Source organism: Streptomyces sp. NPDC002088, from assembly GCF_040296605.1.
Classification (GTDB): Bacteria; Actinomycetota; Actinomycetes; order Streptomycetales; family Streptomycetaceae; genus Streptomyces.
In genome coordinates this window covers 173,015-262,654 of record NZ_JBEOXO010000011.1, presented here as the reverse complement: position 1 = coordinate 262,654, position 89,640 = coordinate 173,015, and the positions used below count along the sequence as shown (strand labels likewise).

The window sequence follows — 89,640 nt, the reverse complement described above, 5'->3', positions numbered from 1 at the left end:
GCAGAGACGCGTGAGGTCCTCATCAGGTCCCTGGCGATGCTGCACACCAAGCACGCCGACCTGCCCTCCCGCAAGCACGGCAACCCCCCGCAGTAACCAGGCGGATCATCCGCGGTACCCCCGCGGAAACCTCTCTCACGGAGACTGACATCCATGAACTCCCCTGACATTCGCGTCGAGAAGGGCCACGCAGAGCCCGAGGAGGTCGCCGCCATCACGGCGATCCTGCTCGCTCGTGCCGCGGCCCGTGCGTCCACGGAGACCCCGGCGCACCGCGGCCGCGCTAAAGCCGGCTGGCGCCGGCTGGAGCGCGAGCCCGGCTTCCGCGCCCCGCACAGCTGGCACTGAGCCTGTACGAAGAAGGGCCCCTCTCTCGGAGAGGGGCCCTTCTTCTGTGTGTCCGGGCAAACAGGTGGGCGGCCCTCCCCGAGCCGGGGAGGGCCGCCCACCTGTGCGTACGTCGGCTCAGCGCAGGCGCGCCATGAGCGCGTGCTCCACGAGAGTGATCAACGCCGACTTGGCATCCGCGCGATGGCGGGCGTCCGTCGTGATGATCGGGGTGTCCGGGCCGATCTGCAGCGCCTCGCGGACCTCGTCCGGCTGGTACGGCTGGTTGCCGTCGAAGCCGTTGAGGGCGATGACGAAGGGCAGGCCGCTGTTCTCGAAGTAGTCGACCGCGGGGAAGCAGTCGGCGAGACGGCGGGTGTCCACCAGCACGATCGCGCCGATCGCGCCGCGCACCAGGTCGTCCCACATGAACCAGAAGCGGTCCTGGCCGGGCGTACCGAACAGGTACAGGATCAGGTCCTGGTCCAGGGTGATACGACCGAAGTCCATGGCGACCGTCGTGGTCGTCTTGTCCCCGGTGTGGGTGAGGTCGTCGATGCCTGCCGAAGCAGACGTCATGACGGCCTCGGTACGCAGCGGGTTGATCTCCGAGACGGCCCCGACGAACGTGGTCTTGCCCACGCCGAAGCCACCCGCCACCACGATCTTCGCCGAGGTGGTGGAGCGGGAAGGACCGCCGCTAGAGCTTGCGAAGTCCACTGAGCACCCTTTCGAGCAGTGTCACGTCTGGCTGGCCGCCGGCGTTCTCGTCGCCGCCGGGCTGATGGATGGCGACCAGTCCCGCCTCCGCCAAGTCGGCGACGAGGATCCTGGCCACGCCGAGGGGGATCGTGAGGAGGGCCGAGACCTCGGCCACCGACTTGATCTCTCGGCACAGGTTGCAGATCCGCTGATGCTCGGGCAACTGGCCCTGCATCTGGTGCGGAGATGCGGTGGTGTGCACCAGTGCCTCGATGGCGAGCTGGTACCGCGGCCTGGTGCGGCCGCCCGTCATGGCGTACGGACGCACCAGAGGGTTGTTCGACGCTCCGGCAGGCGCGGGTTCGGGGGTGCGGCGCTGCGGCTGCACGGGCTGGATGCGAGGCGCGTGCGGCTGGTCGTACGGCGACGGACCGGGGCCCTGAGGACCCTGGGGCGCGTACGGCTGCTGACGCCGCTGGCTGGGGGTGGAGGGGAAGTTGTACCGGTTCGGAGAACCGTCGCCCTGGCCCTGGGCAGGACCGTACGACCAATTGCCCGACGAACCGCCTGGGGGTGTTGCCACTTTCTCTCCTCCTCCGACTGCGCACTGGCACCCATCACTGTGGAGCCGCGTCCCGAAACCTTACGGCCCCGGGACGCCAATACGCACCGTCCATCTGTTAGTTGAGAAGGCTCCCTTGGAGCTCCGCACGAAGATCGGGGGTCAGGACCGTACCGGCACGGTCCACCAGAAGGGCCATCTCGTACCCAATGAGACCGATGTCCGCCTCCGGGTGGGCGAGGACGGCGAGCGACGAACCATCGGAAACGGACATGATGAAGAGGAATCCTCGCTCCATCTCCACAACCGTCTGGTTCACGCTGCCGCCCTCGAAGATGCGCGAGGCACCGGCGGTCAGCGAGGTCAGGCCCGACGCGACGGCCGCAAGCTGATCGGCACGGTCACGCGGGAAGCCTTCGGACATCGCCAGAAGGAGTCCGTCGGCAGAGACCACCACGGTGTGGGACACCCCCGGGGTGTTGTCCACGAAGTTGGTGATCAACCAGTTCAGGTTCTGCGCCGCCTGGCTCATCGGGCTCACACTAACGCTCCTGGTTGTAGGTGCTGTCAGGACCGAAGCCCTGGCCGTTCGTTTCACTGCCTGCGCTGCGTCCGCGCTCGACGCCTCGGCGCAGGTTGCTCAGCCTGCCCCGGACATCCTCCGGGGCGCGGGAGACCTGTGGGCCGCCCTGAGGGGTGGTCTCGGCGGCTCCCTCGACCAGGTTGGCCTTGGGTACCCGCCGCGGCAGGCCGGAGGAGGTGACCCCGCCCGCCTTGGGCTTCCGGAGCTGCGAGGCCTGCTGCCAGCGGTCGTCGTTCGCCGAACGCCAGTCGCTGCCGTTGCTGCCGTTGTTGCCGTTGCTCTCCGGAGTGGAAGCCGGGGCCTCCCGCTGCACGCGTCCCGCGCCGTTCGAACCGCTCGTGGCGGATCCGCGGCGGGGCAGCCCGGCGTCGGTCATCCGGTGGGCGGCGGAGGAGGCCGGTCCCGGCCGGTCGAAGCCTACGCGGTCCCGCTCACTCACGTCAGCGGCCTGCGAGGATTCCGCTTCCGGAGCGTACTGGTCCGGGTAGCCGTTCCGGTAACCGGTCTGCTGCGGCCAGTCGTCCTGGTAGGACTGCTCTCCGAAGCCCGAGAAGGTCTCCGGGGCAGCGGTGTTCGCCGTTTCGGGCTTCTCCTGGACCGGCTCCGCATAGGCGGGGTCCGGGTAGCCGCCGTTCGGCGAGAAACCGTTGTTCTGCGGCTGGCCGCCGTTCGGCCCGAAGTACTGGTCGTCGTACGACTGCTGCTGACCCTCGTACGCGGTCTGCTGATCGTACGCGGCGGGCTGCTCGGTGTAGCCGGTCGTGCTGTTGTCGTACGACGCCTGGCCGTTCTCGAAGGCGGTCTGCCGCGCGTCGAACTCCTCGCCGTACCCGGAGGCGTCGGGGCTCGGCCGGCCTTCCTGGGGCTGCGCCTGGGTCTCCAGGGCCGCCCGGCGCTCCTCGCGCATCAGGGAACGGCCGACGGGGTCCAGGTCCCGGATGTCGTCCGGAACCTCGGTGTAGCGGCTGTCGTCGAAACCGAGTTCGGCCGCCGTGCGCATCGGCTGCTGGTTGAAGTCCTCACCCGGGTACTGCAGCTGCTGCCGCTGCTCCGGGATGATCTGCGAGACCGTGAACTCGTCGCGGTCCAGCTGCTGCTCGCCGCCACCACCGTGGGTGATCGCGTCGGGCAGCATGACCAGCGAAGTCGTGCCGGCCTGCTCGCCCGAGGGGCGCAGCTGGACGCGGATGCCGTGCCGGTCGGACAGCCGGCCGACCACGAACAGGCCCATGCGCTGGGAGATCGCGGCGTCCACGGTCGGCGGGTTGGCCAGCTTGTGGTTGATGTCCGCGAAGTCCTCGGCGGTGAGGCCGATGCCCTTGTCGTGGATCTCGATCATGACTCGACCGTCGGGGAGACGGGTGGCCGTGACGCGAACCTTGGTCTGCGGGGAGGAGAACGTCGTGGCGTTCTCCAGGAGCTCGGCGAGCAGGTGCACGAGGTCGGTCACGGCGCGGCCGTGGATCTCGGCCTCCGGGACGCCGGAGAGCTCGATGCGCTCGTACTGCTCCACCTCGGAGGAGGCGGCGCGCAGCACGTCGACCAGCGGGACCGGCTGGTCCCAGCGGCGGCCGGGCTCCTCGCCGGCGAGGACCAGGAGGTTCTCGCCGTTGCGGCGCATACGGGTCGCGAGGTGGTCCAGACGGAAGAGGTTCTCCAGCTGGTCCGGGTCGGCCTCGTTGTTCTCCAGGTCGGTGATCAGGGTCAGCTGGCCCTCGATCAGCGACTGGTTGCGGCGCGACAGGTTGGTGAAGATCGCGTTGATGTTGCCCCGCAGCAGGGCCTGCTCGGCGGCGAGCCGGACGGCTTCGCGGTGGACCTGGTCGAAGGCCCGGGCGACTTCGCCGATCTCGTCCGTGGTGGTGATCGGGATCGGGGAGACGCGGGTGTCGACGCGGCCGGGGTCGGTTCGCGAGAGCTGGTCGACCAGCATCGGCAGGCGCTGCTCGGCGATACCGAAGGCGGCGTTGCGCAGCTGGCGCATCGAGCGGCTCATCTGGCGGGCCACCATGCCGGCCAGGATGAACGCGGCGAGCAGGGCGACCACGACCGCGGCACCGGTGATGAACGCGGAGGTCTTGGCGTCGTCGGCGATGGCGGACGCCTCGCTCACGGCCTTGTCGGCCATGTCCGACTCGATCTTGCGGTAGGCGTCGTACTTGAGGGTGTTGACCGCCCACCAGTTCTGCGCGGTGATGCCGTTCTGGGCGAGCAGGGCGCGCTCGGTGGTGTCCGTCGTCTGCATCGTCGACAGGGCCGCGACCATGTCGGTCGGGTCCGACGGCGGCGGGACGTAATCCGAGTTCTGGGCCTTGGCCTGCTGGGCCATCGCCGCACCGTCGGTCTTGATCTTCTTCGTGGCCGCGTCGAGCTTGGCCGCGTCGGCCTCGGTACCACCGCCGGTGTACTCCTCGACGGCGATGCCCTCGAGGTAGGCGTAGGAGGAGAGCGCGACGCGCTGCTTGGCGAAGTTCTCGGCCTTCGGGCCGGGCTTGATCAGCAGGTGCATGCCGATCGAGCGCTCCAGCGACAGGGCGGCCTTGGTCAGCGAGATCGCGTAGACGGTACGGCCGTAGCTGGTGATGTTTCCGGTGCCCAGACCGAGCTCGTTGGCGAACTCCATCAGCGGGTGGGCGACCAAGGTGTAGCCCTCCTCCGTCTGCACGGCGGGGAGCTTGCTGGTGTACGCGGCCGCGCGGATCGTCTGGAGCTTGGGCTCCTCCTCGCGGAACAGCTTCAGCCGGCGCTGCAGACCGGCCGTGTCCGGCATGCTCTGCGCGGCCTGGTCGAAGGCGTCGGCGGCCTCGTCCGTCGTCTTGCGGACGGCGGTGACGGTCTTGTCGTCCTGGCCCTTGCCCTCGAGCAGGGGCTCGGCCGAGGAGTCACGCTCGTTGTAGAGGGCGTCGGCGTAGGCGAGGGACGCCCGGACCAGACGCGCGGTGTTCTCCGCGTCCTGCGCCTCCTGCCAGGTGTCGATCGAGCTCTTCACCTGGAAGCCGCCCATGACGAGGCCGACCAGCACGGGTATGAGCAGGATCGCGTTCAGCCGGGTAGGCACCCGCCAGTTGCGCGGAGAGAAACGGCCGCCGCTCTTGGGGGGCGTCGCCGTCGGATCCGGGCCTGATACGGGGGCGGGCGCCGCTCCGCGCGGCGGCGGGGTGAAGTTGCCCCGCGCCGCCGGCTCGGGACTGCTCTTGCTTCGCCTCACTCGACCAACAACCTCTCGGCGGTCGGCACCTTCGTCGTGCCGCAGTGAATCAGAGCCCGGTTCGCCATCGACTAGTGAGTACGTCATTGACCATTGGGCAGTTCAGGCATTCCAGCACGTGGACCTGCGCTCTTCCAAACAGTCGGAAGCGGGGGTTCCGAGTCATGTAAGCCCCAGATAAAACGGTCATAAAGAGCGAGCCCCGTCAAAAGACGGGGCTTTCGTGCGCGCAGTGAGACCAGTTGACCGCGACGCGTGGCGATACCACTGGATTCCTCTGCCGAAACGTTATGAACACCGGAGCCGACCGTGTCAAAGGCCACAGCCGGCTCCGGCGGCGTCTACGACAACTTCCGTAGGACACTTCCGACTTGAGAGCTACCTCAGCCGAGCCATCAGAGCGTGCTCCACCAGCGTGATCAGTGCACTCTTGGCATCCGCGCGATGGCGGGCGTCCGTCGTGATGATCGGGGTGTCCGGGCCGATCTGCAGCGCCTCGCGGACCTCCTCCGGCTGGTACGGCTGCTGACCGTCGAAGCCGTTGAGGGCGACGACGAACGGCAGGCCGCTGTTCTCGAAGTAGTCCACGGCCGGGAAGCAGTCCGCCAGCCGCCGGGTGTCCACCAGGACCACCGCGCCGATCGCGCCGCGCACCAGGTCGTCCCACATGAACCAGAACCGGTCCTGGCCCGGCGTACCGAACAGGTACAGGATCAGGTCCTGGTCGAGCGTGATGCGGCCGAAGTCCATGGCCACCGTGGTGGTGGTCTTGTCCCCGGTGTGGGTGAGGTCGTCGATGCCCGCGCTCGCGGACGTCATCACGGCCTCGGTGCGCAGCGGGTTGATCTCGGAGACGGCGCCCACGAACGTGGTCTTGCCGACGCCGAAGCCGCCCGCCACCACGATCTTCGCGGAGGTGGTCGCCCGGCCTCCGTCAGAGCTTGCGAAGTCCACTGAGCACCCTTTCGAGCAGTGTCACGTCCGGTGCGCCGGTGGACTCGTCGCCGCCCGGCTGGTGAATGGCGACCAGACCGGCCTCCGCGAGGTCCGCGACGAGGATCCGTGCCACGCCCAGCGGCATGGCCAGGAGCGCCGAGACCTCGGCGACCGACTTCACCTCACGGCACAGGTGGCAGATGCGCTGGTGCTCCGGGAGCAGCCCCATGAGCGCTGCCGGGTCGGCCGTCGTGCTGATCAGCGCTTCGATGGCGAGCTGGTAGCGCGGCCGGGTCCGGCCGCCGGTCATCGCGTACGGACGGACCAGCGGCTGGTCGCCCTCATCGCCGTACGGCTCCGCGTACGGATCATGAGAGGCGGTGGGCGGGGTCATGAATCCTCCGGGCGGGACAGCAGGTTGGTCAGTCGTGCCGTCGGACGGGGGCCGGTGGGGGGATTGTGGCGGCCGGACGGTGATTTGGTGAGACGGGTGGATCCGGGGCCGATCAGTGGAGCAGACTTCCCTGGAGTTCGGCGCGCAGGTCGGGCGTGAGCACCGCGCCCGCGCGGTCGACCAGGAGTGCCATCTCGTAGCCGACGAGGCCGATGTCGCACTCGGGGTGTGCGAGGACGGCCAGGGACGAGCCGTCCGAGACGGACATGAGGAAGAGGAACCCGCGTTCCATCTCCACGACCGTCTGCGCCACACTGCCGCCCTCGAAGATCCGGGAGGCCCCGGCAGTCAACGAGGTCAGCCCGGACGCGACGGCCGCGAGCTGGTCGGCGCGGTCCCGCGGGAAGCCTTCGGACATCGCCAGCAGGAGGCCGTCGGCGGAGACCACCACTGTGTGGGACACCCCGGGGGTGTTGTCCACGAAGTTGGTGATCAACCAGTTCAGGTTCTGTGCCGCCTGGCTCATCGGACTCAACTAACGCTCCTGCTGGTGAGTGGGGCTCGGGAAGTTGCCGGTCTGACCGTTGCCGGCCTGGCGACCCTGCGCGATACCCCGACGGAGATTGGTCAGCCGGCCGCGTACGTCGTCAGGCGCACGCGAGACCTGCGGACCGGTTTGGTGCTGTTGCTGCTGAGCCGTGCCCGGGACGAGGTTCGCCCGGGGCACCCGGCGCGGCAGACCGGAGGTGGTGATACCGCCCGCGGCAGGCTGCCGCACGCGCTCCGCCTGGCGGACGAGCTCGTCGTTCGGCGAGGTGCGCCAGGATGCGGGCGCCGGACGCTGCGGAGCCGACGCCTGCCGCGAAGCCGGAGCCTGCTGCTGGGGAGCCGGAGCCGGAGCCGAGCCGTTGGGCTGCTGCTGGCCCTGCTGGCCCTGCTGGCCCTGCTGGCCCTGCTGGCCGTGGAACCAGTTGGTCTCCAGCGTGTCGTACAGCGGGGTACGACCGTCACCGGGGCCCGCGGCCGGCGGCAGCGCCTCCGGCTCGGGGCGGGCGGGCCGCTGCGGCGGGGCGGGCGGCCGTGGAGCGCCATAGTCGGGGCCGCCGGCCTGCGGCCGCTCGAACTGGCCGGTGTTCTGCGGAGCCATGGGCGCAGGCCGGCCCGGCAGGGCGTGCTGGCCCGTGGAGCTGTTGTCGTACGCCTGCGGAGCGGCGAACTGGCCCGTGGAGCTGTTGTCGTAGGCCTGCGGAGCGGCGAACTGGCCCGTGGAGCCGTTGTCGTACGCCTGCGGAGCCGCGAACTGGCCGGTGGCGGACGGGCTGTTCGGGCCGGCCGGTGACTGTCCGGCCGACGAGCCGAAGACGTCCGGGCGGACGAAGGAGCCCGTGTTCTGCTGGCCGGTCGGGTGCTGCGGGCCGTTCGGGCTCTGCTGTCCGTTCGTGCCGGGGCGGGCGAACTGGCCGGTGTTCTGGCCGGTGTTCGCGCCGGGTCGCGGGGCGTCGAAGTCCGGTCGGGCGAACTCGGAGGTGCTGCCCGGTCCCTGGCGGTCGTCGATCCGCGGCATGGGGGCCGTCCGGGAGACGTCCGGCTCCTCGTGTCCGCGCGGGGTGTCCAGCGAGGCACGGGGCACCGGCGGCTGAGCGTTCTCGTCGCTCCAGCTCGGCGTGCGCTGCTGCGGATCGCTGCCCGGCAGCTCGGCGCGCGGTCCACCGCGCCCCGGCAGCTGCGGTCGACGTCCGCGACGGCCCTGCTGCTCGGCGTCACCGTTTCCGCGCTGCGGCGGTACGGGACCACGGTTGTTGCCGCCGCCGAAGGCGTCCTGGCGCTGACCGTCCCCGAAGCCCTGCGGCACACCCGTGCCCGCGGCCTGCAGGTCCTGCGGGGCACCCGGCGCCTGGCCGAAGGCACCGGCACCGGCACCGGCCGGAGCCGGCCTGCCCTGGGGCTGCTGGGGTGAGCCCGGACCACCCGGACCACCCGGACCCTGCGGTCCGCGCGCTCCGCCCGGCGCGCCGGGACGGCCGCCCGCACCCGCACCGGGAAGGGCGGGCCGCGGACCCGGTCCGGCACCGAGACGGCCACCGCCGCCGGCCTGAGGACCGGCGCCGAGGGCACCAGCGGGCGCACCGCCCGCCGCACCGGCGCCGAGGGCACCGCCCTGGCGTCGGGCCGCGGCCACGCCGGCGGCTGCCTGCGCGGCGGCCGGACCGCTGTTCGCGCCGGCCCCCTGACCGGGCTTGGGCTGGGGCTTCTTACCGCCCTGGGCGACATCGACCGGCAGCATGACCAGCGCGGTCGTACCACCGGAGTCGGACGGGCGCAGCTGGATGCGGATGCCGTGGCGCTGCGACAGGCGACCGACCACGAACAGACCCATGCGGCGGGAGACGGAGACGTCCACGGTGGGCGGCGAGGCGAGCCGCTCGTTGATCGCGGCGAGGTCCTCGGGGGAGAGGCCGATGCCGGTGTCGTGGATCTCGATCAGGACGCGGCCGTCGGGCAGCGCGTGACCGGTGACCTTGACCTTGGTCTGCGGGGAGGAGAACGAGGTCGCGTTCTCGAGCAGCTCGGCGAGCAGGTGCACGAGGTCGTTGACGACCCGGCCGGCCACTTCGGTGGTCGGCACGGAGGCCAGCTCGATGCGCTCGTACTGCTCCACCTCGGACGCGGCGGCGCGGAGCACGTCGACCAGCGGGACCGGGCGGGTCCAGCGGCGGCCGGGCTCCTCACCCGCGAGGACGAGGAGGTTCTCACCGTTACGGCGCATACGGGTCGCGAGGTGGTCCAGCTTGAACAGCGAGGACAGCTGGTCCGGGTCGGCCTCGCGGGACTCCAGTTCGGAGATCAGCGACAGCTGGCGCTGGATCAGACCCTGGGAACGGCGCGAGAGGTTGGTGAACATCGCGTTGACGTTGCCCCGCAGCAGGGCCTGCTCGGCGGCGAGGCGGACCGCCTCGCGGTGCACGTCGTCGAAGGCCGCGGCCACTCGGCCGATCTCGTCCCGGGAGTGCACACCGACCGACTCCACGGACGTGTCGACGTCCTGCGGGTCGGACTCGGACAGCTGCTTGACCAGCTCGGGCAGCCGGTCCTGGGCGACCTTGGTCGCGGTCTCCTGGAGGCGGCGCAGCGAGCGGATCATGGACCGGGCCACGACGAACGCGCCGACCAGCGACACGCCGAGGACGAGCAGGATCAGCGCACCGGAGATGATCGCGTCGCGCTCGGTGGCGCTGCGCAGCTCGCGGGCCTTCTGCTCCATGTCCTCGAGCAGCGTGTGCTCGATCTGCTGCATGCCCTTGATCTTGGTCCCGCTGTCGTCGAGCCAGTCCCGGTAGGAGCGCTTGTCCAGCGACTCCAGACCCTTCTGCTTGCTGAACGCACGATCGGCGTAGGTGTCGGTCGCCTCGATCGTCGAGTTGCCCTCTGTGATGGGCTTGAGGAGTTCCTCGGCGCCCGCGTCGCCGTAGATGCTCCGGAAGCTGCTCAGCTCGGATCCCTGGCTCTGCAGGGCCGCCTGGGCGTACAGCCGGTCGTTCTCGGAGAGTTCGCCGAAGCTGGTGTTGCTCGCCGGCAGGGCCGCGCCGAGGATCGCGCGCTGTTCGGACGCGTACTCCTTGGCGGAGGAGAAGGCCGCCAGGGCGCGCGTGCGCGAGATCATCTCCGGGTTGCTGGTCGCCGCCGCCATGTCCTGGGAGAGGCCGAGCAGGTCGGAGATGAGGCGGTGGTAGGCCTCGACGGTCTGCATGGCGTTGCCGTCGGCCTCGTACGCGGCGGCGCGGATCTTGCTGAGGGTGTTCAGGTCCCTCTGCAGACCGACCAGGCTGTCGCGGACGCCCTCGAGGTTGCCGTCCGTGCTGGCGTCGTCGATCTTGTCGGAGGCGTCAAGGTAGTTGTTCATGGCCCGGTCCGTCTTGTCCCGGTAGCCCTTGACCGTGTAGTCGGTCGCCTTCGCGTTGTGCGCCAGCGGACCGGCCGACTGGTCGCGCTCCTCCTGGAGCGCGGACGCCAGCTCGGTGGCCTGCTTGGTCATCTCCGTCAGCAGCTTCATGTTGTCGAGCTGCTGGATGTCGTCCATGGACTGGTTGATGCGCACCGCGCCCAGCGTGGTGGCCGCGACCACCGGCAGCGCGAGCAGCGACACCAGACGGGTCGAGATGCGCCAGTTGCGCAGTGCCACGCGCGAGCCGGGACCCATGGGGCCCTTCGGCGGCTTCACCGCAGGCGCCGGGTTCGGCGACGCGGACGCGCCGGGGCGCCCGGAGCGCTCACCGCCGTCGCCGGACGGGGCCGAGCCCGGGTTCTGGGCGTGCTGGGGCGAGGAACCGCGGTCGGTCCCGCCGTGCGGCTCCGGCTCCGCCGAAGCACTGCCATCCCTCTTGAAACGTCCCTGCACTAGCGTCGCAACCTCTGGACCAGGCGCCCCTCCGCGTGAACGGAAGGACACGGTGTCGGCGTCATAGGAGCGCCCTGAATACGCCCCCGTGGTGGTCGTGAGTAACCGGCGCCGGCTCCCCCTTCCAAGCCGCCACTCGGCGCTGCGTAGCGCCCCCTGCGCCGGCTCGATCCTGCGGCGGTCCGTGGAATTCCAGCACAGTGCCGGATCTCCAACAAGGCCCGTGGGTCAGGCCGTGACCTCCGTGACAGCATGTGAGGGAAGGGTTACGGGGGGTGGAATGTGTTCCGCCTTATAACGGACAAACGGTCGCGAGTTGTCCGGCCGGAGAAGGTGTCCCAGTCGCCATGATCAGGAGCGGAATGATGGCTTCAGGGGGCCAATGTCCGTTTCGTTGGGGTGGGTTGCGGGCCTGAATTGACCGGTTTGAGCGTCGGTTCGTGAGCAAACTCACATGCAGATCATGGGCTCTTCACGTCTTCGACGGGAATCTGCATGTTTAGCCTGACGCTTTACAAAGGGCACCGCTCTGACAACCCGCGCCCGTGCCGGGGACCTTGAGGCCCTCCCGAGCGCCCGAAACGACAAGGTCTCGTACAACCGTGAAGACGACGATGATGTTCCGCACGATAGCCAACCCGCGGCGCACGACGCTGGCGCACCTCGACGACGCCGACGAACTGCAGACCCCGGACCAGCCGGAGCACTCCGTCGACCTCCCCGCACAGACCGCCAACCCCCGGCGCACCATCCTGATGGAGGTCCCCGCCGCGGCCTCCGCCGCCGAGTAGCAAGCGCACCGGCCGCCGAACACTCAGGACGGCCCGTACGCATGCCAAGGGCGCCCACGACTCGGTGGGCGCCCTTCGTCATGGGTGTCGCCGTCCGTGGCGCACCGGCCGTAATGCGCGAGGCCCGGGCCCCCTGCCGCGTTAGCCTGGAGCGTCAGACTCCAGCCAGCTCAGTCAAGGGGCCAAGCATCCCGTGCGCATCGCCAGGTTCTCCATCGACGGGAACGTCGCCTTCGGCGCGGTCGAGGGCGACAAGCAGGACGAACTCGTCCTGGACATCATCAAGGGCATCCCGTTCACGGACTTCGAGCTCTCCGGTACGAAGGTGCCGCTGAGCAAGGTCAGGCTGCTGCCGCCCGTGCTCCCCAACAAGGTCGTGGCCTTCGGCCGCAACTACGCGGAGCACGCGAAGGAGCTGGGCAACGAGGTGCCGGACGCCCCGTTCGCCTTCTTCAAGCCGTCCACCTCGGTGATCGGCCCGGGCGACGAGATCCAGTACCCGTCCTTCTCCCAGGAAGTGCACCACGAGGCCGAGCTGGCCGTGGTGATCGGCCGTATGTGCCGCGAGGTCCCGCGCGAGCGCGTCAAGGACGTGATCTTCGGCTACACCTGCGCCAACGACGTCACCGCTCGCGACGTTCAGAAGCGCGAGAAGCAGTGGGCACGGGCCAAGGGCTTCGACACGTCCTGCCCGCTCGGCCCCTGGGTGGAGACCGGCCTGGACCTCGCCGCCGCGTCCGACCTGACCGTCCAGCTCACGGTCAACGGCCAGCAGCGCCAGCTCGGCCGCACCAGCGAGATGATCCACTCGATCGAGGATCTGATCGTCAACATCACCGAGGCCATGACGCTGCTCCCCGGCGACGTGATCCTCACGGGCACCCCGGCAGGGGTCGGCCCCCTGGTCGTCGGCGACGAGGTCGCCGTCACCATCGAAGGCATCGGCACTCTCACCAACAAGGTTGTCAAGCGTGGCTAGCGCACCCGTCCGCGTACGTTTCTGCCCGTCGCCCACCGGTAACCCCCATGTGGGCCTGGTCCGCACCGCCCTGTTCAACTGGGCGTTCGCCCGGCACCACCAGGGCACCCTGGTCTTCCGTATCGAGGACACCGACGCGGCCCGCGACTCCGAGGAGTCGTACAACCAGCTGCTCGACTCGATGCGCTGGCTGGGCTTCGACTGGGACGAGGGCCCCGAGGTCGGCGGCCCGCACGCGCCGTACCGCCAGTCGCAGCGCATGGACCTCTACAAGGACGTGGCCGAGAAGCTTCTCACCGCCGGTCACGCCTACCGCTGCTACTGCTCCCAGGAGGAGCTGGACACCCGCCGCGAGGCCGCCCGCGCCGCCGGCAAGCCGTCCGGCTACGACGGACACTGCCGCGACCTGACCGCCGAGCAGGTCGAGGAGTACAAGGCCCAGGGCCGCACCCCGATCGTCCGCTTCCGGATGCCCGACGAGACGATCACCTTCAACGACCTGGTCCGCGGCGAGCTGACGTTCACGCCGGAGAACGTCCCCGACTACGGCATCGTCCGCGCCAACGGCGCGCCCCTGTACACGCTGGTCAACCCGGTCGACGACGCCCTGATGGAGATCACCCACGTCCTGCGTGGCGAGGATCTGCTCTCCTCCACCCCGCGGCAGATCGCCCTGTACAAGGCGCTGATCGAGCTGGGCATCGCCAAGCAGATCCCGGAGTTCGGCCACCTGCCGTACGTGATGGGCGAGGGCAACAAGAAGCTCTCCAAGCGCGACCCGCAGGCATCGCTCAACCTCTACCGCGAGCGCGGCTTCCTCCCGGAGGGCCTGCTCAACTACCTCTCCCTGCTCGGCTGGTCGCTCTCGGCCGACCAGGACATCTTCGGCGTCGACGAGATGATCGCGGCCTTCGACATCAAGGACGTGAACCCCAACCCGGCCCGCTTCGACCTCAAGAAGTGCGAGGCGATCAACGCCGACCACATCCGCCTGCTGGATGTGAAGGACTTCACGGAGCGTTGTCGCCCCTGGCTGCAGGCCCCGTTCGCCCCCTGGGCGCCGGAGAACTTCGACGAGGCCAAGTGGCAGGCCGTCGCGCCGCACGCGCAGACCCGCCTGAAGGTCCTCTCCGAGATCACGGACAACGTCGACTTCCTGTTCCTGCCGGAGCCGGTCTTCGACGAGGCGAGCTGGACGAAGGCCATGAAGGAGGGCTCGGACGCCCTGCTCCGCACGGCCCGCGAGAAGCTCGAGTCCGCCGACTGGACCTCCGCCGAGTCCCTGAAGGAGGCCGTCCTGGCCGCCGGCGAGGCGCACGGCCTCAAGCTCGGCAAGGCGCAGGCCCCGGTCCGCGTCGCCGTCACCGGCCGCACGGTCGGCCTCCCGCTCTTCGAGTCCCTGGAGATCCTGGGCAAGGAGAAGACGCTGGCCCGCATCGACGCGGCACTGGCGAAGCTGACCGCGTAACCCACGCGCGCGTGAGGGGCGGCACCCGGTGGACCCGGGTGCCGCCCCTTCGTCGTATCGCAGGACGGGCCCGTAGGCGCCGGGCTACCGTCGGATCATGAGCATCCGAGCCGTGGTCCGGGACGTCGACGACACCCTCTTCGATGCTGCGTCCAACGGGGGCTAACCCCCGTACCCCCAGCCGTTCGGGCGGTACCGTCGGTGGCATGGCGATCACAGCTGTCGTTTGGGACGTCGACGACACCCTCTTCGATTACACGACCGCGGACCGCGAGGGGATGCGCGCGCATCTGGCCGCCGAGGGGCTGCTCGCGGAATACGGGAATCCGGAGCAGGCCCTCGCGCACTGGAGGGAGATCACCGACCGGCAGTGGGCGCGGTTCGCGGCGGGGGAGACCTCCTTCGAGGGACAGCGGCGGGACCGCGTACGGGTCTTCCTGGAGGTGGATCTGAGCGACGCCGAGGCCGACGCCTGGTTCGAGCGCTACCTGGGGCACTACGAGACCGCCTGGGCCCTCTTCCCGGACGTCCTGCCGGCCCTCGACGCCCTCGCGGCCAGCCACCGACACGCCGTGCTCTCCAACTCCAGCCTCACCGTGCAGGACCGCAAGCTGCGCGTGCTCGGCGTGCGCGACCGCTTCGAGGCCGTCCTGTGCGCCGCGGAGCTCGGCGTCTCCAAGCCCGAGGCCCAGGCCTTCCACGCGGCCTGCGATGCCCTGGAACTCGCCCCGCACCAGGTCGCGTACGTCGGCGACCATCCAGAGATCGACGGCCGGGGTGCGGCTGACGCCGGCCTGCTGTCGGTCTGGATCGACCGTGACGGCCTGTACGCGACCGTCGACGCACCGGCGGGACCGCACCGGATCGACTCCCTCGCCGAACTCCCCGCGATCCTTGGCACGGATAGTCGTTTTGGAGCCCCGTCCACCTTCAGGTAATGTTCTTCCTGCGCCGCCGGAGAGCGGGCCGAAAGGCCGAAACCCGGGGGAGCAAACTAGAACAAGATCCCCTCAGGGGCTTGCGTTCCAGTGGCCTATGGTGTAATTGGCAGCACGACTGATTCTGGTTCAGTTAGTCTTGGTTCGAGTCCAGGTAGGCCAGCTCGCAGAGCTCATCTGCAAAGCCCCCGTTGTGTAGCGGCCTAGCACGCTGCCCTCTCAAGGCAGTAGCGCCGGTTCGAATCCGGTCGGGGGTACTGATCCTGATCCGTTGGGATCGCTAGGGCCCCCGTTGTGTAGCGGCCTAGCACGCCGCCCTCTCAAGGCGGTAGCGCCGGTTCGAATCCGGTCGGGGGTACAAACTGGTCTAAACCACATTGGTCTATGGTGTAATTGGCAGCACGACTGATTCTGGTTCAGTTAGTCTTGGTTCGAGTCCAGGTAGACCAGCTCGGATCTGCGGAAACGTTAGATCCTCGCCCCCGTTGTGTAGCGGCCTAGCACGCCGCCCTCTCAAGGCGGTAGCGCCGGTTCGAATCCGGTCGGGGGTACGAGTCCGATGGGCCTCCACTTCGGTGGGGGCCCATCGGCGTATCCGGGCCCGGCCCTACTCGAAGCCGTACCGCCGCGCCGACTCCTCCTCCTGCGCCAGCCGGTGCAGAGCTCGCAGGACGGGCTCGAAGAGGATCGCCGCCGCGACCGCCGTCTCCACCTTCTCCGCCTCGGATGGTTGGGTCTCCACGAAGTCCAGGTCGCGCACGGCCGCCTGGTGCATCAACTGGGCGTAGGGAAGCATCAGTTCGGCGTCCCAGGCGTAGCCGAGCCGTCGCAGTGTGGCCACCGCCACCACCAGTGAACGGTGCGCGGGGGAGATGGTGCTCAGGGCCTGGGTGTTGGACCAGCCGAGCCGCTCCATCACCTGCTCCACCTCGCGGCGGGCCGCCCGTACCTCCTCGTCGTCATCGTCCGGTTCGGGCGCCTGTGGCAGCGCCCACAGCGCCGCGCCCAGCCGGATCGTGCGCCCCAGGGAGTCGTCGTCGATGTGCTTGAGCACCTCCCGGGCGGTCGCCACCGGCACCCGGCCCACCTGGATCAGCGCCCGCACCAGCCGCAGCCGGCGCAGATGGCCCTCGTCGTACTCGGCCGTGGTCGCGTTGATCTGCCGGCCCGGCGCCAACAGGCCTTCGCGCAGGTAGTACTTGATCGTCGCGGCGGATACACCGCTGCGCTTGCTCAGCTCGGCCAGCCGCATCTCTTGCGCCCCTCATCGGATACCGGCGCTATCCAAGCACGCGGTGTTTGGATAGCGCCGCTCGCCAACCAGACGGCAAGGGGGAAGCGTCATGTTCGGTAAGTCCGTCACCGCAGGCCGTACGACCGTCGCAGCAGAGGGGGACGTGGTCGTTCTTCTGATCGGCATGCGCATCAACCACTTCTGGGCCGTGCACCACTGGTTCCCGGTGTTCGTGGGGATGCCGCGCATGCTGCGCGAGCTGCGGAAGGCCCCCGAGCGCGGACTCCTCAGCCATGTGCTGCTGACGGCCTCCCCGCGGACGTACTACGTCGTCCAGTACTGGGAGTCCAAGGAGAAGCTCTACGCGTACGCGTCGTCCCCCGACATGTTCCACCACCGGGCTTGGGCGATCATGAACCGCAAGGAGAAGGCAGAGAAGGCTCGGCAGCACGTGGGGCTCTGGCACGAGACCTACGTCGTGCCCGAGGGGTCGTACGAGTCGATCTACGGGGACACGCCGGCGTTCGGGCTCGCGGCCGCGCGCGGTCAGCTGCCGCTGGAGAAGCGGGGGCGGCGGGCGAAGGACCGGTTCGCTTACCGGTCGGGGAAGGTGACGGCGTCCGAGGACGCCTGAGTCGCCTGAGACGGGGGACGGGCCTGCCGCGGCGTTGAGGCCGGCCCGTTCCCGAAGGCGTGTCGCCGGCGGTCAGCCGGTGCGGCGCAGGGCCTCGGAGAGGCGGCCGGCCGCGTCGATGACCGCCTGGGCGTGCATGCGGCCCGGGTGGCGCGTCAGGCGCTCGATGGGGCCGGAGACGGACACGGCGGCCACCACACGGTTGGACGGGCCGCGTACGGGGGCGGAGACGGACGCGACGCCCGGCTCTCGCTCGCCGATGGACTGGGCCCAGCCCCGGCGCCGTACGCCCGAGAGTGCCGTGGCCGTGAAGCGGGCGCCCTGGAGGCCGCGGTGCAGGCGCTCCGGCTCCTCCCAGGCCATCAGGATCTGCGCCGAGGAGCCCGCCTTCATCGTGAGCGTCGAACCGACCGGGACCGTGTCCCGAAGGCCGGACAGGCGCTCCGCCGCGGCGACGCAGATGCGCATGTCACCCTGGCGGCGATAGAGCTGCGCGCTCTCGCCCGTGACGTCACGGAGGTGGGTGAGCACCGGGCCCGCCGTGGCGAGGAGGCGGTCCTCGCCGGCGGCCGCGGCCAGCTCGGCCAGACGCGGTCCGAGAATGAACCGTCCTTGCATGTCACGTGCCACCATGCGGTGGTGTTCCAGGGCCACGGCCAGTCGGTGGGCCGTGGGTCGTGCCAGTCCGGTGGCCGCTACCAACCCTGCGAGGGTGGCCGGACCGGACTCCAGAGCGCTCAGGACAAGGGCTGCCTTGTCCAGAACGCCGACGCCGCTACTGTTGTCCATGCAACGATACTCGCGTCTCACTCTGTGAAACGCAAGTTCAATTTTCCCTGAGACGCGCAACCCTTGGATGCATGACGGCCCGCGGACCAACGGGCCTGGTGGAGGGCGCCCGGACACAGGGGCGTCGGTGCTACCACCTCAAGATCTCTAGTTGGGCCGGTGCACAGTTGACCGGCCGGAGGGAAAGCGATGGGTAGGACACTCGCGGAGAAGGTCTGGGACGACCACGTCGTCCGGCGCGCCGAGGGCGAGCCCGACCTCCTCTTCATCGATCTGCACCTGCTGCACGAGGTGACCAGTCCGCAGGCCTTCGACGGCCTCCGTCAGGCGGGTCGTCCGGTGCGGCGGCTCGACCTCACCATCGCGACCGAGGATCACAACACCCCGACCCTCGACATCGACAAGCCCATCGCGGACCCGGTCTCCCGGGCCCAGCTGGAGACACTGCGCAAGAACTGCGCCGAGTTCGGTGTGCGCCTGCACCCGCTGGGCGACGTCGAGCAGGGCGTCGTGCATGTCGTCGGCCCGCAGCTGGGTCTGACCCAGCCCGGTACCACGGTCGTCTGCGGCGACTCCCACACCTCCACGCACGGCGCCTTCGGCGCGCTGGCGTTCGGCATCGGCACCTCCCAGGTGGAGCATGTGCTGGCCACCCAGACGCTGCCGCTGGCCCGCCCGAAGACCATGGCCATCACCGTCGACGGCGAGCTGCCCGACGGCGTGACGGCCAAGGACCTGATCCTGGCGATCATCGCCAAGATCGGTACGGGTGGCGGTCAGGGCTACATCCTGGAATACCGTGGCGCGGCCATCGAGAAGCTCTCGATGGAGGCCCGGATGACCATCTGCAACATGTCGATCGAGGCCGGCGCCCGCGCGGGCATGATCGCCCCCGACGAGACGACCTTCGACTACATCAAGGGCCGCGCCCACGCCCCCGAGGGCGAGGACTGGGACGCCGCCGTCGCGTACTGGAAGACCCTGAAGACGGACGAGGACGCGGAATTCGACGCGGAGGTCGTCATCGACGCCGCCTCGCTCGCGCCGTTCGTCACCTGGGGCACCAACCCCGGCCAGGGTGCGCCGCTTTCGTCGGCCGTCCCCGACCCGGCTTCGTACGAAGACGCTTCGGAGCGCCTGGCTGCCGAAAAGGCCCTGGAATACATGGGGTTGGAGGCCGGTCAGCCGCTGCGCTCCATCAAGGTGGACACCGTCTTCGTAGGGTCCTGCACCAACGGCCGCATCGAGGACCTGCGCGCTGCCGCCGCGATCGTCGAGGGCCGCAAAGTCGCCGACGGCGTACGGATGCTGATTGTCCCCGGTTCCGCGCGGGTCGGTCTCCAGGCCGTCTCCGAGGGCCTGGACGTCGTCTTCAAGGAGGCCGGCGCCGAGTGGCGGCACGCGGGCTGCTCGATGTGTCTGGGCATGAACCCCGACCAGCTGGCCCCGGGTGAGCGCTCCGCGTCCACCTCCAACCGCAACTTCGAGGGCCGGCAGGGCAAGGGTGGCCGTACGCACCTGGTGTCGCCGCAGGTCGCGGCCGCGACGGCGGTCCTGGGCCACCTGGCGTCCCCCGCCGACCTGTCCGACGCCGACACCCGTACGCCCGCTGGAGTCTGAGAGTCATGGAAGCATTCACCACGCACACCGGCCGGGCCGTCCCGCTGCGCCGCAGCAACGTCGACACCGACCAGATCATCCCTGCTCACTGGCTCAAGAAGGTGACCAGGGACGGTTTCGAGGACGGGCTGTTCGAGGCCTGGCGCAAGGACTCGTCCTTCATCCTCAACCAGCCCGAGCGGCAGGGCGCCACCGTCCTGGTCGCGGGCCCCGACTTCGGCACCGGCTCCTCCCGTGAGCACGCCGTCTGGGCGCTGCAGAACTACGGCTTCAAGGCCGTGATCTCCTCCCGCTTCGCCGACATCTTCCGCGGCAACTCGCTCAAGAACGGCCTGCTCACGGTGGTGCTGGAGCAGAAGATCGTCGACGCGCTGCAGGAACTCACCGAGCAGGACCCGCAGGCCGAGATCACGGTCGACCTTCAGGCCCGCGAGGTGCGCGCCGAGGGCATCACCGCCTCCTTCGAGCTGGACGAGAACTCCCGCTGGCGGCTGCTGAACGGGCTGGACGACATCTCCATCACCCTCCAGAACGAGGCCGACATCGCCGCGTACGAGGCCAAGCGCCCGTCGTACAAGCCGCGCACGCTCCAGGTCTGACACAGGGGCCTGAGCGGGTCGAGTTTCGGCCACCGCAACACTCCGCCTGTACCCCCGATCGCCACGATTGGGGGTACAGCCATGTCTGCACCCGAACGGCCCTGAGGGGCCCCACCAGGCCCCTCAACTTCCCACGTTACGAGGGTGGTTGGCGGGGTACGCGAGTCTCGTGGCCGAGGCCTCGGCCGATGCTCAAACGGCCGTTTGCGGCGATAGTTACACCCTGCGCAGGCGACAACTCGCCCCAGATGGCACAATCTGTGCATGGAACACGACGGCCAACTCGAGCTCTATGCGGCGGTCGCGGGCCAACTGAAGGAAGCGCACGCAAGAGTGCGCTCACTGCAAGTCCCGGAGGGCGTACGGATGGCGCTGACCCGGAAGCTGCTGGTCATTACGGCCGCGGCCAAGCACGATCTCGCCGATGCGACAAGGCGTCTGGAGCGGTTCATGGCGGACCTCGACGAGGGTCGATTCCTCGAAGAGGAACGCTGATCGCGTCCAGGACAGCCGAGTTCGTTGCGGCACGAGGGTGATTAGCCCGTTTCGTGTTTGATTTGCGGTATATATCTGCCTAACGTGCGAAAAAGCTTGAACACTTTCGTTCTGGCAATGTCTCCGAAGGGGAAGACGTGAACAAGGCGCAGCTCGTAGAAGCGATTGCCGACAAGATGGGCGGTCGCCAGCAGGCCGCCGATGCTGTCGACGCGGTCCTGGACGCCCTCGTCCGGGCGGTCGTCGCGGGTGAGCGAGTTTCGGTCACCGGGTTCGGTTCGTTCGAGAAGGTCGACCGTCCGGCCCGTTACGCCCGCAACCCCCAGACCGGCGAGCGGGTCCGGGTCAAGAAGACCTCCGTGCCGCGCTTCCGTGCGGGCCAGGGCTTCAAGGACCTGGTCAGCGGCTCGAAGAAGCTCCCGCGCGGCGGCGAGGTCGCCGTCAAGAAGGCGCCCAAGGGCAGCCTGACCGGCGGTGCAGCCGCGACGGTCAAGAAGGCCGCCGCGAAGAAGGCCACCACCAAGGCGGCCGCGAAGAAGACCACGGCGAAGAAGGCGGCCGCCAAGAAGACCACGGCGGCGGCCGCGAAGAAGACCACGGCGAAGAAGACGACCGCCAAGAAGACCACGGCGGCGGCCGCGAAGAAGACGACCGCGGCGAAGAAGACCGCCACGGCCAAGAAGGCGACGGCGAAGAAGGCTCCGGCGAAGAAGGCCACCACCAAGGCTGCCCCCGCCAAGAAGTCCACCGCTCGCAAGACCACCGCCAAGAAGGCCGCCGCCCGCTAGTAGGGCAGGCACAGGGCACTCACGCGCCGGGCCGGACTCTCTCTCGGAGTCCGGCCCGCGGCGTTCCCGTGAGCCCGCTCAGAAGGTGTGCAATGTCACGAGGGTGGCCCGCCGGGCGTCCCCTTCACCCTCGGTCTCCACCCGCACCCGCTGCCCGGGACGCAACAGCCTCAGTCCCCCCGCGTCGAACGCCGGCGCGTCGAAGGGAACGGGCGTGCCGTCGTCCAGCAGCACCTGCCCGCTGCGGGTCTCGGGGTCGTACGTGTATGCGGTCGCCTGCATGGCGGCAGCCTACTGCCCGGGGGTCGGGGGCCGCGCGGCGGCGGAGGCTGTCCGGGGGCTGGGGATTCCGTGGGTTTTGCGGCTTGCGGCTGTGCGGTGTGGGGCTGTGAGGCTGGCGGCTCGCGGCTGTGTGAGGTGCGGCTGTGTGGCGGGAGTCATTGCCTGGGGATCAGGAGGCGTGCGGTGACGGTGGCCGTTCGGGGGCCCACCCCCAATGCCAGGGCCGTGCGCAGGTCATCGCCGGTGTCGACGTCCTGACGTACGGAATCCACCGCTTCGAGCCGGAGTTCCATCGCGCCGGACGCGCGATGGCGGGCCCGGGAATCGGGGCCGAATGCGGGGAGCAGTTCCCGGCCCGAAGTGGCGGCCAGCAGCGTCGTGCCGATTGCGGCCGCATCGGGGAGAAAAGCGCGCGGGAATTCCGTGGCCGCCTCCAGAACACGGGTCAATTCCAGGGGGCGCAGGGCCGGCAGATCGGCATTCAGAGCCGCCACGGGGCAGCCGGGGCGTGAGGCGCGTACGACCGCTGCTCCGTGGGCCAGAGCGGCGTTCAATCCACCCCCGGGCTCGTCGGCGACAATCCGGGCGCCCAGGGCCGCCAGTTCCCGACCGGCCAGCTCGTCGTCCGTGACGACCGCCACATTCTCGACCGCCGGGCTGGCCAGCGCGGCGGCCACGGTGTCCTGGGCGAAGGCGAGGGCGAGTCTCGGGCGCAGCCCGCCGGTGGCGGTGTCCGAGAGCCTGCTCTTGGCCCGCGTCAGAGGCTTCAGGGGTATGACCAAGGTCCACTGCACGCGCGTTCCGCCCCTCTCCTGTCGCGGTCATTGTCACCCGGCCCATCCGGGAGCCGGGGGAGCGGGGCGTACGGTGTTCTCGACATACCGGCGGCCCGGGGCGACACTTGTGCGGCCCCCAGCCCTGGAGGAAGCCCTAGAGGAAGGTGTCCGCGTGCCCCGCCGCAGAATCGGCTTCTGGTATCGCTTCGCCGCGGTGCTGTGCAAACCGCCGTTGGTGGCATTGATCAAGCGGGACTGGCGTGGAATGGAGCACATTCCGGCCGAGGGTGGATTTATCACCGCGGTGAACCACAATTCGCACATCGATCCCTTTGCATATGCGCACTATCAGTACAACACCGGACGGGTTCCGCGATTCCTGGCGAAGAGCGGCCTTTTCCGGAAGGGATTCGTCGGTGCTGCGATGCGCGGCACCGGACAGATTCCCGTCTATCGCGAGAGCACCGACGCACTGAGCGCCTTCCGGGCCGCGATCGACGCCGTGGAGCGCGGCGAGTGTGTCGCCTTCTACCCCGAGGGCACCCTCACCCGCGACCCGGACGGCTGGCCCATGACCGCCAAGACCGGTGCCGCACGCGTCGCCCTCCAGACCAAGTGCCCGGTGATCCCGGTCGCCCAGTGGGGCGCCAACGAGCTGCTGCCGCCGTACGCGAAGAAGCCCAACCTCCTTCCGCGCAAGACCCACCACGTGCTCGCGGGCCCGCCCGTGGACCTCTCCCGCTTCTACGACAGGGAGATGACCCCGGACCTCCTGAAGGAGGCCACCGAGGTCATCATGGCCGCCATCACTCGCCTGCTGGAGGAGATCCGCGGCGAGCAGGCGCCCGAGACGCCGTACGACCCGCGCCGGGAGCGGATCGAGCAGCGGCGCCGCACCCAGGCGCAGACGGAGCCGCAGGTGCGCAGCCAGGCGCAGGCGCAGTCGGAGCCGCAGCCCCAGGTGCGCAGCCAGGCGCGGACGCGGGGGACGGCCAGGCAGGAAGAGGGGCAGAGTAAGTGAGCGACCCGGTCAAGGCGGCGGTCTTCAGCGCCGGTTCGTGGGGCACGGCCTTCGGCATCGTGCTCGCCGACGCCGGGTGCGAGGTGACCCTGTGGGCGCGCCGCGGAGAGGTCGCGGAAGCGATCAACTCCACCCGGACGAACCCCGACTACTTCCCGGGCGTCGAGCTCCCGGAGAACCTGCGGGCCACCACCGACCCGGCCGAGGCCGCCGCCGGCGCCGACATCACGGTCCTCTCGGTCCCCTCGCAGACGCTGCGCGCCAACCTCGCCGAGTGGACGCCGCTGCTGGCCCGCGGCACGGTCCTGGTCTCCCTCATGAAGGGTGTCGAACTCGGTACGACGATGCGGATGAGCGAGGTCATCGAGGACGTCGCCAAGGTCGGCCCCGAGCGGGTCGCCGTGGTCACCGGCCCCAACCTGGCCCGGGAGATCGCCGCCCGGATGCCGGCCGCGGCCGTGGTCGCCTGCACCGACGAGGCCGTCGCCCAGCGCCTCCAGGCCGCCTGCCACACGCCGTACTTCCGCCCGTACACCAACACGGACGTGGTGGGCTGTGAACTCGGCGGCGCGATCAAGAACGTCATCGGCCTGGCCGTCGGCATCGCGGACGGCATGGGCCTCGGCGACAACGCCAAGGGCTCGCTCATCACCCGCGGCCTCGCCGAGACCACCCGGCTGGGCCTGGCCATGGGCGCCGACCCGCTGACCTTCTCCGGACTCGCGGGCCTGGGCGACCTGGTGGCGACCTGCTCCTCGCCGCTCTCCCGCAACCACACCTTCGGCACCAACCTCGGCAGGGGCATGACCCTGCAGGAGACCATCGCGGTCACCAAGCAGACCGCCGAAGGCGTCAAGTCGTGTGAGTCCGTGCTGGATCTGGCCCGCCGGCACGGTGTCGACATGCCCATCACCGAGACGGTGGTCGGGATCGTGCACGAGGGCAAGCCGCCGGTGGTCGCTCTCAAGGAGCTGATGTCGCGCAGCGCGAAGCCCGAGCGACGCTGAGCGAACCGCCCCGCCGACGCTGTCTCAGGGCCCTACCACCGGGTACTCTCAACGCGATATGAGCAGCGAGAACCTCCCCCAGAGCCCCGAGCAGCCGTCCCGTAAGCCGCGTGTGGCCGTCGTGTTCGGCGGGCGCAGCTCCGAACACGGGATCTCCGTGGTCACCGCCGGCGCCGTACTGCGGGCGATCGACCGGACCAAGTACGAGGTCCTGCCGATCGGCATCACCCGGGACGGCCGTTGGGCCCTCACCGCCGACGAACCGGACCGCATGGCGATCAGTGACCGCCGTACGCCCAGCGTCGAGGAGCTCGCCGAGTCCAGCGAGGGCGGTGTCGTGCTCCCCGTGGACCCGGCCAACCGGGAGGTCGTCTACGCCGAGCCCGGTTCGGTGCCCAAGGCTCTCGGCGAGGTCGACGTGGTCTTCCCGGTGCTGCACGGCCCGTACGGCGAGGACGGCACCCTCCAGGGCCTCCTGGAGCTCTCCGGCGTCCCGTACGTGGGCGCGGGCGTGCTCGCCTCGGCCGTCGGCCAGGACAAGGAGTACATGAAGCGGGTGTTCACCTCGTTCGGGCTGAAGGTGGGCCCCTACGTGGTGATCCGGCCGCGCGAGTGGCAACAGGACGAGCCGGCCGCCCGCAAGAAGATCGTCGACTTCGCCGGCGAGCACGGCTGGCCGCTCTTCGTGAAGCCCGCGCGCGCGGGTTCGTCGATCGGCATCACCAAGGTCGACGACCTCTCCGGGCTCGACGAGGCCATCGCCGAGGCTCAGCGGCACGACCCGAAGATCCTTGTCGAGGCGGCGCTGCGCGGCCGCGAGATCGAGTGCGGCGTCCTGGAGTTCGAGGACGGGCCCCGGGCCTCCGTCCCCGCGGAGATCCCGCCGCCGGACGCGCACGCGTACTACGACTTCGAGGCGAAGTACATCGACTCGACGCCGGGCATCGTCCCGGCCCCGCTGACCCCCGAGGAGACCGCCGAGGTGCAGAAGCTCGCGGTCGACGCCTTCGAGGCGGCGTCCTGCGAAGGCCTGGTGCGGGCCGACTTCTTCCTCACGGAGGACGGGGACTTCGTGATCAACGAGATCAACACGATGCCGGGCTTCACGCCGATCTCGATGTACCCGCAGATGTGGCAGGCGAGCGGGATCGGCTATGCGGAGCTGGTGGACAGGCTGGTGCAGGCGGCCCTTCGCAGGTCGACGGGACTGCGCTGACCTTGTCGAAGTCCGGTGCGGTATCGCGCCCCGCAAGGGGCGCGGGGCTGTGTCGATATGCGGCTCCGCCGCGTGGGCGCGACCAGCCCCCACCGGCCCGCGGGATCGTCACCGCGCTTCCGGCGGAGCGCTCAGTCGGCAATCCCCTCCGGGATCGCTTTCTTGATGGCAGGCGCCAGATCGACAAGTGGCGCCATGCCGTCCCCGGTTCGCTTCGCGGGAATCGTCACCTCGAGGTACGCCTTCCGCAACGTCGTCGTGAACCGGAACGCCCCGTCGTCCCGCTTCTCCAGCAGCCACCCGACCCCGTCCACCTCGACCCCGTCGGCCTCCGGGTCGCTCATCTTCTCGGGCCTGGCGACACCGCAGCGCAGTATGATCGCTGGGTTCCCCCAGCCCGCGGTCAGCGCGGATGCGGGCTCGGGATCACGCCGGTTGAGACCGTCCACCTCGGACGGCAGCGCCTCGTCCAGGTTCCGGCACAATTTCGCGATCTTCGCGTCGACGCTGGGAACCACCGCCGACGCGCTGCCGTCTGCTGATGAGCAGCCCGCGGCGGCGACAAGCAGGGCGAGCGCGGGCGGCCCGAGGACAATGCGGTGCCGGTGACGGGAGAAGTTCACCGGCCAAGGGTAGACGGGGGCTACAGATGGACCACCGGGCAGGTCAGGGTGCGGGTGATGCCGTCCACCTGCTGGACCTTGGCGACCACCATGCGACCGAGGTCGTCGACTGTGTCGGCCTGGGCGCGCACGATGACGTCGTACGGTCCCGTCACGTCCTCTGCCTGGATCACCCCAGGAATCTTGCTGATCGTTTCGGCGACGGCCGACGCTTTGCCGACCTCCGTCTGGATCAGGATGTACGCCTGTACCACGGAACCTCCAGGGCGGCCACGAGGATCATGTGGGGAAAAGGAACGCCACGGTATCGCGTTGCCGCTCGCCGCGGGGAGACCTGCGGCGCCCGGGGTCCCCGTGCCGGGGTGCAGGCACGACAGAAGTTGACGATCCCCTCGACCGTATCGAGGACACTGGTGACGCGCGACCGGGCATGGGCAGGGACAGAGCGCGACCGGGTATGGACAGGGACAGAAGGGGAGCAAGGGTAATGAAGGGCACTGTTGGTGAGCTCGGGGAGTTCGGGCTCATCAGGGAGCTCACCTCCCGTCTCACCACCACCCCGGCGGTCCGGGTCGGCCCCGGCGACGACGCCGCGGTGGTCGCCGCCCCCGACCGCAGGGTCGTGGCGAGCACCGACATCCTGCTGGAGGGGCGGCACTTCCGCCGCGACTGGTCCACGGCCTACGACGTGGGCCGCAAGGCCGCCGCGCAGAACCTCGCCGACATCGCCGCCATGGGCGCGGTACCGACGGCGCTGCTGCTCGGGCTGGTCGTCCCCGCCGAACTCCCGGTGACCTGGCCGACCGAGCTGATGGACGGCCTGCGCGACGAGTGCCAGGTCGCTGGTGCCTCCGTGGTCGGCGGCGACGTCGTACGCGGTGACACGATCATGGTGTCGATCACCGCGCTCGGCGACCTGCGCAACCAGGAGCCGGTGACCCGGGCGGGCGCGCAGCCCGGTGACATCATCGCGGTCACCGGCTGGCTGGGCTGGTCCGCCGCCGGGTACGCGGTGCTCTCCCGCGGCTTCCGCTCGCCCCGCGCCTTCGTCGAGGCCCACCGCCGCCCCGAACCGCCGTACCACGCGGGACCGGCCGCCGCCGGGCTGGGCGCGACCGCCATGTGCGACGTGAGCGACGGGCTCATCGCCGACCTCGGCCACATCGCGGAGGCCAGCAAGGTCCGCATCGACATCCGATCCGGCGCCATCGACATCCCGACCCAGATGAACGACATCGGACAGGCCGTCGGCGTCGACCCGCTCCAGTGGGTGCTGACCGGGGGAGAGGACCACGCGATCGTGGCGACCTTCCCGCCGGACACGAAGCTGCCCGCCCGCTGGAAGGTGATCGGCGAGGTGCTCAACCCGTCGGCGCTGCCCCAGGTGACGGTCGACGGGGCGCCGTGGACCAGCAAGGGCGGCTGGGACCACTTCGGGGACATCGAGTCGTGAGCGCTCCGCCCAGGGTGCTGACGGTCGCGGGCTCCGACTCCGGTGGCGGCGCGGGCATCCAGGCCGACCTGAAGACGATGCTCGCGCTCGGTGTGCACGGCATGAGCGTGATCACGGCGGTCACCGCACAGAACTCCCTCGGCGTGCAGGGCGCTTGGGAGCTTCCGGTGGAGGCGGTGCGGGCCCAGTACCGCAGCGTCGTCGACGACATCGGCGTCCAGGCGATCAAGACCGGGATGCTCGCCTCGGCCGAACTGGTAGCGGCTGTCGCCGAGTTGATCGGCGGGACGGATGCTCCGGCCGTCGTCGACCCGGTCGGCGTGTCCAAACACGGCGACCCGCTGCTCGCCGCCTCGGCCCTGGACTCCGTACGGACGAAACTGCTGCCTGTCGCGACCGTCGCCACGCCGAATCTCGACGAGGTGGCCCAGCTGACCGGTGTGCGGGTCGAGTCGGAGGCGGATCTGAAGCGGGCCGCGGCGGCCGTGCTGGCGTACGGGCCGCGGTGGGTGTTGATCAAGGGCGGTCACCTGGCCGGTGACGCCGTGGACTTGCTGACCGACGGCTCCGAGGAGCACTGGCTGCGGGCGCCGAGGTACGACAACCGGCACACGCACGGCACGGGCTGCACCCTCGCGTCGGCGATCGCGTCGCAACTGGCGAAGGGGCAGTCCGTGCCGGAGGCGGTGGCGGCCGCCAAGAGGTACGTCACCGGGGCGATCGCGGCCGGATTCGCGCTCGGCGGGGGCATCGGGCCCGTGGATCACGGGTGGGCCTTCCGGTCTCAGGCCGCCGGGTAGTCGCGCAGTTCGATGTCCGTGGCCGCCTTCTCGGTGAGCTTCTTGAAGAAGCCGGCCAGCAGGCGCGAGCTGAGCAGGCGGTACATGCGGTCGCGGCTGCGGATGCGGCGCTCGGTGGGCGGGGCGAAGAACGGGCCTGCGTTGCCGGAGATCTTCTGGCAGCCCTTCGCGAAGTCCCGGATCCTGCTCTCGTACTCGGCGAAGGCGGTGCGGTGGTCACCGCCCGCGAGGGCGAGCTCGTCGGCCAGGACGTACGCGCCGACGATCGCCACGCCCGTGCCCATGCCGCCCATGGTGGCGCCGTAACCGGCGTCCCCGAGCAGGACCACGCGGCCCTTGGTGAGGCGGTCGATGTGGATCTGGGCGATCGCGTCGAAGTAGCGCGTTGGCGGCCCCGGCGGGCGGCTCGGCGCCGTACAGGCCGTCGGTCAGGCGCTCAGCGGAGACCGTACGGCCGGCATCGAGGAGCAGGAGGGTGAGCAGGGCGCGGGGGCGGGGGCCGCCGGGGTCGACGGGCGTGCCGTCGTCGGTGCGTATGTCGAGGGGGCCCAGGATGCCGAAGCGCATTCATGGGAGTCTGACAGGCCGCGGCGCTGATTGGGTATGGCAAAAAGCCGGCCCACCGAGGTGGACCGGCTTGATGCAGCGAACCAGCAGTGGCCGCGCGCTTAGCTGTGCCTCAGCGCGAGACCTTGCCGGCCTTGATGCACGAGGTGCAAGCGTTCACGCGCTTCGGCGTCCCGCCGACCACGGTACGGACGCGCTGGATGTTGGGGTTCCAGCGACGGGACGTACGGCGGTGCGAGTGCGAGATGTTGTTGCCGAAGCCCGGCCCCTTGCCGCAGACGTCGCAGTTGGCAGCCACGGGTCACTCCAAAGACTTCAGATGCACTTACGGTTGATCCCGGCATGCCGGGATCAGGATCGAGGATCTGAGTGGCGGTGCCAGGGGGAGAGCCCGATGTCATCGGGCAACCGGAGCAGCATACAACGGCTGCGCCAGTACAACGAAACTACCATGGCTGACCGGGGGCCCGCCCCGGCCCCCTTCCGGCGGACACCGAATCGGGGTTTACGCTGCGTCCCAGACCAGCAGTTCAAGGAGGCGCAGGTGCCGCAGGTGCCGCCGACATTCTTCGACGCTCTCGCGGTGCGCACCTGGTGTGGTCTCGCGCTGCAGGCGCTGGGGCGGGCGCGCGAGGAGATCGACGCGATCAACGTCTATCCCGTGGCGGACGGGGACACCGGCACGAACCTGTACCTGACCGTGGAATCGGCCGTCGTGACCGTCGAGGCGGTGTTCGCGGGACACGAGGCCGGATTCGGCGGCGACGGGGACGCTGGGGGCGCTTCGCCTTCCCTTTCCGCTTCACCTTTCCCTGCGATTTCACCTTCTTCGTCTCTGGCGGACGCCGTTCCGTCTCTGGCGGACGCCGCGCGCGCGATGGCGCACGGGGCGCTGATAGGCGCGCGCGGCAACTCCGGGACGATCCTCGCGCAGCTGCTACGGGGTATGGCGCAGGTGTTCGCCGCCGACGGTGAGGCTGCTCATACCGACGGAACGGGGCTGCGGCTCGCCCTGCGGCACGCCGCCGACTCCGCCCGCCAGGCCGTGGCCCACCCTGTGGAAGGCACGGTCCTGTCGGTCGCCTCCGCCGCCGCCGACGCGGCCGAGGGCGCCGAGGGCGACTGCGGGACGGTCGCGCGGGCGGCCTTTCAGGGGGCGCGTGCGGCACTGGCCGCGACCCCCGGACAGCTGGCCGTCCTGGAGCGTGCCGGCGTGGTCGACGCCGGCGGACGGGGGCTGGTCGCCGTGCTCGGGGCGCTGGTCGAGACGCTCACGGGAGAGGCTCCGACGGCGCTGGTGGTGCCGGGGGTGCCGGTACCCAGGGCGCACGCGCGCGTGGGCGAGACCGTCGCCACCCCGGCCGTCGCCACCCCCGCCACCCCCGCCACCTCTGCCGTCGACGACGTCGCGGCGTGCGCGGACGGGCCCACGGCACCGGAGGAGGGCGGCCCCGCCTTCGAGGTGATCTACCTGCTGGAGGCCGACGACGCGGCCGTCGTGCGGCTTCGGGCACGGCTCGACGCCCTCGGGGACTCGCTCGTCGTGGTCGGCGGCGACGGGCTGTGGAACGTCCATGTGCACGTCGACGACGCGGGCGCCGCTGTGGAGGCGGGCGTCGAGGCCGGGCGGCCGTACCGGATCCGGATCACCCATTTCGGCGTCGGCGACGTGCACACCCGCGGCGGCGAGCGGCCGCCCCGGGAGCCTGCCCAGCGCGCCGTGGTGGCCGTCGTGCCCGGCGAGGGCCTGGCCGGGCTGTACACCGAGGCGGGCGCCACCACCGTGCTCGCGCGCCCCGGGGAGCCGCCCGCGAGCGGTGAACTCGCCGAGGCCGTACGCCGGGCCCACGCGCGCGAGGTCGTCCTGCTGCCCAACGACGCGGACCTGCGCCACACCGCGGCCGCGGCGGCCGACCAGGCCCGTGCCGAGGGCATCCGGGTGGCCCTGATCCCGACGCGCTCCGCAGTCCAGGGCATCGCGGCGCTCGCCGTGCACGAACCCGACCGCCGCTTCGACGAGGACGTCGTCGCCATGACCTCGGCGGCCGGCGCCACCCGCTACGCCGAGCTCACCGTCGCCGAACGCCAGTCCTGGACCATGGCCGGCATCTGCCAGGCCGGTGACGTCCTCGGCCTCATCGACGGCGACGTGGCCGTGATCGGGTCGGACGTCACCACCACCGCCGAGACCGTGCTGGACCGCATGCTCCAGGCGGGCGGCGAGCTCGTCACCATCGTCCTCGGCGACGAGGCGCCCGAAGCCGTGGCGGCGCGTCTGGAGGCCCGAGTGCGTGAGGCCTATCTCGCCGTCGACACGGTCGTGTACCGGGGCGGGCGGCAAGGGGCACTGCTGCTCATCGGCGTCGAGTAGCGCCCCCCTTTCGGCCCCCTCCTTCCTGGGGGCCTACTTCGCTGCCTGCTCCTCCAGGACCTGCAACATCTGCTGCGCCTCCGCGCGCCGTGCCCGCGCCGTCCCGTCTTCGTCGGCGGTGCCGTCGGGGTACGCCTCCAGCACCGCACGCGCGCGTGCGGCCGCGTCGGCAGGGCGGCCCAGGTCGGCCTCCAGCCACCCCGCGGCGAGCTGGGCGGCGGTGCGGCTGTGGCGAGCCTCCGGCCCGAGGGAGCCGAACACCGCGACCGCCTCCGCCACCTGGGACAGGGCCTCCTCGAACGCGCTCTGGATCGAGTCGTCGCCGGCGTCCTCGGAGACGGAGCGGGCCAGCAGGTCGCCGAACTGCCGGTGGGTGTGGCCGAGTTCGGCGACGAGCCGCCCCCGTGCCTCCTCGTCGGCCGCCGTGCCCAGCGCCGCCTCGCACTCCCGCACCGCGCCCGTCATCAACTCCCGCGCCCCGTCCAGCCCCGCCTCGCTCCGCAGCGCGAGCCACGCGCGGGCGCGCAGGGAGCGGACCAGGCCGTGGACGTTGCCGAGGGTGCGCCACAGGTCGCCCGCGCGCGTGTAGGCCCGGTCCGCCTCGGCGGGCAGGCCCGCGTGCCCGAGGTTCTCGGCGGCGAGGTGGGCGAGCGTCGCGTGGTCGTGCTGCTCGGGCCAGTGCCGGGCGATCTCGGCGGCCTGGAGCCGGCGTTCGGCGGCGGCGCGGTGCTCCCCGAGCTCGCTCAGACAGTCACCGAGCCACCACTGCGTCTGGACGATCGCGCCGTCGCCGTGCGTCTCGGCACTCAGGTCGGGCAGTGCCGACTCCAGCACCTCCGCTGCCTCGGCCCACCGCCCCTGCCGTACCAGGAACCCGCCGAGCTGGTGCCGGGCCCAGGCGCCCAGCGTCGGTCCCTCGCCTGCCTCATCGGCCCAGTGCGCCGCCTCCAGCGCGTGTTCGGCCGCCTCCTCGGCCTGCCCCCGGCCGCCGACGACCTCGGCGAGCTGGAGGTGCAGCTGGGCCCGTCCGACCGCCTCCAGATGCGGACCCCCGTGCTCCAGGGCCGCCCGCAGCGCCCGCTCCGCCTCCGCCGTGTCGCCCAGGTGGTGCGCAAGCCCGGCCAGCCGCGCCTCGTACTCCACCGCGAACCACGGCAGCCCGGCCCCGACGAACGCCGCCGCGGCCCGCGCGAACAACTCCGCGCCCGCCGGGGCGTCCCCGGTGAGCGCCGCCAGCTCCGCGAGCATGGCCTGGGACTCGGCGGCCCGCGAGGCGAGCCGTACGTCGTCCCCGGCGTGCCCGTCGACGAGCGCCAGCACCTCCCGCGCGGCCGCCTCCGCCTCGGTCAGGACCGGCTCCGGCGGGGGACCCTCGGCCTCGTGCACCCGCCGCATCAGGATCCGCGCCCGCCCCATCAGCACGGACGCCGCCTGCCGTACGCCTGTGACGCCGTCGGCGTAGAGCGCGAGGACCTCGTCGTACGGACCCGCGACCGCGGCGACCGCCTCGTCCAGGTCGCCCGTGAGGGCATGCACGTAGGCCGCACGCGCGCGTGCCGCCAACGCCTCACCGGGGTCGCCCGCTTCCGCGTACAGTTCGGCGGCGCGCTCGAACAGCTCGGCGCCCTCGGGGCCCGCGTCCATCGCCTGGTGGTCGGCGATCTCCGCGCGGTCGCGCGCGTCCAGCTCGACGCCTTCGGCGGCCCGGGAGACCGCCGCCCACGCCTCCACGGCGTTCGGCTGCAACGTGTCCGACAGCCGGCGCGCCTCGGCCAGCAGCACGGCCAGCTCGGGCTCGGCAGCCGGCTCCACCGGGGCCGCGACCACGGGCACGGCAGCGCCGGCCGGCCGGGCCGCGCGCACGCCGAGCGGCAGCCGCTCCACCAGCGGACGCTGCGCCATACGCGCGCGTGCCCGCTCGCTGACGTACGACGTGCCGTTGCGCGCGTCGAAGCGTTCGGCAAGCGCGAGGGCCTCCACGTGCGCGTGGGCCCCGAGTTCGACCGCCGTCCATGCCCGGCCCGCCGGCCCCGGCACCCGCCGGTCTTCGAGCCCGAGCTCCGTGAGGCGGTCCATCAGCAGGGCCACCACGGCCATGAACTCCAGCCGGCTGCGCGGATGCCCGGTGTCCGTGAAGTACGCCGGCCGCTCCGCCAGCAGCTCCAGGCCGCGCGCCTCGTTCCCGGTCAGCGCGCAGAACTCCACGTGGTCCGCGTACGCGCCGCGCATGCTCTCCATGGACCGTACGAGCCGGAAGCCTCGCAGATGGTTGGCGCGTGCCTCGTCGAGGCGGTCCAGGCGCAACAGGGGCACCAGGGAGGAGGCGAGGACGGTGTGCGGCTCGTGGGCGCAGGAGAACTCGCCGTCCAGGACCGGCCCCCACAGCTCGACCGCCTCGGCGTCCCGGCCCCGCTCCGACTGCCACCAACCCTGCCCGTGCAGCTCGCACGCGTGGCAGTCGGCCATGGTGTCCCGGTCGGCGGCCAGCCAGGCGGCGTACGCCCGTTCGGCCCGCCCGACGTCCCCGACGTGCGCGGCCACACTGAACTCCGCGCTGCGCACGGCCCGCTCGGAGTGCCCGGCCAGGCGGTAGCGGTGCTCCATCTCGCCGAGCCACTTCTCTATGGAGGCCAGCGGCACGTGCGGCTGGTCCAGCATGCCGGACGACATCCACTTGAAGACCCAGTGCAGCGAGTGCGTCTCGTACTCGTCGAAGTCCTCGGGCCGCTCGTCCCACATGCGCAGCAGCCGCGCGAACGGGACGAACATCTTGTCCTTCTCGGAGCTGTAGTTGTAGACCTTCAGCTGGTGCCCGAGCGCCTCGATCACGGCGAGCGGGATGTTCAGCCGCTCCGCCTCGGCGAGCAGCTGTTCCGCGCGCGCGTTGCGGGCCGGCCCCTCCGGCTCCTCGCCGTTCTCCGCCATCGCCCGGCGGAGGGCGTCGAAGTCCGTGATCTCACTCATCGGTGACCGTCCTCGCCATGGGTGGCCCACTCCAGCAGGCCGATGAACGCCCGGTTCAGCAGCGCCGAGTCGGCGGGCCGCAGCGGGCGCTGCGCCATCAGCAGCGCCTGCCCGTACAGGGACTCCGTGGCGGTGCCGATCAGCTCCGCGTCACGCAGCGAACTGATCCTGCGGATCAGCGGATTGAGATGGTTGAGCACCAGACGCGCGCGCGGGGCGCTGCCGCGCAGCGAGCCGAGGATGCCCGCCCACAGGTCGTCGGCCTGCTCCTCGGCCTCCGCCCGCGCCTGCTCGTGCCGGGCCGCCCGGTCGTCCAGGTGCAGCGCGGGCACGGACAGCGGGTGGAAGGCACGCAGGACGACGTCACAACCCAGCGGGTCGAGCTTCGCCCGCGCGGCCGCCAGGAAATCCGAAAGAGCCAGCTCCTCGGCCGGGTCGACGGCGTCCAGATGGGCCGTCACGGTGTCCGCGTCCAGCTCGGAGACCACCGTCCCCGGCCGCACCGAGGGCAGCGCCTGGACGAGCTCGCTGTCGTACGTGTAACCACCGTTGATCACCCCCACGCCCTGCGCGGAGGCGATCGGCGCGACCTGGCGGTACTCCTCGACGGTCCGCGTGAAGTGCACGACCGGGTGCCGCTGCGCGAACTCCTCCAGTGACAGCTGCCCGTCGGTCGTCTCGAAGGGGAGCCACGGCAGCATCGTGCGCAGCATCTCGCTGTCGTGCCGCGCGAGGGACTTCACACCCAGGTGGTGCACGGACAGGAAGGCCGCCAGCCGCTCCGGATCACCGGCGGCCAGCCCGGTCAGCCAGGACCGGATCCTTTCTCCGAGCGCCTCCCGTACCGCGGCCAGCGTCTCGTCCTCGTACAGCGACTCGCGCGACGCCGTGGGCCGCAGACTGTCCGTGTCCAGGACACAGCGCACGAAGAAGGCCCAGTCGGGCAGCAGCTGTTCGCCCCGCTCGGTCAGCAGCATGCCCTTGAGGTGGACGCGATGACCGGCCCGCTGGGCCGGACTGACCGCCGACGGCAGCACGTACGCCACCCCGCGGATCCCGGCCAGCGGCACGTCCAGGTCGATCGCGTCCAGCGGAGTGAACCCGAACAGCCCGTGACAGTGCCGCCCCAGGGCCACCCGCCGGGTGGCGGGAGACGGATAGGGCCGGTCCCACGGCGCGGGGAGGTCGGTGACGGCCTCGTCGCCCACCCGCACGTCGTACGGCAGCAGCGACCCGAAGTCCCGCGCCAGCGCCAGGACGCGCGCCTCGGTGAGCCACTCCTGGGTCCCGGCCCGTGCCACCAGGTGCACGGTGGTGCCCGGCTCGGGGCGGGCCTCGTCCGGCAGCGTCCGCACGGTGTACGAACCGTCGTCGGTCGCCGTCCACTCCACGGGCGGGGCGTGCGGCGTACGGGCGCTGCGGCTGACGACCCGGATCCGCTCGGCGACCACGAAACAGGCCAGCAGACCGATGCCGAACTGCCCGAGGAAGTCGGAGCGGGCCTCCTGCAGACCGTCGGCCCGCTTGGAGCTGCGGCCGATGGTGGCCAGCAGGTTGTGCACGTCGGCCTCGGTGAGCCCGACCCCGGAGTCCTCGACCCGTAGGGCACCGCCCTCCGCGAACAGCCGCACCCGGGCAGGTGCGTCCGGCTGCTCGGCCCGCCGGGCAGTGATCGCGTCCACCGCGTTCTGCAGCAGCTCGCGCAGGTAGACCTTGGGACTGGAGTAGAGGTGATGGGAGAGCAGGTCAACCAGACCACGCAGGTCGACCTGGAACGTATGAGGTGACTGGGATGCCTGGGATGACTGTGAGGTCTGGGAGTCCATCGTCGCAGCGCCGCGGGTGGGGGATCATCGACGGCGCGGGGTCGGGCGGTCCCGGTGGGGCAGTGACCGCGGGGGATGGCCGGAGCGCGCCATCCTAGAGCCCGAGCAGCCCGCCTGACCAGGGGATTCCCGGGACGTATACGGCATTGTCAGTGGTGTGGTGTGCAATGGATCTCGTGCCCGCACTACAAGAACCACTCAAAAAGGTGCTCGGCCCCGCCACCGCGAAGGTGATGGCCGAGCACCTCGGCCTGCACACCGTCGGCGACCTCCTGCACCACTACCCCCGCAGATACGAGGAGCGAGGCCAGCTCACCCACCTCGCCGACCTCCCCATGGACGAGCACGTCACCGTGGTCGCCCAGGTCGCCGACGCCCGTCTGCACACGTTCGCCTCGTCCAAGGCACCCCGCGGAAAAGGCCAGCGCCTCGAGGTGACGATCACGGACGGCAGCGGCCGGCTCCAACTGGTCTTCTTCGGTAACGGCGTTCACAAGCCCCACAAGGAGCTCCTGCCGGGCACGCGCGCGATGTTCGCGGGCAAGGTCTCCCTCTTCAACCGTCGCCTCCAACTGGCCCACCCGGCCTACGAACTGCTGCGCGCCGACACGGAGGAGGCTGTCGAGACCTGGGCCGGCGCCCTCATCCCCCTCTACCCCGCCACCGCCAAACTGGAGTCCTGGAAGATCGGCAAGGCGGTCCAGACCGTCCTGCCCAGCGCCCAAGAGGCCCTCGACCCGCTCCCCGGCTCCCTCCGCGAGGGCCGCGGTCTGGTCTCCCTCCCCGAGGCACTCCTCAAGATCCACCGCCCGCACACCAAGGCGGACATCGCCGACGCCCGCGCCCGCCTGAAGTGGGACGAGGCCTTCGTCCTCCAGGTCGCCCTGGCCCGCCGCCGCCACGCCGACGCCCAACTCCCCGCGGTCCCCCGCAAACCCGCCCCCGACGGCCTCCTCGCGGCCTTCGACGACCGCCTCCCGTTCACCCTCACCGACGGCCAGCAGAAGGTCTCCAAGGAGATCTTCGACGACCTCGCGACGGACCATCCGATGCATCGGCTGCTCCAGGGAGAGGTCGGTTCGGGAAAGACGCTGGTCGCCCTCCGCGCCATGCTCGCCGTCGTCGACGCGGGCGGTCAGGCCGCGATGCTCGCGCCCACCGAGGTGCTCGCCCAGCAGCACCACCGGTCGATCACCGAGATGATGGGCGAGCTGGCCGAGGGCGGCATGCTCGGCGGGGCCGAGCGGGCCACGAAGGTCGTGCTGCTCACCGGGTCCATGGGCACGGCCGCGCGGCGCAAGGCGCTGCTCGATCTGGTCACCGGGGAGGCCGGGATCGTCATCGGCACGCACGCGCTGATCGAGGACAAGGTGCAGTTCCATGACCTCGGGCTGGTCGTCGTGGACGAGCAGCACCGGTTCGGGGTGGAACAGCGGGACGCCCTGCGCGGCAAGGGCAAGCAGCCGCCACACCTGCTGGTCATGACCGCCACGCCCATCCCGCGGACCGTCGCGATGACCGTCTTCGGCGATCTGGAGACCTCCGTACTGGACCAGCTCCCCGCCGGGCGTTCGCCCATCGCCAGTCATGTCGTCCCGGCCGCCGAGAAGCCCCACTTCCTGGCCCGGGCCTGGGAGCGCGTGCGCGAGGAGGTGGGCAACGGGCACCAGGCGTACGTGGTCTGCCCCCGCATCGGCGACGAGGCCGACGACCCCAAGGCCGCCAAGAAGAAGCAGTCGCCCGAGGACGAGGCCGAGAAGCGGCCCCCGCTCGCCGTCCTCGACGTGGCTGCGCAGCTGAGCCGCGGGCCCCTCCAGGGGCTCCGGGTGGAGGTGCTGCACGGCCGTATGCCACCGGACGACAAGGACGCCGTCATGCGCCGCTTCGCCGCCGGCGACACGGACGTCCTGGTCGCCACGACCGTTATCGAGGTCGGTGTGAACGTGCCGAACGCCACAGCGATGGTGATCATGGACGCCGACCGGTTCGGTGTCTCCCAGCTCCACCAGCTGCGTGGCCGCGTGGGGCGTGGCTCGGCCGCCGGGCTGTGTCTGCTGGTCAGCGAGATGCCGGAGGCGAGCGCGGCGCGCCAGCGGCTGAACGCGGTGGCGTCCACCCTGGACGGCTTCGAGCTCTCCCGTATCGACCTCGAACAGCGCCGCGAGGGCGATGTCCTCGGCCAGGCCCAGTCGGGCGCCCGCTCCAGCCTGCGGGTGCTCGCCGTCATCGAGGACGAGGAGGTCATCGCGGAGGCCCGCGAGGAGGCGGCGGCCGTCGTCGCCGCCGACCCCGAGCTGGAGCACCTGCCCGGACTGCGCACGGCTCTGGACGCCCTTCTGGACGAGGAAAGGGAGCAGTACCTGGACAAGGGGTGAGCCCGCGCGGCCGTTTCCGGGCCGAGAAGAGCCGGGAGCGGGAGAGCTGAGAGACTGGAAGCGACGCCCCACCGCACATGGACAAGGACCCCAGATGACCCGCGTGATCGCCGGCGCAGCCGGCGGACGCCGCCTCGCCGTCCCGCCGGGCACAGGCACCCGCCCCACCTCCGACCGCGCGCGCGAGGGCCTCCTGTCCACATGGCAGTCCCTGCTCGGCGGCCCGCTGGACGGCGAACGGGTCCTCGACCTGTACGCCGGCTCGGGCGCCGTCGGCCTGGAGGCCCTGTCGCGTGGCGCGGGTCACACCCTGCTCGTCGAAGCCGACGCCCGCGCTGCCCGCACGGTCCGCGAGAACGTGAAGAGCCTCGGGCTGCCCGGCGCCGAGGTCAGATCGGGCAAAGCGGAACAGATCGTCAAGTCACCGCCGCCCGCCGAGCCGTACGACATCGTCTTCCTCGACCCCCCGTACGTCGTCTCCGACGACGATCTTCGCGAGATTCTGCTCACACTCCGCACGGAGGGCTGGCTCGCAGAGGAAGCCCTCGTCACCGTGGAGCGCAGCACCAGAGGCGGGGAATTCCGGTGGCCGGACGGTTTCGAAGCCCTTAGGGCCCGTCGCTACGGCGAGGGCACGTTTTGGTACGGTCGCGCCGCCTCTACGTGCGAAGACGCACCATGACCGGACCGGAGAGCGAGGGATCACAGTTGCGCCGCGCCGTCTGTCCCGGGTCGTTCGACCCCATCACCAACGGACACCTCGACATCATTGGCCGCGCCTCCCGTCTGTACGACGAGGTCTATGTCGCGGTGATGATCAACAAGTCCAAGAAGGGCCTGTTCGAGATCGACGAGCGGATCGACCTCATCCGTGAGGTCACCGCCGAGTACGCGAACGTCCGGGTCGAGGCCTTCCACGGCCTCCTCGTCGACTTCTGCAAGCAGCGTGACATCCCCGCCATCGTCAAGGGGCTGCGCGCCGTCAGCGACTTCGACTACGAACTGCAGATGGCCCAGATGAACATCGGCCTCTCGGGCGTGGAGACCCTCTTCGTGCCCACCAACCCCACCTACAGCTTCCTGTCGTCCTCCCTGGTCAAGGAGGTCGCGACCTGGGGCGGCGACGTCTCCCACCTGGTCCCGCCGGCGGTCCTCGAGGCCCTCGCCCAGCGCCTGAAGACGGACTGACCCCAACTCCCCGGGCGCGCACGGGAACCCCTCCGGAATCTGACAGTCCGTCACCCGGTGTCGGCCCGACATCCCATGGCCGTACAGTCGTCCCGTCCGTCTCCAACACAGCTGTAGAGAGTGGCGAGCACACGATGGACGTGCAGAAGAAGCTCGACGAGGTCGTCTCGACGGTCTCCAGTGCCAGGTCGATGCCGATGTCGGCCTCGTGCGTGATCAACCGCGCCGAGCTGCTCTCGCTGCTCGAAGAGCTGCGCGAGGCGCTGCCCGGCTCCCTCGCGCAGGCCCAGGAGCTGATCGGCGACCGCGAGCACATGGTCGAGCAGGCCCGCCAGGAGGCCGAGCGGATCATCTCCACGGCGCACGCCGAGCGCGGCTCCCTGATCTCCGACACCGAGGTCGCCCGCCGCTCCCAGGCCGAGGCCGACCGGATCCTCTCCGAGGCGCGCAAGGAGGCCGAGGAGGTCCGCGCCGAGGCCGACGACTACGTCGACTCCAAGCTCGCCAACTTCGAGGTCGTCCTCACCAAGACCCTCGGCTCGGTCGGCCGCGGTCGCGAGAAGCTGCTCGGCACCGGCCCGGGCCTGGACGAGCAGGGCTACGAGGACGAGGACGCCCCCGAGCGCAGCCACGACCCGGAGACGCTGCGCCGCGACGCCGACGCGTACGTCGACACCAAGCTCGGCGCCTTCGAGGCGGTCCTCGCCAAGACCCTGGAGGCCGTGGGCCGCGGCCGCCAGAAGCTGCACGGCCGTATCGCCACCGACGACCTCGGCGCCCTCGCCGACGACGACACGACCTTCCAGCACTCCAGCGACGCCGACTACCTAGCCGACCTCGCCGCCGTCGCGGACACCCCGGCCGAGCCGCAGCAGCCCGCCCAGCCGCAGTACGACCCGCAGACCGCGCAGCCGGCGTACGGCTACCAGCAGCAGCCGGACCCGTACGGCGGCTACCAGCAGCAGGCGTACGGCCAGCAGGACGCGTACGGCTACCAGCAGGCCGATCCGTACTCCCCTGCTTTCGACTACGCCCAAGCGGGAGGGGCCCCCATCCAGGGCTACGACGCCCAGCAGGGGTACGACGCCCAGCAGGCCGCGTACGACCCCAGCCAGGCCCAGCAGCCACAGCAGGGCCAGCAGGGCTACTCCCTCGACGAGACCAGCCTCTTCGACACCAGCATGATCAGTGCCGACCAGCTGCGGGCCTACGAGCAGGAGCGGGGCCTGTAGGGACTGTCTCCGACCGCGGTCGGCGGCCGGCAGGGCACACCGGATTGGGCCGAAAGCGAAAGGTCCAGTATCCTGGCTCTTCGGTCGCGTGTACGTCCGCGATCAGCGCTGCCCGGCAACACCGAAGGGCAGTGTCCCCCTGAGCTCAGAAGATCGAAAGCAGGAATGGCTCTGAACGCCCGCCTAGACCACCGCAACCCTCTCGTGTTCGACACACACGAGCTGGGGCGGCGTCCTGGCGCGCTGCAGCGCCTGACCCGCACGATCGACGCCCCCAGGGATCTCGGGATCCAGGAGGTCATCGGAGTGCCGGAAGGCGCCCCGGTGGAGCTCGAACTCCGACTCGAGTCGGTCATGGAAGGGGTGCTCGTCACAGGCACCGCCCGTGCACAGGCCGAGGGGGAGTGCGTAAGGTGTCTGGAGCCGCTCGGGCTGGCGCTCGAAGCGGACTTCCAGGAGATGTTCTCGTACCCTGACGCCGACGACCGGGGCCGCCCCAAGGCGGAACCGGCCGACGACGCCGAGGAAGACGAGGACAGGCTCTTCATCGAGGACGGCCTGTTCGACCTCGAACCCGTGCTGCGTGATGCGGTGGTGCTCGCACTGCCGATGCAGCCGGTGTGCCAGGAAGACTGCCCAGGACTGTGCGCCCAGTGCGGCGCACGCCTTGCGGACGACCCGGACCACCACCATGACGCCGTCGACATCCGTTGGGCGGCACTGCAGGGACTCGCTGGTTCATCCGGAGACGGCGAGAAGGACGAGATCAGCGGCGCCGAAGCGGGCGTCGACGAGAAGCAGGAGAAGTAGCCGTGGCTGTTCCGAAGCGGAAGATGTCGCGCAGCAACACGCGCCACCGCCGGTCGCAGTGGAAGGCTGCGGTCCCCACCCTGGTTGCGTGCGAGCGCTGCCACGAGCCCAAGCAGCAGCACATTGCGTGCCCGTCTTGCGGCACCTACAACAAGCGCCAGGTCCTCGAGGTCTGAGCGGCTGGTGAGAGGCTTCATGTCTGACGCCAAGGCGGAAACGACCGCCAAGAAAAAGGCGGACAACACGGCGGCCTCGTCCCACACGCTGTTGGAAGGGCGGCTCGGGTACAAGCTCGAGTCCGCCCTTCTGGTGCGTGCGCTGACCCACCGTTCGTACGCGTACGAGAACGGCGGTCTGCCGACGAACGAGCGGCTGGAGTTCCTCGGGGACTCCGTGCTCGGCCTCGTCGTCACCGACACGCTGTACACCACCCACCCCGACCTGCCCGAAGGCCAGCTGGCCAAGCTGCGGGCCGCGGTGGTCAACTCTCGTGCGCTGGCGGAGGTCGGCCGTGGCCTCGACCTGGGCTCCTTCATCCGGCTCGGCCGTGGTGAAGAGGGCACGGGCGGCCGGGACAAGGCGTCCATCCTCGCCGACACCCTGGAAGCGGTGATCGGCGCGGTCTATCTCGACCAGGGCCTCGACGCGGCGTCCGAACTGGTGCACCGCCTGTTCGACCCCCTGATCGAGAAGTCCTCGAACCTCGGTGCCGGCCTGGACTGGAAGACCAGTCTCCAGGAGCTCACCGCGACCGAGGGGCTCGGCGTGCCCGAGTACCTGGTCACGGAGACCGGCCCCGATCACGAGAAGACCTTCACTGCTGCCGCCCGCGTCGGAGGCGTCTCGTACGGCACCGGCACCGGCCGCAGCAAGAAGGAGGCGGAGCAGCAGGCCGCCGAGTCCGCATGGCGGTCCATCCGGGCCGCGGCGGACGAGCGTGCCAAGGCGGCGGCCGCAGAGACCACTGCAGATCTCACTGCAGAGGCCACCGCGGTCACCGAAACCGGCCCCGAGTCGGCGTCCGCCTGACCGAACAGCGCAGCCGAGCGCCCGCCCCCGCCCGGGGCGGGCGCTCGGCTCATCCAGTTGTCACGGGGGTCCCATGCCCGAGTTGCCTGAGGTCGAAGTCGTACGACGCGGTCTGGAGCGGTGGGTCGCCCACCGGACGGTCGCCGAGGCCGAGGTGCTGCACCCGCGCGCCGTCCGTCGTCACCTGGCCGGCGCCGACGACTTCACGCACCGCCTCAAGGGTCATCGGATCGGCGTCCCCAGCCGACGCGGCAAGTACCTCTGGCTGCCCCTGGAGGACACCGACCAGTCCGTCCTGGCTCACCTCGGCATGAGCGGCCAGCTCCTGGTCCAGCCGCACGAGGCGCCCGACGAGAAGCACCTGCGTATCCGCGTCCGCTTCACGGACGTCCAGGGCACGGAGCTCCGCTTCGTCGACCAGCGCACCTTCGGAGGTCTGTCGCTGCACGACAACACCCCCGACGGGCTGCCCGACGTCATCGCGCACATCGCCCGCGACCCCCTCGACCCGCTGTTCGACGACGAGGCCTTCCACCAGGCGCTGCGCCGTAAGCGCACCACCATCAAACGGGCCCTGCTCGACCAGTCGCTGATCAGCGGCGTCGGCAACATCTACGCCGACGAGGCACTGTGGCGCGCCCGCATCCACTACGAGCGCCCCACCGCGTCCTTCACCCGCCCGCGCACCGCCGAACTCCTGGGCCATGTACGGGACGTGATGAACGCCGCCCTCGCGGTCGGCGGCACCAGCTTCGACAGCCTGTACGTCAACGTCAACGGGGAGTCGGGCTACTTCGACCGGTCGCTGGACGCATACGGCCGCGAGGGCCTGCCCTGCAAGAGGTGCGCCACGCCCATGCGCCGTCGCCCCTGGATGAACCGCTCCAGCTACTTCTGCCCGAAGTGTCAGCGGGCGCCGCGCGTCTCGTCGTAGCGCTCCCGCGCCGCCAGTACGTCGTCCATGCCGCCCTCCAGAACCTGGATGAGGGCCAGCAGCCGCTGGGCGACCTCGCGGCCCAGCGGTGTCAGTTCGTAGTCCACGCGGGGCGGGTTGGTCGGCTGTGCGTCGCGGTGCACCAGACCGTCGCGCTCCAGCGCGTGCAGCGTCTGGGAGAGCATCTTCTCGCTCACGCCGTCGACGCGGCGACGCAGCTCGTTGAACCGCAGGGAGCCGTCGTGCAGAGCGCCGAGCGTGAGCGCGCCCCAGCGTCCCGTGACGTGTTCCAGGGTCCCGCGCGAGGGGCAGGCCTTGGCGAACACGTTGTACGGGAGGTTCTGGTCCTCCCTGAGCTCCTGCGTGGTGGTCATACCCCAAGGCTACGCGAACGCAGCGCTAACCAGCAGGTTGCACTAACTTATAGTTAGCGATGGCCGTCTTCGCGGGCGCCGGGTCGCCGAGGCGGCAAAGGTGTTCCTTCTAGTACCCGAAGTCCTGGGTCCACCACGGGCCGCCCTCGCCGAAGTGCACTCCGACGCCCAGGGTCTTGAAGTCGCAGTTCAGGATGTTGGCCCGGTGGCCCGGGCTGTTCATCCAGGCCTCCATGACGGCCGCCGCGTCGGCCTGGCCACGCGCTATGTTCTCGCCGCCGAGGTTGGTTATGTCGGCCTCCGAGGCGCGGTCCCAGGGCGTGGCGCCGTCCGGGTCGGTGTGGTCGAAGAAGTTCCGCTGGGCCATGTCCTCGCTGAAGGCCTCGGCCAGCTGTGTCAGCGAGCTGTTCGCGGAGACGGCACTGCAGCCGACCTTCGCCCGCTCCTCGTTGACGAGCTTCAGCACCTCGGCCTCGGCCTGGGCCGCCGCGGACACCGTCACCGGGGCGCTGGTCTCCGTCGGAGCCTTGGTGGCCGTCGGCTTCGTCGACGGCGTGGTCTTCGGCGTGCTGGGCGTCGCCGCCGGCTGCTTCGACGGCGTCCTGGTCGGCGTCGGCGTGGCCGACGACGTCGAGGGGGAGGCTGACGGCGAGGTCGTCCGGTTGGAGTTGCGGCTGGTCGAGGCGGAGTCGTCGCGCCCGGCCGCGGTGCCGGAGGTGCCGCCCTGCTCCGTCGCCGAGTTGGACGGGGAGTCCGCGGCCTGCACGTTGTCGCCGCCGCTCGCGCCGCGGCCGAGCTTGTAGTTGTCGAGGCCGGGCACCACGCCCGAGGCGACGGCGACGGTGCCGAGGGCGACCGCGGCAGAGACGCCGAGCAGGCCGGTGCGGACCGGCGTCACGGCCCTCTTCTTCCGGCGGCGGCGCCCGGCGTCCCGCGCACCGCCATCGGGCCTGAAGCCCTCCGCCGGGAACATCACGGTGTCGTCGATCCGCCCGTGGCCGTCATCCGGAGCGAAGAGGTAGGCGTCGCTCCGCGCGGTGGTCTCGGCGTAGGCCTCGGGGTTCAGGTAGGGCGCGATGCCCATCGTGGTGGGGGCGTCGCCGTACGAGTCCTGCGGGCCCTGGCCGCCGTGGCTCCCCGTGGAAGAGCCATGCGTCTCCGTGACCTCCGTGGCGCGGCCGGCTGCGGAGCGTCGGTGGCGTCCCATGCCCTTGCCTTCCTCGTCCTTGATCGTCCTTGCGGTCGACCCGAGTCCGTCCCGAGTCCTGGCGGCCGGCCCGCGTGGCTTCTGGCGCCGCGTGGGGCGACAAGAGTCACTCGATCGAGTGAGTTTCATATGAGATTCATCGGGTGGGGACGGTACCGCATGGCGCTGGGGGAGGAAGTGTCCCGAGTGACATTGGCTGGTTAGGTTGCACCCATGAGCGAGGATGTACGACTGGTTGCCTGGGTGCGCGGACGCGTGCAGGGCGTGGGTTTTCGCTGGTACACGCGGGCCAAGGCGCTCGAGATCGGCGGGCTGAGTGGTTTTGCTCTCAATTTGGGCGACGGGCGGGTGCAAGTGGTCGCGGAGGGGGCGCGTGAGGGCTGCGAGGGACTCCTCGACTGGCTCCAGGGTGACGACACGCCCGGCCGCGTCGATGGTGTCACCGAGATCTGGGACACACCCCGCGGGGGCTACGACAGCTTCGCCATCCGCTGAGCCCGATCTGTAAAGAGACCCAGGCGGAAGCGGAGGGACATGCCACCGGCACTTGTCCGAAGCAGAAATGGCCTGGTGGTTGCCAAGAATCGCTTGCGGTGGCAAGCTCCCCACGTAAGGATGATCGCCACGCCCCGATGGGCCCGCAGGAGTCGCAGCGCCGCCGTTTCTCAGGCCGCGTGCCGCCGGGTCGCCCGCCAATACGGGGCGTGATCGTGTTGACCGTCAAACTTTTTGGTGAGACGCTGAAAGCCCCGCGCACCTTAGCTGTTTGGCATGGATGAACGGCAGCACAAACTCAAGAGTGCCAAGCACCGCGGGTGCGAATCCCTCACGACCCACACCGCTTCGGTCGGTCACTCAGTGTGGAGGACCATCCATCATGGCAAAGGCGCTTCTCGGTTACGTCGGCGGCTCCGACCCTCGACTCCTCGCCGAGATGCGACGGCTCCAGCAGCGCGTACAGGACCTGGAATCCGAGCTCGGACGGATCCAGGCCGAGAACGAGGCGCTGACGGCTGCCGCTTCTCACGACAGGATCATGGAGAGCATCGACGCACACCAGGCGGAGCCTGCGCTCACCTGATCGCTGCACTGCTCCACAACAGCACACGCAGTGGTTGGGCGGCCCGTATCAACCGCTAAGTTGTCAGAGTTTGCAAGGGACGCTTCGGCGTCCCTTCTTTCTTGCCCCGTGTTCTATGCCCCCGTCTTCTTTGCCCCGCGCACCTTTTCACGGTCTTTAACGTCTGGTGTGCCCTGCGCGTTCATAGGTGAAACCGCAGGTTCATGGAGTGAGACACGCCCGGAAGGTAGAGTCCGGCGGCGTGCACCTCAAGGCCCTGACCCTCCGCGGCTTCAAGTCGTTCGCCTCGGCGACCACGCTCCGGTTCGAGCCGGGGATCACATGTGTCGTGGGACCGAACGGCTCGGGCAAGTCCAACGTCGTGGACGCGCTCAGCTGGGTCATGGGCGAGCAGGGCGCCAAGTCGCTGCGTGGCGGCAAGATGGAGGACGTCATCTTCGCCGGCACCACCGGGCGTCCGCCGCTGGGCCGCGCCGAGGTGTCCCTGACCATCGACAACTCCGACGGGGCGCTGCCCATCGAGTACGCCGAGGTCACCATCACGCGGATCATGTTCCGCAACGGCGGCAGCGAGTACCAGATCAACGGCGACACCTGCCGGCTCCTCGACATCCAGGATCTCCTGTCCGACTCCGGCATCGGCCGCGAGATGCACGTCATCGTCGGCCAGGGCCAGCTCGACTCCGTCCTGCACGCCGACCCCATGGGCCGCCGCGCCTTCATCGAGGAGGCCGCGGGCGTCCTCAAGCACCGCAAGCGCAAGGAGAAAGCGCTCAGGAAACTGGACGCGATGCAGGCCAACCTCGCGCGCGTGCAGGACCTGACGGACGAGCTGCGGCGGCAACTGAAGCCCCTGGGCCGCCAGGCGGCCGTCGCGCGCCGGGCCGCCGTGATCCAGGCGGACCTGCGCGACGCGCGTCTTCGGCTGCTGGCCGACGATCTCGTACGACTGCGCGAGGCCCTCAACGCCGAGGTCGCCGACGAGGCCGCCCTGAAGGAACGCAAGGAGGCCGCCGAGCAGGAGCTGAAAAAGGCGCTCCAGCGCGAGGCTCTCCTGGAGGACGAGGTACGGCAGCTCACGCCGCGCCTCCAGCGTGCCCAGCAGACCTGGTACGAGCTCTCCCAGCTCGCCGAGCGGGTGCGCGGCACGATCTCGCTGGCCGACGCGCGCGTGAAGAGCGCGACGTCCACGCCCCCGGAGGAGCGGCGCGGCCGCGACCCCGAGGACATGGAGCGCGAGGCCGCCCGCATCCGCGAGCAGGAGGCCGAGTTGGAGGCCGCCCTGGAGGCGGCGCAGCACGCCCTGGACGACACCGTCGCCCACCGCGCGGACCTGGAGCGCGAACTCGCCGTCGAGGAACGGCGCCTGAAGGATGTCGCCCGTGCCATCGCCGACCGCCGCGAGGGCCTGGCCCGGCTGAACGGCCAGGTCAACGCGGCCCGTTCGCGTGCCGCCTCCGCCCAGGCCGAGATCGACCGGCTTGCCGCGGCACGGGACGAGGCCCAGGAGCGGGCGGTGCAGGCGCAGGAGGAGTACGAGGCACTGAAGGCCGAGGTCGACGGCCTCGACGCCGGCGACGTCGAACTCGCCGGGCAGCACGAGGCGGCGAAGGAGCAGCTCGCTCAGGCCGAGGCCGCCCTGACCGCCGCCCGTGAGGCGACCACCGCGGCGGAACGCAGACGGGCCGCGACCCAGGCCCGCCACGAGGCCCTCGCCCTGGGCCTGCGCCGCAAGGACGGCACCGGCGCGCTGCTGGGTGCGAAGGACCGACTCACCGGCCTGCTGGGCCCGGCCGCCGAACTGCTGACGGTCACTCCGGGATACGAGGTCGCGCTGGCCGCCGCTTTCGGCGCCGCCGCCGACGCCATCGCGGTGACCACCCCGTCCTCGGCCGCCGACGCCATCCGCCTGCTGCGCAAGCAGGACGCGGGACGCGCGGCGCTGCTGTTGGCGGCGGCGCCGGCGCCGGCGCATACGGAGGTCAGGACCGGCCCCGGGGACACGCGCCGAGACGCCATGGTCGTCGGCGCGAGTGCTCCGGGCGACGGAACCGCCACCGACGGAATCGGCACCGAGGGAACCGCCACCGAGGGAACCGCCACCGAGGGAACCGGCACCGAGGGAACCGCCACCGAGGGAACCGGCACAGACGGAACCGCCACCGAGGGAACCGGCACAGACGGAACCGCCACCCACGGAACCAGCACTGCCGAAACCGCCACCGCCGGGCCGCCCTTCGCCGCCGACCTCGTCCGCGCCCCCGCCGAGCTCGTGCCCGCGGTGCGACGGCTGCTGCGCGGGATCGTCGTCGTCGGCACCCTCGAGGACGCAGAGGATCTGGTGTGCGCCCGTCCCGAGCTCACCGCGGTCACCGCGGAGGGCGACCTGTTGGGGGCGCACTTCGCGCACGGCGGGTCGGCCGGGGCGCCCAGCCTGCTGGAAGTGCAGGCGTCCGTGGACGAGGCCGCCGCCGAGCTCGAGGAGCTGGCCGTGCGGTGCGAGGAGCTGACCGGGGCGCAGCACGCGGCCGCCGAGCGGCGCAGGGAGTGCGCCGCTCTTGTCGAGGAGCTGGGGGAGCGGCGCCGAGCCGCTGACCGGGAGAAGTCGGCCGTGGCCCAGCAGCTCGGGCGGCTCGCCGGACAGGCGCGGGGTGCCGCCGGTGAGGCCGAGCGTTCCACGGCGGCGGCGGCGCGGGCGCAGGAAGCGCTCGACAAGGCCGTACAGGAGGCCGAGGAGCTCGCCGAACGGCTTGCCGTGGCGGAGGAGATGCCGGTCGAGGAGGAGCCGGACACCTCCGTGCGCGACCGGCTCGCTGCCGACGGGGCCAACGCCCGGCAGACCGAGATGGAGGCACGGCTCCAGGTCCGTACGCACGAGGAGCGGGTCAAGGGGCTCGCCGGGCGGGCCGATTCGCTGGACCGGGCCGCCCGCGCCGAACGCGAGGCACGCGCGCGTGCGGAGCAGCGGCGGGCCCGGCTGCGGCACGAGGCGGGCGTCGCGGAGGCCGTCGCCTCCGGCGCGCGGCAGCTGCTCGCGCACGTCGAGGTGTCGCTGGGCCGGGCCGACGAGGAACGCACCGCTGCCGACGCCGCCAAGGCCGGCCGCGAGCAGGAGCTGGTCGCCGCCCGCGGCGCCGGGCGGGATCTCAAGGCAGAGCTCGACAAGTTGACGGATTCAGTTCACCGGGGCGAGGTACTCGGCGCCGAGAAACGGCTGCGGATCGAGCAGCTGGAGACGAAGGCGCTGGAGGAGCTGGGTGTCGAACCGGCGGGGCTCATGTCCGAGTACGGTCCCCACCAGCTGGTGCCGCCCTCGCTCGCCGCCGAGGGGGAGGAGCTGCCGGACGACCCGGAGCATCCGCGCAACCAGCCGAAGCCGTTCGTGCGGGCGGAGCAGGAGAAGCGGCTGAAGGCCGCCGAGCGGGCGTACCAGCAGCTCGGCAAGGTCAATCCGCTCGCCCTGGAGGAGTTCGCGGCTCTGGAGGAGCGCCACAAGTTCCTCAGCGAGCAGCTGGAGGACCTGAAGAAGACCCGCGCCGACCTCCTCCAAGTGGTGAAGGAGGTCGACGAGCGCGTCGAGCAGGTCTTCACCGAGGCGTACCGGGACACCGCCCGCGAGTTCGAGGGCGTGTTCAGCAGGCTGTTCCCGGGTGGTGAGGGACGGCTCCTGCTCACCGACCCCGACAACATGCTCACCACGGGTGTGGACGTCGAGGCGCGTCCGCCGGGCAAGAAGGTCAAGCGGCTGTCGCTGCTCTCCGGCGGCGAGCGGTCACTGACGGCCGTCGCACTCCTGGTGTCGATCTTCAAGGCCCGGCCGAGTCCGTTCTATGTCATGGACGAGGTCGAGGCCGCGCTGGACGACACCAACCTGCAGCGGCTGATCCGCATCATGCAGGAGCTGCAGGAGGCCTCGCAGCTGATCGTGATCACGCACCAGAAGCGCACGATGGAGGTCGCCGACGCGCTGTACGGCGTCTCCATGCAGGGCGACGGTGTGTCGAAGGTCATCTCGCAGCGACTGCGCTAGATACGTGTGGTCTACACCAGTCCCCACCTGCACTTCTCTGTGACTTCACTTCTTGAACACGAGGCAGGTTCCCCATGTCCACAAATTCACAGCATCGGACCTGTTGACTTCGAAACTTGAAGACATAGTCTCTGCAATGTTGCTTTTACCTTCAGGTGTGAGTGGCGTGAACCTATGCGCCACTGGAACCACTGGTTCCAACCCACGCCTGGAAGGGCAGACCCACCCCCGGCAGCGAGGCCGGTGGCCCGAGGAGTACACGTGACCAGCACTGCGCAGGCACCCAAGTCAGGAGCCAGGACGGCTCATCCCGATCATCTCGGGCACGTCATCTTCATCGCGGCGGCAGCCGCGATGGGCGGTTTCCTGTTCGGTTACGACAGCTCCGTGATCAACGGTGCCGTCGAAGCCATCCGGGGCCGCTACGACGTCGGATCCGCGGCGCTGGCCCAGGTCATCGCCATCGCCCTGATCGGCTGTGCCATCGGTGCAGCGACCGCCGGCCGGATAGCCGACCGCATCGGCCGTATCCGGTGCATGCAGATCGCCGCCGTGCTGTTCACCATCAGCGCCGTCGGTTCGGCGCTGCCCTTCGCGCTGTGGGACCTCGCCTTCTGGCGTGTCGTCGGCGGCTTCGCCATCGGCATGGCCTCGGTCATCGGCCCCGCCTACATCGCCGAGGTCGCCCCGCCCGCGTACCGCGGCCGTCTCGGTTCCTTCCAGCAGGCTGCGATCGTCGTCGGCATCGCCATCTCGCAGCTGGTCAACTGGGGTCTGCTGAACGCCGCCGGCGGCGACCAGCGCGGCAAGCTGATGGGCATCGAGGCCTGGCAGGTCATGCTCGGCGTCATGGTGATCCCGGCCGTCCTCTACGGCCTGCTCTCCTTCGCGATCCCCGAGTCCCCGCGCTTCCTGATCTCGGTCGGCAAGCACCAGCGCGCCCGTGAGATCCTCGCCGAGGTCGAGGGCGACAAGATCGACCTCGACGCCCGCGTCGCCGAGATCGAGCACGGCATGAAGAGCGAGCACAAGTCCACCTTCAAGGACCTGCTCGGCGGCTCCTTCTTCTTCAAGCCGATCGTCTGGGTCGGTATCGGCCTGTCGGTCTTCCAGCAGTTCGTCGGCATCAACGTCGCGTTCTACTACTCCTCGACGCTGTGGCAGTCGGTCGGCGTCGACCCGTCGGACTCGTTCTTCTACTCCTTCACGACGTCGATCATCAACATCGTCGGCACCGTGATCGCGATGATCTTCGTGGACCGCGTCGGCCGCAAGCCGCTGGCCCTCATCGGCTCGATCGGCATGGTGATCGGCCTCGCGCTGGAGGCCTGGGCCTTCTCGTTCGACCTGGTCGACGGCAAGCTGCCGGCCGCGCAGGGCTGGACCGCCCTCATCGCCGCCCACATCTTCGTCCTCTTCTTCGCCCTGTCCTGGGGTGTGGTCGTCTGGGTCTTCCTCGGCGAGATGTTCCCGAACCGGATCCGCGCCGCCGCCCTGGGCGTGGCCGCCTCCGCGCAGTGGATCGCCAACTGGGCCATCACCGCGAGCTTCCCGTCGCTGGCCGACTGGAACCTCTCCGCGACCTACGTGATCTACACGGTGTTCGCCGCGCTCTCCATCCCGTTCGTCCTGAAGTACGTGAAGGAGACGAAGGGCAAGGCCCTGGAGGAGATGGGCTGACCCGCCCCGCAAGCTCGGGGAGAAGGGCCAAGTCCCCGCTGCCCCTCTCCTCGTACCCGTAAGACGTACTGCCCCGGCTCAGCTGCTGAGCCGGGGCAGTACGTCTTCGCAGAACAGCCGCAGGCTGCGCCACCCCTCCTCGACCGGCATCCCGCCGGCCAGCGGGTGCAGGACGAGGTTGTCCAGCCCCTGTGCCGCGCACGCCTGCGGCGTCAGGACGCGGTACACGCCCTCGGCGCGCAGTTCCGCCACCGTCGTGGCCGCCGACTTCACCGCCGAGCGGATGTCGCCGGACTGCCAGGAGGCGTAGGTGCGGGCCTCGTGCAGGAAGTGCGTGCCGTACGTGGCCCAGGCGCGGTCGGGGTCCTCGGCGATGTGCAGCAGCGGGGTCTCGGCGGCGGGCATCATGGTCCAGCCCTCCGTGCCGTACTCCGCGAGCCGGTCCTTGTAGTACGCCTCCAGTTCCGGCAGGTGCGCGCTGGGGAAGAAGGGCAGCCCGAGGCGGGCGGCCCGGCGGGCGGCGGCCTTGGAGGAGCCACCGACCAGCAGCAAAGGGTGAGGATCGGTGCAGGGGCGCGGGGTCACCCGTACGGTACGGCCCCGGTAGGTGAACTCCTCGCCGGTCCACGCCTTCAGGACCGTCTCCAGCAGCTCGTCCTGGAGCTGCCCGCGCCGCTTCCAGTCCACCCCGAACATGGCGTACTCCTCCGGCCGGTATCCGATCCCGGCGACGGTCACCAGCCGACCGCCGCTCAGCAGATCCAGTACGGCGATGTCCTCGGCCAGCCGCAGCGGGTCGTGCAGCGGGCCGATCACCGCCGAGACCGTCACCGCGAGCCGCCGGGTCGCGCCGAGCACCGCGCCCGCGAACGTGAACGGCGACGGCAGCCAGTTGTTCGCGACGCCGTGGTGCTCCTCGGTCTGCACGGTGGTGATCCCGTGGTCGTCGGCGTACCTCGCCATCTCCAGGGCTGCCGCATGGCGCGCGTGCAGCGAGGCGGGGGTGGCGTCGGGCGCGACGAGGTTGAAACGTACGACCGTGACGGGCATGGGGGTCCCCCTTCGGGTTGGCGAGGGGGACGGTAGCTGACGAGGCGTCAGATGGCTACGGCGATGCCCTGGTGTCGTACGTCCGCGAGACGGCACGCCGGCTTGGAGGAAACCACAAGCTGGGTCTGGTCGCGGCCCATGGCTAATACTGGAGCCGTTATGGAAATCGTCATCCTTGCTGTAGTCATCGCCGTGGTCGTGCTCGGTGCGCTCGGCGGGCTCATCGTCGGCAGTCGGCGGAAGAAGTCGCTGCCCCCGCCGCCGCCCGCCGCGCCCGACATCACCGCCCCTCCGGCCGAGCCGCACGTCGGCGACGAGGCCGAGACGCCGCGTGAAGAACCGCGCCGCACGATAGAGGAGGTGGATCTTCCCGACGGCGGCTCGACCGGAGTGGCGGTCGAGGAACCCCCCGTCGAGGAACCTCCCGTCGTCGAGGCTCCCGCGATCGAGATCCCGGAGCCCACCGCCGGGCGCCTGGTACGCCTGCGCGCCCGCCTGTCCCGCTCGCAGAACGCCCTCGGCAAGGGCCTGCTCGGCCTGCTGTCGCGCGAGCACCTCGACGAAGAGACCTGGGAGGAGGTCGAGGACACGCTGCTCACCGCCGACGTGGGCGTGCTGCCCACCCAGGAGCTGGTCGAGCGGCTGCGCGAGCGCGTGAAGGTGCTCGGCACCCGCACCCCCGAGGGGCTGCGCGGCCTGCTGCGCGAGGAGCTGCTCACGCTGGTCGGCACCGACTTCGACCGCACCGTGAAGACCGAGCCCGAGGACCGCAAGCCCGGCATCGTGATGGTCGTCGGCGTCAACGGCACCGGCAAGACCACCACCACCGGCAAGCTGGCCCGCGTCCTGGTGGCCGACGGTCGTACCGTCGTCCTGGGTGCCGCCGACACCTTCCGGGCCGCCGCCGCCGACCAGCTGCAGACCTGGGGCGAGCGTGTCGGCGCCCACATCGTGCGCGGGCCCGAGGCCGGCGACCCGGCCTCCGTCGCCTTCGACGCGGTGAAGGAGGGCAAGGAGATGGGGGTCGACGTGGTCCTCATCGACACCGCCGGCCGGCTGCACACCAAGACCGGGCTCATGGACGAGCTCGGCAAGGTCAAGCGGGTCGTCGAGAAGCACGCCCCGCTCGACGAGGTGCTGCTCGTCCTCGACGCCACCACCGGGCAGAACGGGCTCGTGCAGGCCCGGGTGTTCGCCGAGGTCGTCGACATCACCGGCATCGTGCTGACCAAGCTGGACGGCACGGCCAAGGGCGGCATCGTGGTCGCGGTCCAGCGCGAGCTGGGCGTACCGGTCAAGCTGATCGGGCTCGGCGAGGGCGCCGACGATCTGGCGCCGTTCGAGCCGGAGGCGTTCGTGGATGCCCTTATCGGGGAGTGAATCCCACCCACCAGAACCGGCGGCTGATCACCTACCGACACTGGTGGCTGATCACCTACCGAAACCGGTACCTGATCGAAGAAGGGCCCTACCGCATGGTGCAGCTGCGGTAGGGCCCTTCGCTGTGGGTCGCCCGGCTCACGCCCGCGAGCGGTGCGCCACGTATGCCAGCGTCCCCAGCAGCAGGCGCGCCGCCGGTGGCTTCGTCGCCTCGTCCAGGGCGGGCGGGCGCAGCCACTGCACCGGGCCGAGGCCGCCGCGGTCGGAGGGGGGTGCGGTGACGTACGTACCGGGGCCGAGGCCGCGCAGATCGAGGGTGGACGGGTCGTCCCAGCCCATGCGGTAGAGCAGCTCGGGCAGCTCGGCGGCGGCGCCGGGGGCGACGAAGAACTGGGCGCGGCCCTCGGGAGTGACGGTGACCGGGCCGAGCGGGAGGCCCATGCGCTCCAGCCGGACCAGGGTGTGGCGCCCGGCGGGCTCGGCCACCTCGACGACGTCGAACGCGCGGCCTACCGGCAGCATCACGGCAGCACCCGGGACCTCGGCCCACGCCTTGGTCACCTCGTCCAGCGTCGCCCCGGCGGGCACCTCGGACGCGAAGTCGAGCGGATGCGCGCCCGGCGCCCGGCAGTCGGGGTGGCCGCAGGAGCAGGCACCCGCGGCGGCCCTGGCGCCGGGCACGACGTCCCAGCCCCACAGCCCGGTGAACTCGGCCACGGCGGTGCACTCCGACGAGCGGCCGCGGCGGCGCGAGGCGGACCGGATGTCGCGGATACCCCGACTGCTGCCGATCGTGAAGCCCATGCCCCCTCCAACGGGTCCGACGCGCCGGTGGTTACGATCCGGACGAACGTCATCACTCTGCGTGACTCCGCCTATTCCTAGCTCCCCCATGCCGCGCGATCCAGGCGGCGCCTTGAAGCTCCCGGGGTGGTGTGCTCGGCGGTGCGCGCCCCCGTGTGCGCTTCTCCGCCGCTCCCGGCCGTCCTATGTCAAGTGAATCGCGCGGAGGCCACTGCGAGTTCATTCGAAGGGGTGGCGAAAGGTGGCGTTTGGGGGATCGCCATGGCTGGACGGGTGATCGTAGGATTACTTTGAGTGCACGAGGCCCGGAGGCACATGCGCATGTGGGTATGCCGGAGGCAACTCGGCTTTCCGTTCGAAGGGTGAGAACCCCGGGACGGGCGGCCGTATTTACCGGCATTCTGATAGGGCTTGGCGCATTCGGCGACAAGTGGTCTCAGGGATGGGGGCGTTCCAGTGGGCGGCAACGGCGGAAGCGGAATGAACGCTGACAAGCGCCCCAACGAGCTGCTCGGCTCGTGGTTCGTGCGCAGCGGTTGGTCCAAGGGCGAGCTCGCGCGCCAAGTCAACCGCCGGGCCCGCCAGTTGGGGGCCAACCACATCTCGACGGACACGTCGCGTGTGCGTCGCTGGCTGGACGGCGAGAACCCCCGCGAGCCCATCCCCAGAATCCTGTCCGAATTGTTCTCCGAGCGGTTCGGGTGTGTCGTCTCCGTCGAGGACCTCGGCCTGCGCGCCGCACGGCAGTCACCGTCCGTGTCCGGCGTCGACCTGCCCTGGACGGGCCCGCAGACGGTGGCCCTGCTCAGCGAGTTCTCGCGCAGCGACCTGATGCTGGCGCGGCGCGGCTTCCTCGGAACCTCGCTGGCCCTGTCCGCGGGCCCGGCCCTCATCGAGCCCATGCAGCGCTGGCTGGTGCCCTCGCCCCCCGGCCCGCGGCATGAGCCCGAGGCCGAGTCCGCTCCGGCCGCCCGCGCGCGCGGGCGGCTGTCCAGGCCCGAGCTGGAGCTGCTGGAGTCCACCACGGTGATGTTCCGGCAGTGGGACGCCCAGTGCGGCGGCGGCCTGCGCCGCAAGGCGGTCGTCGGCCAGCTGCACGAGGTGACCGACCTCCTCCAGGAACCCCAGCCCGAGGCCACCGCGAGGACGCTGTTCAAGGTCGCCGCCGAGCTGGCCGAGCTGGCCGGCTGGATGAGCTATGACATCGGGCTGCAACCGACCGCGCAGAAGTACTTCGTCCTCGCCCTGCACGCGGCCAGGGAAGCGGGTGACAAGCCGCTCGGCTCGTACGTGCTGTCCAGCATGAGCCGCCAGATGATCCACCTCGGACGGCCCGATGATGCCCTGGAGCTGATCCACCTCGCGCAGTACGGCAGCCGCGACTGCGCGAGCCCGCGCACCCAGTCGATGCTGTATGCGATGGAGGCCCGCGCCTACGCCAACATGGGCCAGCCCGGCAAGTGCAAGCGGGCGGTGCGGATGGCCGAGGACACCTTCACCGACGCCGACGAGTGGGACGAGCCGGACCCCGACTGGATCCGCTTCTTCTCCGAGGCCGAGTTGCACGGCGAGAACTCCCACTCCTACCGCGACCTCGCCTACGTCGCCGGCCGCAGCCCCACCTACGCCTCCCTGGCCGAGCCCCTCATGCAGCAGGCGGTCGAACTGTTCCGCCAGGATCCCGAGCACCAGCGGTCGTACGCACTCAATCTGATCGGCATGGCCACCGTGCACCTGCTGCGGCGTGAACCCGAGCAGAGCACGGGCTTCGCCGAGGAAGCGATGGGGATCGCGAAGAAAGTTCGTTCCGAGCGCGTCAACACTCGTATTCGAAAGACCGTCGACACGGCTGTACGCGATTTCGGGGACCTCGCCGAGATCGTCGACCTGACCGAGAAGCTCGCCGCCGAGCTGCCCGAGACCGCAGAGGCGGTCTGAGCCCGCTGAACCCCGGCCGCGGCCGGCCCTCCCGAACTGCCCGACTCGGCTCCCCCATGCCAGGTCATCGGAAGGCCGACCGCGGCCGGTTTCTGCTGCCCTTTTGTGCGCCGCAACCGGCACCGCTCTCGCGAACGTGGCCGGGCGCCGTGGGCTAACCCAATTGATCATTGCGGTAGCCCACCATCGAAGGTTGCGCCACGATAACGATCCTCGCGCCCATAATCCGGCGGTTCATCGATGCGTAACACGCGAGGCGCCCTTGTCACCGCGGCGAAACAACGAGGGGCGTCGACCGAAACCGCGCTGCGCCAATCTCGTGGCCCATAACCGGCCCACCCCTCACTCCGCTCAGGCTTCGCCCGCACGGGGCCGTACCAACGACGAGGAGACGCCGATGGCACCAGCCATCACCCTTGCCGCAGAAGCGCCAAAGCTGTCTGCAGCCAACACAGGGTTCATGCTCATCTGTTCCGCCCTGGTGATGCTCATGACCCCGGGCCTGGCCTTCTTCTACGGAGGCATGGTCCGCGTCAAGAGCACCTTGAACATGCTGATGATGAGTTTCATCAGCTTGGGGATCGTCACCATCCTGTGGGTGCTCTACGGCTTTTCCCTCGCCTTCGGCACCGATTCCGGCAGCTTTATCGGCTGGAACTCGGACTGGGTCGGCCTCAGCAACATCGGCCTGACGGAACTGTGGGACGGTTACACCATCCCGATCTTCGTCTTCATGGTCTTCCAGCTGATGTTCGCGATCATCACGCCGGCCCTGATAAGCGGCGCCCTCGCGGACCGCGTCAAGTTCAGCGCCTGGGCGCTGTTCATCGCCCTGTGGGCCACCGTCGTCTACTTCCCGGTCGCGCACTGGGTCTGGGGCGCCGGCGGCTGGGCCTTCGAGCTGGGCGTGATCGACTTCGCCGGTGGTACGGCGGTCCACATCAACGCGGGTGCCGCGGCGCTCGGCGTGATCCTGGTCATCGGTAAGCGCGTCGGCTTCAAGAAGGACCCGATGCGCCCGCACAGCCTCCCGCTGGTCATGCTCGGTGCCGGTCTGCTGTGGTTCGGCTGGTTCGGATTCAACGCGGGTTCGTGGCTCGGCAACGACGACGGCGTCGGCGCGCTGATGTTCGTCAACACGCAGGTCGCCACCGCCGCCGCCATGCTGGCCTGGCTCGCCTACGAGAAGATCCGCCACGGCGCGTTCACCACGCTGGGCGCCGCCTCCGGCGCGGTCGCGGGCCTCGTCGCCATCACCCCCTCGGGTGGTGCGGTCTCCCCGCTCGGCGCGATCGCCGTCGGCGCCATCGCCGGTCTGCTGTGCGCCATGGCCGTCGGCCTGAAGTACAAGTTCGGCTACGACGACTCCCTCGACGTCGTCGGTGTCCACCTGGTCGGCGGTGTCATCGGCTCCCTGCTCATCGGCTTCTTCGCCACCGGCAAGGGCCAGTCGACCGCGACGGGCGTCTTCTACGGCGACCACTCGTTCGACCAGCTCTGGAAGCAGTGCGCCGGTGTCTTCGCGGTCCTCGCCTACTCGCTGGTCGTCTCCGCGGTCCTCGCCTTCATCCTCGACAAGACGATCGGGATGCGCGTCTCCGAGGACGACGAGGTGGCCGGTATCGACCAGGCCGAGCACGCCGAGACCGCATACGACTTCAGCGGTGCCGGCGGCGGTGCCGCCCGGACCGCCGTCCCGGCCGGGGTCGCCGACACTGCGAGCAAGAAGGTGGACGCATGAAGCTCATCACCGCCGTCGTGAAGCCCCACCGGCTCGACGAGATCAAGGAGGCCCTCCAGGCCTTCGGGGTCCACGGACTGACGGTCACCGAGGCGAGCGGCTACGGTCGTCAGAGGGGACACACCGAGGTCTACCGGGGCGCCGAGTACACGGTCGACCTGGTTCCCAAGATCCGTATCGAGGTACTGGCCGAGGACGACGACGCCGAACAGCTGATAGACGTCATCGTCAAGGCGGCCCGGACCGGCAAGATCGGTGACGGCAAGGTCTGGTCCCTCCCGGTCGAGACGGCCGTACGGGTCCGGACCGGCGAGCGCGGCCCGGACGCGCTCTAAACAGAAGACGGACAGGAGTCGCTGGGTGACGAGTACGGACGTGCGCAAGGAAGCAGAGGACTCGGGACCCAGCGGCTACGCGGCGGCCCGGCTGCGCCTCCTCACCGAGGGGGCGCAGTCCGGGCCGCCGCGCCGTGCAGCCCTCGCCGAACTGACCGACGACTGGCTGACCGGCCTGTTCGACGCGGGCACCGAGGAGCTGCGGGGGGTGTCGCTGGTCGCGGTCGGCGGCTACGGCCGCGGGGAGCTGTCCCCGCGCAGCGACCTCGACCTTCTGCTGCTGCACGACGGCAGCGACTCCGGCGCGGTCGCCGCCCTGGCCGACCGCCTCTGGTACCCGGTCTGGGACCTCGGCCTCGCCCTCGACCACTCCGTCCGTACGCCGGCGGAGGCCCGCAAGACGGCCGGCGAGGACCTCAAGGTCCAGCTCGGCCTGCTGGACGCCCGGCACATCGCGGGCGACCTCGGACTCACGGCCGGCCTCCGGACGGCGGTACTGGCCGACTGGCGCAACCAGGCGCCGAAACGTCTCCCCGAACTCCAGGAGCTGTGCGTAGAGCGCGCCGAGCGCCAGGGTGAGTTGCAGTACCTGCTGGAACCCGACCTGAAGGAGGCGCGCGGAGGCCTCCGTGACGCCACCGCCCTGCGTGCCGTCGCCGCCTCCTGGCTCGCGGACGCCCCGCGCGAGGGCCTCGCCGACGCCCGGCGCCGGCTGCTCGACGTACGCGACGCGCTCCACCTGACCACCGGGCGCGCGACCGACCGGCTCGCACTCCAGGAGCAGGACCAGGTGGCGGCCGAGCTCGGCCTGCTGGACGCCGACACGCTCCTGCGGCAGGTGTACGAGGCGGCGCGCGTCATTTCGTATGCCAGCGACGTCACCTGGCGCGAAGTGGGGCGCGTACTGCGATCGCGCGCCGTACGGCCGCGTCTGCGCGCCATGCTCGGCGGCGGCAAACCGGTCACCGAGCGCTCCCCGCTGGCCGAGGGCGTGGTGGAGCAGGACGGCGAGGTGGTGCTCGCCCGTGCCGCGCGCCCCGAGCGCGACCCCGTGCTTCCGCTGCGCGCCGCGGCCGCCGCCGCCCAGGCAGGCCTCCCGCTCTCCCTGCACGCCGTAAGGCGCCTGGCAGCCACCGCGCGCCCCCTGCCCACGCCCTGGCCCGCCGAGGCGCGCGAACAGCTGGTGACCCTGCTCGGCTCGGGCAGCCCGACCGTCGAGGTCTGGGAGGCACTGGAGGCCGAGGGCCTGATCACCCGGCTGCTGCCCGACTGGGAGCGGGTGCGCTGTCGTCCACAGCGCAACGCCGTGCACATCTGGACCGTCGACCGGCACCTGATCGAGACCGCCGTCCGCGCCTCCGAGTTCACCCGCCGCGTCAGCCGCCCCGACCTCCTGCTCGTCTCCGCCCTGCTGCACGACATCGGCAAGGGCTGGCCCGGCGACCACTCCGTGGCCGGCGAGATCATCGCCAAGGACGTGGCCTCGCGCATCGGCTTCGACCGCGCGGACGTGGCCGTCCTGGCCGCCCTCGTACGCCATCACCTGCTGCTCATCGAGACCGCGACCCGGCGCGACCTGGACGACCCCGCCACCGTGCGCTCGGTCGCCGAGGCGGTCGGCACACAGAGCACCCTGGAGCTGCTGCACGCACTGACCGAGGCGGACGCCCTGGCCACCGGCCCGGCCGCCTGGTCGTCCTGGCGCGGATCCCTCGTCGCCGACCTGGTGAAGCGGGTCGCGGCGGTCCTCGCCGGCGACGAACCGGCGGAGCCCGAGGCCGTCGTGCCCACCGCCGAGCAGGAGCGGCTCGCGGTCGAGGCGTACCGCACGGGCGGGCCGGTGCTGGCGCTGCGCGCGCAGACCGAGCCGCCGGCCGAACAGGAACCGTCCGGCTCGCAGGAGCCGGAACCGCTCGGTGTGGAGCTGCTCATCGCCGTACCCGACCAGCCGGGCGTGCTGCCGGCGGTCGCCGGAGTCCTGGCCATGCACCGCCTCACCGTCCGCACGGCCGAGCTGCGCGCCGTGCCGCTGCCGGACGGCGTCGGGGGCTCCGTGCTGCTGCTCGACTGGCGGGTGGCCGCGGAGTACGGCTCCCTGCCCCAGGCCGCCCGGCTGCGGGCCGACCTCGTACGCGCCCTGGACGGCTCCCTGGACATCGCGACCCGCCTCGCCGAGCGCGACGCCGCTTATCCGCGCCGCCGGGGCGTCGTCGCGCCCCCCGCGCGCGTGACGGTCGCCTCCGCGGCGTCCCGTGTGGCCACGGTGATCGAGGTGCGCGCCCAGGACGCCCCGGGGCTGCTCTTCCAGATCGGACGTGCGCTGGAGGACGCGGGCGTGTGGATGCGCAGCGCCCACGTCAGCACGCTGGGCGCGAACGCCGTGGATGCCTTCTATGTCACCGGCGCGGAGGGCTCGCCGCTGCCGGGGGACGAGGCGGCGTCCGTGGCGCGGAAGCTGGAGGAGACGCTGCGGGCGTGACCTTGCGGTCGCCTTGTGCGTTGAGCGGACGTGTGATCCCCGCGCCGCGGGGGTGGTCCGGTCGCAGAAAGCCGATCCGGGAGAGTTTCCGACCTGCTCCCCGCCGACGCGGGGGTTCCGTCCCCGTCCGCTGGAAACAGCAGGCGGGGACGAATGCCTTGTGCGGCCGGATACCCTGGAGGGCAGCCCACACTATTCCCGACTCCGAGGACCGACGCCACCGTGTTCGATACCCTCTCCGACCGCCTCAGCGCGACTTTCAAAAATCTCCGCGGCAAGGGGCGCCTCAGTGAGGCGGACATCGACGCCACGGCCCGAGAGATCCGCATCGCACTCCTCGAAGCCGACGTCGCCCTGCCCGTCGTGCGTACGTTCATCAAGAACGTCAAGGAGCGCGCCCTCGGCGCCGACGTCTCCAAGGCGCTGAACCCGGCCCAGCAGGTCCTGAAGATCGTGAACGACGAGCTCGTCACGATCCTCGGCGGCGAGACGAGGCGCCTGCGCTTCGCCAAGCAGCCGCCGACCGTGATCATGCTCGCGGGTCTGCAGGGTGCCGGTAAGACCACCCTCGCGGGCAAGCTCGGCAAGTGGCTGAAGGACCAGGGCCACTCGCCGCTGCTGGTCGCGGCCGACCTCCAGCGCCCCAACGCCGTGAACCAGCTGAGCGTCGTCGCCGAGCGCGCCGGTGTCGCGGTCTACGCCCCGGAGCCCGGCAACGGCGTCGGTGACCCGGTCAAGGTCGCCAAGGACTCCATCGACTTCGCCAAGGCCAAGGTCCACGACATCGTGATCGTGGACACCGCGGGCCGCCTCGGCATCGACCAGGACATGATGAAGCAGGCCGCGGACATCCGTGACGCGGTCTCGCCGGACGAGATCATGTTCGTCGTCGACGCGATGATCGGCCAGGACGCCGTGAACACGGCGGAGGCCTTCCGCGACGGCGTCGGCTTCGACGGTGTCGTGCTGTCCAAGCTCGACGGTGACGCCCGCGGTGGTGCGGCCCTGTCGATCGCCTCGGTGACCGGCAAGCCGATCATGTTCGCGTCGAACGGCGAGAAGCTCGACGACTTCGACGCCTTCCACCCTGACCGGATGGCCTCCCGCATCCTCGACATGGGTGACCTGCTCACCCTGATCGAGCAGGCGGAGAAGACGTTCAGCCAGGAAGAGGCCGAGAAGATGGCCTCCAAGCTGGCGTCCAAGAAGGGCCAGGACTTCACCCTGGACGACTTCCTGGCCCAGATGGAACAGGTCCGGAAGATGGGCAGCATCAGCAAGCTGCTCGGCATGCTTCCGGGCATGGGCCAGATCAAGGACCAGATCAACAACCTCGACGAGCGTGACGTCGACCGCACGGCCGCGATCATCAAGTCGATGACCCCGGGCGAGCGCCAGGAGCCGACGATCATCAACGGCTCGCGCCGTGCCCGTATCGCCAAGGGCTCCGGTGTCGAGGTCAGCGCGGTGAAGAACCTCGTCGAGCGGTTCTTCGAGGCCCGCAAGATGATGTCCCGCATGGCTCAGGGCGGCGGCATGCCGGGCATGCCTGGGATGCCGGGCATGGGCGGCGGTCCTGGCCGGACGAAGAAGCAGCCGAAGCAGGCCAAGGGCAAGCAGCGCTCCGGCAACCCGATGAAGCGCAAGCAGCAGGAGCTGGAGGAGGCCCAGCGCCGCGAGGCCGGGGCCCAGGGCGGCAACGCTTTCGGGCTGCCGCAGCAGGGCGGTAAGGACTTCGAGCTGCCGGACGAGTTCAAGAAGTTCATGGGCTGACAGCCCTTCCGGTACGGCCGGTACGGCGTCGGGGGTCCCCTCCGGCGCCGTACACGCGCATGCGTGTGCGACTTTCGTGGCGTAACGTCCCGATATGACCAACCCTGCGCCGCCGCGCAAGTCCCCCGACCAGCCCTGGCGCACCGAGGGCACCCCGGAGGAACCGCCGAAACCGCCCCCCGGCGGCAAGAAGATACGCGGCGGCTGGTGGAACCTGGTCCTCACCGCCCTGGTCGTGTACCTGATTGCCAACCTGGTGCTGTCCTTCTTCAACGAGGGCAACGAGCCGACGATCTCGTACACGCAGTTCAGCAAGCAGGTCGACGCGGGCAACGTCAGCAAGATCTACGCCAAGGGCGACGCCATCCAGGGACAGCTCAAGAAGGAGCAGGACAATCCCGAAGGCGGCGGCAAGTACACCAAGTTCAACACCCAGCGGCCGTCCTTCGCGGACGACCAGCTCTGGCAGAACCTGACCAGGCACGACGTCACCGTCACGGCGGAGCCGGTCGTCCAGCACCGCAGTTTTCTCGCCAATCTGCTGATCTCGCTGGCGCCGATGCTGCTCCTGGTGGTGCTGTGGATCTTCATCGCGCGGCGGATGCGCGGAGCGATGGGCGGCGCGGGCGGCATGCTCGGCCGCAAGGCGCCGCCCAAGCCGGTCGAGCTGGAGCCGGGGCAGCCGCGCACGACCTTCGAGGACGTGGCGGGCATCGACGAGGTCGAGGGCGAACTCAACGACGTCGTCGACTTCCTGAAGAACCCGGACGCCTACCGGCGGATGGGCGCCAAGATGCCCCGGGGCGTGCTGCTCACCGGCCCGCCCGGCACCGGAAAGACACTGCTCGCGCGCGCGGTGGCGGGCGAGGCGGGCGTGCCCTTCTTCTCGGCGTCCGCCTCCGAGTTCATCGAGATGATCGTGGGCGTCGGCGCCTCGCGCGTGCGGGAGCTGTTCGCCGAGGCCCGCAAGGTCGCCCCGTCGATCATCTTCATCGACGAGATCGACACCATCGGCCGGGCGCGCGGCGGCGGCGCCGGCATGGGCGGCCACGACGAGCGCGAGCAGACGCTGAACCAGATCCTGACCGAGATGGACGGCTTCTCCGGTTCGGAGGGCGTCATCGTCATCGCGGCGACGAACCGCGCCGACGTCCTCGACCCCGCCCTGACGCGTCCCGGCCGCTTCGACCGGGTGGTCCAGGTCTCACCGCCGGACCGGGGCGGCCGGGAGGCCATCCTCGAGATCCACACCCGGGAGATCCCGCTCGCGAGGGACGTCGACCTGGCCCAGGTCGCTCGCACCACGCCGGGCATGACCGGCGCCGAGCTGGCCAACCTCGCCAACGAGGCGGCGCTGCTGGCGGTGAAGCGTCAGCAGGACAAGGTCACGCAGACGGACCTCTCCGAGGCCCTGGAGAAGGTCCAGCTGGGCGCCGAGCGGCCGCTGGTGATGCCCGAGGAGGAACGGCGCAGGACGGCCTATCACGAGAGCGGGCACGCCCTGCTGGGCATGCTGCAACCCGGTGCCGACCCCGTCCGCAAGATCACCATCGTCCCGCGCGGGCGGGCACTCGGCGTGACGCTCTCGACGCCGGAGGTGGACCGGTACGCGTACACCGAGGAGTACCTGCGCGGCCGGATCATCGGCGCGCTCGGCGGCATGGCGGCCGAGCAGGTGGTCTACGGCGTGGTCACGACCGGTGCCGAGAACGACCTGGAGCAGGTCACCAACATCGCGCGCGGGATGGTGGCCCGCTGGGGCATGAGCGACCGCGTGGGCCGCCTCTCGGCCCTGCCGAACGACGCTCAGCAGGCGTACGGCCTCGCCGCCGCCCCGCAGACCCTGGACGTGATCGACGACGAGATGCGGCGCATCGTCGACGAGTGCTATGAGGAGGCCTGCCACAAGCTGCGCGACCATCGCGGCCAACTGGACGCGCTGGCGCAGGCGCTGCTGGAGAACGAGACGCTGGAGGAGGCCGACGCGTACCGGATCGCGGGCATCCTGCGGCTGACGAAGGGCGACTCCTAGAGGCTCCTGGAGGGACGACTCCTGGAAGGGTGACTTCTAGCGGGTGCGGGCGATCAAGTACCGGAACACGTTCGGCATCCAGATCGTCCCGTCCTCGCGCCGGTACGGATGCAGCGCCTCCGTCAGCTCCTTGTCGACCTGCGCCTGGTCGGTGGCGGTGATGGCCGCGTCGAACAGCCCCGTCGACAGCAGTCCGCGCACCGCGCTGTCCATGTCGGCGTACCCGAAGGGGCACGCCACGCGTCCCGAGCCGTCCGGCTTGAGGCCGGCACGCTGGGCGACCTCCTCCAGGTCGTCGCGAAGGGCCGGGCGCCAACTTCCCGTGCCGTGCAGTGGATCCGCCAGCTTGGCGGCCACTCGCAGCACGGACGACGTGGCGCAGCGTTCCGGCGGACCCCAGCCGGCCAGCACCACGGGCACCCCCTGCCCGGCGAACGGCGTCGCCGCGGCGAGCAGCCCACCGAGCTCCTCCGAGTCGCCCGCGAGGCACCCGATGGGCTCGAAGGCGGTCACCAGGTTGTACGCGGGCGTTCCCGCGTCGGCGGTGTCCTCGGGTGAGCCGTCGATGAGCCGGACGTCCGCACACGCGCGCGTGTCCCACGCCGCCGGCAGCAGCCGCTGTCGCGCGAGGGCCAGTCGTTCGGGGGAGGAGGGTTCGACACCGGTGACCGAGGCGCCTCTGGAGACAGCCATCAGCAGGGCCAGCCCGGAACCGCAGCCGAGGCCGAGCAGCCGCGTGGCCGGACCCACTTCCAGCCGCTCGTAAGCGGCCTCGTAGAGCGGAACCAGCATCCGTTCCTGGATCTCGGACCAGTCACGCGCGCGTGCACACAGGTCCACACGGGGCGCCGGCCCCGTGTGAGGCAGGTGCTGCCGCACGAGCGTAGGTGTCATAAGAACGCTCCCCAATCCGCCGAGAGTTGTCGCTGTGCCCGAATCCGTGCCCCCGTGACCCCGTGACGTGCGCTCGTGCTCCCCCCCGTATGCCAGGAAACTCCCGGCTCGCGGTGTCGTCCAGGGGTTGCGGACCCCGGCTTGGGGGGTTGCCGACGCGTGTGGCGAGAATTCACGCCCCCGCAACGTGGGCCCGTACCATCTCGCCATGGCAAAGGCACCCGTAGTGACGCCCAGGGCGGACGACTTTCCGCGCTGGTACCAGGATCTGATCGCCAAGGCCGAGCTGGCCGACAACGGTCCGGTGCGCGGCACCATGGTGATCCGACCGTACGGGTACGGGCTGTGGGAGCGGATGCAGGCCGAGATGGACGCCCGCATCAAGGAGACGGGCACCCAGAACGCGTACTTCCCGCTGCTGATCCCGCAGTCGTACCTCACCAAGGAGGCCGACCACGTCGAGGGCTTCGCGCCTGAACTCGCTGTGGTTACGCACGGCGGCGGCAAGGAACTGGAGGAGCCCGCGGTCGTCCGCCCCACCTCCGAGATGATCATCAACGACTACTTCTCGAAGTGGGTGCAGAGCTACCGCGACCTGCCCCTGCTGATCAACCAGTGGGCGAACGTGGTGCGCTGGGAGCTGCGGCCTCGCCTCTTCCTGCGGACGTCGGAGTTCCTCTGGCAGGAGGGCCACACGGCGCACGCGACGTACGAGGAGGCGCGCGACTTCGCCGCCCACATCCACCGCAAGGTCTACGAGGACTTCATGGTGAACGTCCTCGCCATGGACGTCGTCCCCGGCCGCAAGACCGTCAAGGAGCGGTTCGCGGGTGCCGTCAACACCCTCACGCTCGAAGGCATGATGGGTGACGGCAAGGCCCTGCAGATGGCAACCAGCCACGAACTGGGCCAGAACTTCGCCAAGGCCTTCAACACCCGGTACCTGTCGAAGGACGGCCGGCAGGAGCTGGTCTGGCAGACCTCCTGGGGCTCGACCACCCGCATGATCGGCGCCCTGGTGATGATGCACGGCGACGACAACGGCCTCCGGGTGCCGCCGCGCCTGGCGCAGATCCAGGCCGTCGTGCTGGCGATCAAGGGCGACGAGGCGGTTCTGGCCAAGGCCCGCGAGGTCGGCGATCAGTTGCGGGCGGCCGGGATCCGGGTCCAGGTCGACGACCGTACGGACACCCCGTTCGGCCGCCGCGCCGTCGACTGGGAACTCAAGGGCGTACCCGTCCGCATCGAGATCGGCCCCCGTGACCTGGAGAGCGGCACCGCGATGCTGGCCCGTCGCATCCCCGGCGGCAAGGAGCCGGTGGCGATCGACACCCTTGCCGACGTCCTCCCCAAGGTCCTCGAAGAGGACCAGGCGCTGCTGCTGCGCCAGTCCCGCGAGCGCCGTGAGTCGCGTACCTCCGAGGTGTCGACGGTCGAGGAGGCCGTCGAGGTCGCGACCGCCGGCGGCTGGGCGCGCATCCCGTGGTCGACCCTTGGTGAGGAAGGCGAGACCAGGCTGGCCGACCACGCCGTGACCGTACGGTGTCTGGTCGCCGAGGACGGGTCGGTGCCGGACGACGGCGACGCACCCGGTAACGTCGCGATCGTCGCGCGCGCTTACTGAAGCAGCGCCCTCCGGCACGAGAGCGACCGAAACGCCTCTTGCGCATCTGCGGATCACACATGTTGCGGCGCGTGGACATCGTCTACGCGCCGGGGCGTACGTCAGGCTACGCACCACCTTGGTACGAGCTGTGAGGCTTCTCCGCAGATCAGCGCACCCGCCCTCGTCAGGACGCATCAGCGGCAACTGACGGGTACGTGCAAATTATTTGAGATGGCCCGGAATCGGAACACAGGGGCACTCCGGCTCGTTGTGATTACGTGAGCACGACACAGACACCACCTGTTCTCGCCGCAGAGCTGGCAGAGGCGTGGGCCGACATTCAGCGGTACCACCCCGAGCTGCCCGACCTTGCCGCGCCAGAGTCCCTGATCGGGGAGTCGTCGTCCGCGTGCGGGCACGAACTCTCCTTCGAGCGACTGCTCCACGAAGCAGTCCACGGCATCGCCGCCGCTCGCGGCGTCCGCGACACCTCCCGTGCCGGCCGCTACCACAACCGCAGATTCCTTGCGATCGCCGAGGAACTGGGCCTGGACCACCCCGAGGAGCCGCACCCCAGCAGCGGCTTCTCGCTGGTCACGCTCAGCTCCGAGGCCAAGCGGCGCTACCGCCCGACCATGGAGCGCCTCCAGCGCGCCCTGAAGGCGCACACGGCGGCCACGTCCGCCGACACGACCCGGGCCTTCCGCGGCCCGGCCGCCCGCCACGGCTCCTCCGGCGGTGGGGTGCGCGTGAAGGCGGTCTGCGACTGCGGCCGCAACGTACGGGTCGTCCCGTCGGTACTGGCCCAGGCGCCGATCGTGTGCGGGGGGTGCGGGAAGCCCTTCCGGATCCCCGAGATCGTGGGCGCGGCGGCAAGCTGAGGACGCGGCTGCTCGTGGCAGCCGCGTCCAGGCGACGCGGGTCGGGCACCCGACGTACGGTCAGGCCGGCGCCGGGTGCCCTTCAGGCGTGCCCGGGCGCCCCTCGGCCGGAACCGCCCCCCAGGGTGTGGCAGAATGGCTAGCTGTACTCGACAGCCGCACAGGACCCCTCTCTCCTCCGGCTGACGCGTCCATCGGGCACTCGGGTACCGCAACCCCACGCGGCCATCTCGCCGTGCCCAACCACGTCAAGACCAGGAGACACCACTTCCGTGGCAGTCAAGATCAAGCTGAAGCGTCTGGGCAAGATCCGTGCGCCTCACTACCGCATCGTCGTCGCCGACTCCCGTACCCGCCGTGACGGCCGGGCCATCGAGGAGATCGGCAAGTACCACCCGACCTACCACCCGTCGGTCATCGAGGTGGACGCCGACCGCGTGGCGTACTGGCTCGGCGTCGGCGCCCAGCCGACCGAGCCCGTGCTCGCCATCCTGAAGAAGACCGGCGACTGGCAGAAGTTCAAGGGCGAGCCCGCCCCGGCTCCGCTGCTCGTGGCCGAGCCGAAGGCCGCGCGCCCGCTGTTCGACGCCCTCGGTGGCGACGACGAGGGCAAGGGTGAGGCCATCACCCAGAAGAAGAAGGCTGAGAAGAAGGACGAGGCTTCGGCCGAGTCCGAGTCGACCGAGGCCTGAGCATGCTCGAGGAGGCTCTCGAGCACCTCGTGAAGGGCATCGTCGACAACCCTGACGATGTGCAGGTCGCCTCGCGCAACCTGCGTCGCGGGCGTGTGCTCGAGGTCCGGGTCCACCCGGACGACCTCGGCAAGGTGATCGGCCGCAACGGCCGCACCGCACGCGCCCTGCGCACCGTCGTGGGCGCCATCGGCGGTCGTGGTGTCCGCGTCGACCTCGTCGACGTGGACCAAGTCCGCTGACGCATTCGCAGCACCGGCTCGGGCCGGGGAGGGCCACTGGGCCGTCCCCGGCCCGACGTCGTATCGGCCGACGCCGCACGGCCCGTCGTATGAGTCGTATGAGTCGTCTGACAGGAGATCAAGCACAGTGCAGCTGGTAGTCGCACGGATCGGCCGCGCCCACGGCATCAAGGGCGAGGTCACCGTCGAGGTACGTACCGACGAGCCGGAACTGCGGCTCGCACCCGGCGCCGTCCTGGCCACCGACCCGGCCTCGGCCGGCCCGCTGACCATCGAGACGGGCCGCGTCCACAGCGGTCGTCTTCTGCTGCGCTTCGAAGGCGTACGCGACCGGAACGCCGCCGAGGCACTCCGTAACATCCTGTTGATCGCCGAGGTCGACCCCGAGGAGTCGCCCGAGGACGAGGACGAGTACTACGACCATCAACTGATGGACCTGGACGTGGTGACGACGGACGGCACCGAGATCGGTCGGATCACCGAGATCTCGCACCTCCCCTCGCAGGACCTCTTCATCGTGGAGCGCCCCGACGGCAGCGAGGTCCTCATCCCCTTCGTCGAGGAGATCGTCACCGAGATCGACCTCGAGGAACAGCGGGCCGTCATCGATCCGCCGCCCGGTCTGATCGACGACCGCGCCGAGATCGCCTCCTCCCAGGACTCCGCGGGGGACGACAGCGCATGAGGCTCGACGTCGTCACGATCTTCCCGGAGTACCTCGATCCGCTGAACGTCTCGCTCGTCGGCAAGGCACGCGCGCGTGGACAGCTGAATGTGCACGTGCATGAGCTGCGTGGCTGGACGTACGACCGCCACAACACGGTCGACGACACGCCGTACGGCGGCGGCCCCGGGATGGTCATGAAGACCGACCCCTGGGGCGACGCCCTCGACTCCGTCCTCGCCGACGGCTACGAGACGGGCGCCCAGGCGCCCGCGCTCATCGTGCCCACGCCCAGCGGCCGACCCTTCACCCAGGAACTCGCCGTCGAGCTCTCCGAGCGCCCCTGGTTGATCTTCACGCCGGCCCGCTACGAGGGCATCGACCGCCGTGTCATCGACGAGTACGCCACCCGGATCCCGGTCTACGAGGTGTCCATCGGCGACTACGTCCTGGCCGGCGGCGAGGCGGCCGTCCTGGTCATCACGGAAGCCGTGGCACGGCTGCTGCCCGGCGTGCTCGGCAACGCCGAGTCCCACCGGGACGACTCCTTCGCGCCCGGGGCCATGGCCAACCTCCTGGAGGGGCCCGTCTACACCAAGCCCCCCGAGTGGCGCGGCCGCGGGATCCCGGAGGTACTGCTCAGCGGGCACCACGGCAAGATCGCCCGCTGGCGGCGGGACGAGGCCCTGAAGCGTACGACGGCCAACCGGCCCGACCTCATCGAGCGCTGCGACCCCAAGGCCTTCGACAAGAAGGACCGCGAGATGCTGTCCATCCTGGGCTGGGCACCGGATCCGGCGGGAGAGCCGTACGGCCGATTTTGGCGCAGGCCTCAGGGCGTGGAAGAATAGGCCGCTGTTGTGCGTCGTCCGACCTGCGCCCCTGCCACAGGGGGACACGACGCTCGTCCCGACCCGCACGACTCTCATCCAGAACACCTAGCTTCCGTTGATGACCTGTGGCATCACCGAAGAAAGCAGACGAAATGTCTCACCTGCTCGACACCGTCGACTCCGCGTCGCTGCGCAGCGACGTCCCGGCCTTCCGTCCGGGTGACACCGTCAACGTCCACGTGCGCGTCATCGAGGGCAACCGCTCCCGTGTGCAGCAGTTCAAGGGCGTTGTGATCCGCCGCCAGGGCGCCGGTGTCCGCGAGACCTTCACGGTCCGCAAGGTCTCCTTCTCCGTCGGCGTCGAGCGCACCTTCCCGGTGCACACCCCGATCGTCGAGAAGATCGAGCTCGTCACCCGCGGTGACGTGCGTCGCGCCAAGCTTTACTACCTGCGCGACCTGCGCGGCAAGGCCGCGAAGATCAAGGAGAAGCGCGACAACTGATCGCGTATTGCTGGTCGTGAGCCGTAGGCGAGCGAGCCAGTAAGAAGGTGCCAAAGCGGGGCCGGATAACATCTGGCCCCGATGGACACCGAAGCACAGCCGACGGAGCGCGACCGCTCCTCCCGCCCTTCCGGATCCGAGGAGATCCCGGACACAGAGGGGCCGGAGGACCGGTCGCGTTTTGCGTTGGTGTCGCGGATCACCCAGTGGCTGCCCGGCGGACGGATCTCTCTGACCTTGCTGATCTGCCTGCTGTTTTTGCTGATCCTCAACACTTTCGTGGTGCAACCGTTCCAGATTCCCAGCGGATCCATGGAAAACGGGTTGAGGATCGGGGACCGCGTTCTCGTAAATAAGTTGGCGTACCGTTTCGGTGCCCGGCCGCAGCGCGGCGACGTCGTCGTGTTCGACGGCACCGGGTACTTCGGGGACGCCGACTACGTCAAACGCGTTGTGGGTGTGGGGGGAGACCATGTGGTCTGCTGCGACAAGGAGGGGAGGATCCAGGTGAACGGCAGGTCGGTCGACGAGTCGACGTTCCTGTACCCCGGCGACAGCCCGTCCACGGTGTCCTTCGACGTGGACGTGCCCGACGGCACCCTGTTCGTCCTGGGCGACCATCGCAGTGATTCCAGCGACTCCCGCGACCATCTGGGTTCGCCCGGCGGCGGCATGATCCCCGTGGGCGACGTGATCGGTCGCGCCGACTGGATCGTCTGGCCGGCCGGCCACCTCACCCGCCTGCAGCGCCCCGGCGCGTACGCGCGTGTGCCCGTCGCCGAAGCCCGGAGTGCCTCGGAGACGAACGAGCCGGAAAAAGCGGCGGGCGCGCATGGGTAACCGCGGCAAACCACGCGGTGTCCCGGGCAGCGCCGCCGACAACCTCCTGCCCACCGGCGCCCGGCGCGCCGCCGGCCCGGCAGGTGGTCGCAGCCGGGCCGAGCGGCGCAAGCTCCAGCGCAAGGTGAAGCGGCGCCGCAGGCGCGGCGCGGTCAAGGAGATACCCCTCCTCGTCGGCGTCGCGGTCCTCATAGCGCTGGTCCTGAAGACCTTCCTCGTCCAGGCGTTCGTGATCCCGTCGGGCTCCATGGAGCAGACGATCCGCATCGGCGACCGCGTGCTGGTCGACAAGTTCACCCCGTGGTTCGGCTCCAAGCCGCAGCGCGGGGACGTCGTGGTGTTCAAGGATCCCGGAGGCTGGCTGAAGGGCGAGACGACCACGACGAAGAAGGACGATCCCGTGGTCGTCAAGCAGGTCAAGGAGGCGCTCACCTTCATCGGCCTGCTCCCGTCCGACAACGAGAAGGACCTCATCAAGCGGGTCGTCGGCGTCGGCGGGGACCATGTCAAGTGCTGTGACACGCAGGGGCGGGTGACCGTCAACGGCGTACCCCTCAGCGAGGCGGACTACCTGTATCCCGGGAACGCCCCGTCGAGTACGGAGTTCGACATCGTCGTCCCCAAGGGGCGGCTCTGGGTGATGGGCGACCACCGGGGCAACTCCGCGGACTCCCGTTCGCACCAGAACACCGACTACGGCGGCACGGTCTCCGAGGACGAGGTGGTGGGCCGCGCCATGGTCATCGCATGGCCGCTGGGCCACTGGAGCAGTCTCAAGGAACCGCAAACCTTCTCTTCCGTGTCCGACTCGGCTTCCGGGACGGCCGCAGCTCCCCAGCTGTCGCATAGGGTTGCTCCAGACGATCCGAACGGAACGATCCAACTCCCGACCCCTGCGGAACTCCCGCTCGTTATGGGAGTGGTGGGCCTGCGCCGTCTATGGGGCAGGCAGCGGCACAGAGTGAGGAGTTGGCGTGGGGGATGTGGCGGTTGGCGCACGGTCCGGACACGACGGCGAGGAGCACCGCGGACGCCCCGTGGAAGCCGCCGTCCCGGCCGCGGACGGCGCCGTGACCTCCGGGAGTGACGCCGGAGCGACCGACGACGGCAAGGCGACGGACGAGCAGAGCCGGACCGAGGACCAGGGATCGGGCGGCTCCGCGCCCGGGCCGCGCAAGCCGCGCTCCTTCTGGAAGGAGCTGCCGATCCTGATCGGCATCGCGCTGGTGCTCGCGCTGCTGATCAAGACGTTCCTGGTGCAGGCGTTCTCGATTCCCTCCGACTCGATGCAGAACACCCTCCAGCAGGGTGACCGCGTCCTGGTGGACAAGTTCACCCCCTGGTTCGGCTCGGAGCCCGAGCGTGGTGAGGTGGTCGTCTTCCACGACCCCGACAACTGGCTGGCCGGTGAGCCCACGGCCAACCCGAACGCCCTGCAGACGTTCCTCAGCTGGATCGGCCTGATGCCGTCCGCGGAGGAGAAGGACCTCATCAAGCGCGTCATCGGCGTCGGCGGCGACACCGTGGAGTGCAACGGCACGGGCCCGTTGAAGGTCAACGGCAAGGCACTCGACGACAAGTCGTTCGTGTACGCCGGCAACACGCCGTGCACGGTCGACGACCAGGGCGGCCAGTTCAAGGTGAAGGTGCCCAAGGGTTACATCTGGGTCATGGGCGACCACCGGCAGAACTCGCGCGACTCGCGCTACAACCAGAACGACAAGAACCACGGCATGGTCCCCGTGGACAAGGTCGTCGGCCGTGCCATCGTCAAGGCCTGGCCGATCAACCGCTGGGGAACGCTCCCCGTCCCGGACACCTTCGACCAGACGGGCATCAACGACCGGTCCTCTGCCGCCACCTCCCTGACGGTCGCCCCGCAGGGGATCGCCCTCGTCGGTGTGGTGCCGCTCGCGGTGTGGCGCCGCAGGCGGGCCGCGCAGGCCGCGTCCGAGGGCCGCTGAGGCACTGGCGTCCCGCCGCCAGGTGAAGCCGCCGTGGAGCTTGTGACCTTGGTCGCGGAGGAAGGGCTGCCCCGGTTCGGTACCGCCGGGTAGGGTGCGGGTCCATGGGTGGCGAGAGCACTACGCGTACGGCCCCGCGCAGCGGTGGCACCAGCAGGGGCCCGGTGGGCAGCCGGACCGGACAGCGTGTGTCCGGCCTGGCCGTCGCGCTGGGCCTCGTGCTGTTTCTGGCGGGATTCGGCTGGGCCGCGGTGATCTACCGGCCGTACACCGTGCCCACCAGTTCGATGACCCCGACCATCGACCCCGGTGACCGGGTGCTGGCGCAGAACGTCGACGGTAGTGAGGTACGCCGGGGCGATGTCGTCGTCTTCCGTGACAGCACCTGGGCCGACAACGCCCCCGTGGTCAAGCGTGTGGTCGCGGTCGGCGGAGACAAGGTCTCCTGCTGCACGAACGGCAAGCTGACCGTCAACGGCAAGCAGATCGAGGAACCGTATCTGCCCAAGGGCAGCCTGGCCGAGATCACGGACTTCCCGACCGTGACGGTCCCGAAGGGACGCCTCTTCCTGCTCGGTGACGAGCGCCAGGGCTCCCTGGACTCCACCGCCCATCTCACGGACGCGGCCAGCGGCACCGTCTCGAGAAACGCCGTGACCGCCCGTGTCGACGCCGTCATCTGGCCCATGGAGGGCATGCTGAAGCGCCCCACGGGCTTCGAGGCGCTCGGCAGCCTCTCCGAGCCGGGACCGTTCCCTACGATCGGCGTCCTGATCGTCGTCGGCGGCGCGCTCGTCCTCGTCGGCGCTGCGTACGGCCCCGTGGCCAAGCGAATGGGCGGCCGCGCGCGCGCCCGGACGGAGCCCGCGGGTGCCCGCTGAGACGAGGGACGCGGGCGAGCAGCCGTACGGGGATCCCGCCGTGGATTCCTCCGCGGACTCCTACCAAGGTGGGCTGCGCAAGGTCGCCCGGGTGGTGCTGCTCGACCCGGAGGACCGCATCCTGTTGCTGCACGGCCATGAGCCGGACGATCCGGCCGACGACTGGTGGTTCACGCCCGGCGGCGGCCTGGAGGGCGACGAGACCCGTGAACAGGCCGCTCTGCGGGAACTCGCCGAGGAGACGGGCATCACCGAGGTCGAGCTCGGCCCGGTGCTGTGGCGGCGGATGTGCTCCTTCCCGTTCGCGGGCCGCCGCTGGGACCAGGACGAGTGGTACTTCCTGGCCCGTACGACCCAGACGGCGATCGAGGCCGCGGGGCTCACCGAGCTGGAGCGGCGCAGTGTCGCCGGAGCGCGTTGGTGGACGTGTCGGGAACTGAGCCAGGCACATGAGACGGTGTATCCGACCAGACTCGCCGGGCTGCTGCGCAGGGTGCTCGACGAGGGTCCCCCGGCCAGGCCCGAGATCCTTGACACGGAAATCGTCTAGGTGCTCCCGGGACTGGCGCACAATGGTGGGATCGCACGGCTGAAGGGGAACATGCCATGAGCGCCGAGGACCTCGAGAAGTACGAGACCGAGATGGAGCTGAAGCTCTACCGGGAGTACCGCGATGTCGTCGGTCTGTTCAAATACGTGATCGAGACCGAGCGGCGCTTCTACCTGACCAACGACTACGAGATGCAGGTGCACTCGGTCCAGGGTGAGGTGTTCTTCGAGGTGTCCATGGCGGACGCCTGGGTCTGGGACATGTACCGGCCGGCGCGCTTCGTGAAGCAGGTCCGCGTCCTGACGTTCAAGGACGTGAACATCGAGGAGCTGAACAAGAGCGATCTCGAGCTTCCGGGCGGATGACGGTCCCCCTCGGGGTGACGAAGATATCCACAACTGCTGAGTAATCAACCAAGATCCACTTCGCTGGGTCGGATGCGTGACGGTTGGCGCCGGAGGTGGTGCCGACATGAACACGCAGCAGGCACGCAGCGCGCTCGGCAAGTACGGCGAGGGACTGGCCGCCCGGCGGCTGGCCGAGGCCGGAATGACGGTCCTGGAGCGCAACTGGCGCTGTGGCAGGACCGGTGAGATCGACATCGTGGCCCGGGACGGCGACGTCCTGGTGGTCTGCGAGGTCAAGACCCGCAGGGCAGGGCCCTTCCAGCATCCCCTGGAGGCGGTCACGCCGGCCAAGGCGCAGCGCCTGCGCGGCCTGGCGGAACGGTGGACGCAGGAGCACGGGGGAGCACCTCCCGGCGGTGTCCGCATCGACGTGGTCGCCGTGCTGCTGCCGCGCCGTGGCGCACCCGCGGTCGAGCACGTGCGGGGGGTGGCCTGAGATGGGGTTCGCGCGTACGTGCTCCGTGGCGCTGGTTGGCGTCGAGGGCGTGGTGGTGGAGGTCCAGGCCGATCTCGAACCGGGGGTCGCGACGTTCACACTGGTGGGGCTGCCGGACAAGAGCCTGACGGAGAGCCGTGACCGGGTGCGGGCAGCGGTGGTGAACTCGGGTGGCGAGTGGCCGCAGAAGAAGCTGACGGTCGGGCTGAGCCCGGCGTCCGTGCCCAAGGCCGGCTCTGGTTTCGATCTTGCCGTCGCCTGTGCGGTGCTGGGTGCCGCCGAGCGCATCGACCCCCGCGTGCTCACCGACATCGTGATGATCGGCGAGCTGGGCCTCGACGGACGGGTGCGGCCCGTACGGGGCATCCTGCCGGCGGTGCTGGCCGCGGCGGACGCCGGATACGAGCAGGTGGTCGTGCCGGAGTGCGCCGCAGCCGAGGCCTCGCTCGTCCCCGGCGTGTCGGTGCTCGGTGTCCGCAGCCTGCGGCAGCTGATCGCCTTCCTGACCGACGAACCGGTGCCCGACGAGGAACCCGACGCGCTGGGGCGCCCGGACCCGCTCCTGGCCGGACTGCGCGTGCCCGGGACGGGCGCGGCCACGGGCATGCACAGCCTCGGCGCCGCCCAGCACGACCAGGGACACGATCTCGCCGACGTCGTGGGCCAGATCTCGGCGCGCACCGCGGTGGAGGTGGCCGGGGCGGGCGGGCACCACCTGTTCCTGGAAGGTCCGCCCGGCGCCGGCAAGACCATGCTCGCGGAGCGGCTGCCCAGCGTCCTGCCCCGGCTGGTGCGGGAGGAGTCGCTGGAGGTCACGGCGGTGCACTCGGTGGCCGGGCTGCTGCCACCGGGCAAGCCCCTGATCGACGCGGCGCCCTACTGCGCGCCGCACCACTCGGCCACCATGCAGGCACTCGTCGGCGGCGGCCCCGGCGTCGCGCGGCCCGGCGCCGTCTCGCTCGCCCATCGTGGAGTGCTCTTTCTCGACGAGACGCCCGAGTTCAGCAGCCAGGTTCTCGACGCCCTGCGCCAGCCCCTGGAGGCGGGGCATGTCGTCATCGCCCGCAGCGCGGGTGTGGTGCGGTTCCCGGCGAGGTTCCTGATGGTGCTCGCGGCCAATCCGTGTCCCTGCGGACGCTTCTCGCAGCGGGACGCGCTGTGCGATTGCCCGCCCTCGGCCATTCGGCGCTACCAGGCCCGGATCTCGGGTCCGCTGCTCGACCGGGTCGATCTCCGGGTCGAGGTAGATCCGGTCGGCCGGGCCGAGCTCACGCGGCGCGGAGCGGCGGGCGAGTCCACGGCGACGGTCGCCGAGCGGGTGCGGGCGGCACGCGAGCGGGCGGCGGCGAGGTTCGCGGGAACGCCCTGGCGGACCAACAGCGACGTGCCCGGGCGCGAGCTGCGCAACCGCTGGCATGCGGTGAGCGGTGCGATGGACGAGGCCGAGCGGAGTCTGGAGCGAGGTGTGCTCACGGCCCGCGGACTCGACCGTGTCCTGCGTGTCGCCTGGACCGTCGCGGACCTCGTCGGCCACGACCGGCCCGACGCGACGGACGTCGCGCTCGCGCTGCAACTGCGCACCGGTGTCCCGCGCGGTGTGCCGATGGCCATCGGAGCCCTGACGTGAGCGGCGGCGAGGCTCCCGACGGCGACCTGCTCGCCCGCGTCTTCCTCACCCGGGTCATCGAGCCCGGGGACGAGATCGGTGGGCGGTGGGTGCGGGAGCTCGGGGCGCGGGAGGTGGCGCGGCGGCTGCGGGACGGCGGGGCCGCGCTGCCCGGGGCGAGCGCGCAACGGTGGGCCGGGCTGCGGGCGCGGGCCGGGCGGGCCGAGCCCGCGCGGGACCTGGCCGTCGCACGGGAGGCCGGTGTGCGGTTCGTGGGACCCGGGGAGGCCGAGTGGCCGGGGCAGCTCGACGACCTGGGCGATGCCCGGCCCCTCGGGCTGTGGGTAAGAGGACGGCCCAGCCTGCGGGTGTGGGCGCTGCGCTCGGTCGCCCTGGTGGGCGCACGGGCCTGCACCCAGTACGGCGCCCACATGGCGGCCGCGCTCGCCGCCGGACTCGCCGAGCGCGGCTGGGTGGTGGTCTCCGGCGGTGCCTACGGCATCGACGGGGCCGCCCACCGGGGCGCCCTCGGCGCCGGCGGGGCGACGGTCGCCGTCCTCGCCTGCGGAGTCGACCAGCCCTACCCGCGCGGACACACCGAGTTGATCACCAGGATCGCGGAACAGGGACTGGTGATCGGGGAATTGCCGCCCGGTGATCACCCGACGCCGAGCCGGTTCGTCCTGCGCAACCGGGTGATCGCCGCGCTGACCAGGGGAACCGTGGTCGTCGAGGCGGCGTATCGCAGCGGCTCGCTGGTCACGGCGCGGGCGGCGCAACGGCTGGGCCGGCACACCATGGCGGTACCGGGACCGGCCACCAGCGGGCTCTCCGCGGGCGCGCACGAGCTCCTGCGCGGCGACGCCGTACTGGTCACGGACGCCGCGGAAATCGTCGAGCTGATCGGCGACATGGGGGAGCTGGCGCCGGACCGGCGCGGCCCGGTGCTCCCCCGCGACCTGCTGGAACCTGGCGCCCGGCGGGTGCTGGCCGCGCTGCCGGCACGCCGCGCCGCGGCCGCGGACGAGGTCGCGCGCGGCGCGCAGACGACCGAGGACGACGCGATCGCGAGACTGTACGAACTGCGAGCACTTGGCTACGTCGAACGACACGGCGACGGCTGGAAGTTGACACGCGAGTCGGTGACCTCCGTCCGGGGTGGTCGCAGCCCGTGCTGACCGAGCGTGTTCGGCCGTCCGGGGGAACCCCGAAGTCCTTGGGATTCCCCGCAGTTGACCTCCAGCGGCAGTCACGCAGGGCGACCGCCGTGCTCCGACGGAGCGTCCAGAGGAACGTATCTCCGCACGGCTCGAGCCTCGCTCTTCGCGCACCGCGACGCTCCAGTCACGCTACGCTCACGAGGATCCCGACATGGACCACCAACTTGGCACGAGATCCGACAGCTCACCCAGTCACTCCTGGTTCACGTACTTCACGGCAGAACGACACAAGGCGACGAATGCCCCAGCACACCTCCGGGTCCGACCGGGCGGCGATCCCCCCAGCCGCCCGCGACGGTGGCAGCGTGCGGCCGCCCGCTCCCTCGACGCTCGACGAGCTGTGGCGGTCCTACAAGGCGACGGGGGACGAACGGCTGCGGGAGCAGCTGATCCTGCACTACTCGCCGCTGGTCAAGTACGTGGCGGGACGGGTGAGCGTCGGGCTGCCGCCCAACGTGGAGCAGGCGGACTTCGTGTCGTCGGGAGTGTTCGGGCTGATCGACGCGATCGAGAAGTTCGACGTCGACCGGGAGATCAAGTTCGAGACGTACGCGATCACGCGGATCCGGGGCGCGATGATCGACGAGCTGCGGGCGCTGGACTGGATTCCGCGGTCGGTACGGCAGAAGGCGCGCAACGTGGAGCGGGCCTACGCGACGCTGGAGGCCAGGCTGCGGCGGACACCGACGGAGGGTGAGGTGGCCGCCGAGCTGGGGATCGCGGTGGACGAACTCCACGCGGTGTTCAGCCAGTTGTCGCTGGCGAACGTGGTGGCCCTGGAGGAACTGCTGCACGTCGGCGGCGAGGGCGGCGACCGGCTGAGCCTCATGGACACGCTGGAGGACACCGCCGCCGACAATCCCGTGGAAGTGGCCGAGGACCGGGAGCTGCGGCGGTTCCTGGCGCGGGCGATCAACACCCTGCCCGACCGGGAGAAGACCGTCGTCACGCTGTACTACTACGAGGGCCTCACGCTCGCCGAGATCGGGAACGTGCTCGGGGTGACCGAGAGCCGGGTCAGTCAGATCCACACCAAATCCGTGCTCCAGCTGCGCGCGAAACTGGCGGGCTTCGGTCGGTGACCTGGCCGGATGAGGGCGCGTCGACGGGAGTCGTTCCCGCCGCGGGTGGTGTGTCCGTAAAGTGATTGACGTGCCAAGGATTCGAGCGGCCTCCGTGGCCGAGCACCGGTCGATGCAGCGAGCCGCCCTGCTGGACGCGGCGCGATCCCTGCTGTCCGAGGGCGGGACGGAGGCGCTGACCTTTCCCGCCCTCGCCGAGCGGACAGGGCTCGCGCGCTCGTCCGTCTACGAGTACTTCCGGTCGCGGGCGGCCGTGGTCGAGGAGCTGTGCGAGGTCGACTTCCCGGTCTGGGCGGCGGAGGTGTCGGCGGCGATGGCCGCGGCCGACGGGCCCGAGGCCAAGGTCGAGGCGTATGTGCGGCAGCAGCTCGCGCTGGTCGGGGACCGGCGGCACCGGGCCGTGGTGGCGATTTCCGCGAGTGAGCTCGATGCCGGGGCCCGGGAGAAGATCCGGGCCGCGCACGGTGGACTCGTGGCGATGATCGTCGAGGCGTTGGGGGAGATGGGGCATGCGGAGCCGCGGTTGGCGGCGATGCTGCTTCAGGGGGTTGTCGACGCGGCCGTGCGGCGGATCGAGTTGGGAGCGGCGGAAGATCCGTCCGCGATTACTGATGCGGCAGTGGGGATGGTGCTGCGGGGGGTTCGCGGCTGAGGCCGGTCGGTCTGCTGAGGGGTGGGGCGCGCAGCCCGGTGCTTGCGGGGTGCCTCCCCCGCTCCCGGCTCCGCACGAGCGAGGGTCTCCCATCGCCCCCCCTGCCGCACCGGCACGCATGCCCGCAGGTCAACGGGGCAGCGGCACGCCCAGCACCGGCAGCAGCCTCGACGGGCCCCTGTGCAACAGCCACGGGGGTAGCAGGGACAGGGGATTCAGATAGGTCTCCTTTCTCAGCAGGCCCCAGTGCAGGCACGTGACCGTGCAGTGCCCGCCCGTTGCCTCCACCGTGCCGACCACGTCTCCCGGCTCCAACTCGTCGCCCTTCTCCACGGACGGCCGTACCGGCTCGTAGGTCGTCCGTAGGGGTGGATCGCCCGTTCCTGCCAGTTCCACCGAGACGACACCCTGTCCGGCGACCCGGCCGGAGAAGGTCACCCGGCCGGCCGCCACCGCCCGTACGGGTGTTCCTGCTGGGGCCGCCAGGTCGACGCCGCGGTGGCCGGGGCCGTAGAGCGTCGCCGGTGGCTCCCAGCCTCGTAGGACCATGGGGTGCGAGCCCACCGGCCAGGCGTGGGCGATGGCGGGCACGGGGTCCGACGGTGGGGGCGGGGCGTCCGCGCGGGCCGGCGGGGGCAGGACGGCAAGGGTCAGGGCCGGCAGAAACGCCCATCGCTTCGTTCGCATCCGAGACATCCGAGACATGCGAGAACCGTCCCGCAGACCGGCCGGTCAGGGGCCGGACCTGTGGACTACTCGCCGGTTGTGGACAGCGGGGTCAGCCGCTGCCTCGCCGGTCCCGTACACTTCTTCTGGCGATCCGGGTCACCGGGTCGACTTCGCACGCCCCGATATGGCGGCCGGCAACGGTCCCTGTCAGCGCCCCTCGGTCCTTTGTGGCACGGCGCGGTGCGGGCGTCAGGCGTGGATGCCGTCCGGTATCCACGGCACAACCGAGAAACTCAAGGAGAACGGCCATGGCCGTCGTCACGATGCGGGAGCTGCTGGAAAGCGGCGTCCACTTCGGTCACCAGACCCGTCGCTGGAACCCGAAGATGAAGCGCTTCATCTTCACCGAGCGCAACGGCATCTACATCATCGACCTGCTCCAGTCGCTGTCGTACATCGACCGCGCCTACGAGTTCGTCAAGGAGACCGTCGCCCACGGCGGCACGGTCATGTTCGTCGGCACGAAGAAGCAGGCGCAGGAGGCCATCGCCGAGCAGGCCACCCGCGTCGGCATGCCCTTCGTCAACCAGCGCTGGCTGGGCGGCATGCTCACCAACTTCTCGACCGTCTACAAGCGTCTGCAGCGCCTCAAGGAGCTCGAGCAGATCGACTTCGAGGACGTCGCCGCTTCCGGTCTGACCAAGAAGGAGCTTCTCGTGCTCTCGCGCGAGAAGGCCAAGCTGGAGAAGACCCTCGGTGGTATCCGCGAGATGCAGAAGGTGCCCAGCGCCGTCTGGATCGTGGACACCAAGAAGGAGCACATCGCGGTCGGCGAGGCCCGGAAGCTCAACATCCCGGTCGTCGCCATCCTCGACACCAACTGTGACCCCGACGAGGTCGACTACAAGATCCCGGGCAACGACGACGCGATCCGCTCCGTCACCCTGCTCACCCGTGTGATCGCCGACGCCGTCGCCGAGGGCCTCATCGCCCGTTCCGGCGTGGCCACGGAGGGCAAGGGCGAGAAGGGCGCGGGCGAGCCGCTCGCCGCGTGGGAGCGCGACCTGCTCGAGGGCGAGAAGAAGGCCGACGAGGCCGAGGCCCCTGCTGCTGAGGCCCCTGCTGCTGAGGCCCCCGCCGCCGAGGCGCCGGCCGCCGAGGCTCCGGTCGAGACCCCCGCCGAGGCCCCGGCCGCGGACGCCGAGCAGGCCTGACCCCTCACACCCCTTCGGGTCATGGACGGCGGGGGCCCACAAAGCCCCCGCCGTTCGGCCCGTAGATCTTCAGACTTCGAGAGAGATTCCAGGAATCATGGCGAACTACACCGCCGCCGACGTCAAGAAGCTCCGTGAGCTCACCGGCGCCGGCATGATGGACTGCAAGAAGGCGCTGGACGAGGCCGAGGGCAACGTCGACAAGGCCGTCGAGGCGCTCCGCATCAAGGGCCAGAAGGGCGTCGCCAAGCGCGAGGGCCGCTCCGCCGAGAACGGCGCCGTGGTCTCGATCATCGCCGACGACAACTCCTCCGGCGTCCTCGTCGAGCTGAAGTGCGAGACGGACTTCGTCGCCAAGGGTGAAAAGTTCCAGGCCGTGGCCGCCGCCATCGCCGAGCACGTCGCCAAGACCTCCCCGGCCGACATCGAGGCGCTGCTCGCCTCCGAGATCGAGCCCGGCAAGACCGTCCAGGCGTTCGTGGACGAGGCCAACGCGAACCTGGGCGAGAAGATCGTCCTGGACCGCTTCGCGCAGTTCGCCGACGGCTACGTGGCGGCGTACATGCACCGCACGATGCCCGACCTGCCCCCGCAGATCGGTGTCCTCGTCGAGCTGGACAAGCCGAACGCCGAGATCGCCCGCGGTGTCGCCCAGCACATCGCCGCCTTCGCGCCGAAGTACCTCGCCCAGGAGGACGTCCCGGCCGAGGTCGTCGAGTCCGAGCGCCGCATCGCCGAGGAGACCACCCGCGCCGAGGGCAAGCCCGAGGCCGCGATCGCCAAGATCGTCGAGGGTCGCCTCAACGGCTTCTTCAAGGACGCCACGCTGCTCGGCCAGCCGTACGCGCTCGACAACAAGAAGTCGGTCCAGAAGGTTCTGGACGAGGCGGGTGTCGCCCTGAAGCGCTTCACGCGCATCAAGGTCGGCATCTGAGTCCGTACAGCGATCGGCGCGCGATTCCTGGCGTAATTTCGCTAGGGTCGACAGCAGTCGTCCGCGTACGGCGTCGTCACGCACGCGCGTGACGCACGACAGCAGATCTGACGAGGAGGCCATTGCCGCGCACGGGTTGCGAACGACACCCCACCGGCAATGGCCTTCTTCGTATGTGCACCACGTGAAAGAGGCGGGATCTCCATGACCACCAAGGCCCAGACGAGCGACGACGGCAAAGTAGGCGGCCGGTTTCTGCTGAAGCTGTCCGGAGAGGCTTTCGCCGGTGGCGGGGGCCTGGGTGTGGACCCCGACGTGGTGCACAAGATCGCCCGTGAGATCGCGGCCGTCGTCCGCGACGGGGCGCAGATCGCGGTCGTCATCGGCGGCGGCAACTTCTTCCGCGGCGCCGAACTGCAGCTGCGCGGCATGGACCGCGCCCGCTCGGACTACATGGGCATGCTCGGCACGGTGATGAACTGCCTCGCCCTCCAGGACTTCCTGGAGAAGGAGGGCATCGACAGCCGGGTCCAGACCGCCATCACCATGGGCCAGGTCGCCGAGCCGTACATCCCGCTGCGCGCCGTGCGGCACCTGGAGAAGGGCCGTGTGGTCATCTTCGGCGCCGGTATGGGCATGCCGTACTTCTCCACCGACACCACCGCCGCGCAGCGCGCCCTGGAGATCGACGCCGAGGCCCTGCTGATGGGCAAGAACGGCGTGGACGGGGTCTACGACTCCGACCCGAAGACCAACCCGGACGCGGTCAAGTTCGACGCCCTCGGCTACGGCGAGGTCATCACCCGCGAGCTGAAGGTCGCCGACGCCACCGCCGTCACGCTGTGCCGCGACAACAAGCTCCCGATCCTGGTCTTCGAGCTTCTGGCGGAGGGCAATATCGCGCGCGCCGTCAAGGGTGAGAAGATCGGCACGCTCGTGGGTGACCAGGGCAGCCGGGCCTGACCGGAGCACCACCCTGTCCACGGGGACGGCACCTGTCCGGGGGACGGACGGGACAGACCCTGGCCGGGGGATGGACAATGTCCTGCCGGTCGGGAACCGTGCAGGAAGAAGACGCGACGCAGCCGGTGGTCGGCCCCGACAGGGAACCGCAGCCGGGCCTACTCAAGACACGCAGGAGCAAGTGGTGATCGAAGAGACCCTCCTCGAGGCCGAGGAGAAGATGGAGAAGGCCGTCGTGGTCGCCAAGGAGGACTTCGCCGCGATCCGCACCGGCCGTGCGCACCCGGCGATGTTCAACAAGATCGTGGCCGACTACTACGGCGCACTGACGCCGATCAACCAGTTGGCCTCGTTCTCCGTGCCGGAACCGCGCATGGCCGTCGTGACCCCGTTCGACAAGAGCGCGCTGCGCAACATCGAGCAGGCGATCCGCGACTCCGACCTGGGTGTCAACCCGAGCAACGACGGCAACATCATCCGGGTGGTGTTCCCCGAGCTGACCCAGGAGCGCCGCAAGGAGTTCATCAAGGTCGCCAAGACCAAGGGCGAGGACGCCAAGATCTCGATCCGCTCCGTCCGCCGCAAGGCCAAGGAGGCCATCGACAAGGCGATCAAGGACGGCGACATCGGCGAGGACGAGGGCCGCCGTGCGGAGAAGGAGCTCGACGACACCACCGCGAAGTACGTCGCCCAGGTGGACGAACTCCTGAAGCACAAGGAAGCGGAGCTGCTCGAGGTCTGATGAACGACTCTTCCTGGGGAGCGCCGCCACAAGCCGGGTACTGGGGGCCGTCCGATCAGGGGCCTGTCCAGGGGGCTGCCCCGGCGGGTCCCGCGTACGATGCGCCTGAGGCGCAGCACACCCGCCCCATGCCCATCGTGCCCGGCGTACCCGCGTATGGCGGAGACCAGGATGACGACCGGGGGGCCGCTCGGCTGAGCGCCCCCCCGTTCCGAGACGAGACGTTCCGAGACGAGACGTTCCGAGACGAGACGTTCCGAGACGAGACCCCGTCGGCGCAGCCCTATGCGGCGGTGCCGCAGAATCCGGATCCCATGCCCGACGCCCCTCAGCCGGCACCCGCACCGCAGAAGAAGAGCGCGGGCCGTGACCTGAGCGCGGCCATAGGGGTCGGTGTCGGGCTCGGCGCAGTGATCATCGCGTCCCTGTTCGTCGTCAAGGCCGTGTTCGTGGGCGTGGTAGCGGTCGCCGTCGTCGTCGGCCTGTGGGAGCTGACCAGTCGGCTCGAGGAGCGCAAGGGCATCAAGGCGCCCCTCGTTCCGCTGGCGCTCGGCGGTGCGGCGATGGTCGTCGCCGGCTACGTCGGCGGAGCGGACGGCGCGTGGGTCGCCATGGCGCTCACCGCGTTGGCCGTGCTCGTGTGGCGGATGACGGAGCCGCCGGAGGGCTACCTCAAGGACGTCACGGCGGGTGTCTTCGCCGCCTTCTACGTGCCGTTCCTGGCCACGTTCGTGGCGATGATGCTGACGGCGCAGGACGGTGCGTGGCGCGTCCTGACGTTCCTGCTGCTGACGGTGGTCAGTGACACGGGCGCGTACGCCGTCGGCTGGCGCTTCGGCAAGCACAAGCTCGCGCCGCGCATCAGTCCTGGCAAGACGCGTGAGGGGCTGCTCGGAGCGGTGTCGTTCGCCATGGTCGCGGGCGCGCTGTGCATGCAGTTCCTGATCGACGACGGCGAGTGGTGGCAGGGGCTGCTCCTGGGCCTCGCGGTGGCCGCCAGCGCGACGCTCGGCGACCTCGGCGAGTCCATGATCAAGCGGGACCTGGGCATCAAGGACATGGGCACGCTGCTTCCCGGGCACGGCGGCATCATGGACCGGCTGGACTCGCTGCTGCCGACGGCTCCCGTGGTGTGGCTGCTTCTCGTGATCTTCGTGGGGACCGGCTGACGGCTGCCCCCACTGCTTCCCCGCTCTTTCCGCGCATCTTCGGAAACCACCCCTTCCGTACATATGATCGCCACGCCGTGATCTGTGTTGCGGGAGGGGTGGAGCGTTATGTGGGGGCGTAAGCGGGCCAGGCGCGAGCAGGAGGCGCAGGAGGCGGTCGAAGCACTCGCGGAGAGTTTCCGGTCGACCCTGGAGCAGGCCGACCAGGCCCACCAGGCGCTCCTGGAACTGCGGGAGGCGCTGGCGCGGGAGCTGGCGGAGATCGCCGTACTGCTCGGCCACCGGGACGGGCTGCCGGTCGACGCGATCCGGGAGCAGACGGACGCGGCGGCACGCGTCCTCGCGGACGTGGACGGGATGTCGCAGCGGTACGCCGAGACACGCGCGCTGCTCGTCGGCAAGGACGCCACCGACCTCGACGAGGTGATGCCGGCGCTCGAGGAGCTCGTCGAGCAGGCCCAGGAGATGGCGGAGGCCGGGGAGCCGTTCGTCGGCGCCATCGAGTCCGTGCTGGAACTGCGCCGGACGACCGAGCGGCTGCGCGACGACCTGGTCCCGCTCCGCGAGCGGATCCACGCCGCCCTCCGCTCCGCACACGACGAGCTGACCGCGGCCCAGGGTGCCCCCGGCTGGTTCGGCTGGCAGGCGAACCTCGCTGCCCTCGGCGACCACCTGACCGCACTCGACGAGGGCCGCGTCACCCCTACGCCCGAGCGCAAGGTGAGCGATCACTACCGGGAGCTGGAGCGGGAGCTCGCGGTACTGCGCGACGCGATGGCGGCGGGGGCTTGACCGAGGTGCGGTGCTGGCGGGGGCCTGGCTGGGGTGCGGTGGCGGCAGATAGGCCCCCGCCATGGGGAGAGCACGTGTGGGGGAGGACGGCAGGTACCACGGCGACCTGCCGTGCCGGTGGTGCGACACATTGATCGACCAGGCCGGACGGCGCAGGCCGCGCCTCTACTGCCGGCTGTCCCACCGCTGGAAGACCTACGGCACCCGGGTCGTCACGGTGATCGGCGCGATCCTGGACTGATCCCGCACCCGGGCCCCGGATCGCGCGGACCAGGTCACTCGATTGGATCTGCGACGCTGGTACAGCCATGCCTAAGCCCGGCCAAAGTCCTGGAGACGACCTCACGTCGTCGTCAGTCCTCAGCCCTCTGATTGTCAGTCGTGTCGGGCGATCCGCCATCAGAGCCCCGGGGGCGCCTGGCCAGCGTGAAGGCGGCTGCTCCGGTAAGGAGGGTGCCGGCGCCGCTCGCCATCGCTCCCAAAGCGTTCAGGAGATCTGACGGCTCATTGGCCAGGAATCGGCCGTGGAGACATCCCGGGTTTGGGCAGGGGTTATTGGAGGGCGCGACATACACGTAAGAGCGGCCGCCGGGGTACCAGCCGTTGTTGATGACTAACAGGACTACGCCAGCCAGACTGAGGACGAGTCCTGTGCTGACGATCCAGGAAGAACGCCATTGGTACCCGCGTACGCGGGTGCGCGGGCTACGCATGGAGGCACGTTGACATTGAGCGGCGCGGTACAGCAATACGACGTTCTACGTGTTGAGTTGTTGCGTTGGAAGGGGAGGAGGAGGGGCGAAGCGGTGTGGTACAGCAGAGAAGTACAGCAACCGTGTCAACCGCAGGCGACCGACTCCAACCGCCAGCATCCACGTGACCAGGGCGGATGCCCTCAGCGGCCTTCCCGCCTGTAGTTCGCATCGAGGAGGCCGGGGCACGGTCCCGGGTCGTGCCACTCTCGTGCCAGAACGGACGGGGACTCACGGGGAACCGGGGTACGCAGGGGTGAGTTCCGCCGGACTCTGCCCAAGGTAGGGAATCTGCAGGTCAGACATGTGATCGCCCAACCTCGCTCCTAAAGCGGGTGCACGCGAGCGTGTAAGACGTCCCGGCATGTGGAGGCGCCATGTCGTCATCGGGCGATGCTGACTGAGGAGGATGCGCGCCAACTGGTGCTTGCCGAGATCGACGACGTACGGGGCCACGTCGAGTACAGCCTTCAGATCCTGCGCGTAGAGACCTTGCCGTTCGGGTGGATCTTCTACTCGGGGGCAGTCTGGGACGGTCAGAGCGGACAGCACCCTCGGTTGGGAGGCAACGGTCCTTTCCTGGTGGATCGTGAAAACGAGCGGTTGATCCGAACTGCCACCAGCGTCCCCG

Annotated in this window: 83 protein-coding genes, 5 tRNA genes and 2 pseudogenes; 65 read left to right on the top strand and 25 right to left on the bottom strand. The window is 70.3% G+C overall.

Annotation, left to right across the window (positions count from 1 at the left end):
* The first annotated feature begins 153 nt into the window (after positions 1–153).
* Positions 154–348 carry an acyl-CoA carboxylase subunit epsilon gene (locus tag ABT114_RS24785; RefSeq protein WP_351145030.1) on the top strand — a complete coding sequence of 65 codons (195 nt, stop codon included), beginning with the start codon at positions 154–156 and terminating at the stop codon, positions 346–348.
* A 117-nt stretch (positions 349–465) separates the two neighbouring features.
* Here ABT114_RS24785 and ABT114_RS24780 read toward each other — a convergent pair whose 3' ends face one another.
* The 8 genes from ABT114_RS24780 to ABT114_RS24745 all read right to left on the bottom strand — a co-directional run bounded on the left by ABT114_RS24780 (position 466) and on the right by ABT114_RS24745 (position 11,108).
* Positions 466–1,047, bottom strand: a complete 582-nt coding sequence (locus tag ABT114_RS24780) for a GTP-binding protein (RefSeq protein ID WP_071369867.1) — start codon at positions 1,045–1,047, stop codon at positions 466–468.
* Positions 1,028–1,612, bottom strand: a complete 585-nt coding sequence (locus tag ABT114_RS24775; protein ID WP_351145028.1) for a DUF742 domain-containing protein — start codon at positions 1,610–1,612, stop codon at positions 1,028–1,030. Before ABT114_RS24775 ends, ABT114_RS24780 begins: the two co-directional genes overlap by 20 nt.
* A gap of 97 nt (positions 1,613–1,709) precedes the next feature.
* Entirely contained in the window at positions 1,710–2,123 is a 414-nt protein-coding gene (locus ABT114_RS24770) for a roadblock/LC7 domain-containing protein (protein ID WP_005479603.1), read from the bottom strand.
* A gap of 10 nt (positions 2,124–2,133) precedes the next feature.
* A complete protein-coding gene (locus ABT114_RS24765; RefSeq protein WP_351145027.1) occupies positions 2,134–5,382 on the bottom strand; it encodes a nitrate- and nitrite sensing domain-containing protein in 3,249 nt (1,082 codons plus the stop codon).
* A 378-nt stretch (positions 5,383–5,760) separates the two neighbouring features.
* Entirely contained in the window at positions 5,761–6,336 is a 576-nt protein-coding gene (locus ABT114_RS24760) for a GTP-binding protein (RefSeq protein WP_132855910.1), read from the bottom strand.
* Positions 6,317–6,712, bottom strand: coding sequence for a DUF742 domain-containing protein (locus ABT114_RS24755; RefSeq protein WP_351145026.1), 396 nt, complete (start codon positions 6,710–6,712; stop codon positions 6,317–6,319). The genes ABT114_RS24760 and ABT114_RS24755 overlap by 20 nt, the downstream gene beginning before the upstream one ends.
* Before the next feature lie 112 nt (positions 6,713–6,824).
* Positions 6,825–7,238 (bottom strand): roadblock/LC7 domain-containing protein, encoded by a 414-nt coding sequence (locus tag ABT114_RS24750; protein ID WP_003993189.1) that lies wholly within the window; start codon positions 7,236–7,238, stop codon positions 6,825–6,827.
* Between the two features lie 9 nt (positions 7,239–7,247).
* Positions 7,248–11,108 carry a sensor histidine kinase gene (locus tag ABT114_RS24745; protein WP_351145025.1) on the bottom strand — a complete coding sequence of 1,287 codons (3,861 nt, stop codon included), beginning with the start codon at positions 11,106–11,108 and terminating at the stop codon, positions 7,248–7,250.
* A gap of 602 nt (positions 11,109–11,710) precedes the next feature.
* Between ABT114_RS24745 and ABT114_RS24740 the strand changes: the two genes are divergently transcribed.
* From ABT114_RS24740 to ABT114_RS24700, 9 genes are all read left to right on the top strand, one after another.
* Positions 11,711–11,899, top strand: coding sequence for a hypothetical protein (locus ABT114_RS24740; RefSeq protein ID WP_351145024.1), 189 nt, complete (start codon positions 11,711–11,713; stop codon positions 11,897–11,899).
* A gap of 193 nt (positions 11,900–12,092) precedes the next feature.
* Positions 12,093–12,878 (top strand): fumarylacetoacetate hydrolase family protein, encoded by a 786-nt coding sequence (locus tag ABT114_RS24735; protein WP_351145023.1) that lies wholly within the window; start codon positions 12,093–12,095, stop codon positions 12,876–12,878.
* Positions 12,862–14,346, top strand: coding sequence for a glutamate--tRNA ligase (gltX, locus tag ABT114_RS24730; RefSeq protein ID WP_351145022.1), 1,485 nt, complete (start codon positions 12,862–12,864; stop codon positions 14,344–14,346). The genes ABT114_RS24735 and gltX overlap by 17 nt, the downstream gene beginning before the upstream one ends.
* Before the next feature lie 206 nt (positions 14,347–14,552).
* On the top strand, positions 14,553–15,284 hold the full coding sequence (locus ABT114_RS24725; RefSeq protein WP_351145021.1) for an HAD family hydrolase: 732 nt from the start codon (positions 14,553–14,555) through the stop codon (positions 15,282–15,284).
* A gap of 91 nt (positions 15,285–15,375) precedes the next feature.
* Positions 15,376–15,447, top strand: a tRNA-Gln gene (locus tag ABT114_RS24720).
* Between the two features lie 21 nt (positions 15,448–15,468).
* Positions 15,469–15,541, top strand: a tRNA-Glu gene (locus tag ABT114_RS24715).
* A gap of 28 nt (positions 15,542–15,569) precedes the next feature.
* Positions 15,570–15,642: transfer RNA gene (locus tag ABT114_RS24710), tRNA-Glu, on the top strand.
* Positions 15,643–15,662: 20 nt separating this feature from the next.
* A tRNA-Gln gene (locus tag ABT114_RS24705) sits at positions 15,663–15,734 on the top strand.
* 28 nt (positions 15,735–15,762) lie between these two features.
* Positions 15,763–15,835: transfer RNA gene (locus ABT114_RS24700), tRNA-Glu, on the top strand.
* Between the two features lie 56 nt (positions 15,836–15,891).
* Here ABT114_RS24700 and ABT114_RS24695 read toward each other — a convergent pair.
* Positions 15,892–16,536, bottom strand: coding sequence for a MerR family transcriptional regulator (locus ABT114_RS24695; protein ID WP_351145020.1), 645 nt, complete (start codon positions 16,534–16,536; stop codon positions 15,892–15,894).
* A gap of 91 nt (positions 16,537–16,627) precedes the next feature.
* Here ABT114_RS24695 and ABT114_RS24690 point away from each other — a divergent pair, with 91 nt between their 5' ends.
* Positions 16,628–17,152 (top strand): DUF4188 domain-containing protein, encoded by a 525-nt coding sequence (locus ABT114_RS24690; protein WP_351145019.1) that lies wholly within the window; start codon positions 16,628–16,630, stop codon positions 17,150–17,152.
* 72 nt (positions 17,153–17,224) lie between these two features.
* On the opposite strand, the gene ndgR is transcribed toward ABT114_RS24690, so the two are convergent.
* The gene (gene ndgR, locus ABT114_RS24685; protein WP_010984119.1) at positions 17,225–17,941 is read right to left on the bottom strand and encodes an IclR family transcriptional regulator NdgR; all 717 of its coding nucleotides are present in this window, start codon (positions 17,939–17,941) and stop codon (positions 17,225–17,227) included.
* 189 nt (positions 17,942–18,130) lie between these two features.
* Here ndgR and leuC point away from each other — a divergent pair, with 189 nt between their 5' ends.
* The 4 genes from leuC (at position 18,131) to ABT114_RS24665 (ending at position 21,443) form a co-directional block, all read left to right on the top strand.
* Positions 18,131–19,561, top strand: coding sequence for a 3-isopropylmalate dehydratase large subunit (gene leuC / locus ABT114_RS24680; RefSeq protein WP_351145018.1), 1,431 nt, complete (start codon positions 18,131–18,133; stop codon positions 19,559–19,561).
* Between the two features lie 5 nt (positions 19,562–19,566).
* Complete coding sequence (gene leuD, locus ABT114_RS24675) at positions 19,567–20,160, top strand: 3-isopropylmalate dehydratase small subunit (RefSeq protein ID WP_351145017.1); 594 nt, start codon at positions 19,567–19,569, stop codon at positions 20,158–20,160.
* Positions 20,161–20,424: 264 nt separating this feature from the next.
* Positions 20,425–20,655, top strand: a complete 231-nt coding sequence (locus ABT114_RS24670; RefSeq protein ID WP_351145016.1) for an SCO5555 family protein — start codon at positions 20,425–20,427, stop codon at positions 20,653–20,655.
* Positions 20,656–20,792: 137 nt separating this feature from the next.
* A complete protein-coding gene (locus tag ABT114_RS24665) occupies positions 20,793–21,443 on the top strand; it encodes an HU family DNA-binding protein (RefSeq protein ID WP_351145015.1) in 651 nt (216 codons plus the stop codon).
* Positions 21,444–21,521: 78 nt separating this feature from the next.
* On the opposite strand, the gene ABT114_RS24660 is transcribed toward ABT114_RS24665, so the two are convergent.
* Positions 21,522–21,725, bottom strand: a complete 204-nt coding sequence (locus ABT114_RS24660; RefSeq protein WP_351145014.1) for a hypothetical protein — start codon at positions 21,723–21,725, stop codon at positions 21,522–21,524.
* 155 nt (positions 21,726–21,880) lie between these two features.
* Complete coding sequence (cofC, locus tag ABT114_RS24655; protein ID WP_351145013.1) at positions 21,881–22,519, bottom strand: 2-phospho-L-lactate guanylyltransferase; 639 nt, start codon at positions 22,517–22,519, stop codon at positions 21,881–21,883.
* Positions 22,520–22,673: 154 nt separating this feature from the next.
* On the opposite strand from cofC, the gene ABT114_RS24650 reads away from it, so the two are divergent.
* The 3 genes from ABT114_RS24650 to ABT114_RS24640 are packed head-to-tail and all read left to right on the top strand — an operon-like array spanning position 22,674 to position 25,745.
* Positions 22,674–23,522: a lysophospholipid acyltransferase family protein gene (locus ABT114_RS24650; RefSeq protein ID WP_351145012.1), complete on the top strand. Its 849-nt coding sequence runs from the start codon at positions 22,674–22,676 to the stop codon at positions 23,520–23,522.
* Positions 23,519–24,529 (top strand): NAD(P)H-dependent glycerol-3-phosphate dehydrogenase, encoded by a 1,011-nt coding sequence (locus ABT114_RS24645; RefSeq protein ID WP_351145011.1) that lies wholly within the window; start codon positions 23,519–23,521, stop codon positions 24,527–24,529. Before ABT114_RS24650 ends, ABT114_RS24645 begins: the two co-directional genes overlap by 4 nt.
* Positions 24,530–24,587: 58 nt before the next feature.
* Entirely contained in the window at positions 24,588–25,745 is a 1,158-nt protein-coding gene (locus tag ABT114_RS24640; protein ID WP_351145010.1) for a D-alanine--D-alanine ligase family protein, read from the top strand.
* Between the two features lie 131 nt (positions 25,746–25,876).
* On the opposite strand, the gene ABT114_RS24635 is transcribed toward ABT114_RS24640, so the two are convergent.
* Positions 25,877–26,368, bottom strand: a complete 492-nt coding sequence (locus tag ABT114_RS24635; protein ID WP_351145009.1) for a DUF3515 domain-containing protein — start codon at positions 26,366–26,368, stop codon at positions 25,877–25,879.
* 20 nt (positions 26,369–26,388) lie between these two features.
* Positions 26,389–26,622 carry an Lrp/AsnC family transcriptional regulator gene (locus tag ABT114_RS24630; RefSeq protein WP_351145008.1) on the bottom strand — a complete coding sequence of 78 codons (234 nt, stop codon included), beginning with the start codon at positions 26,620–26,622 and terminating at the stop codon, positions 26,389–26,391.
* Positions 26,623–26,855: 233 nt separating this feature from the next.
* Between ABT114_RS24630 and ABT114_RS24625 the strand changes: the two genes are divergently transcribed.
* Positions 26,856–27,821, top strand: a complete 966-nt coding sequence (locus ABT114_RS24625; protein WP_351145007.1) for a thiamine-phosphate kinase — start codon at positions 26,856–26,858, stop codon at positions 27,819–27,821.
* Positions 27,818–28,621 carry a bifunctional hydroxymethylpyrimidine kinase/phosphomethylpyrimidine kinase gene (thiD, locus tag ABT114_RS24620; RefSeq protein WP_351145006.1) on the top strand — a complete coding sequence of 268 codons (804 nt, stop codon included), beginning with the start codon at positions 27,818–27,820 and terminating at the stop codon, positions 28,619–28,621. Before ABT114_RS24625 ends, thiD begins: the two co-directional genes overlap by 4 nt.
* On the opposite strand, the pseudogene ABT114_RS24615 reads toward thiD, so the two are convergent.
* From ABT114_RS24615 to rpmB, 3 genes and pseudogenes are all read right to left on the bottom strand, one after another.
* Positions 28,606–29,001, bottom strand: a pseudogene (locus ABT114_RS24615) (FAD-dependent oxidoreductase); the annotation flags it as partial. The gene thiD and the pseudogene ABT114_RS24615 sit on opposite strands and share 16 nt — an antisense overlap.
* Positions 28,967–29,188 (bottom strand): annotated as a pseudogene (locus ABT114_RS24610) (hypothetical protein); the annotation flags it as partial. The pseudogenes ABT114_RS24615 and ABT114_RS24610, both read right to left, overlap by 35 nt.
* A 112-nt stretch (positions 29,189–29,300) precedes the next feature.
* The gene (rpmB, locus tag ABT114_RS24605) at positions 29,301–29,486 is read right to left on the bottom strand and encodes a 50S ribosomal protein L28 (protein WP_003993230.1); all 186 of its coding nucleotides are present in this window, start codon (positions 29,484–29,486) and stop codon (positions 29,301–29,303) included.
* 246 nt (positions 29,487–29,732) lie between these two features.
* Between rpmB and ABT114_RS24600 the strand changes: the two genes are divergently transcribed.
* A complete protein-coding gene (locus ABT114_RS24600) occupies positions 29,733–31,559 on the top strand; it encodes a DAK2 domain-containing protein (protein ID WP_351145005.1) in 1,827 nt (608 codons plus the stop codon).
* 33 nt (positions 31,560–31,592) lie between these two features.
* On the opposite strand, the gene ABT114_RS24595 is transcribed toward ABT114_RS24600, so the two are convergent.
* Together ABT114_RS24595 and ABT114_RS24590 are read right to left on the bottom strand one after the other, a co-directional pair.
* A complete protein-coding gene (locus tag ABT114_RS24595; RefSeq protein WP_351145004.1) occupies positions 31,593–34,523 on the bottom strand; it encodes a tetratricopeptide repeat protein in 2,931 nt (976 codons plus the stop codon).
* Positions 34,520–36,349 (bottom strand): HSP90 family protein, encoded by a 1,830-nt coding sequence (locus ABT114_RS24590; RefSeq protein WP_351145003.1) that lies wholly within the window; start codon positions 36,347–36,349, stop codon positions 34,520–34,522. The genes ABT114_RS24595 and ABT114_RS24590 overlap by 4 nt, the downstream gene beginning before the upstream one ends.
* 167 nt (positions 36,350–36,516) lie before the next feature.
* Here ABT114_RS24590 and recG point away from each other — a divergent pair, with 167 nt between their 5' ends.
* The 8 genes from recG to mutM all read left to right on the top strand — a co-directional run bounded on the left by recG (position 36,517) and on the right by mutM (position 43,917).
* A complete protein-coding gene (gene recG / locus ABT114_RS24585) occupies positions 36,517–38,724 on the top strand; it encodes an ATP-dependent DNA helicase RecG (RefSeq protein ID WP_351145002.1) in 2,208 nt (735 codons plus the stop codon).
* A gap of 94 nt (positions 38,725–38,818) precedes the next feature.
* Entirely contained in the window at positions 38,819–39,406 is a 588-nt protein-coding gene (gene rsmD, locus ABT114_RS24580) for a 16S rRNA (guanine(966)-N(2))-methyltransferase RsmD (protein WP_351145001.1), read from the top strand.
* 26 nt (positions 39,407–39,432) lie between these two features.
* A complete protein-coding gene (coaD, locus tag ABT114_RS24575) occupies positions 39,433–39,912 on the top strand; it encodes a pantetheine-phosphate adenylyltransferase (protein WP_351145039.1) in 480 nt (159 codons plus the stop codon).
* A 134-nt stretch (positions 39,913–40,046) separates the two neighbouring features.
* Positions 40,047–41,144 (top strand): ATP synthase F0 subunit B, encoded by a 1,098-nt coding sequence (locus tag ABT114_RS24570; protein ID WP_351145000.1) that lies wholly within the window; start codon positions 40,047–40,049, stop codon positions 41,142–41,144.
* Positions 41,145–41,309: 165 nt separating this feature from the next.
* Positions 41,310–41,954, top strand: coding sequence for a YceD family protein (locus tag ABT114_RS24565; protein WP_351144999.1), 645 nt, complete (start codon positions 41,310–41,312; stop codon positions 41,952–41,954).
* Between the two features lie 2 nt (positions 41,955–41,956).
* Positions 41,957–42,130 (top strand): 50S ribosomal protein L32, encoded by a 174-nt coding sequence (rpmF, locus tag ABT114_RS24560; RefSeq protein WP_003951102.1) that lies wholly within the window; start codon positions 41,957–41,959, stop codon positions 42,128–42,130.
* A 19-nt stretch (positions 42,131–42,149) separates the two neighbouring features.
* Positions 42,150–42,983, top strand: coding sequence for a ribonuclease III (rnc, locus tag ABT114_RS24555; RefSeq protein WP_351144998.1), 834 nt, complete (start codon positions 42,150–42,152; stop codon positions 42,981–42,983).
* A gap of 73 nt (positions 42,984–43,056) precedes the next feature.
* Positions 43,057–43,917, top strand: a complete 861-nt coding sequence (gene mutM / locus ABT114_RS24550) for a bifunctional DNA-formamidopyrimidine glycosylase/DNA-(apurinic or apyrimidinic site) lyase (RefSeq protein ID WP_351144997.1) — start codon at positions 43,057–43,059, stop codon at positions 43,915–43,917.
* Here the strand turns inward: mutM and ABT114_RS24545 are convergent.
* Both ABT114_RS24545 and ABT114_RS24540 read right to left on the bottom strand, forming a co-directional pair.
* Positions 43,890–44,291 (bottom strand): winged helix-turn-helix transcriptional regulator, encoded by a 402-nt coding sequence (locus ABT114_RS24545; protein WP_351144996.1) that lies wholly within the window; start codon positions 44,289–44,291, stop codon positions 43,890–43,892. The two genes, mutM and ABT114_RS24545, sit on opposite strands and share 28 nt — an antisense overlap.
* A gap of 109 nt (positions 44,292–44,400) precedes the next feature.
* The gene (locus tag ABT114_RS24540; RefSeq protein WP_351144995.1) at positions 44,401–45,498 is read right to left on the bottom strand and encodes a CAP domain-containing protein; all 1,098 of its coding nucleotides are present in this window, start codon (positions 45,496–45,498) and stop codon (positions 44,401–44,403) included.
* Between the two features lie 213 nt (positions 45,499–45,711).
* Here ABT114_RS24540 and ABT114_RS24535 point away from each other — a divergent pair, with 213 nt between their 5' ends.
* The 4 genes from ABT114_RS24535 (at position 45,712) to ABT114_RS24520 (ending at position 52,289) form a co-directional block, all read left to right on the top strand.
* Positions 45,712–45,993, top strand: coding sequence for an acylphosphatase (locus tag ABT114_RS24535; protein ID WP_351144994.1), 282 nt, complete (start codon positions 45,712–45,714; stop codon positions 45,991–45,993).
* A 382-nt stretch (positions 45,994–46,375) separates the two neighbouring features.
* On the top strand, positions 46,376–46,579 hold the full coding sequence (locus tag ABT114_RS24530; protein ID WP_020942469.1) for a hypothetical protein: 204 nt from the start codon (positions 46,376–46,378) through the stop codon (positions 46,577–46,579).
* 241 nt (positions 46,580–46,820) lie between these two features.
* On the top strand, positions 46,821–50,609 hold the full coding sequence (locus ABT114_RS24525; RefSeq protein ID WP_351144993.1) for an SMC hinge domain-related protein: 3,789 nt from the start codon (positions 46,821–46,823) through the stop codon (positions 50,607–50,609).
* 261 nt (positions 50,610–50,870) lie between these two features.
* Positions 50,871–52,289 carry a sugar porter family MFS transporter gene (locus tag ABT114_RS24520; RefSeq protein WP_351144992.1) on the top strand — a complete coding sequence of 473 codons (1,419 nt, stop codon included), beginning with the start codon at positions 50,871–50,873 and terminating at the stop codon, positions 52,287–52,289.
* A gap of 78 nt (positions 52,290–52,367) precedes the next feature.
* Here ABT114_RS24520 and ABT114_RS24515 read toward each other — a convergent pair whose 3' ends face one another.
* Positions 52,368–53,339, bottom strand: a complete 972-nt coding sequence (locus ABT114_RS24515; RefSeq protein ID WP_351144991.1) for an LLM class flavin-dependent oxidoreductase — start codon at positions 53,337–53,339, stop codon at positions 52,368–52,370.
* 159 nt (positions 53,340–53,498) lie between these two features.
* On the opposite strand from ABT114_RS24515, the gene ftsY reads away from it, so the two are divergent.
* Positions 53,499–54,719 (top strand): signal recognition particle-docking protein FtsY, encoded by a 1,221-nt coding sequence (ftsY, locus tag ABT114_RS24510; RefSeq protein ID WP_351144990.1) that lies wholly within the window; start codon positions 53,499–53,501, stop codon positions 54,717–54,719.
* A gap of 138 nt (positions 54,720–54,857) precedes the next feature.
* Here ftsY and ABT114_RS24505 read toward each other — a convergent pair whose 3' ends face one another.
* Positions 54,858–55,523: a bifunctional DNA primase/polymerase gene (locus ABT114_RS24505; RefSeq protein WP_351144989.1), complete on the bottom strand. Its 666-nt coding sequence runs from the start codon at positions 55,521–55,523 to the stop codon at positions 54,858–54,860.
* Between the two features lie 456 nt (positions 55,524–55,979).
* Here ABT114_RS24505 and nsdA point away from each other — a divergent pair, with 456 nt between their 5' ends.
* The 6 genes from nsdA to ftsH all read left to right on the top strand — a co-directional run bounded on the left by nsdA (position 55,980) and on the right by ftsH (position 65,821).
* Positions 55,980–57,461, top strand: a complete 1,482-nt coding sequence (nsdA, locus tag ABT114_RS24500; RefSeq protein ID WP_351144988.1) for a transcriptional repressor NsdA — start codon at positions 55,980–55,982, stop codon at positions 57,459–57,461.
* Positions 57,462–57,858: 397 nt separating this feature from the next.
* Positions 57,859–59,202 (top strand): ammonium transporter, encoded by a 1,344-nt coding sequence (locus tag ABT114_RS24495; protein WP_351144987.1) that lies wholly within the window; start codon positions 57,859–57,861, stop codon positions 59,200–59,202.
* The gene (locus ABT114_RS24490) at positions 59,199–59,537 is read left to right on the top strand and encodes a P-II family nitrogen regulator (RefSeq protein WP_003997576.1); all 339 of its coding nucleotides are present in this window, start codon (positions 59,199–59,201) and stop codon (positions 59,535–59,537) included. Before ABT114_RS24495 ends, ABT114_RS24490 begins: the two co-directional genes overlap by 4 nt.
* 25 nt (positions 59,538–59,562) lie before the next feature.
* On the top strand, positions 59,563–62,016 hold the full coding sequence (locus tag ABT114_RS24485) for a [protein-PII] uridylyltransferase (RefSeq protein WP_351144986.1): 2,454 nt from the start codon (positions 59,563–59,565) through the stop codon (positions 62,014–62,016).
* A 222-nt stretch (positions 62,017–62,238) separates the two neighbouring features.
* Positions 62,239–63,789, top strand: a complete 1,551-nt coding sequence (gene ffh, locus ABT114_RS24480; RefSeq protein WP_351144985.1) for a signal recognition particle protein — start codon at positions 62,239–62,241, stop codon at positions 63,787–63,789.
* Between the two features lie 94 nt (positions 63,790–63,883).
* The gene (ftsH, locus tag ABT114_RS24475; protein ID WP_351144984.1) at positions 63,884–65,821 is read left to right on the top strand and encodes an ATP-dependent zinc metalloprotease FtsH; all 1,938 of its coding nucleotides are present in this window, start codon (positions 63,884–63,886) and stop codon (positions 65,819–65,821) included.
* 36 nt (positions 65,822–65,857) lie between these two features.
* Here the strand turns inward: ftsH and ABT114_RS24470 are convergent, their stop codons facing one another.
* On the bottom strand, positions 65,858–66,715 hold the full coding sequence (locus ABT114_RS24470) for an SAM-dependent methyltransferase (RefSeq protein WP_351144983.1): 858 nt from the start codon (positions 66,713–66,715) through the stop codon (positions 65,858–65,860).
* 208 nt (positions 66,716–66,923) lie between these two features.
* Here ABT114_RS24470 and proS point away from each other — a divergent pair, with 208 nt between their 5' ends.
* The 18 genes from proS (at position 66,924) to ABT114_RS24380 (ending at position 81,774) form a co-directional block, all read left to right on the top strand.
* Positions 66,924–68,339: a proline--tRNA ligase gene (gene proS / locus ABT114_RS24465; RefSeq protein ID WP_351144982.1), complete on the top strand. Its 1,416-nt coding sequence runs from the start codon at positions 66,924–66,926 to the stop codon at positions 68,337–68,339.
* Between the two features lie 260 nt (positions 68,340–68,599).
* A complete protein-coding gene (locus ABT114_RS24460) occupies positions 68,600–69,202 on the top strand; it encodes a hypothetical protein (RefSeq protein WP_351144981.1) in 603 nt (200 codons plus the stop codon).
* A gap of 272 nt (positions 69,203–69,474) precedes the next feature.
* On the top strand, positions 69,475–69,894 hold the full coding sequence (gene rpsP / locus ABT114_RS24455; RefSeq protein ID WP_351144980.1) for a 30S ribosomal protein S16: 420 nt from the start codon (positions 69,475–69,477) through the stop codon (positions 69,892–69,894).
* Positions 69,895–69,896: 2 nt separating this feature from the next.
* Positions 69,897–70,136 (top strand): RNA-binding protein, encoded by a 240-nt coding sequence (locus tag ABT114_RS24450; RefSeq protein WP_014176063.1) that lies wholly within the window; start codon positions 69,897–69,899, stop codon positions 70,134–70,136.
* A 127-nt stretch (positions 70,137–70,263) separates the two neighbouring features.
* The gene (gene rimM, locus ABT114_RS24445; protein ID WP_351144979.1) at positions 70,264–70,821 is read left to right on the top strand and encodes a ribosome maturation factor RimM; all 558 of its coding nucleotides are present in this window, start codon (positions 70,264–70,266) and stop codon (positions 70,819–70,821) included.
* Complete coding sequence (gene trmD / locus ABT114_RS24440) at positions 70,818–71,651, top strand: tRNA (guanosine(37)-N1)-methyltransferase TrmD (protein ID WP_351144978.1); 834 nt, start codon at positions 70,818–70,820, stop codon at positions 71,649–71,651. The genes rimM and trmD overlap by 4 nt, the downstream gene beginning before the upstream one ends.
* Positions 71,652–71,785: 134 nt before the next feature.
* Entirely contained in the window at positions 71,786–72,136 is a 351-nt protein-coding gene (gene rplS, locus ABT114_RS24435; protein WP_351144977.1) for a 50S ribosomal protein L19, read from the top strand.
* 81 nt (positions 72,137–72,217) lie between these two features.
* A complete protein-coding gene (lepB, locus tag ABT114_RS24430; protein ID WP_351144975.1) occupies positions 72,218–72,976 on the top strand; it encodes a signal peptidase I in 759 nt (252 codons plus the stop codon).
* Complete coding sequence (lepB, locus tag ABT114_RS24425; protein ID WP_351144974.1) at positions 72,969–74,063, top strand: signal peptidase I; 1,095 nt, start codon at positions 72,969–72,971, stop codon at positions 74,061–74,063. Before lepB (ABT114_RS24430) ends, lepB (ABT114_RS24425) begins: the two co-directional genes overlap by 8 nt.
* The gene (gene lepB, locus ABT114_RS24420) at positions 73,951–74,940 is read left to right on the top strand and encodes a signal peptidase I (protein ID WP_351144973.1); all 990 of its coding nucleotides are present in this window, start codon (positions 73,951–73,953) and stop codon (positions 74,938–74,940) included. Before lepB (ABT114_RS24425) ends, lepB (ABT114_RS24420) begins: the two co-directional genes overlap by 113 nt.
* Positions 74,941–75,044: 104 nt before the next feature.
* Positions 75,045–75,821 carry a signal peptidase I gene (gene lepB / locus ABT114_RS24415; protein WP_351144972.1) on the top strand — a complete coding sequence of 259 codons (777 nt, stop codon included), beginning with the start codon at positions 75,045–75,047 and terminating at the stop codon, positions 75,819–75,821.
* Positions 75,822–75,861: 40 nt separating this feature from the next.
* Positions 75,862–76,371 carry an NUDIX hydrolase gene (locus tag ABT114_RS24410; RefSeq protein WP_351145038.1) on the top strand — a complete coding sequence of 170 codons (510 nt, stop codon included), beginning with the start codon at positions 75,862–75,864 and terminating at the stop codon, positions 76,369–76,371.
* A gap of 56 nt (positions 76,372–76,427) precedes the next feature.
* Complete coding sequence (locus ABT114_RS24405) at positions 76,428–76,736, top strand: DUF2469 domain-containing protein (RefSeq protein WP_003965949.1); 309 nt, start codon at positions 76,428–76,430, stop codon at positions 76,734–76,736.
* A gap of 76 nt (positions 76,737–76,812) precedes the next feature.
* Complete coding sequence (locus ABT114_RS24400) at positions 76,813–77,214, top strand: YraN family protein (protein ID WP_351144971.1); 402 nt, start codon at positions 76,813–76,815, stop codon at positions 77,212–77,214.
* Between the two features lies 1 nt (position 77,215).
* Positions 77,216–78,841: a YifB family Mg chelatase-like AAA ATPase gene (locus ABT114_RS24395; RefSeq protein WP_351144970.1), complete on the top strand. Its 1,626-nt coding sequence runs from the start codon at positions 77,216–77,218 to the stop codon at positions 78,839–78,841.
* Positions 78,838–79,998: a DNA-processing protein DprA gene (gene dprA / locus ABT114_RS24390; protein WP_351144969.1), complete on the top strand. Its 1,161-nt coding sequence runs from the start codon at positions 78,838–78,840 to the stop codon at positions 79,996–79,998. The genes ABT114_RS24395 and dprA overlap by 4 nt, the downstream gene beginning before the upstream one ends.
* Positions 79,999–80,279: 281 nt before the next feature.
* Positions 80,280–81,122 (top strand): RNA polymerase sigma factor WhiG, encoded by an 843-nt coding sequence (gene whiG, locus ABT114_RS24385; protein ID WP_351144968.1) that lies wholly within the window; start codon positions 80,280–80,282, stop codon positions 81,120–81,122.
* A gap of 94 nt (positions 81,123–81,216) precedes the next feature.
* Positions 81,217–81,774: a TetR/AcrR family transcriptional regulator gene (locus ABT114_RS24380; RefSeq protein ID WP_351145037.1), complete on the top strand. Its 558-nt coding sequence runs from the start codon at positions 81,217–81,219 to the stop codon at positions 81,772–81,774.
* Positions 81,775–81,903: 129 nt separating this feature from the next.
* Here ABT114_RS24380 and ABT114_RS24375 read toward each other — a convergent pair whose 3' ends face one another.
* On the bottom strand, positions 81,904–82,461 hold the full coding sequence (locus ABT114_RS24375; protein WP_351144967.1) for a M23 family metallopeptidase: 558 nt from the start codon (positions 82,459–82,461) through the stop codon (positions 81,904–81,906).
* A gap of 290 nt (positions 82,462–82,751) precedes the next feature.
* On the opposite strand from ABT114_RS24375, the gene rpsB reads away from it, so the two are divergent.
* The 7 genes from rpsB to ABT114_RS24340 all read left to right on the top strand — a co-directional run bounded on the left by rpsB (position 82,752) and on the right by ABT114_RS24340 (position 88,498).
* Entirely contained in the window at positions 82,752–83,657 is a 906-nt protein-coding gene (gene rpsB, locus ABT114_RS24370; RefSeq protein WP_351144966.1) for a 30S ribosomal protein S2, read from the top strand.
* A gap of 97 nt (positions 83,658–83,754) precedes the next feature.
* Positions 83,755–84,591 carry a translation elongation factor Ts gene (gene tsf / locus ABT114_RS24365; protein ID WP_351144965.1) on the top strand — a complete coding sequence of 279 codons (837 nt, stop codon included), beginning with the start codon at positions 83,755–83,757 and terminating at the stop codon, positions 84,589–84,591.
* Positions 84,592–84,795: 204 nt separating this feature from the next.
* Positions 84,796–85,554 (top strand): UMP kinase, encoded by a 759-nt coding sequence (gene pyrH, locus ABT114_RS24360; RefSeq protein WP_351144964.1) that lies wholly within the window; start codon positions 84,796–84,798, stop codon positions 85,552–85,554.
* A 184-nt stretch (positions 85,555–85,738) separates the two neighbouring features.
* A complete protein-coding gene (frr, locus tag ABT114_RS24355; RefSeq protein WP_351144963.1) occupies positions 85,739–86,296 on the top strand; it encodes a ribosome recycling factor in 558 nt (185 codons plus the stop codon).
* The gene (locus tag ABT114_RS24350) at positions 86,296–87,465 is read left to right on the top strand and encodes a phosphatidate cytidylyltransferase (RefSeq protein WP_351144962.1); all 1,170 of its coding nucleotides are present in this window, start codon (positions 86,296–86,298) and stop codon (positions 87,463–87,465) included. The genes frr and ABT114_RS24350 overlap by 1 nt, the downstream gene beginning before the upstream one ends.
* Before the next feature lie 108 nt (positions 87,466–87,573).
* Positions 87,574–88,257 (top strand): hypothetical protein, encoded by a 684-nt coding sequence (locus tag ABT114_RS24345; protein ID WP_351144961.1) that lies wholly within the window; start codon positions 87,574–87,576, stop codon positions 88,255–88,257.
* 61 nt (positions 88,258–88,318) lie between these two features.
* Complete coding sequence (locus tag ABT114_RS24340; protein ID WP_351144960.1) at positions 88,319–88,498, top strand: hypothetical protein; 180 nt, start codon at positions 88,319–88,321, stop codon at positions 88,496–88,498.
* Positions 88,499–89,640: the final 1,142 nt, after the last annotated feature.

Excerpts from the sequence above, each read along its gene's own strand:
- mutM (WP_351144997.1), top strand. The coding sequence starts at position 43,057 with ATGCCCGAGTTGCCTGAGGTCGAAGTCGTACGACGCGGTCTGGAGCGG.
- rpsB (WP_351144966.1), top strand. The coding sequence starts at position 82,752 with ATGGCCGTCGTCACGATGCGGGAGCTGCTGGAAAGCGGCGTCCACTTC.
- ndgR (WP_010984119.1), bottom strand. The coding sequence starts at position 17,941 with ATGGACAACAGTAGCGGCGTCGGCGTTCTGGACAAGGCAGCCCTTGTC.
- ABT114_RS24515 (WP_351144991.1), bottom strand. The coding sequence starts at position 53,339 with ATGCCCGTCACGGTCGTACGTTTCAACCTCGTCGCGCCCGACGCCACC.
- leuD (WP_351145017.1), top strand. The coding sequence starts at position 19,567 with ATGGAAGCATTCACCACGCACACCGGCCGGGCCGTCCCGCTGCGCCGC.
- ABT114_RS24670 (WP_351145016.1), top strand. The coding sequence starts at position 20,425 with ATGGAACACGACGGCCAACTCGAGCTCTATGCGGCGGTCGCGGGCCAA.
- rplS (WP_351144977.1), top strand. The coding sequence starts at position 71,786 with ATGTCTCACCTGCTCGACACCGTCGACTCCGCGTCGCTGCGCAGCGAC.
- ABT114_RS24690 (WP_351145019.1), top strand. The coding sequence starts at position 16,628 with ATGTTCGGTAAGTCCGTCACCGCAGGCCGTACGACCGTCGCAGCAGAG.
- whiG (WP_351144968.1), top strand. The coding sequence starts at position 80,280 with ATGCCCCAGCACACCTCCGGGTCCGACCGGGCGGCGATCCCCCCAGCC.
- ABT114_RS24470 (WP_351144983.1), bottom strand. The coding sequence starts at position 66,715 with ATGACACCTACGCTCGTGCGGCAGCACCTGCCTCACACGGGGCCGGCG.
- ABT114_RS24450 (WP_014176063.1), top strand. The coding sequence starts at position 69,897 with ATGCTCGAGGAGGCTCTCGAGCACCTCGTGAAGGGCATCGTCGACAAC.
- ABT114_RS24725 (WP_351145021.1), top strand. The coding sequence starts at position 14,553 with ATGGCGATCACAGCTGTCGTTTGGGACGTCGACGACACCCTCTTCGAT.
- ABT114_RS24750 (WP_003993189.1), bottom strand. The coding sequence starts at position 7,238 with ATGAGCCAGGCGGCACAGAACCTGAACTGGTTGATCACCAACTTCGTG.
- ABT114_RS24660 (WP_351145014.1), bottom strand. The coding sequence starts at position 21,725 with ATGCAGGCGACCGCATACACGTACGACCCCGAGACCCGCAGCGGGCAG.
- ABT114_RS24405 (WP_003965949.1), top strand. The coding sequence starts at position 76,428 with ATGAGCGCCGAGGACCTCGAGAAGTACGAGACCGAGATGGAGCTGAAG.
- trmD (WP_351144978.1), top strand. The coding sequence starts at position 70,818 with ATGAGGCTCGACGTCGTCACGATCTTCCCGGAGTACCTCGATCCGCTG.
- ABT114_RS24495 (WP_351144987.1), top strand. The coding sequence starts at position 57,859 with ATGGCACCAGCCATCACCCTTGCCGCAGAAGCGCCAAAGCTGTCTGCA.
- rsmD (WP_351145001.1), top strand. The coding sequence starts at position 38,819 with ATGACCCGCGTGATCGCCGGCGCAGCCGGCGGACGCCGCCTCGCCGTC.
- ABT114_RS24375 (WP_351144967.1), bottom strand. The coding sequence starts at position 82,461 with ATGCGAACGAAGCGATGGGCGTTTCTGCCGGCCCTGACCCTTGCCGTC.
- lepB (WP_351144975.1), top strand. The coding sequence starts at position 72,218 with ATGGACACCGAAGCACAGCCGACGGAGCGCGACCGCTCCTCCCGCCCT.
- ABT114_RS24540 (WP_351144995.1), bottom strand. The coding sequence starts at position 45,498 with ATGGGACGCCACCGACGCTCCGCAGCCGGCCGCGCCACGGAGGTCACG.
- ABT114_RS24755 (WP_351145026.1), bottom strand. The coding sequence starts at position 6,712 with ATGACCCCGCCCACCGCCTCTCATGATCCGTACGCGGAGCCGTACGGC.
- tsf (WP_351144965.1), top strand. The coding sequence starts at position 83,755 with ATGGCGAACTACACCGCCGCCGACGTCAAGAAGCTCCGTGAGCTCACC.
- ABT114_RS24350 (WP_351144962.1), top strand. The coding sequence starts at position 86,296 with ATGAACGACTCTTCCTGGGGAGCGCCGCCACAAGCCGGGTACTGGGGG.
- ftsY (WP_351144990.1), top strand. The coding sequence starts at position 53,499 with ATGGAAATCGTCATCCTTGCTGTAGTCATCGCCGTGGTCGTGCTCGGT.
- ABT114_RS24640 (WP_351145010.1), top strand. The coding sequence starts at position 24,588 with ATGAGCAGCGAGAACCTCCCCCAGAGCCCCGAGCAGCCGTCCCGTAAG.
- ABT114_RS24490 (WP_003997576.1), top strand. The coding sequence starts at position 59,199 with ATGAAGCTCATCACCGCCGTCGTGAAGCCCCACCGGCTCGACGAGATC.
- ABT114_RS24505 (WP_351144989.1), bottom strand. The coding sequence starts at position 55,523 with ATGGGCTTCACGATCGGCAGCAGTCGGGGTATCCGCGACATCCGGTCC.
- ABT114_RS24590 (WP_351145003.1), bottom strand. The coding sequence starts at position 36,349 with ATGGACTCCCAGACCTCACAGTCATCCCAGGCATCCCAGTCACCTCAT.
- ABT114_RS24570 (WP_351145000.1), top strand. The coding sequence starts at position 40,047 with ATGGACGTGCAGAAGAAGCTCGACGAGGTCGTCTCGACGGTCTCCAGT.
- ABT114_RS24545 (WP_351144996.1), bottom strand. The coding sequence starts at position 44,291 with ATGACCACCACGCAGGAGCTCAGGGAGGACCAGAACCTCCCGTACAAC.
- ABT114_RS24695 (WP_351145020.1), bottom strand. The coding sequence starts at position 16,536 with ATGCGGCTGGCCGAGCTGAGCAAGCGCAGCGGTGTATCCGCCGCGACG.
- leuC (WP_351145018.1), top strand. The coding sequence starts at position 18,131 with ATGGGTAGGACACTCGCGGAGAAGGTCTGGGACGACCACGTCGTCCGG.
- ABT114_RS24395 (WP_351144970.1), top strand. The coding sequence starts at position 77,216 with ATGGGGTTCGCGCGTACGTGCTCCGTGGCGCTGGTTGGCGTCGAGGGC.
- pyrH (WP_351144964.1), top strand. The coding sequence starts at position 84,796 with ATGACCACCAAGGCCCAGACGAGCGACGACGGCAAAGTAGGCGGCCGG.
- ABT114_RS24340 (WP_351144960.1), top strand. The coding sequence starts at position 88,319 with ATGGGGAGAGCACGTGTGGGGGAGGACGGCAGGTACCACGGCGACCTG.
- rnc (WP_351144998.1), top strand. The coding sequence starts at position 42,150 with ATGTCTGACGCCAAGGCGGAAACGACCGCCAAGAAAAAGGCGGACAAC.
- ABT114_RS24565 (WP_351144999.1), top strand. The coding sequence starts at position 41,310 with ATGGCTCTGAACGCCCGCCTAGACCACCGCAACCCTCTCGTGTTCGAC.
- ABT114_RS24530 (WP_020942469.1), top strand. The coding sequence starts at position 46,376 with ATGGCAAAGGCGCTTCTCGGTTACGTCGGCGGCTCCGACCCTCGACTC.
- recG (WP_351145002.1), top strand. The coding sequence starts at position 36,517 with ATGGATCTCGTGCCCGCACTACAAGAACCACTCAAAAAGGTGCTCGGC.
- ftsH (WP_351144984.1), top strand. The coding sequence starts at position 63,884 with ATGACCAACCCTGCGCCGCCGCGCAAGTCCCCCGACCAGCCCTGGCGC.
- lepB (WP_351144972.1), top strand. The coding sequence starts at position 75,045 with ATGGGTGGCGAGAGCACTACGCGTACGGCCCCGCGCAGCGGTGGCACC.
- ABT114_RS24785 (WP_351145030.1), top strand. The coding sequence starts at position 154 with ATGAACTCCCCTGACATTCGCGTCGAGAAGGGCCACGCAGAGCCCGAG.
- ABT114_RS24535 (WP_351144994.1), top strand. The coding sequence starts at position 45,712 with ATGAGCGAGGATGTACGACTGGTTGCCTGGGTGCGCGGACGCGTGCAG.
- proS (WP_351144982.1), top strand. The coding sequence starts at position 66,924 with ATGGCAAAGGCACCCGTAGTGACGCCCAGGGCGGACGACTTTCCGCGC.
- ABT114_RS24345 (WP_351144961.1), top strand. The coding sequence starts at position 87,574 with ATGTGGGGGCGTAAGCGGGCCAGGCGCGAGCAGGAGGCGCAGGAGGCG.
- ABT114_RS24595 (WP_351145004.1), bottom strand. The coding sequence starts at position 34,523 with ATGAGTGAGATCACGGACTTCGACGCCCTCCGCCGGGCGATGGCGGAG.
- ABT114_RS24770 (WP_005479603.1), bottom strand. The coding sequence starts at position 2,123 with ATGAGCCAGGCGGCGCAGAACCTGAACTGGTTGATCACCAACTTCGTG.
- lepB (WP_351144974.1), top strand. The coding sequence starts at position 72,969 with ATGGGTAACCGCGGCAAACCACGCGGTGTCCCGGGCAGCGCCGCCGAC.
- ABT114_RS24625 (WP_351145007.1), top strand. The coding sequence starts at position 26,856 with ATGAAGGGCACTGTTGGTGAGCTCGGGGAGTTCGGGCTCATCAGGGAG.